At 41.6% G+C, this 115,343-nt stretch carries 93 protein-coding genes and 1 pseudogene (1 of these 94 running past the window's edge); 22 read left to right on the forward strand and 72 right to left on the reverse strand.

Going from position 1 to position 115,343, the window contains the following annotated elements; genetic code table 11:
• Positions 1-181 precede the first annotated feature (181 nt).
• The 14 genes from HZA77_02290 to HZA77_02355 all read right to left on the reverse strand — a co-directional run bounded on the left by HZA77_02290 (position 182) and on the right by HZA77_02355 (position 14,624).
• Positions 182-1,714: an FAD-binding oxidoreductase gene (locus tag HZA77_02290; protein MBI5374233.1), complete on the reverse strand. Its 1,533-nt coding sequence runs from the start codon at positions 1,712-1,714 to the stop codon at positions 182-184.
• A gap of 11 nt (positions 1,715-1,725) precedes the next feature.
• The gene (locus HZA77_02295) at positions 1,726-2,982 is read right to left on the reverse strand and encodes a (Fe-S)-binding protein (GenBank protein MBI5374234.1); all 1,257 of its coding nucleotides are present in this window, start codon (positions 2,980-2,982) and stop codon (positions 1,726-1,728) included.
• 12 nt (positions 2,983-2,994) lie between these two features.
• Positions 2,995-4,443 (reverse strand): FAD-binding oxidoreductase, encoded by a 1,449-nt coding sequence (locus tag HZA77_02300; protein ID MBI5374235.1) that lies wholly within the window; start codon positions 4,441-4,443, stop codon positions 2,995-2,997.
• A gap of 84 nt (positions 4,444-4,527) precedes the next feature.
• Complete coding sequence (locus HZA77_02305) at positions 4,528-5,082, reverse strand: hypothetical protein (GenBank protein ID MBI5374236.1); 555 nt, start codon at positions 5,080-5,082, stop codon at positions 4,528-4,530.
• A gap of 77 nt (positions 5,083-5,159) precedes the next feature.
• Entirely contained in the window at positions 5,160-5,726 is a 567-nt protein-coding gene (locus HZA77_02310) for a hypothetical protein (protein MBI5374237.1), read from the reverse strand.
• 27 nt (positions 5,727-5,753) lie between these two features.
• Positions 5,754-7,466, reverse strand: coding sequence for an FAD-dependent oxidoreductase (locus HZA77_02315; GenBank protein MBI5374238.1), 1,713 nt, complete (start codon positions 7,464-7,466; stop codon positions 5,754-5,756).
• A 45-nt stretch (positions 7,467-7,511) separates the two neighbouring features.
• Positions 7,512-8,441, reverse strand: coding sequence for a 4Fe-4S binding protein (locus HZA77_02320; GenBank protein MBI5374239.1), 930 nt, complete (start codon positions 8,439-8,441; stop codon positions 7,512-7,514).
• A 112-nt stretch (positions 8,442-8,553) separates the two neighbouring features.
• Positions 8,554-8,808, reverse strand: a complete 255-nt coding sequence (locus HZA77_02325; GenBank protein MBI5374240.1) for a 4Fe-4S binding protein — start codon at positions 8,806-8,808, stop codon at positions 8,554-8,556.
• A 33-nt stretch (positions 8,809-8,841) separates the two neighbouring features.
• Positions 8,842-9,867 (reverse strand): 4Fe-4S binding protein, encoded by a 1,026-nt coding sequence (locus tag HZA77_02330; protein MBI5374241.1) that lies wholly within the window; start codon positions 9,865-9,867, stop codon positions 8,842-8,844.
• A gap of 130 nt (positions 9,868-9,997) precedes the next feature.
• Positions 9,998-10,411 carry a DnaJ domain-containing protein gene (locus tag HZA77_02335; GenBank protein ID MBI5374242.1) on the reverse strand — a complete coding sequence of 138 codons (414 nt, stop codon included), beginning with the start codon at positions 10,409-10,411 and terminating at the stop codon, positions 9,998-10,000.
• A 31-nt stretch (positions 10,412-10,442) separates the two neighbouring features.
• Entirely contained in the window at positions 10,443-10,943 is a 501-nt protein-coding gene (locus tag HZA77_02340; protein ID MBI5374243.1) for a 3-isopropylmalate dehydratase small subunit, read from the reverse strand.
• 46 nt (positions 10,944-10,989) lie between these two features.
• Complete coding sequence (locus tag HZA77_02345) at positions 10,990-12,243, reverse strand: 3-isopropylmalate dehydratase large subunit (GenBank protein ID MBI5374244.1); 1,254 nt, start codon at positions 12,241-12,243, stop codon at positions 10,990-10,992.
• 94 nt (positions 12,244-12,337) lie between these two features.
• Complete coding sequence (locus HZA77_02350) at positions 12,338-13,897, reverse strand: hypothetical protein (protein ID MBI5374245.1); 1,560 nt, start codon at positions 13,895-13,897, stop codon at positions 12,338-12,340.
• Positions 13,898-13,913: 16 nt separating this feature from the next.
• Positions 13,914-14,624, reverse strand: coding sequence for a hypothetical protein (locus tag HZA77_02355; protein MBI5374246.1), 711 nt, complete (start codon positions 14,622-14,624; stop codon positions 13,914-13,916).
• Positions 14,625-14,713: 89 nt separating this feature from the next.
• Here HZA77_02355 and HZA77_02360 point away from each other — a divergent pair, with 89 nt between their 5' ends.
• The gene (locus HZA77_02360; protein ID MBI5374247.1) at positions 14,714-16,702 is read left to right on the forward strand and encodes a glycosyltransferase family 39 protein; all 1,989 of its coding nucleotides are present in this window, start codon (positions 14,714-14,716) and stop codon (positions 16,700-16,702) included.
• Positions 16,703-16,732: 30 nt separating this feature from the next.
• Here the strand turns inward: HZA77_02360 and HZA77_02365 are convergent, their stop codons facing one another.
• From HZA77_02365 to bamD, 3 genes are read right to left on the reverse strand one after another with little or no spacing between them, the layout of a single operon-like run.
• Entirely contained in the window at positions 16,733-17,464 is a 732-nt protein-coding gene (locus HZA77_02365; protein MBI5374248.1) for a DUF1349 domain-containing protein, read from the reverse strand.
• Positions 17,461-18,957: a hypothetical protein gene (locus tag HZA77_02370; GenBank protein MBI5374249.1), complete on the reverse strand. Its 1,497-nt coding sequence runs from the start codon at positions 18,955-18,957 to the stop codon at positions 17,461-17,463. Before HZA77_02370 ends, HZA77_02365 begins: the two co-directional genes overlap by 4 nt.
• Positions 18,958-18,963: 6 nt before the next feature.
• Positions 18,964-19,884, reverse strand: coding sequence for an outer membrane protein assembly factor BamD (gene bamD, locus HZA77_02375; protein ID MBI5374250.1), 921 nt, complete (start codon positions 19,882-19,884; stop codon positions 18,964-18,966).
• 106 nt (positions 19,885-19,990) lie between these two features.
• Between bamD and HZA77_02380 the strand changes: the two genes are divergently transcribed.
• Positions 19,991-20,404, forward strand: coding sequence for a hypothetical protein (locus HZA77_02380; GenBank protein MBI5374251.1), 414 nt, complete (start codon positions 19,991-19,993; stop codon positions 20,402-20,404).
• A gap of 2 nt (positions 20,405-20,406) precedes the next feature.
• Here the strand turns inward: HZA77_02380 and HZA77_02385 are convergent, their stop codons facing one another.
• From HZA77_02385 to HZA77_02395, 3 genes are read right to left on the reverse strand one after another with little or no spacing between them, the layout of a single operon-like run.
• Entirely contained in the window at positions 20,407-21,480 is a 1,074-nt protein-coding gene (locus HZA77_02385) for a pilus assembly PilX N-terminal domain-containing protein (protein ID MBI5374252.1), read from the reverse strand.
• Complete coding sequence (locus HZA77_02390) at positions 21,480-22,385, reverse strand: prepilin-type N-terminal cleavage/methylation domain-containing protein (protein MBI5374253.1); 906 nt, start codon at positions 22,383-22,385, stop codon at positions 21,480-21,482. Before HZA77_02390 ends, HZA77_02385 begins: the two co-directional genes overlap by 1 nt.
• A gap of 9 nt (positions 22,386-22,394) precedes the next feature.
• Positions 22,395-22,841 carry a prepilin-type N-terminal cleavage/methylation domain-containing protein gene (locus tag HZA77_02395; GenBank protein MBI5374254.1) on the reverse strand — a complete coding sequence of 149 codons (447 nt, stop codon included), beginning with the start codon at positions 22,839-22,841 and terminating at the stop codon, positions 22,395-22,397.
• 163 nt (positions 22,842-23,004) lie between these two features.
• Between HZA77_02395 and HZA77_02400 the strand changes: the two genes are divergently transcribed.
• Positions 23,005-23,838: a YihY/virulence factor BrkB family protein gene (locus HZA77_02400; GenBank protein ID MBI5374255.1), complete on the forward strand. Its 834-nt coding sequence runs from the start codon at positions 23,005-23,007 to the stop codon at positions 23,836-23,838.
• Between the two features lie 17 nt (positions 23,839-23,855).
• Here HZA77_02400 and HZA77_02405 read toward each other — a convergent pair whose 3' ends face one another.
• The 27 genes and pseudogenes from HZA77_02405 to HZA77_02535 form a co-directional block, all read right to left on the reverse strand.
• Positions 23,856-25,268, reverse strand: a complete 1,413-nt coding sequence (locus HZA77_02405) for an amidophosphoribosyltransferase (protein MBI5374256.1) — start codon at positions 25,266-25,268, stop codon at positions 23,856-23,858.
• Positions 25,261-27,486 (reverse strand): phosphoribosylformylglycinamidine synthase subunit PurL, encoded by a 2,226-nt coding sequence (purL, locus tag HZA77_02410; protein MBI5374257.1) that lies wholly within the window; start codon positions 27,484-27,486, stop codon positions 25,261-25,263. The genes HZA77_02405 and purL overlap by 8 nt, the downstream gene beginning before the upstream one ends.
• Position 27,487: 1 nt before the next feature.
• On the reverse strand, positions 27,488-28,177 hold the full coding sequence (gene purQ, locus HZA77_02415; GenBank protein ID MBI5374258.1) for a phosphoribosylformylglycinamidine synthase subunit PurQ: 690 nt from the start codon (positions 28,175-28,177) through the stop codon (positions 27,488-27,490).
• Between the two features lie 16 nt (positions 28,178-28,193).
• A complete protein-coding gene (locus tag HZA77_02420; GenBank protein ID MBI5374259.1) occupies positions 28,194-29,102 on the reverse strand; it encodes a phosphoribosylaminoimidazolesuccinocarboxamide synthase in 909 nt (302 codons plus the stop codon).
• Between the two features lie 6 nt (positions 29,103-29,108).
• Positions 29,109-29,351 (reverse strand): phosphoribosylformylglycinamidine synthase subunit PurS, encoded by a 243-nt coding sequence (purS, locus tag HZA77_02425; protein MBI5374260.1) that lies wholly within the window; start codon positions 29,349-29,351, stop codon positions 29,109-29,111.
• Between the two features lie 19 nt (positions 29,352-29,370).
• Positions 29,371-30,663 carry an adenylosuccinate lyase gene (locus tag HZA77_02430; protein MBI5374261.1) on the reverse strand — a complete coding sequence of 431 codons (1,293 nt, stop codon included), beginning with the start codon at positions 30,661-30,663 and terminating at the stop codon, positions 29,371-29,373.
• 49 nt (positions 30,664-30,712) lie between these two features.
• Positions 30,713-31,975, reverse strand: a complete 1,263-nt coding sequence (locus HZA77_02435; GenBank protein MBI5374262.1) for an insulinase family protein — start codon at positions 31,973-31,975, stop codon at positions 30,713-30,715.
• A 1-nt stretch (position 31,976) separates the two neighbouring features.
• A complete protein-coding gene (gene pnp, locus HZA77_02440) occupies positions 31,977-34,064 on the reverse strand; it encodes a polyribonucleotide nucleotidyltransferase (GenBank protein MBI5374263.1) in 2,088 nt (695 codons plus the stop codon).
• A 52-nt stretch (positions 34,065-34,116) separates the two neighbouring features.
• Entirely contained in the window at positions 34,117-34,386 is a 270-nt protein-coding gene (rpsO, locus tag HZA77_02445) for a 30S ribosomal protein S15 (GenBank protein ID MBI5374264.1), read from the reverse strand.
• Between the two features lie 16 nt (positions 34,387-34,402).
• Positions 34,403-35,344: a tRNA pseudouridine(55) synthase TruB gene (truB, locus tag HZA77_02450; protein MBI5374265.1), complete on the reverse strand. Its 942-nt coding sequence runs from the start codon at positions 35,342-35,344 to the stop codon at positions 34,403-34,405.
• Positions 35,345-35,473: 129 nt separating this feature from the next.
• Positions 35,474-37,897 carry a response regulator gene (locus HZA77_02455; protein ID MBI5374266.1) on the reverse strand — a complete coding sequence of 808 codons (2,424 nt, stop codon included), beginning with the start codon at positions 37,895-37,897 and terminating at the stop codon, positions 35,474-35,476.
• A gap of 21 nt (positions 37,898-37,918) precedes the next feature.
• A complete protein-coding gene (locus tag HZA77_02460; GenBank protein MBI5374267.1) occupies positions 37,919-40,129 on the reverse strand; it encodes a PAS domain S-box protein in 2,211 nt (736 codons plus the stop codon).
• Between the two features lie 308 nt (positions 40,130-40,437).
• A pseudogene (locus tag HZA77_02465) lies at positions 40,438-40,637 on the reverse strand (type II toxin-antitoxin system HicA family toxin).
• Between the two features lie 9 nt (positions 40,638-40,646).
• On the reverse strand, positions 40,647-42,860 hold the full coding sequence (locus HZA77_02470; GenBank protein ID MBI5374268.1) for a xanthine dehydrogenase family protein molybdopterin-binding subunit: 2,214 nt from the start codon (positions 42,858-42,860) through the stop codon (positions 40,647-40,649).
• Positions 42,857-43,339, reverse strand: a complete 483-nt coding sequence (locus HZA77_02475; protein ID MBI5374269.1) for a (2Fe-2S)-binding protein — start codon at positions 43,337-43,339, stop codon at positions 42,857-42,859. The genes HZA77_02470 and HZA77_02475 overlap by 4 nt, the downstream gene beginning before the upstream one ends.
• An 88-nt stretch (positions 43,340-43,427) precedes the next feature.
• Positions 43,428-44,924 carry a VCBS repeat-containing protein gene (locus HZA77_02480; GenBank protein MBI5374270.1) on the reverse strand — a complete coding sequence of 499 codons (1,497 nt, stop codon included), beginning with the start codon at positions 44,922-44,924 and terminating at the stop codon, positions 43,428-43,430.
• A complete protein-coding gene (locus tag HZA77_02485; GenBank protein ID MBI5374271.1) occupies positions 44,925-47,060 on the reverse strand; it encodes a hypothetical protein in 2,136 nt (711 codons plus the stop codon).
• A gap of 55 nt (positions 47,061-47,115) precedes the next feature.
• Positions 47,116-49,482: an SBBP repeat-containing protein gene (locus HZA77_02490; protein MBI5374272.1), complete on the reverse strand. Its 2,367-nt coding sequence runs from the start codon at positions 49,480-49,482 to the stop codon at positions 47,116-47,118.
• Between the two features lie 38 nt (positions 49,483-49,520).
• Entirely contained in the window at positions 49,521-49,676 is a 156-nt protein-coding gene (locus HZA77_02495) for a hypothetical protein (protein MBI5374273.1), read from the reverse strand.
• Positions 49,677-49,938: 262 nt separating this feature from the next.
• Complete coding sequence (locus HZA77_02500; GenBank protein ID MBI5374274.1) at positions 49,939-53,073, reverse strand: hypothetical protein; 3,135 nt, start codon at positions 53,071-53,073, stop codon at positions 49,939-49,941.
• A 68-nt stretch (positions 53,074-53,141) separates the two neighbouring features.
• Positions 53,142-54,725 carry a thrombospondin type 3 repeat-containing protein gene (locus tag HZA77_02505; GenBank protein MBI5374275.1) on the reverse strand — a complete coding sequence of 528 codons (1,584 nt, stop codon included), beginning with the start codon at positions 54,723-54,725 and terminating at the stop codon, positions 53,142-53,144.
• 16 nt (positions 54,726-54,741) lie between these two features.
• On the reverse strand, positions 54,742-57,183 hold the full coding sequence (locus HZA77_02510) for an SBBP repeat-containing protein (GenBank protein ID MBI5374276.1): 2,442 nt from the start codon (positions 57,181-57,183) through the stop codon (positions 54,742-54,744).
• A 16-nt stretch (positions 57,184-57,199) separates the two neighbouring features.
• Positions 57,200-58,333 (reverse strand): thrombospondin type 3 repeat-containing protein, encoded by a 1,134-nt coding sequence (locus HZA77_02515; GenBank protein MBI5374277.1) that lies wholly within the window; start codon positions 58,331-58,333, stop codon positions 57,200-57,202.
• Positions 58,334-58,373: 40 nt separating this feature from the next.
• A complete protein-coding gene (locus HZA77_02520) occupies positions 58,374-58,529 on the reverse strand; it encodes a hypothetical protein (GenBank protein MBI5374278.1) in 156 nt (51 codons plus the stop codon).
• 250 nt (positions 58,530-58,779) lie between these two features.
• Positions 58,780-60,003 (reverse strand): Glu/Leu/Phe/Val dehydrogenase, encoded by a 1,224-nt coding sequence (locus HZA77_02525; protein ID MBI5374279.1) that lies wholly within the window; start codon positions 60,001-60,003, stop codon positions 58,780-58,782.
• A gap of 121 nt (positions 60,004-60,124) precedes the next feature.
• Positions 60,125-60,913: a carbon-nitrogen family hydrolase gene (locus HZA77_02530; protein ID MBI5374280.1), complete on the reverse strand. Its 789-nt coding sequence runs from the start codon at positions 60,911-60,913 to the stop codon at positions 60,125-60,127.
• Between the two features lie 15 nt (positions 60,914-60,928).
• Positions 60,929-62,089 (reverse strand): ATP-binding protein, encoded by a 1,161-nt coding sequence (locus tag HZA77_02535; GenBank protein MBI5374281.1) that lies wholly within the window; start codon positions 62,087-62,089, stop codon positions 60,929-60,931.
• 155 nt (positions 62,090-62,244) lie between these two features.
• Here HZA77_02535 and HZA77_02540 point away from each other — a divergent pair, with 155 nt between their 5' ends.
• Positions 62,245-63,159 (forward strand): hypothetical protein, encoded by a 915-nt coding sequence (locus HZA77_02540; GenBank protein ID MBI5374282.1) that lies wholly within the window; start codon positions 62,245-62,247, stop codon positions 63,157-63,159.
• 52 nt (positions 63,160-63,211) lie between these two features.
• On the opposite strand, the gene cydC is transcribed toward HZA77_02540, so the two are convergent.
• The 3 genes from cydC to HZA77_02555 form a co-directional block, all read right to left on the reverse strand.
• Positions 63,212-64,936: a thiol reductant ABC exporter subunit CydC gene (cydC, locus tag HZA77_02545; protein ID MBI5374283.1), complete on the reverse strand. Its 1,725-nt coding sequence runs from the start codon at positions 64,934-64,936 to the stop codon at positions 63,212-63,214.
• 34 nt (positions 64,937-64,970) lie between these two features.
• Positions 64,971-66,752 carry an ABC transporter ATP-binding protein/permease gene (locus tag HZA77_02550; GenBank protein ID MBI5374284.1) on the reverse strand — a complete coding sequence of 594 codons (1,782 nt, stop codon included), beginning with the start codon at positions 66,750-66,752 and terminating at the stop codon, positions 64,971-64,973.
• Positions 66,753-66,988: 236 nt separating this feature from the next.
• Entirely contained in the window at positions 66,989-67,900 is a 912-nt protein-coding gene (locus HZA77_02555) for a hypothetical protein (protein ID MBI5374285.1), read from the reverse strand.
• 243 nt (positions 67,901-68,143) lie between these two features.
• On the opposite strand from HZA77_02555, the gene acs reads away from it, so the two are divergent.
• Positions 68,144-70,090: an acetate--CoA ligase gene (gene acs / locus HZA77_02560; GenBank protein MBI5374286.1), complete on the forward strand. Its 1,947-nt coding sequence runs from the start codon at positions 68,144-68,146 to the stop codon at positions 70,088-70,090.
• Between the two features lie 160 nt (positions 70,091-70,250).
• Here the strand turns inward: acs and HZA77_02565 are convergent, their stop codons facing one another.
• The 8 genes from HZA77_02565 to HZA77_02600 form a co-directional block, all read right to left on the reverse strand.
• Positions 70,251-71,639 (reverse strand): sigma-54-dependent Fis family transcriptional regulator, encoded by a 1,389-nt coding sequence (locus HZA77_02565; protein ID MBI5374287.1) that lies wholly within the window; start codon positions 71,637-71,639, stop codon positions 70,251-70,253.
• A complete protein-coding gene (locus HZA77_02570) occupies positions 71,640-73,361 on the reverse strand; it encodes a PAS domain S-box protein (protein MBI5374288.1) in 1,722 nt (573 codons plus the stop codon).
• A gap of 32 nt (positions 73,362-73,393) precedes the next feature.
• Positions 73,394-74,605, reverse strand: coding sequence for a type II secretion system F family protein (locus tag HZA77_02575; protein ID MBI5374289.1), 1,212 nt, complete (start codon positions 74,603-74,605; stop codon positions 73,394-73,396).
• A 61-nt stretch (positions 74,606-74,666) separates the two neighbouring features.
• A complete protein-coding gene (gene pilB, locus HZA77_02580) occupies positions 74,667-76,469 on the reverse strand; it encodes a type IV-A pilus assembly ATPase PilB (protein ID MBI5374290.1) in 1,803 nt (600 codons plus the stop codon).
• A gap of 4 nt (positions 76,470-76,473) precedes the next feature.
• Complete coding sequence (locus HZA77_02585; protein ID MBI5374291.1) at positions 76,474-77,811, reverse strand: TldD/PmbA family protein; 1,338 nt, start codon at positions 77,809-77,811, stop codon at positions 76,474-76,476.
• Positions 77,812-77,829: 18 nt separating this feature from the next.
• Entirely contained in the window at positions 77,830-78,288 is a 459-nt protein-coding gene (locus HZA77_02590) for an N-acetyltransferase (protein ID MBI5374292.1), read from the reverse strand.
• Positions 78,289-78,379: 91 nt separating this feature from the next.
• Positions 78,380-78,709: a hypothetical protein gene (locus HZA77_02595; GenBank protein ID MBI5374293.1), complete on the reverse strand. Its 330-nt coding sequence runs from the start codon at positions 78,707-78,709 to the stop codon at positions 78,380-78,382.
• Positions 78,710-78,714: 5 nt separating this feature from the next.
• On the reverse strand, positions 78,715-79,014 hold the full coding sequence (locus HZA77_02600) for a hypothetical protein (protein ID MBI5374294.1): 300 nt from the start codon (positions 79,012-79,014) through the stop codon (positions 78,715-78,717).
• Positions 79,015-79,161: 147 nt separating this feature from the next.
• On the opposite strand from HZA77_02600, the gene HZA77_02605 reads away from it, so the two are divergent.
• From HZA77_02605 to trxB, 5 genes are all read left to right on the forward strand, one after another.
• A complete protein-coding gene (locus tag HZA77_02605; GenBank protein ID MBI5374295.1) occupies positions 79,162-79,815 on the forward strand; it encodes a riboflavin synthase in 654 nt (217 codons plus the stop codon).
• Positions 79,816-79,842: 27 nt separating this feature from the next.
• A complete protein-coding gene (locus HZA77_02610) occupies positions 79,843-81,072 on the forward strand; it encodes a bifunctional 3,4-dihydroxy-2-butanone-4-phosphate synthase/GTP cyclohydrolase II (protein MBI5374296.1) in 1,230 nt (409 codons plus the stop codon).
• A gap of 24 nt (positions 81,073-81,096) precedes the next feature.
• Positions 81,097-81,561 carry a 6,7-dimethyl-8-ribityllumazine synthase gene (locus HZA77_02615; GenBank protein ID MBI5374297.1) on the forward strand — a complete coding sequence of 155 codons (465 nt, stop codon included), beginning with the start codon at positions 81,097-81,099 and terminating at the stop codon, positions 81,559-81,561.
• A gap of 72 nt (positions 81,562-81,633) precedes the next feature.
• Complete coding sequence (gene nusB, locus HZA77_02620; GenBank protein MBI5374298.1) at positions 81,634-82,092, forward strand: transcription antitermination factor NusB; 459 nt, start codon at positions 81,634-81,636, stop codon at positions 82,090-82,092.
• Complete coding sequence (gene trxB / locus HZA77_02625) at positions 82,080-83,294, forward strand: thioredoxin-disulfide reductase (GenBank protein MBI5374299.1); 1,215 nt, start codon at positions 82,080-82,082, stop codon at positions 83,292-83,294. The genes nusB and trxB overlap by 13 nt, the downstream gene beginning before the upstream one ends.
• A gap of 293 nt (positions 83,295-83,587) precedes the next feature.
• Here the strand turns inward: trxB and HZA77_02630 are convergent, their stop codons facing one another.
• The 3 genes from HZA77_02630 to HZA77_02640 all read right to left on the reverse strand — a co-directional run bounded on the left by HZA77_02630 (position 83,588) and on the right by HZA77_02640 (position 86,030).
• The gene (locus HZA77_02630; protein ID MBI5374300.1) at positions 83,588-84,016 is read right to left on the reverse strand and encodes a hypothetical protein; all 429 of its coding nucleotides are present in this window, start codon (positions 84,014-84,016) and stop codon (positions 83,588-83,590) included.
• Between the two features lie 76 nt (positions 84,017-84,092).
• Positions 84,093-84,806, reverse strand: coding sequence for a hypothetical protein (locus HZA77_02635; protein ID MBI5374301.1), 714 nt, complete (start codon positions 84,804-84,806; stop codon positions 84,093-84,095).
• 15 nt (positions 84,807-84,821) lie between these two features.
• Positions 84,822-86,030, reverse strand: a complete 1,209-nt coding sequence (locus HZA77_02640) for a DNA helicase UvrD (protein ID MBI5374302.1) — start codon at positions 86,028-86,030, stop codon at positions 84,822-84,824.
• Positions 86,031-86,120: 90 nt separating this feature from the next.
• Between HZA77_02640 and HZA77_02645 the strand changes: the two genes are divergently transcribed.
• A complete protein-coding gene (locus HZA77_02645; GenBank protein MBI5374303.1) occupies positions 86,121-87,743 on the forward strand; it encodes a glycosyltransferase family 39 protein in 1,623 nt (540 codons plus the stop codon).
• Here the strand turns inward: HZA77_02645 and lon are convergent.
• Genes lon through rpoZ form a run of 3 tightly spaced genes read right to left on the reverse strand, consistent with a single transcriptional unit; the run spans position 87,712 to position 91,168 of the window.
• Positions 87,712-90,117: an endopeptidase La gene (lon, locus tag HZA77_02650; GenBank protein ID MBI5374304.1), complete on the reverse strand. Its 2,406-nt coding sequence runs from the start codon at positions 90,115-90,117 to the stop codon at positions 87,712-87,714. The genes HZA77_02645 and lon overlap by 32 nt on opposite strands.
• Complete coding sequence (gene htpX, locus HZA77_02655; GenBank protein MBI5374305.1) at positions 90,114-90,953, reverse strand: zinc metalloprotease HtpX; 840 nt, start codon at positions 90,951-90,953, stop codon at positions 90,114-90,116. The genes lon and htpX overlap by 4 nt, the downstream gene beginning before the upstream one ends.
• A gap of 11 nt (positions 90,954-90,964) precedes the next feature.
• Entirely contained in the window at positions 90,965-91,168 is a 204-nt protein-coding gene (gene rpoZ, locus HZA77_02660) for a DNA-directed RNA polymerase subunit omega (protein MBI5374306.1), read from the reverse strand.
• A gap of 199 nt (positions 91,169-91,367) precedes the next feature.
• On the opposite strand from rpoZ, the gene HZA77_02665 reads away from it, so the two are divergent.
• Together HZA77_02665 and HZA77_02670 are read left to right on the forward strand one after the other, a co-directional pair.
• Positions 91,368-92,264, forward strand: a complete 897-nt coding sequence (locus tag HZA77_02665; protein ID MBI5374307.1) for a cysteine synthase family protein — start codon at positions 91,368-91,370, stop codon at positions 92,262-92,264.
• A gap of 135 nt (positions 92,265-92,399) precedes the next feature.
• On the forward strand, positions 92,400-92,825 hold the full coding sequence (locus HZA77_02670; protein MBI5374308.1) for a DNA-binding protein: 426 nt from the start codon (positions 92,400-92,402) through the stop codon (positions 92,823-92,825).
• Between the two features lie 18 nt (positions 92,826-92,843).
• Here the strand turns inward: HZA77_02670 and HZA77_02675 are convergent, their stop codons facing one another.
• Positions 92,844-93,521 (reverse strand): endonuclease III domain-containing protein, encoded by a 678-nt coding sequence (locus HZA77_02675; protein ID MBI5374309.1) that lies wholly within the window; start codon positions 93,519-93,521, stop codon positions 92,844-92,846.
• On the reverse strand, positions 93,521-93,997 hold the full coding sequence (locus tag HZA77_02680) for a PaaI family thioesterase (protein ID MBI5374310.1): 477 nt from the start codon (positions 93,995-93,997) through the stop codon (positions 93,521-93,523). Before HZA77_02680 ends, HZA77_02675 begins: the two co-directional genes overlap by 1 nt.
• Positions 93,998-94,296: 299 nt before the next feature.
• Here HZA77_02680 and HZA77_02685 point away from each other — a divergent pair, with 299 nt between their 5' ends.
• Positions 94,297-96,996, forward strand: a complete 2,700-nt coding sequence (locus HZA77_02685; protein MBI5374311.1) for a hypothetical protein — start codon at positions 94,297-94,299, stop codon at positions 96,994-96,996.
• 50 nt (positions 96,997-97,046) lie between these two features.
• On the opposite strand, the gene hemB is transcribed toward HZA77_02685, so the two are convergent.
• The 4 genes from hemB to HZA77_02705 are packed head-to-tail and all read right to left on the reverse strand — an operon-like array spanning position 97,047 to position 104,709.
• Positions 97,047-98,015 carry a porphobilinogen synthase gene (gene hemB, locus HZA77_02690; protein ID MBI5374312.1) on the reverse strand — a complete coding sequence of 323 codons (969 nt, stop codon included), beginning with the start codon at positions 98,013-98,015 and terminating at the stop codon, positions 97,047-97,049.
• A gap of 3 nt (positions 98,016-98,018) precedes the next feature.
• Positions 98,019-99,542: a uroporphyrinogen-III C-methyltransferase gene (gene cobA / locus HZA77_02695; GenBank protein ID MBI5374313.1), complete on the reverse strand. Its 1,524-nt coding sequence runs from the start codon at positions 99,540-99,542 to the stop codon at positions 98,019-98,021.
• Entirely contained in the window at positions 99,539-100,453 is a 915-nt protein-coding gene (gene hemC / locus HZA77_02700) for a hydroxymethylbilane synthase (GenBank protein ID MBI5374314.1), read from the reverse strand. Before hemC ends, cobA begins: the two co-directional genes overlap by 4 nt.
• A gap of 44 nt (positions 100,454-100,497) precedes the next feature.
• On the reverse strand, positions 100,498-104,709 hold the full coding sequence (locus HZA77_02705; protein ID MBI5374315.1) for a CoA activase: 4,212 nt from the start codon (positions 104,707-104,709) through the stop codon (positions 100,498-100,500).
• A 266-nt stretch (positions 104,710-104,975) separates the two neighbouring features.
• Here HZA77_02705 and HZA77_02710 point away from each other — a divergent pair, with 266 nt between their 5' ends.
• The 7 genes from HZA77_02710 to HZA77_02740 all read left to right on the forward strand — a co-directional run bounded on the left by HZA77_02710 (position 104,976) and on the right by HZA77_02740 (position 112,933).
• Positions 104,976-105,272, forward strand: a complete 297-nt coding sequence (locus HZA77_02710) for a hypothetical protein (GenBank protein MBI5374316.1) — start codon at positions 104,976-104,978, stop codon at positions 105,270-105,272.
• 65 nt (positions 105,273-105,337) lie between these two features.
• The gene (locus HZA77_02715) at positions 105,338-105,730 is read left to right on the forward strand and encodes a helix-turn-helix transcriptional regulator (protein MBI5374317.1); all 393 of its coding nucleotides are present in this window, start codon (positions 105,338-105,340) and stop codon (positions 105,728-105,730) included.
• Positions 105,731-105,824: 94 nt separating this feature from the next.
• Positions 105,825-108,686 (forward strand): cadmium-translocating P-type ATPase, encoded by a 2,862-nt coding sequence (gene cadA, locus HZA77_02720; GenBank protein ID MBI5374318.1) that lies wholly within the window; start codon positions 105,825-105,827, stop codon positions 108,684-108,686.
• 207 nt (positions 108,687-108,893) lie between these two features.
• Entirely contained in the window at positions 108,894-110,072 is a 1,179-nt protein-coding gene (locus HZA77_02725; GenBank protein MBI5374319.1) for a M20 family metallopeptidase, read from the forward strand.
• Positions 110,073-110,876, forward strand: a complete 804-nt coding sequence (uppP, locus tag HZA77_02730; GenBank protein ID MBI5374320.1) for an undecaprenyl-diphosphatase UppP — start codon at positions 110,073-110,075, stop codon at positions 110,874-110,876. It abuts the gene before it with no gap.
• Between the two features lie 186 nt (positions 110,877-111,062).
• Positions 111,063-112,010, forward strand: coding sequence for a cysteine synthase A (gene cysK, locus HZA77_02735; protein MBI5374321.1), 948 nt, complete (start codon positions 111,063-111,065; stop codon positions 112,008-112,010).
• A 38-nt stretch (positions 112,011-112,048) separates the two neighbouring features.
• A complete protein-coding gene (locus HZA77_02740; GenBank protein MBI5374322.1) occupies positions 112,049-112,933 on the forward strand; it encodes an acyltransferase in 885 nt (294 codons plus the stop codon).
• A 1-nt stretch (position 112,934) separates the two neighbouring features.
• Here HZA77_02740 and HZA77_02745 read toward each other — a convergent pair whose 3' ends face one another.
• Both HZA77_02745 and aroQ read right to left on the reverse strand, forming a co-directional pair.
• Entirely contained in the window at positions 112,935-114,011 is a 1,077-nt protein-coding gene (locus HZA77_02745; protein ID MBI5374323.1) for an aminopeptidase P family protein, read from the reverse strand.
• 11 nt (positions 114,012-114,022) lie between these two features.
• The gene (gene aroQ, locus HZA77_02750; protein MBI5374324.1) at positions 114,023-114,478 is read right to left on the reverse strand and encodes a type II 3-dehydroquinate dehydratase; all 456 of its coding nucleotides are present in this window, start codon (positions 114,476-114,478) and stop codon (positions 114,023-114,025) included.
• 154 nt (positions 114,479-114,632) lie between these two features.
• On the opposite strand from aroQ, the gene HZA77_02755 reads away from it, so the two are divergent.
• Positions 114,633-115,343: the 5' portion of an aldo/keto reductase gene (locus HZA77_02755; protein ID MBI5374325.1), read on the forward strand. Its footprint extends 147 nt past the window's final position; 711 of the gene's 858 nt are visible here — the first part of the coding sequence; its start codon is at positions 114,633-114,635; the stop codon falls past the right edge of the window.

Consider the following 115,343-nt stretch of genomic DNA (forward strand, 5'->3'; position numbering starts at 1 on the left):
AAGCCGGTACTTCAATACTTGCCCAGGCAAACGCAGCACCACAGGCAGCACTATCACTGCTCGGGTAATTACAAAGATTGATCGAAAAATAGAAAATTGATACTCCAGTAAAGTTGCGGAGCCTGCATTAGGCTCCGCAATTTCTATTTAAAATAGAAAACCAAAAAATGAAGTTGCTACTCTATTGTTTCTTCTTATCTCTCGACGGCGCTAGCCTTGGCGGATTGGAAACATGGTTAGGATCAAAAGATCTCCCCAGCTTTTCCATCAGTAAATGATAATTGCCGGTTGCGGGTCCTATATGCTCGTGAAGGTGCGACCATTGTGCACCCGGATAAGCACCCATTTTTATATCATGTTTTATTGAGTCAATCTCGTACTCCATAAACTTGTCAACCATGCTTTTGTCAAAGTATGAGAAGTACTCGCCGTAACCTATATGTCCCATATCATAGCTCTGCATCCATCCGCTCTCTTCTGAATCATTAAAGAACGGGGGAATAACTTTTGCTTTAAGGTCGGTTGTTTCTGCAAGTGCCCGTTTTGCATGGTCGAAGGAATCAAAGGCAAATTTTGTAACTGCAAAAAATCCAGCAGGAACCGTAACATTGCTCGATATACCAAGCTTGAATACCTGTCCGCTTGAGAATGGGGTCGCATCTTCGATAGTACCACCATTTTCAGCCACAATGTCCTTTAAGACTCTTTCCTCATATTCAAGCTGTTTCTTCGAAGTAAATCCTACGAGCATAACTCTTACCATGCTTGGAGTAGACACGCCAAATTTATGCTTGTCTGTTTCCCATCTTGCATGGAAATCATCCCGTGACTTTGCTCTCGCAATGTAACGCCAGATGAAAGGAACACGGACGCACACTGCAGCTATCTCAGCTTTTCCAACCTCATACATGGAATTAATTGCCTGATCGGTAGTGGGGTAAAAAGTTGTAAACCATTTAAATCTTTCTTCCGGAAGAGCAAATGCTGTATTTGGAGAAACCCCTACTGCTTCAGGTACCCCCCTGAAAGGCAAACGAAAAAGCTTCACAGCCATTTTGGTGACAATCCCAAGCCCTCCGAAGTTTCCAAACCATCCTCTCATTATTCCACGAAGATCTGGACCCGGACCTTCTCCCCAGAAATAATCATTTACCATTGAGGCTGAGCCGGTTTTCATTAACTCTCCGTCAGGAAGTATCCATTCTGCTGCAAGAACCCTTCTGTTTGCATATCCTACACGATGGACGAGTTGTCCCATACCCTGATTAAGATGGTTGGCTATTACAGCGACCTGGGCTCCGCACGATGGAGCACTTGTATAAAGTCCACGTTTCATCGCTTCTGTCTGAAGCTCTGTATATGTGACGTAAGGATCAACAAGAGCATACATGTTTTCTTCATCTATCTCGATGCGATCCATTCGCTTCATATCTATCATTATTGTGTTTGGTTTTAGTGGAACACAGAGGGCAATGAAAAAAGTACCAAGAGGGATATATGGAAGTTTATAACGGTTCGCAATTCTTACTATAGCCTGTACCTCTTCAGTACTTGAAGGAAGAATAACACAACCAGGAATTTTGCGGTTTTTGTCCCATGAAAATTTTCCATAGCCACCGCGAGAATATGCCTCGCACATGGTCTTAGACTCTGTAAAGTTCTCCTCACCTACTACGGATTTAAGTTCTTTTGCTGCTTCACGTGGTAATGCCATGCTTCAACTCCTTATATCACGCTTGCCAATAATTCAGCAAAGTCGAGTATTTCGATATTATTTGAACCAGCTTTCACGGTTTCTGTAAAATTCCACCTGCAAAAAGGACAAGATGCAACAAGCGTATTTGCTCCTGTCTGTTTTACTTCTTCAATCCTTTCACCTGCAGACCAGATTGAAAAATCATTATTTATCCATTTCACTGCACCCCCTGCTCCGCAGCACCATGCATTTTCCCTGATACGTTCCATTTCAACGAGATTCACGCCACTTATACTTTTAAGCACACTGCGCGGTTGTTCATAAACACCTTTTGTCCCTCTTCTCCATTGCTGTTTGGGAGGGTCCGTCCTTCCGAATTCTATACGCTTTCCATCCCAGTGAGTATATGGCTCGGAAAGTCTGCCAAGACGGCATGAATCATGATATGTAACCGTTTTATTAATTGACCCCTTTATTGTCAGTCTTCCTTCCTTTATGAGTTTATCAGCATACTCAGTTATATGGAGTACCTCGTAATCTGTTCCGCTTTTTTCTTCAATCCTCGGATAATCAACTTTCCACATGTGATAACATTCTGCGCATGACGTAACTATGACCTTGCATCCGCTTTTTGCCAGAGAATCAATATTGTTTTTTCTTATAGTATCAGCTTGCGATTTGTACCCCAGTCTTAGAAGAGGATTGCCGCAGCACTGCTCGCTTGGAAAAAGTTTGAAGTTCACACCTGCAGCTTCAAAAATCTTTACACTTGATTTTGCAATTGAAGGATAGCGGTACGATGCAGTACAGCCCGCAAAATAAAGGATTTCTGCTTCTCCCGTTTTTTCACTCCCTTTGTCAAACCATTTTGTCCTCTCATTTTGAGAAGCGCCGTAAGGGTTACCCTTGCTTTCCACATTGGATAAAATATTTTTCTGTTTTTTAGAAACCTTTCCACCTTTTTCAATATAACGGCACCTGAAAGCCTCTATTATTTCGAGTCTCTCGGTGTCCATGCACCTCTTACACATAATGTCGCATGCACCGCAAAGGGTACAGTGGTAAAGTATCTTATAAAGGTCTTCATCGATCCCTATCTCACCATCCAGATAGGCAAGAGCTATATCCATTATCCCCTGGCATGAAAAGGAATCAAATTTGAATTTCGTATTTATTGGGCATATCTTATTAAATCTCTTGCTCTTTGAGTACATTGGATCTACCCATTTGCATGAGGACGACCTTACACACATCTCTATGTCATATCTGTATTTTTCAAGTTCCATCAATCAATGCTCCTAAAAAGTCAACTTTCCTGGGTTCATTATTCCCGCAGGATCAAATATTGTTTTCACTTTTTTCACTGCCTCTCTGTACCCACCCGTTTTATCAAATAGAGCCTGAACTGCCGGACCATAAGGCTGGTTGAAGAAAGCACCTTTATTTGCAAGCGTTACCGCAAGCTCTTCATAGAGACTTACAAGTTTTTTCCTAAAGTCCTCTCCTTCCGGAGCATAATAGAGATGATGCTCGCAATGATACGCTCTGCCGTACTCAAGGGGTTGCACATATAAGCCACAATCATTGATATCGAATCCATTGGAAGTAATTATCTTCTTAAATGTTGTTGATAGGATATCAATATTTTTTAAAGTTGTCTTATATGCGATCTGAAATACCTTACCTTTTAAAAGGTTCTTCCAGTAGACAGATCCTTGAGGCCAGTTCATACCTAAATTTTCAAGCATCCAATTCTTATCATCACTTCTGACTCCGTCTCCTCCATCGAGTTCTTTTCCAAGCATTTCCCGCAAAGCTTCTTCCTCGTATGCAATCTTCTCTTCAGGGCGTCTCTTCCCTCCGCGCAAAACCATTATTATATTATAATTTGAAAGCCCGTTCTTAAGCTCTCCATATCTGGCAATATCGCCTCGTGACAAAATCAATCCGGCATCATTGCGGTCAAGGATGAAGCATTCCTGTCCTATCATGTCGTTCTGCATAGAATGAACAATCCTTATAGCTTTTTCCAGTTCGCTGCAGCTTATGATAAAAAGCTTTTTTAAAGGAGAAAGATGCTCAAGCTTTACAGCAACCCATGTCACGACACCCAGCGTTCCCTGCGCACCATGAAAGAGCCTGAAAAAATCCATCCCCGGTCCGTAAGGGCATACCATATCAACTGCCGCATCATCCTTGTCATAGGAAAGGGTAATAGACGATGAACCTGTTCTCATTAATTCTCCATTTGGCAGAACAGCTTCAAGGGTCATAATAGGATCAGCATATTCAAATTTAGGAATAATTGCAGGTTCCCTTTCAAGAAGAGATGTTAAAGCAGATGTACCTGAATGTGGAAAAAGCGGATTGAACATCCTTAGATCTTTACTTGAAAGTTCTGACGCAAGCGTTCCCCATGTCACACCAGGCTCGAAGATGACTTTCCTGTTTCTCTCATCAATAGTTTTTATCTTGTTCATTCCACTGAGGTCAATCACTATCCCCCCCTGAAGTGAAAGAGCAGCCCCGTTAAAATGAACAGTGGAGCTTGAAGGTACAACAGGGGTTTTTTCTTTCCTTGCAAGATTAATTATTTCCCGTACTTGTACAGAAGTAGTTGCTTTGACCTCGTAGTTAGGGACAACCCCTTTGAATGGGCTTTCGTCTGTTGCATATTTACTTAACGCCCCATTAACATTTACACTTTCTTTTCCTGCTATGCTTTCAAGTTTACTTTTAAGTGACAAGGATCTTCACCTCCAAAATAAATAAAAAAATTACCGCTCTTCATTAACCAAAAAGAGCGGTATTAGTAAAGGAAAAAACTTGTTTTATTTCCCCTGGAAATCTGCTCTGAAACAGCAACAGCCTTCAACAGGGCGACTTTTTGTCATTGAAAGCTCAACTTTCAATCCGAGCTTCTTAAACAATTCATCAGAGAAACCTAAACAAAGACTCCTGCATGGAATTTGTTTTGCTTCCCCTTCCCCGATTTCCTCTTTAATCCCCTTGTTAATAGTGCAATCCTTTACCTCGATGACAAGGGACTTATGTGAAACCTCCCTGTATTTCCATTCATCAAACGGGCGTAATGCATTAAACCCTATTTCAAGAAGACGCTGAGGAACACTTGGGAAGACATGACCCGTCTTTGCAGCTACTTCATAAATTACTTTAGCCGTATTATCCCTATAATTACCTTCAAGCTCAATTATCCGAACTGCCAGATTTCTGCCGTAATCGCCAAAAACCTTTTGAGCTATCTCTCCCTTGTTTACTTTCTCTTTTGCGTCTTCCTCATATTTCCTAACAACCGCCCCAATGGTAAACTCCTTTTCAAGGATATCAAGAAACTCATCTGGAATACCAAAAGCGTATTTACCCATAGTCTTCTCCATTTCCTAAAAAGGAGTTTTTATCAGGATTCGATTAATACACCAATCATTTAGTTAGTTAGTCGCAATCAATGAAAATGAAAAAAACCGTCAAACTGGCATTTCTTGTCTTTAGGAAGTTCGGCAACCATCCTTACACCAACATCAAGATTCAAGCCCTGATATATCGTTTCGCTCAAAGCAGTGCAGTAATGCCTGCATGGAAGCGTGTTTGCGATTTTTTCTCCAACCGCTTCGATGAGAGCCTGGTTCATTGTGCATTTTGAGACAGCATAGGACAACCTCTTAAATGATATTTCTCCCCAGCGCCACTTATCCTCAACCCTGGTTGCCAGAATACCAATCTCAATCATTCTCTGCGGAACATTCGGGAATATATGTCCTGTCTTTTTTGCAACCTCATATATCTGCTCTGCTGTCCTGTCCCTGTTATCAGCTTCGGTTTCAAGTATTCTCTTGGCAAGAGACTTGCCATATTCATCAAAAATCTGTTTGCCTATCTCTTCAATTTCCTTCTCACTTTTCCCTTTGACGGCATTTGCAAATTTTTCAGCTATTTTCTTTACTCCAAATTCATCATCAAGAGATTGGAAATAAGTTTCATCAATAAAATACTTCAGGCCTTTTGAGCTCATATTCTTTTATCCTTTCAAAATAATATGTCAGCGTGCAGCAGCAGCAGACAGTATTCTGTTTAAAACTTCCTTATCAACATAGTCGCAGCGCAGGCATCTGGCGCACTCATGGAGAGCATCTTCTGCACTCATTGTCATTTCAACTTCCTTTGAACCTACCCTCTCTGAAACAGGAACAAGAGGTGTAACAGCTCTTTCATACTTAGGTACTGCTGATCTAGTATTATAGGAAATGTCGTCTTCATATGGTTCAATCCACCAGAAGTCTGTTTTCTGATCTGCAGTAAGCTCTTTGGACAAATAATGGTTGATTGCCCTTGCAGCCCTCTCTCCCGCTCCTATTGCTTCAACCACGCTGGACGGACCCTTTGTTACATCGCCGCCTGCAAAAATGTAAGGAATCGTGGTGGTCATATGATGGTCTGCATAGATATATCCTTCATATGAAAGCCCTATGCCAGTACCTTGCAATAACTCATTTGCATCAAGTTTCTGCCCTATGGCTATTATTACGGTATCAGCTTCAACTGTAAAGTCTGATCCTTCTATAGGTACAGATCTGCGCCTTGCGTTATTGTCGTATCCTTTCATCATCATCTTTCCACAAGCTAAACCGCTGACATGTCCATTTTTCCCTTCAACCTTTAAAGGCCTTGCAAGTAATATAAATTTAACGCCTTCCTTCTCAGCTTCTTCGATCTCAGCCGGAATAGCAGGCATTTCGTCGCGGTCTCGTCTGTAAACCACTGTTACATCTGAGCCAAACCTGAAAGCTGTGCGGGCAGCATCAATTGCAGCATTGCCTCCGCCTATGACAACGACTTTTTTGCCAAGCTTAGGTGCTATTCCCTTGCGGTAATCCTTCAGCATATCCATAGCAGAGATTACCCCTTCAAGCTCCTCACCGGGAACTCCAAGCGGTGTTGATCTCCATGCCCCTATCCCGAGGAAAATAGCTTCATAGCCCTGTTTCTTCAGATCCTCGAAAGTAATATCTTTGCCGACGGTCGTATTAAGCTTTAATTCTATTCCTGAACTCAGTACGAAATTTACCTCCCTGTCAACTACATCCTGCGGCAGACGGTATGATGGAATCATTAGAGAAAGCATTCCGCCAGGTCTGTCAGCTTTTTCGAATATTGTCACAGGATGTCCTATTTTCCGCAGAAAATATGCACATGAAAGACCGGCAGGTCCTGCACCTATTACCGCAACTTTCTTTTTGGCATTGTTAGGATTCTCTCTCATGAGATCCTTTATTTTAGTTGACTTTGCAGCCGCAAGGTCCGCCATATAACGCTTCACACCGCGGACCGCAATAGAAGAAGAGTCAACCCTTTTTCTCTCGCACAATGATTCACATGGATGAGGACAAACCCTTGCGCTTATTTCCACAAAAGGATTTCTTTCCCTGTGAAGGTGAAGGGCTTCTTCTGTTCGGCCTGCCGCGATAAGAGAAACTATCGAAGGAACATCAACATGAGCAGGACATTCTGCTTCGCATGGAGCAATTACTCTCAAAGCATTTTCAGGACAAACCTTCACACATTCAAGGCACCCTACGCACTGGTCGGGAAACCACATATCAAGATCCCAGGCTTCCTCAGGCATTTGCTTCCCCTTGTCAATCTTAACAAGGTGAAGTTTGTAAAGACATTGCGGACATACTTCTACACATTTGCGGCATCTTATAGGAACCGGACATTTTTCCCGGTTAATTGCTATTTGAACCCTTGCCATAAAAATCCTCCTTATATATTGGAATTCCCGAAGTAATTATTGAAATCACCAAATGTCCCTGAGCCCCGGTGTTGTCATGCGCTCTACCATCTCTATTGCCTCATGACGGCAATGGTTGGCGCACTGCGCGCATCCAAAGCATTTATTCATATTGATGTTTACCTTGTTGCGGCTCACCTGAAGAGACATGGCGCCAAACTGGCAGAACGTAATACATTCGCCGCAGCCTATACATTTGTCGTGTACCGGCTTAGCACAATACTCTCCCTTAAGAAGGATCTCGGACACATCATAATCAATACGTCCTCTTATTCCAAGACAGGTAGGATATTCACAGTTACAGATGCCGCCTATATATGGCGTATAAAAAGTCCAGAGAGTATGGACATTACCTCGCCTGTCAAAATGGCGAAGCCTCTGTTTTGCCTCTTTTACGGAAAGGAATTGGAAATTACGGAAAGTTTCAGGCCAGCGTTCCCATTTATAGATGCCAACCCCAAGGGAAAGGCAGGTCATAGCATCATCGTTTTTATACATACCACGCGATTCCCTTTTGCAGATACATTCCATTATGCCTATAGGATATGTTATCTCCAGCATCTGCTCGGCTTCTTCAAGGGTAATAACCTGACCGAAATGGTAATTCTCCATGAAGCTGTTTACTTTTTTCTTGAGAATAGGAAGTTTCTTTACATCTTTCCCTGTTGCCTCGAGAACTTCCCGCATCAGGTCGGAAAACATTATGTCGAGGTCAACCTGCGCGCCGGGCTGAAGAGCAAACTCACCATCTTCAGTCATATAATACTCAGGTGGCGGTTGAAGCGGGTTTATTATTTCACCAGTTTTTTTCTCAGCCTTTTGTGCTTTCTGCTGTGCTGCTTTTTTCTGCCTACGGTAAAGCCCTGCCGCAAAGTTCTCCGCAGCATGGAACCATTTACCACCATCTCCTCCATGCGAAATACAGTTATGGCACATTTGTAATCCCCCTTGTTTTATTTATTTAAAATAAAAAAAACGTTTGTTTGGTAACAAATATAAGATTTCCCGAGAAAATCAAGAGATTTTCTGAAGAAATTGTCTACCCCCCTTAGGCAACTGCTTCTTTTCTCTTTTTTACCCTTATTGCATCGAGCGGACATATCTTTACGCATTCCATACAACCTGAGCATCTTGTCCAATACCAGGCTTCTAGATGCCACTCTTCATCAGGTGCAAGTTTGTATTTCTCTACTTTCCCCAAATGCAGCTTAAATACTGCCTGAGGGCAAATTGCAAGGCACTTTCTGCATGCAGCAGGAACCTTGCATTTTTCATGATCAATCTTTACATCCATCAAACTCATTATTACCCCTCCTTACTGATTACTTTTTATAAATTACCAAAGATCGCTTATACCTGGAGTTTTCCTTCTCTCTACCATTTCGATCGCACTGTTAGGGCAATGTTTTTCACACTGGCCGCACCCGAAACATTTCTTCATATCAATAGCTACTTTGTTTCTGGAAAGTTGCATACTCATTGCACCGAACTGGCAATAGCGTACGCAATTCCCGCAGCCTGTACAGTTTTCATACAATGGTTTTGCACACCATTCCCCTTTTAATATTATTGATTCAACACCGTAATCAAGTCTTCCCCTGATCCCCTGACATACAGGATATTCACAGTTACAGATTCCTCCTATATAAGGAACATTGAAGGTCCAAAGCGAATGTACCAATCCTTTTTTATTGTAGTGTGTAATCATTTCCTTTGCTTCCTTGACACTTAAAAATGTAAGTCCTCTGAATGTCTCAGGCCAACGTTCCCATTTATAAATTCCAACACCAAGAGAGAAACAGAAATTTGCTTCCCCAGGAGCCATCTGCCCTCTTGTTTCTCTTCTGCAGATACACTGCATCATTCCTATTGGGTAAGTCAGTTCCAACATATCAAGGGTTTCTTCAAGAGTTATAACCTGACCAAAGTGGTAATTTCCCATAAAGCTTGCAACTTTTCTTTTTAACTGAGGTACTTTGTCAGCTTCTACACCGGTAGCATCAACAACTTCTTTTAATAGGTCAGTAAACATAATATCAAGGTCAACAACAGCTCCCTTAGGTATTTTAACATCTCCATTTGAATCCAAATGATAGGGAAATTTGCTTCTTGTCTCAAACATTTTCTGCTGTGCCCATGGATTATCTGCTATATCTTCAGTTATGACAGGAGGAGTAGCATACATTCTGCTCTTTTCAGGATGATCAGGATCTATCTTAAGTGCCTCACTTCCCATGTGTTGAACAAACTTTTCTTCTTTTTCAGTCTTCTTCTTTCGGTTAGAATACATTCTTGCTGCAAAGTTAGCTGCATTCTCGAACCATTTGCCTCCATCACCATGTTTAGTGCAAAAATGGCACATAAAATCTCCTCCCAAGTATCTTTATTTTTTATTTTTTTACTAACCTACCAAACGTCTGTTTGAATATTTAATAGTTTCTCGTAAATTTGTCAAGTGGCTTTTACAAAAAAAATTAAAATTAAGGTTAATCCTAATTTTTGAAACCACAAGCTTCAAGATCATTATAAGCTTCTGTTATTTCAATAACTTTCTCATGTGCAAGATCCTGTAATTCCTTTCCAAGATGCGCGACTTTATCAGGATGATACTTGGAAAGCATTTCTTTGTAGGCTCGTTTAATCTCCAACTCAGAAGATCCTCTATCAATATTTAATACTCTATAAGGGTCTTTCTTTGATTTAGCTGTTCTAACGTTTTCATTTCCGAAATTACGGTTTTCATCACTTGGACCAGTAGAATATTTATAAGATTGTCTCTGGAACTTTTTTTTGTATAACCAGAATAAAATTATGGGAATAACAATGTCATCTATGCGTCCAACGAAAGGAATAAAGTCAGGGATAAAATCAACAGGCGACAAAATATAGAATACTAAAAGTATCAATAAGCCTATTAAGGAGAGACGTGCCATTTATTTAAAGTAAAAGATCACCATACTTTTTTACATATGGTGCGAGACCTCCTTCATTTAATATTTTTGACATAGTTGCAGGCAAAGGAGGAAATTTGAGAGTCAGATTTTTTGTAAAATTTGTTATTGTTCCGTTCTGCATATCAATCCCAGCCATATCTCCCTCATCTAATGAAGAGGTGTCAATGATTATAGCCGGCAATCCAACGTTAATACAGTTTCTGTAAAAAATCCGTGCAAAACTTTTTGCCACAACAGCTGATATGCCTGCCATCTTTATTATTGTCGGTGCATGCTCTCGGCTAGACCCCTGGCCAAAATTAAAGCCCGCTACAATTATATCTCCCTTTTTTATCATATCGTAAAAACCTGGCCTTGCATCTTCCATGACATGTTTTACAAGCTCCGGAAGATTGGAACGCAAATGGAAAAGCCGTCCGGGTGCAATCAGATCAGTGCTTATATCATCTCCGAATTTCCAGCACTTTCCGCTAATAACTTCCATAATAAAAATACCTCTTTAAAAAAGATTTCAATAAAAGAAACACTATCTATAAGAACTCACGAGGATCAGTAATCTTTCCAGTTATTGCCGTAGCCGCCGCAATAGCAGGAGATCCAAGATATATAAAAGCGTTTGGATTACCCATCCTCCCTTTGAAATTTCGCGGTTGTGTGGCAAGGCAAATCTCTCCATCACCAAGCACTCCTTCATGAACACCCACACAGGCACCGCACCCCGGCCCGGTTACCACACCTCCGGCGCGAACGAATGTTTCAATAATGCCGTCTTTAAGGGCACGAAGATAGACATTTCGCGAAGCAGGAGTAACTAGCAATCTCACTCTTTTATCGACCTTCTTCCCGTTTAAAATTTCCGCCGCAATTTTAAGGTCCTCGTATCTGCCGTTGCAGGAAGTGCCCAGAAAAACTTCCTGGACAAAAACTTCTCCTACTTCTCCAACTGCCTTTGTATTATGAACAAGGTGAGGACAGGCAATTGTGGGCTCAAGTTTTTCTCCATCGATATTAATTACCTTTTCATATTCTGCATCGTCATCTGGTTTAATTTCACGGTAACCTGGCTCCCTCCCCATATCGCTCAGAAATTTTTTAGTAATTTCATCAGAAGGAAACAGACCTGCCTTGGCTCCTGCTTCAACTGCCATATTCGCAATTGTAGCCCGTGCATCAATACTTAAACTTTCTATAGTACTTCCGTGGAACTCAAGCGCTTTATAAGTTGCACCGCTGCTTGATATCATACCTATAAGATTGAGGATGATGTCTTTTGAATAAACCCCCTTCCGAAGTTTTCCATCAACAACTACCTTTAATGTTTCAGGAACCCTCATCCATGTTTTGCCTAGGGCTATGGCTACAGCCACATCAGTCGAACCCATTCCGGTCGCAAATGCGCCTATCGCTCCTCCGGTACATGTATGTGAATCTGCCCCAACAATAAGATTTCCAGGTAAAGCATATTCTTCGAGTACTACCTGATGAGATATGCCATTTCCTACATCGGAAACACGTATTCCTGTTTTTTCTGCAAATTCACGCAGGAATTTATGGTCATTTGAGAGTTCAAGCCGAGGGCTTGGCGATGCATGGTCAAGAAAGAATATCGAGTGCGATGGATTAAAAGCCTTTTCAAGTCCCATACTCTTCATTTGCCTTACTGCAAGCGGACCTGTACCATCCTGCACATAACTTAAATCAACTGCGACGACAGCAAGGTCTCCGGCTTTCAGGCTTTTTCCGGCATGCTCACCTATTATCTTTTCAGCCATCGTCTTTCCCATAACAAATCTCCGGTTAATCTAATAATTAATGAATTTCATATAAATTAACAACAATATGGATTGATTTTATCAATTCTCAACTTATTTTGCTAATTTAATTTACAACAAACAAACTCTCAAGTTTCCCGTCCATTGTGTATTGAAAAAGCTTTTTCAACCGGCCGCTGTACGCATCGTAAAAATTATCTCTTTCTTTTCCCCTGATAACGTCATTGATGGCAGGATCAAACTCCGGAGGAAGAATTTCAGATGATGTAATAAAGACTTTTTTATTACTTTTAAGAGAAGATTCTATTTTACCAGCAATTACATTCTTTACTTCACTGATATTTGCCCATTTCTTCAAAGGGTATTCTGCAAATGAAACATAATCTATCTTCTTTCCACTATAATACTGAAGATAAGGAACAGGCTTTTTCTTATTGTTTATAAAAACATCTCCCTCTGAAACATAAGGAGCAAATTTCTGCGTAAACAGATAAGTTTCATTTTTCAAAAGCCTTGAATCTGGAATGACTGAAGAGAATAAGTTATGGATAAATATTATGATTAGAAGAAAGAATGACAGGTAAAATAAAAAAGGTTGTTTTTTTTTGTAAGTTTCAGCTATTGCAATTGATAAAAGTAGAAGCATCACTATAAGACAGGGAAGCCAGAATTCAACATTCTGAGCTTCCCACCAAAAGGCAAAAAAAGTCACAGGAATAAATACAATTAATGCAACGTGTGACCAGATTCCAAAGTCTATTTCTTTCTTCCATGACTTTAAAACAATAATAATTAATAGAAAAGCTATACTCAAAGTTCCAACGGCTTCCATAAGAAGATAGATATAATCTTGAGGATAAATATTTCCTGAAAATACAATTCTCCTGTCAACCCGTGATGCAAAAAAAAGCTGGAACAACGATGCCGCTGAATAAAAGAGATTTGAAAGGGTTAACGTGCCCCATTTTCCTGATTCAGTATAAAAGGTGAACCATTTTATGATTTCTGACAGCGACCTTTTCCCGTCTAACGCAGCGCATCCAAGAAATAATCCGCCGGCAACAGCTACATAAGAAAAGGCAAAATAAATACCGTCAATTCCACGTTTTTCTTTGGAATTTAAGAAAAAGAAAGCTACAAATGCAGGGAACAGTAGAACCGCTCCCTGATGATACAATGTTGCTATCGCAAACATAGAGGCTGCTAAAATAATATTTTTTCGTGAAGAAGCACATTTTAACGCCATAATAAAAAAAAGAAGTTCCAGAGTGTGAACTTCATTGTCAATTGAAAGAGACCAGATACTTCCTGAAAATGCAAAAATAGCAGCACATAGAATCGAAGCTGCTATATTACCGCTTACATCAACAAGAAAGGAATAAAAGAAATATACTGCAATAGGGAAAATAATTATGTTAAGAAGCTGTATAGGCATAATCCATTCATTCATCTCGCCAAGGAAACTAGAAGATATTGCACATGCAAGCCTGGCCGTCGGATAAAAAAGCAGATGATGCGGATGAAGAATCAGGTTCTCATCCTGCGCATCTATTACATATTGAATCGAATCATAACTGTAGTCCCTGTTGGGAAAGAGAATAGAAAGAAAAAAAACTGAAGCTATCAATAAAAATAAAATCGTGCGGGGCTTTCCTAGCAAAGACATCGTATCACTGTATTATTTAAATTTTGTTTTTTGATAGTACTCTTAGCCAGAAATATTCAAGGAGCATGGCTCCAAAAAAAAGTGAAGATGACAGAAACTCCGATATCTCTTCAATGTAGCCCGTATAATTTGGATCTTTTGAGTATATCCCCAAAATATCGAAAACAACATTGAATCTATCACAGAGCATTGCCAAAACTTGAAAAATGATTGCTGTAATGAAGCATTTCGCAGCCTTCTTTGAAGAAACCATATTGAAAAGGAAAACAAATGTCATCATAATGCCTCCTGCCGCATAAAGCATTATAATAAGTTTCTCCCCTTCATCGAAAATCCTGTAAAAAAACAATTCCAAACTGCTGCCGGAAACCCAACTGTCAATGATGGCTCCCACTTTTTCGTGGAGTTCGAATTGTTCATCGAAAGCTGCCCAGAGAAGACCTGACGCAATGACAATCCAGAGAAACTTGTATTTTCCCCGGTTGAGGGAAAAACCGGACAGTTCAGAAAAAACCATAACTGCCGCAAAAGATGCGAGAACAAGATCTACAGCCGTAAACCAATTTATAGGGCTTTCATCAGCTGTAATAGTGTAACCAATATGGTGAAAAATAAAATCACTAAAAAGAAATGCAAGCAGCAATACCCAGTAAGCACCAAGGAACATGTAAATTTTTTTTGCAATATTATTATAATGTTCCCGAACAGCTTGATTTGCTGTTTCCATTTCATCATTCCTTTATGCTATTATTTTTTCTGATATACGAATCTTATGGCATTTAGTAATATTTTCACATAACTTTCGCACTAAAACAGGTGAAATATTTAACTGCACTTCTAATTTTTTTTCTGTCGTTGACGCTTCTTTATACCTCAACAGATAGCATAGGTATAACTTGTGATGAGGCTTGGCTTAATGATACGGCTGCTAAGTCATTTGCCTCCTGGATGAAATTTTCACTGGTTTCCGTTTCCGGTGGAGCTTTTTCATCATTCAGAAGCAGAGGAATAGTTGAAAAATATTTTGGTGAACACCTCCACTATCATCCGCCATTTGGCAGGATGATTCACGCCATTTCATGGGGTCTGTTCAAAAACATTATTGGCGACATAAAATCCTTAAGACTCTCTCCCGAAATAATGTTCTCAATAACATGTGCACTTATATTTCTACTCGCTCTCAGGATAACGGATATACCATCAGCCCTCATAGCATCATTGGGGCTTCTTTTTATGCCGCGCATGTTCGGACAGGCGCATATCTTCGCCCTCGACATACCCATAACATTTATGTGGGTATTGACCATCTATTTCTTTATCACAGGTATTGAAAAAAAATATTTCTCTGTTTTATTTGCAATAACACTTGGCTTAGCTTTATGCACAAAAGCTCATGCATTAATGATACCTGTCGCATTATTAGTGTGGATAATCTTCTATCCGGACAAGAAAGCAGCAAAGTTTATCCTTTATGGAGCTCTAATCTCTCCATTTGTTTTTTACCTGTCCAATCCCTGGCTTTGGGTTGATTTCTGGCCCCACCTTGCAGGGTTTTTTGAAGGCATGTCTACACACACAAACGATTTTATTGTAAAAACATTTTATCTCGGTAATACATACGATTCAAATAAAGTCCCATGGCACTATGCTCCTCTAATAACTCTACTTACTATTCCTGCTCCATTAGTAATCCTTATTGTAGCAGGAGCAGGTACAAGCATTTATTATCTTTTAAAAAGAGTAAATTGGAAAAGAATTGATAAAAAGACAGATGCTGAAAAATTTTCTGTTCTATTTTTAATAAATGCTATCCTTCCAATTGCCGCAATTGCGACAGGGATTGGTCCTGCTTATGACGGAGAAAGACTTTTCCTTCCTTCTTTTCCATTCCTTGCAATTCTTTCAGGGGTTGGATTTTATAATTTAAAGAACTTTTTCCTGAAAGGAAGATACAAATTTCTTGCATCCATCGCAGGCGCGGTTATCATAATTTCTTCCGCAATTTCCTTATATAACATCCATCCCTACGAGCTTTCTTATTACAATGCCTTTGCAGGCGGTCTTAAAGGGGCGCAAAAACTTGGTCTTGAAAGCACATACTGGGGTGATCCATTTAACAAAGATGTGCTAAATTTTTTAAATACAAAGCTTAAGCGTTGCAGAATCGCTAACAGGTGCGGATTTTATTCTATCCCATTTGACTATTACCATAAATATGAGATGCTCTCACCTGATGTTGTCTATGATCAAAACGATTATGAATATCTAATAATCAATTTCCGCGAAGGTTTTTTTGACCAGGAAATAAAATTTTACACTGAAAACATAACTCCTATTTTTTCGGCAGGTCCTGGTGGGATACCGCTCATTGCGATATACAGGAATATAGAGAAAGGGAGCCCTAGTGAGCTTTTCAAGAACGTGGACTGGGGAGGAGAGTGGCTGAAAACTGGAACCTCTTTTTATGATGAAAGTGGCACCCCCTTACCAGAACAACATATTTCTTTTACGGAGTATCCTTTTATCAATAATGTCTATCCGGGAAATGCTAAATTAACGACAGCCTCTATCAAGGCAATTTTTAAGGCAGAAAGCAGCGGAACTTACAGATACAAAGTTTATTCGACCGGGAAATTTTCTATCTCAATAGACTCAAAAAAAATCTTTAGAGAGGAATTACCTTCAAACTATTATGAAGTAAAATCTTTCCATATTGAGAAGGGATATCATAATGTGGAAATAACATTTGTGCCAAATTCAAAGGAAAAAAGGTTTTTTGCAGTAATCGCTTCGCCATCCTATTAACCATTCCAGCTAAAACTTAAAAATACAATTTTATTTTTGTTTTACCACGAAATAGTAAAATGTTGCTTTTGAAGGAGCGGGTTTCCATGAGCAGGAAAATAATCCAATATTAAGATTAACACCCGGCTGGAATATCAAACTACCGAGCTCTGCCCAGTCAGTACCATCTTTACTGTAATATGCACTAAAATTTTCTCCATCTTTCACAAGCTTGAAACTAATCGAATCATCAGTATATCCTGGCTCAGTTCCTTTTACGGACTCTTTTCCGGTAATTCTTCTGAAGTTTATGTCTTCATTCTTGGATTTGCATAGAAGCAGAAAATCATTTCTTCCTCTATCATCTGTCCATAAAATTAATCCCCCCTTGTCCGATCCGTTGGATTTAAATTCAAGCTTTACTTCTGCTTCGAAATTCAACGTACCGTTTATTCTTTTGTATAGCAATGGGGCTGTGAAAGTATCGTACCACATATCAGTATTTCCTGGAGCAATGATTATGAGGTTGTCATCTTTTTCAATGAAAATATTAGGATCATTTGAATTCGCCCTCAGCCATGCTTTACTGACAACATCATCATCAAAAGTATCAGTAAGCGCTGCTGGACCTGTCTGGAGTTTTAAATTCTCAATCTGAGAAGCCTCAGAAGGAGGAAGATCAGTAAAGTGAATCGCTCCCTTTGAATCAGTCCATTTATAAATTGCCAAGGCCGGCGATGTTAAGACAAAAAGTAAAATTACAAGAATTATAATATGTTTCATTGCAGGTTTACCTTTCTTTCTGGCAACACTTTGTATATCTTGCAATAAGCATCAGCATAGTCAATCTTAATAGATGGATCCATTTCGACCATTCTTATAAAATTTCCATGCGCATAATCTGTAAAAAGTATTGGAGTCTTGAAGAGTTTTATAAAAACATCCCTGAGATTCCCTTTATAAGTTCCATTATTTATTTCATTCCATATTTTATACATTTTTTTATCATAAAGGTATAAAAAGGCCGGGTCAAGTCCAACAAGATAATGGTTATCAGGATTATAAAAATAAAGTTCCGGATAATCATCCCAGTCAGAGAGATAAACTCCCATTCCGATATCATTTTCAAGCAACCACTGTAAGCCATTTCTGTATCTGTTGTATTCCCTGCGATCTGAAGAAACTTGGGCCATAGCGGATTGTGTTTGAAATAATAATAAAAATAGTATTGCTAACGCAGGAATAGCTATACCAAATTTTGAAGGTGCTTTTTTCTTAAAAACTGTAAATTTTAAAAAATCATCAATGCAATCTCTGAAGGCTAACGATGCAAAGAGCAAAACAAATGGTACTGCAAGCTCAATAAACCTTCTCCATCGCCAGCACATTGCCAGTGACATGACAGAAACTACCAGCATTGATAACGTATCAATTCCCTTCTTTTTTGTGCTTAATGTTATGAAGTAAATAGATATAAGAAACAAAGCAATCAAAGGAAACTGTCCTGTCATAAATTCTTCAGGGGTAAAGGATTTCCACTCTCCGCCCCCCTCCACTTCCCTTAACAACCCTGCTGATGTGGTTTGCAAATAAATAAAATTTATATTTAGCGGAAAAAAAGGGTTTAGAACCAACCCTGTTATAATACCCGCTAAAACGCTCAAGGCGGTTTTATAATCTAACTTCCTGGTAATCCAAAGTTCTGACAATAAAACACCGGCAAAAACAAGAAAAACAGCAGAAAAACCTCCATAAAGCAAAGGATATAAAAAAGACACGATATAAGTGCTTATATATTTTTTTTTAAGCATTAAATACCATATCCATATAAGAACTATCAGAGACGGAACCACTGCCCTTGGAAGCGATAAACGGAAAAGAAAAGTCCCGGAAAGCGATACACAAAGAAGTATCCACATAAATGGTGCCGGGACATTCATCTTAAGAAGTATAACAGCTATAGATAATAGCAGTAGAAAATCAAAAAACAGAGATGAATTTTTAGCTCCAACCATAAGACCTGAATATGTAAAAGGAATAAGCAGTATATGATAAAGAAAATGATGGTCAACGAAAGTCCCTTCTGGAAAACAAATCAATGAAGGACTTGCCGAAAAAATCCCTTTGGTACGCATCTGTTCTGCAATCCTGATGTGATAATAACCATCATAACCAACTATGGACTGCGAAGAATACTGAACTTTATAAAGACAAAATATTGCGAGGAGTAAAGAAAAACCTGTTAGAAGGTATTTATTTCGATTAAGAGTCTCCAACTTTTTTTATTCTTTGTTGTTTTTACTCTGATTCATATTTTTAATAACTTCAGTTGCATCAGATGATAAAGAACTATTGGGAAACCGCTTGATAAGGTCATTAAGTACTTTAACAGCACTTCTGAAATTTTCAGTCTCCCTTGCTCTGTCCTTTCTGGCTTGCGCTATGGCTTCCTTCCTTTCACCTTCAAATTCTTTTACATTATCCCATGAATTGTAAAACTTTTCCAGTGATTCTGCCCTGTTCCCAAACATCTGCGCTGCCTTTCTCCTTTGCTCTGCAAGCCAAAACATCGCCTCCGGAGCTTCCTCAGAACCCGGATATAAAGTCAAAACTTTTTCAACTTCTTTTAATCCTTCTGATTCCTGATGCAAAAAATCTACTTTTATAATTCCTATCTTTAATTGAGCCATGGAATCATATTCTGAATGAAAATCATTATCCATGACTTGCTGAAGCTCATTTACAGCTTTTCCATATTCCTTTGCCAAAAGAAGAAGCATTGCCTTATGATATCTTATGCGGTCTTGAACTTCTCCCTCTTTATGCTTAAGAAAAATAGTATCTATTTCCCGCATAGCTGCCATAAACAAAGTATCGCTTCCACTTAAGCTGTTTCCAGCAAGAAAGTTCGCTACATCTATATCACCTACCATGGTTGAATAATTCTTTTTTATCTCAAATGTTTTCCTAAAAGCTTTGAGAGCTTTAGAAGAATCATCGTTTTTTAGCGAGGAAAAGCCTAACAGATAATAAACTATAGGATCATTAGGGTATTGAGTTGTTAATTTATCAAGCGTTAGAACGGCAAGAGGGTAATTACCAGTGTCTATTGTTTTTTCAATGTTCTCAAGTTCATCGCGGCTTATGCGTGTACATCCTGAGAGCAGGAACATGACAAGTAACAAAAAAAATATTCTTTTCAACTCAGGTTAACCATTTGAATGAATGGTAGTTCCAACTTATTGGGAATCTTAACAAGCTGTTCTCTTTTTTATACCGCAAAATTACTTAACTTCGTGCCAGTTCTTAATGGTAGTAGTGGGTGTAAAAGGAGTTGTGCCCCCGGCATTAGCATTTAAACTACTCGAATTATCATTGCTGTCACTTTCAGCAGAGGCAACACTGAATAAAATAGTCCCACCTACTGTAATCACAGCTGTTGATATTAATAATACCTTAAAAAATTTTAGCATTTTTTTTCTCCTCTATTTATTTCATTACTTAATTTCATGCCAGTTCTTTATAACTGTACTTGGAACATCAATATTGCTTCCTCCGTTTACATTCATATTGGAGCTGACTGCTGACGAATTCTCATCGCTGCTTGAATCTGCAAATGTCATAGTCATTGACAATAACATTGTAGAAATAAAAAGAATTACGGGGATAATAACAATTTTAATAATTTTTAACATGCGAACTCCTCATTTTGAGTTTTCATGATTCTACCATTTATTGTATGAATTTGAAACCCATGTTCCGCTAGTAGATGAAGAAGGGTTTCCCGAAGATCTGGTAAGTGAACTTATATCAACCAGTTCTACTTTGTAAATTTGCCCATTACTTAATGATAACGATGGTGCTCCTGACGTATCGGGTATATAGTCTCCACCGCTTGGAATACACACCGGTTCTTCTCCGGATCCACCGTAGGGTGTGTAGCGATATCCATGCGTGTTGCTGAGACAGAAGGTCTTATTTACAGTGTTCACTTCAGCTTCCCCGACTATCGTCCACCCGGGAGTTGAGATATTGTTATCAATATCCCTATAAATAATGATTGCTTTGTCTGTACTGTCATTGGTACATATGCCGGTTATTTTACTCAAGGCCGGATCTATACCTAAATCATAACCCTGCGCTCCTATCACAACATTATTGCTAGTTATATTATCAATATCAGTAGTAGTACTTGTCGGGTTCTTAAAAGTTTGGAAGAAAAGAAAGTTGTTTTCGAATTTAACCTCTATATCAGCTTCAATTTGTTTAGTAGTAGATATCTCCGATGTAGAGACAAATTGAGATTGCACTTTACGGAATGTTATCGATGTTGGATTTGACCAAAGCCATTGCAGACGGGGAATGGTTATTTTAGAAGAATTTCTCCCCACAGAAATTCTTTTGCAAATACTCCAGGCGGTATCAGCATTACTTGTACTCAAAAGCGTACTTAAACTGCCATTAATATACCATGTTGTATCAACCCAGTTAAGCGGATTCATAATAGTTGTTCTCGGAGACTGCCCTATTGTATAAATCTGTGTATTATTGCCTGTTCCGCTCGACCCTGAGAAATTGCTGACAGCGCTTGTTTTAAGATTCCCTTCTGTAATCTCCATTCCTCCTTCAGCAGTGTAAAGGGCGTCTGTTGATGTTTTTAAATTTCCAGAGATTTTAAGCTCAGTAGATGTAATCATTACTGCACCTAACCCGAGAACGGTTAACATTACCAGTATAAGCATGGCTATAACGAGAACCATACCTCTCTCATTTTTTAATATTTTTGATAATTTTACCATTAATCCGATCCTATATTCCTTAATTTAATATCAGATTCAAGAGTTATTCTGTGATAACGGTCACTATATGTATCCCCGCAGTTATACGTTCCGCTGTCCTTATAATATGGATCCTCTCTCATTGTACGCGCAATAACAAGCACCTTAATCTTCCTTACACTATTTTTCTCTGATGAACTAAGGGCAACTCCCTTATATGGAGTCACACTCCCGAGCAGATTATCGTTTTCATCATAATACTTGAACTCAAGATAGTCAATATCATCAACTACAGGTTGGGCTGAGCCTCCATCAATACTTCTTGTTATCTTATTAGTTGATGTTGATGTGGAGTGAAGATGATTGGAAGGACTTTGCGAGAAAGTAATTGAATGTATGACATGGAGGACTGAGCCTGCCGGAAAATAATCTGTAAGAGGTGTTATAGTGAGACTCCCTACAGCGCTTGCTGATATCATAGTGGAATTCCATTTATAACCGTCAGTTATATAAATAGTGTCTCCTGCTGAAAAACGTCCATAGTAGTAGGAAGAGGAACTGTCGCTGACGGTATTGACAGAAAGCGTTGTTCCCGGCGCAGTATAGTCTGAAACAAGACTCGCACTTACATCATCCATATCAACTTTGAAAGTTATGCTATTCTCCGTTGCAGAAGTTATGGCTTCAATGGCTGATGGGTTACTAACAGTTGGAATACCATAACCCATAGTTCTTAAATCCCTCACCATTGTATCCAATGCAGTCCTTACATTCTGCTGCATCTCGACTATAAGGTCCTGCGAGTTGTATGTTTTTTGCTGACTGGTAAATAAGGAATAGAGAGTAACTAATATTATTGATGCCAATACTACGGAAACCATTATCTCTATAAGAGTAAACCCCTTATATGATTTAGCATTTTTCATTTGAAATTCTCACTCTGCAATGGCTGTGGTAAAGGATATGCTATGTGCGCCGTTGTCCTGCCATGTAATAATAACCTCAACAGTTTTTATTCCGCTCGAAGGAATATTGTTAGCCACATTCCATATCCTGTTATAATATCCACCTGCTTCCCCATTTTCATCAATGCCTTCCTCACTGTGATCAATCGATGTGGTACTGCTAAGATTGAAATTATTTGATGCGTTTGTATCTTCAAGTTCAGAATCGGTAAAAGGCTTATTCTTGAGTTCTTCGATTTTCGTCTGAGCTAAGGCAATTGCAGTGGTAGTCTTTTTGCTCGACACATTGCCCTTTATAACTGTAGTCACAAGACCTGCTATTGAAAGGAGGCCAACCGCCAGTATAACTATGGATACCAATATCTCTATGAAAGTAAAACCATCCTGTCTTTTTCTGTTTACATGTATTTCACTCATAACTATGCCCATTATGTGCTGGGTGTTTTCGTTCATAAATCTACAAACTTAAGACATACAAAGAGTTATACAATATTGACATAAGCTATTTGAAAATTATACATATTTTTTTTTATTAACATCAAAAGAAAATTTAAAGAATAAATTTCATTTTAGCTTAGATATGATAAAAAAATTACTATCAATTTGTAAAATTTACGGTATCGCCATAAAAAATACCTTCGACGATGAAGGCACAACAAAGGCAGCAGCCTTGTCATTCTATGCCTTCTTTTCCCTGTTTCCTCTTATATTGATATTTTTTTCCATACTGGGATTTATCGTAGATTCACCTGATATCAGCAGAAAAGCAGCATTATTCCTCAAGGACTTCTTTCCCGCATCAATATCTTCTATTGAAAGGAGCATAGCCTATTCTATTAACTCAAAACATAAACTGGGAGTTATTGGTTTTTTGATTCTGCTCTCCTCTGCAGTTTATTTTTTCACAGCACTTGAAGAAGCGATAAACAAAGCATGGAAAGTGAAGTCTGAAAGACATTTCATAAGGAAGAAGTTCCTATCCTTTGCAATAATGTTCATAGCAGGTATTATTCTTCTAACCTCTATTTCTTCAATGTCATTTATTTACATGCTAAGCGGTTTCACCATTATACCCGACCTGGTAAATGGAATATTTCCAATGCAAGACTTGATATACGAAATTCTTACATCACTAACGTCATTTCTTCTTTTTTTATCGTTCTATAAATTTCTTCCCAATACTCAAGTAACATTTAGAGAAATACTCCCCGGAACTATGATAACTGCTTTGATGTGGGAAATCCTGCTCAATGGATTTACTTTTTTTATCAGGTCGTTTACTGACTACAAGGTGCTTTACGGCCCGGTGACAACACTTATAACGATATTAAGTTGGATATATGTATCCTGCTTTATAATAATAATCGGAGCGGAGTTTTGTTCTGAATACGCACGTGAAAAGAGGGAAAGATAATGACAATAAAAAGTGTTTTAAAAAAGCTCCATCTGGTTGTCAGCTCCGTCTTCAATTTCAACTGGATATTTACCGGTAAAACAGGCTTTGCAGAAAACTGAGTTATCGCTATCCTTCACTGCAGCCCCAATCGCTTCGACACTCAAATAGGCAAGGGAATCTGCACCTATAAATTTTCTTATCTCTTCAACAGAGTTAAAGGATGCTATAAGCTCCTTTCTGGTAGGTGTATCAATACCGTAGTAGCAGGGATATGAAGTCGGAGGAGAACTTATTCTCATATGTATTTCTTTAGCACCGGCATCACGGATCATCTTGATTATCTTCTGGCTTGTTGTTCCGCGAACTATACTGTCATCAATTATTACAACCCTTTTCCCGTTTATAACATCTTTAACCGGATTAAGTTTCACCTTTACCCCAAAATTCCTTATTGATTGCTCCGGCTCGATGAATGTACGCCCCACGTAGTGGTTCCTTATAAGTCCCTTATCAAAAGGGATTCCTGATTCCTCGGAATAACCTAATGCTGCTACGACTCCCGAGTCCGGAACAGGGATAACAACATCTGCTTTAACAATGTTCTCCCTTGCAAGCTCCCTTCCAAATCTCTTCCGCACACTGTGAACGCTTTGTCCGAAAATATAACTGTCAGGTCTTGCAAAATAAATAAACTCGAATATGCATAGCGATGTTTTTTCAGGAGGAAATGGTTTGAGACTTGTAACCCCATTTTCGTCAACTATGATCATCTCACCCGGTTCAACTTCCCTGACTGAATTTGCACCGATAAGATCCAGTGCACATGTCTCGGAAGCAACCACTGTCGAATTGCCCAGCTTTCCCATAACAAGCGGCCTGAATCCACGGGGATCTCTTATACATATGAGCTGCTTTTCAGCCAGTATGACCAGCGAATAGGAACCCTTAACCTGCGCAAGTGAATCTATTATCCTGTCTACAAGTAATTTCTTTTCCGATTGTGCAATAAGGTGGATTATTACCTCTGTGTCCGAGCTTGAAAGGAAGAGAGCCCCTTTCGATTGTAACATTCCCCTTAGTCCCTTGGCATTCACAAGGTTGCCGTTATGACCGATTGCTATGCTTCCAAAGGAATAGTTGGCATAAAAAGGCTGTACATTTTTTAGCTTGCTGGAACCGGTCGTGGAATAACGGTTATGACCAATTGCTATATAACCTTTTAGTTTTTTCAGCTTCTCCGCCGTGAATATCTCGGCAACAAGTCCGTTCGATTTCGAATGATAAATAATCTCACCGTCAGAGGAGCATATCCCTGCACCTTCCTGTCCTCGGTGTTGGAGTGCATAGAGACCTAAATAGGTGAGGTTAGCTGCTTCCGGGTGGCCGTAGATTCCGAAAATGCCGCAGTTTTCTTCAAATGTATCGCTCTTTATTTTTGACTTACAGATTTTTTTCAAATCCTTTTTCCCAGGCTTGTCTGATTTCCAGTATATCTCTTTCAATTGTATAATATTTTCCTCCGGATAATGCACGGAGTTTGAACCGACCGGATGTTACAGTCCCAAGCACTTTATAATTAATAGAATAATTAATAAGTAATTCAAGCAACTCTTCTTCCTTCTCCTTTGGACAGGCAACTACAACCCTTGATTGTGTTTCCCCGAAAAGAAGGGCATCAACCCTTATGTCATCATCTATCTCCACATCGACTCCCAGCAAAGTTGATGCCGACATGCACATCTCTGCAAGAGCAACAGCAAGCCCCCCGTCAGAGCAATCATGGGCAGAGTTAATCAGACCTTTTCCGATAGAGTCTCTTACTGCATTCTGGAGCCTTTTTTCAGTTTCAAGATCGCAGACAGGAAGCTTTCCAGCCGCAAGTCCATGGATCATTTTAAGATATACACTACCGCCTATCTCTTCCCTGTTTTCTCCAAGCAGGATTATCAGATCATTTTCTTTTTTTAATGCCTGTGTACAGCGGCAATTTATATCATCAATAATTCCAACCATCCCAATTACAGGTGTTGGATAGATACCGTTTCCTGTTGTTTCATTATAAAAGCTCACATTCCCGCTGATAACAGGTGTTCCAAAGGCGTTACACGCCTCTGTTATCCCCCTTATAACCTCAGAGAACTGCCACATGACTTCGGGCCGTTCAGGGTTTGCAAAATTAAGACAATTCGTAATGGCAAGAGGCCGTCCGCCGGAACATGCAATATTTCTTGCGCTTTCAGCGACAGCAATTTTACTCCCCTCGAATGGATCAAGATGGCAATATCTTCCATTCCCATCAAGAGAGACCGCAAGTCCCTTGCCTGTATCTTCAAGCCTTAGCACGGCAGCGTCAGAGCCAGGCAGTATAACCGTATTGGCTTCAACCATATGGTCATACTGCTCATATACCCATCTCCTGCTGCAAAGGTCAGGGCTTGCTATGAGAAGATCGAAAACACTACCTATATCCTGCGGAAGCGGAATGGAGTTAATATCCAGTGTCTGTAGTTTATCCTGTAATGAAGGACGCATAAGCGGTCTGTTATATAGCGGTGCATCATCAGTCAGTGCAGGTACAGGGATATCTGCCACAACCTCGCCATGGTTCTTTACAACAAACCTTCCCGTGTCAGTAACTTTCCCGATAACAGCTGCCTCAAGGTCCCATTTCCTAAGAACGCTCTCAATCTCTTTTTCTTTTCCCTGCTCGCTGACAAGAAGCATCCTCTCCTGCGATTCTGAAAGCATTATTTCATATGGTGTCATTCCAGTCTCGCGCAGAGGGACAAGGCTTAAGTCTATCTCTATGCCGGTATTTGCCCGTGCAGCCATCTCAGATGTCGAGCATGTAAGCCCTGCGGCTCCCATATCCTGAATACCGAGAATAATATTTTTCTCCATCAGTTCAAGACATGCCTCAAGGAGAAGTTTCTCCGTGAAAGGGTCTCCCACCTGTACTGTAGGGCGTCTTTCTTCTGATTCTTCATTGAATTCCTCTGAAGCCATAGTGGCGCCGTGAATCCCGTCTCTTCCTGTCCTTGAGCCTATGTAAATCACTGGATTTCCGATACCGCTTGCCTTCCCGTAGAAAATCATGTCCTTTTTGGCAATCCCCAATGTAAAAGCATTTACAAGAGGATTGTTTTCATAACAATCATCAAAGAAAACTTCTCCGCCAACAGTCGGTATTCCCATGCAATTGCCGTAACCGGCAATCCCGGCAACAACTTCTTCAATGATATAGCGTGTCCTCGGATTGCTCACATTGCCGAACCTGAGAGAATTCATGTTAGCAATGGGTCTTGCTCCCATCGTAAAAATATCGCGGAGGATTCCGCCAACCCCTGTTCCAGCCCCCTGATACGGGGAAATAAAGGAAGGATGATTATGGCTTTCAATCTTAAAAACAGCCACAATGTCATTGCCCAGATCAATTATACCTGCATTTTCCCCCGGTCCCTGTACAACACACTCACCTTTTGTAGGCAAAGTTTTAAGATAGCGCCTTGAGCTCTTGTAACTGCAATGCTCACTCCACATGACCGAGAAAATTCCAAGCTCAGTGTAATTTGGCTTCCTCCCCATGATAGCGCAGATCTTCTCATATTCTTCCACTGTGAGTCCGTGCGAAGCTATCAGCTCTTCTGTTATTACAGATTCTGTCATTTTATTTTAAATGCTCCGTTATTGATTCAAAAATTCCTCTGCCGTCGATTCCGCCAAGCAATTCTTCCGAACATCTTTCGGGGTGAGGCATCATCCCAAGCACCCTTTTATTTGCGCTCACTATGCCGGCTATATTGTTAATCGAACCGTTTGGATTCCCTTCATCGTTTACAACTCCTCCGGAAGTCGAATATCTGAAAACTACCTGCCCGTTATCTTCAATCCTTGCGATAGTTTCGCTGTCTGCAAAGTAGTTGCCGTCAGAATGGGCTATTGGTATGGAGAGCACTTCTCCGGATTTATATTTTTTAGTGAATGGAGTTGCGTTGTTCTCAACCTTCACATTTATATGCTTGCATATGAATTTTAGCGACCGGTTCCGTATCATCGCCCCCGGAAGGAGTCCTGCTTCAAGCAATATCTGGAAGCCGTTGCAAATCCCTATAAGATAGCCGCCGGCAGAGGCAAATTTTTCAACCTCTTCCATTACAGGCGAGAAACGTGCAATGGAGCCGGTCCTCAAATAATCTCCGTAGGAAAAACCGCCCGGAAGAACAATACAGTCAAAGCCTTTGATATCCCTGTCTTTGTGCCAGATGAAGCTTACATCAGCGCCTATGACATCTTTGATAACGCGGAAACAGTCACGGTCACAGTTTGAACCAGGGAATATTATTACTCCAAATTTCATCAATAAATCCCTGATTTCACAGTTTCACGTCAGCAAGTTTCTCAAGCGCATCGAGATATTTTTTACTGGTTTTAAGAATAACGTCTTCCGGAAGCTCGGGTGCAGGTGGAGTTTTATCCCAGTCAAGCGTCAGCAGATAATCTCTTACAAACTGCTTATCAAAACTCTTCTGGGGACGCCCCGGCGCATAGTCATCCATTGGCCAGAAGCGTGAAGAGTCAGGCGTGAGGACTTCGTCGATAATATATATCTGCCCTTTCAGGATACCGAATTCGAATTTTGTATCGGCTATGATTATTCCCCTTTGCTCAGCTATGGAGCAAGCCCTCTTATAAACATTGAGTGTGTATTCTTTTAGCTTCTCCGCGCGCTCGCTCCCTACAATTCCCTTCATCTGTTCGAAGGTAATGTTCTCATCGTGCCCTGCCTCAGCCTTGGTTGAGGGCGTGAAAATAGGCTCCTTCAGCTTTGAGCTTTCAACAAGTCCTGCCCCCAGATTTATCCCTGACACAGTGCCGCCTGTTCTTTTATACTCCTCAAATGCAGAGCCTGAAAGATAACCGCGGACAACGCATTCAACAGGAATCACCTCGGTCTTAAGCACAAGCATACTCCTTCCTCTCAGTGTTTCCTTGTAAGGAGCGCACTCCGGAGGATAGTCTTTTACATCAAAGCTCACAACATGTATCGGGACAACATCTTTTATTTTATCAAACCAGAACTTTGAAAGCGCCGTCAGCACTTTCCCCTTGTAAGGGATACCATTGGGAAGGATAACGTCAAAGGCGGAAAGCCTGTCAGTGGCAACTATGAGGAGCTTATCTCCCAAATCATATATGTCGCGCACCTTCCCCCGTTTTACTAACTTTAGCCCGCTGAAATTCGTCTTACTGACTGTTTCCTTATACAGGTAATTTTCTCCCATGGCGCATCACCCTATTTTAATTTCAAAGTTCTCTATTACAGGATTGGCAAGGAGCTTTTTGCACATAACGTCAACCCTCTGTCTTGCCACCTCAGCATCATTCCCATTAATCTTAAGCTCGATATATTTTCCCACCTTTACTTCTTCGACCTCATTGAATCCAAGGGATGCAAGCGAGCTTTTTACAGCCTTCCCCTGAGGATCGAGTACCCCTTCTTTGAATTTTATAAAGACCTTTACGTTTATCATTTTAATCTCCGCGATATCCCTATCTGAACACTCTTTTGAATATCTTGTCAATATTCCTTGTATGATAACTGTAGTTGAAAACTTTATCAATCTCAGAAGGAGTCATAAATTTCATCACATCCTTGTCTTTAAGGAGATGCTCTTTAAATGTGCCTCCTTCTTTTAACGCCTTCATCGCGTTGCGCTGTACCATCTCATAAGCATCCTCGCGGATGACATCTTTGTCAATGAGCGCAAGGAGTACTCCCTGCGAAAACATTCCGCCGCTTGTCAGCTCAAGGTTCTGCTTCATCTTTTCAGGATATACCAGCAGGTTGTTAAACAGGTTTGTGACCTTGTTTAAAAGATAATCCATAAGGATCGTGCTGTCCGGCATTATTACCCTCTCTACCGACGAGTGGCTTATATCCCTTTCATGCCAGAGCGGAATATTTTCAAGCGCTGCCATTGCATTTCCTCTTATCACCCTCGCAAGACCTGATATCTGTTCGCAGGTTATTGGGTTTCGCTTGTGAGGCATAGCCGACGAACCTTTCTGCCCTTTGGAGAAAAATTCTTCTGCCTCTCCGACCTCTGTACGCTGGAGATGTCTTATCTCGGTTGCAAACTTATCAAGCGAAGACGCTGTAATTGCAAGTGCCGTGAGGTATTCAGCATGCCTGTCTCTCTGCAATATCTGCGTCGATGCAGGAGCAGGCTTTAATCCCAGTTTCGCACAGACATACTTTTCGATATCAGGATTCACATTGGCAAATGTTCCAACTGCACCTGATATTTTTCCATATGATATTGTCTCGCGCGCCTGCTTTAGCCTTCTCAAGTTTCTTGCCATCTCATCGTACCAGACAGCCATTTTAAACCCGAAAGTTATTGGCTCTGCATGCATGCCGTGAGACCGTCCCGGCATTGCTGTCTTCTTATAACGCATTGCCAGTTTCTTTATAGCCTTCATAGTTTCTTTGGCATCGCTTATTATCATGTCCATTGCTTCTCTGAGCTGAAGGGAAAGGCCTGTGTCAAGGATATCAGATGAGGTAAGCCCCATGTGGATGAAACGGGAGTCTTCGCCTACATGTTCTGCCACGTTTGTGAGAAAGGCTATGACATCATGTTTTGTGACCTTCTCTATTTCATCGATCCTTTTAACGTCAAAATCCGCCTTTGCCCGAATGTTCTTAACGGCTGAGGCCGGAACCTTCCCCTTGCGGCTTAAAGCCTCGCAAACAAGGATCTCAATGTCGAGAAACTTCTGAAACTTGTTCCTGTCCTCCCAAATTTTTGCCATCTCAGGGCGTGTATATCTGGGTATCAATGTAATCTCCTTATTTCGTAATCTTTAAAAGATATAAATTTATTTCTTATTAAAGGAACATCTCCCGTCTGATGCTCCGTTTTATTGGACCAAGGCCTGCAAGCGAAAGCTTATCCTTCCTGTAAACCGCCGATACAAAACGTTTGATATCTTCAATGGTTACCGCATCTATGTTTTTCATTATCTCATCAATATCAGAAAATTTTCCAAAAAAAAGTTCCTGTTTTGCAAGCTTTGTCATACGGCTGTTCATGCTTTCAAGGGAAAGGAGGTAGTTCCCCTTCAGATGCTCTTTGGCTATCTTCAGTTCTTTATCCTTTACTCCTTTCACCGCTATATCTTCAAGCTCATCCATTACAAGCTTAACTATCTCCTCAATATTGTCAGGGCTCGCTCCTGCATAAACACCGAAAATCCCGGTATCTGTAAAGGAAGAGTAAAACGAATAAATATTATAAACAAGCCCCCGGTCTTCCCTTATTTTTTGAAAAAGCCTGCTGCTTATACTACCACCGAGAATAAGATTCAAAAGATATTTTGCAAACCTCATCTCGCTTGTCTGACTGACCCCGGGAAAACCCAGGCAGAAATGCGCCTGTTCAAGAGACTTGCGCTTTATAAAAATATCCGGAGTATATTGGGGTTTCTTCCTTGAAGGAGAGTTGTTTTTTTTAACATCATGGACGTTATCAAAACAGAAATAGCGGTTGGAAAAATCAATGAGTTTTTTTTTATTGAAACTTCCTGCTACAGCAAGGATGATCTGTGAAGGCCTGTAAAGACCGGGGAACATTTCCTTTATTGTCTTAGATTTTATGTTGTTTACCGACTTTACTGTTCCCTGGATAGGGTTGCCAAGCAAATGTCCTTTCCAGACTACTTTGAAGAAAAGGTCATAAAGGAATTCATCCGGGAGATCCTCGCACATCTTTATCTCTTCAAGTATAACCCTCTTTTCTTTCTGCACATCATTGTCGTCAAAAAGAGAATTGTGAAGGATATCGGAGAGGAGTTCAAAGACGGTCTCAATGTGGAAATCAGATGCCTGTACAAAAACACCTGTATATTCACGGCTTGTAAAGGCATCGCAGTAACCCCCTATCATATCCAGGGCCACTGCGATATCCTTGGCATTACGGTTCTTCGTACCTTTGAAAAGAAGGTGTTCTATGAAATGGGAAAGCCCGCTGAATTTTTCCGGTTCATCACGGGAACCCTGTTTTACAAATACACCTACTGAAACTGACCTTACATGCGGAACATGCTCTGCAACTAAAGTAACTCCATTCTGAAGAGATTCTTTCAGAAGCATTTTAGTTTACTTTCTTTTCAGTCTCTCCAAGCGCCTCTTTGCGGCTCAAACGAAGCTTCCCGTCCTTGTCGATTTCAAGGAGTTTTACAAGAACCTCGTCCCCTTCATTGAGTACATCTCTCACGCTCTTCACTCTTGTGTTTTCAAGCTGTGATATGTGGACAAGTCCTTCAGTCCCCGGAAGTATTTCAACAAAAGCCCCGAAATCCATAATCTTCTTAACTTTTCCCAGATAAATCTTGCCGACTTCCGGGTCTTCCATCATCCCTTTTATTATATTGACTGCGCTTTCTGCTGCCTGGCTGTCAACGGAAGAGACATTAACCCTGCCGGTGTCATCAACATCAATCTTTGCTTTGGTCCGCTCTATTATGCTTCTTATATTTTTGCCGCCCGGGCCTATGAGTTCGCCGATCCTTGACGGGTTGATGTTTATGGTAAGTATCCTCGGAGCATAAGCTGAGATTGACTCCCTCGGCTTGGAAATGACTTCATCCATCTTGCCAAGTATGTGGAGCCTTCCTGCCTTTGCCTGCTCCAGCGCTGTTTTTACAATATCCTTTGTGACCCCCAATATCTTGATATCCATCTGGAAAGCAGTGATTCCGTTCTTTGTTCCGGCAACTTTGAAATCCATATCACCAAGATGGTCTTCAAGGCCAAGTATGTCGGAGAGTACAACTACCTTTTCCCCTTCCTTTATGAGTCCCATGGCAATACCAGCCACCGCCGCCTTTATGGGAACTCCTGCGTCCATGAGAGAAAGAGAGCCTGAACAAACAGTGGCCATTGATGAAGAGCCGTTTGATTCAAGTATCTCGGAAACAATCCTTAAAGTGTATGGGAATTTATCAGATGACGGTAAAACCTGCTTCAATGCACGTTCCGCCAGGTTCCCATGTCCTATCTCACGCCTTCCGGGTCCAAAGCGGTTGCTCGTTTCATTGACTGAAAATGGAGGAAAATTATAATGCAGCATGAAGGAACGTCTTGATTCCCCTTCAAGTGCATCAATTATCTGTTCATCATCTGAGGTACCCAGCGTCACAACGCTTAATGACTGGGTCTCACCCCTTGTAAACACCGCAGTGCCATGTGTCCTCGGAAGAACTCCGATTTCGCATGTTATCTGCCTTATGTCCTTTGTACCCCTTCCGTCAGCTCTCACTGACTCTTCCACTATCATAGTCCTCAGGCATTCGCTTTCAATCTCACCAAAGTACCGTTCAAAGTGGGATTCTTTTTCTTCATCTATTTCAAGTGCAGCTTTGGCATCAGCTTTTATCTTCTCTACTGCATCCTGCCTTTCAAGCTTTGCTTTTATTCGGCAGGCAGCATTTATTGCGTCCTTGACTTTTGCCCTTACTGCATCTCTGAATTCATGGTCATCTACGATAGTTACAGTTACTTTTTCTTTGCCTGCCTCTTTGCGGAATTCTTCCTGAAGCTCTATTACTTTTTTAAGTGATTCATGGCCATAGAAAACCGCCTCCAGCATGTCAGCTTCAGATATCTCAGACGCTCCGCCTTCAACCATTGTCACTGCTTCTTTTGTACCTGCAACGATGAGATTGATATCGCTCTTTTCCAGCTCCTCGTAGGTCGGATTTATTATAAACTTCCCGTCAATCCTGCCAACCCTCACTGCTGCAACCGGGATGGTAAGCGGGATATTCGAAATAAGGAGCGCTGCCGAAGCGCCAATCACGGAAATAACATCGGGGTCGTTCTTCTGGTCAGTGCAAAGTACGCTCACCATGACCTGGACATCTTTAAAATATCCGTCAGGGAAAAGAGGTCTTAAAGGTCTGTCAATGAGACGGGATGTTAAAATCTCCTTCTCGTTTGGCCTTCCTTCGCGCTTAAAGAACCCGCCCGGTATCTTGCCGGCGGCATAGGTTTTTTCTCTGTAATCAACAGAGAACGGGAGGAAATCCAAGCCCTTCCTGTCTAACTTACTGCTTACTGCTGTAACAAGCACTACTACATCATCCAGGCTTGCCAAGACTGCGCCATCTGCCTGCTTTGCAAGCCTTCCTGTTTCAAGGGAAAGTTTTTTCCCGAAAAAATCAATTTCTTTTTTTATCATTATCAATTAGCCTCTATCAATTAACTTCTATGAGCTTTAAATGCTGGATCTGCTATCTGCGGAGACCTAAATCCTGAATTAGCTTGGAATACCTTGAGACGTCAACGCCTTTGACATAATCAAGGAGTTTCCTGCGCCTGTTTACAAGCTTCAGCAAGCCTCTTCTCGAATGGTGGTCTTTTTCATGGGTCTTGAAGTGCTCTGTGAGGTATGTAATCCTATCAGTAAGGATAGCAACCTGAACCTCCGGCGAACCTGTATCTGTCCCATGCTTTCTGAACTTCCCTATAATTTCGCTTTTCTTTTCTTTTTCTAATGCCACGAACTCTTACCCCCTTTCAATTAATAAACACACGTTTTATTTTAAATACATAACTCTTATCTTCACTCTGGCCATCTGCATCCGGGGCCATACTCTGCCCGATTGCAAGGAGCATTTGTCCTTCACCCTTGATCCTGCAGTAACCCGTATCAAAAAGTGTCCCATTTACCGACACTACGTTTTCCATTGTAACAGAAGCACCATCGCGTACTCTTTTCTCACCGGCATCTGTCACATGCACCTCGGCAAGGCTGCTGAGGATTGAATCAATTTCATGGACGATTCCGGTAAGTATCCCTTTTGCGCCGGCCTCTCTCACCTCATCAATGCGTTTTGAGCCATCTATATCAAAGGCTCCGCTCCTGAGCCTTACAAGTTCTGAGATATGCCCACCGCAACCGAGCATATCCCCTATATCAGAAGCAAGGACACGAATATACGTTCCGGCAGAGCATGTAACATTTATTTTTAAAAAAGGATACTCAAAAGAAAGTATTTCAATTTCTTTTATTTTCACCTCACGAGGCGCTCTTTCAACGACTTTTCCCTCCCTTGCCAGCTTGTAAAGCCTTTTCCCCTTGTGCTTTACCGCTGAGAACATGGGAGGTACCTGCCTGATTGTTCCACTGAACGATTTCACAGCCTTTTGCACATCTTCCAAAGCCGGGGTCTTTTCCCCTTCGTATGTTGCAACAACAGTTCCTTCTGAGTCAAGGGTGTCAGTGCTTATCCCAAGTCGTATCATTGCTGAATATTTCTTCTCACCGTCTTCTATTGATGGCATAAAAGGTATTATCCTTGTTGCCTTTCCGAGAAATACAGGGAGGACTCCCTCGGCAAGCGGGTCAAGGGTGCCGCCATGTCCGCACTTTTTTTCACCGGAGATATTCCTTACCATCTTAACTGCATCAAAGGAAGTTATCCCCTTGTGCTTATAAAGATTTATTATGCCATCCATATTATTTCAGTCTGATTTCAGTTTCCTATAGACTTTAGACACTTCTCCCCTTCAAACGAATTGGTACAAATAAACAAAAACCCCTTACTTGTCAAGGGATAATGACAGGGATGCAGAGCGCAGGTATGTTTAATTGTGCTTCCCTTCATCAAGCACGTTCCTTACCTTCTTTAACAGCTCATTCGGCGACATAGGCTTGAAAATCATCTGAGCGCTGTCTTCGAGCAGCACCTTCTGCCGGACAATGTCGGGCGCATATCCGCTCATGAAGATGATCTTAATATCAGGCTTAATTTTTCGTATCTCGTCGCAAGCCTCTTTGCCGTTCATCTTCGGCATGATAAGGTCTGACAGGATGAGGTGGATTCTGTCTTTGTTCTCCATGAATTTTCTCACCGCATCCTCGCCGTCAACAGCCTCTATGACCGTATAGCCTAATTCTGTCAGCACAGCCTTTGACAGATTCCTCAAGGATTCATCGTCCTCAGCAACAAGAATTGTTTCCGTGCCACCCTCTGAAGCTTCTTCCTGATGCGTTTTAGTCTCTTTCCTTGGTTTCGATGCTATGATGGGCAGGTAAATTCGAAATGTTGTGCCATTGCCGGGCTCGCTGTAAACATTGATGTAGCCATCATGCTCTTTGATAATCCCGTATACCACCGCAAGACCCAAGCCCGTGCCTTTGCCAACTTCCTTGGTCGTAAAGAATGGCTCGAAGATCCGCTTCCGCGTTTCTTCGTCCATCCCTATGCCGGTGTCCGATATTGTTATCAGGGCATATTCGCCCGGTTTGCCGTAGCCATGTGCTGAGATGAAGCCTTGGTTCAGGGTGACCTTTTCTGTTGCAATAGTAAAAGCGCCTCCCTTCGGTATAGCATCACGAGCGTTTGTTGCTAAATTCATCAGCACCTGCTCAAGATGATGGCTGTCTGCGTGGACATGTATCGGTCTCTCTTGCAGGACTGTTTTACATTCTATATCCTCTCCCATGACCCTCTTCAGGAACTTCTCAACCTGTCTAACGACTTCGTTCAGGTTCACGGGGGTTTTATTGCTGATATGTTTCCTGCTGAACAGGAGGATGTCTTTCGTAAGATAGGCTGCCCTGTCCACGCCTTCGAGCATATGTTCGATGTTTAGACGAATGGGATCATCCTTCTCCAATTTCATGAGAGCAATATGACCATATCCTGTAATTGCTGTAAGAATGTTGTTAAAGTCATGAGCGATGCCGCCCGCAAGCTGACCCACTACTTCCATCTTCTGAGATTGGAGATACTGAGCCTCGAGTTTACGTTGCTCGGTGAGGTCCCGGACAGTTGCCTGGAGGAACTGCTTCCCTTCCAGCTCCGTATGCGTGAGGAGTACAGTGGCAGGGAATTCCTCACCATCGCTCCGTTTGTGCGTCCATTCGAAGAAATGGGATCCTTTGAGCATGGCCGTCTCAATCATCTCCTTAGACTTCTCATCAGAAGCGCGGCCATCCGGTTGCCGCTCGGGTGACAAATCCTCAGGCCCATAAGTAATGAATTCCTCATCGTTCTTCACTCTGAACATGCCCACCGTTGCCTGGTTGCATGAGGTAAACTCCCATGAAGGCGGGCCCAAAGTCATTAAGGCGTCGCGGGAGCTTTCGAAGAGAACACGGAACTTCTTATCAATTTCACGCAGATTCGCCTCAGCCTTTTTCCGCTCTGTGATGTCTTTTGCATAATGTACCACTCCCCGCACAACTCCATTTTTATCGAGAAGCGGGAAGCATGCTATGGAAAACCAGCGGTTGAGTCTTGACTCAAACCTCTCTGCTTCGAAAGGTTTTCCCTTCTGCTCTGTATTAATCTTCGGGCAGGCCTCATGAGGTTCATTCTTCCCGTGAAACAACTCGAAACATTTCCTGGAGCGGATCTCATTCTGTGAAGCGCCGAAAACTTTCTCGCAAGACTTGTTTGCAAGGATAATGTTGAAATTTTTGTCATGGATAGTCACGCAGTCGCCTATCGAGTTAAACGTTGTCTGCCATTCCTGCTCCTTCGCCTCAATCACTGCCTTGGCATTTTCAAGTTCCCTGACCTTCTCCTCAAGCTTGGTGGCGACAATATTGCTGTAGCTCCGAAAATATTCATGATCATTATCAATCTGCTCAGCAGGGAACGTCTTTTCTTTCCTGAGGTTACATTCTTTAATAATAGAATTCAGTTTCTCCCATAACTCGTTAAGATCTTTTGGTTTAACAATAAACGCTTCGGCACCGAGGGAAATAGCTAATTCAACCTCCTTATAGCCCGTGTATGTTGCGGAGTAAAAAACAAAGGGGATCGAGCGCAGATTCTCATCAGTTTTTATCGCCCTCAAAAACTGGAAGCCGTCCATCACCGGCATAAGCGCGTCTGAGATTATCAGGTCAGGTTTCTGAGATTTGGCAAGGTCAAGCCCTTCCTGTCCATCCTGTGCCTCTATGACATTTTTACAACCATGATTTTCGAAGTTGTATCTCAATAACTTCCGGTCATCCGCATTATCTTCAACAATAAGGATTTTCAATTCAAATTTCACAAATTCCCCTTTGCAGTTATTTCATATCTTGCTGGATTGATATTCACTAATTTTTACCGGCATCCTGATTGTAAACTTGCTTCCTTCTTCATATATGCTCTCAACAAAAATCTCGCCTCTTAATATTTCTGAAACGAGCTTTTTAGTAAGATATAAACCTAATCCGGTCCCAAGGACTGTTGTCCTTAGAGGTGAATCAAGGCGGATAAAGGACATGAATAATTTGGGGATATCTTCTTTCCTGATGCCGATACCTGTGTCAGTGACAGAGATTTCAACGAAATCAGTGTTAAGTTTTGAGTCCTGAGTTTTGAGCTCGGAGACTTTCCCTTTTTCATTTAGAATTCTGACTTCTGGATTCTGAATTCTTTGTACGGCAATGTGTAAACTTCCCTTCAGTGTAAACTTCACCGCATTACTCACCAGATTCAGGACACTCTGGAAAAGCCTCCTTTTATCTGTATGCATTGGCAGATGAATTGAATCAACTTTAAGTTCGAGATGTTTCTCCCTAATATCTTTTTCCAGCAATTCCACAACCTCAGCTATTACAACATACAGATCAAATTTTTCCAAATGAACGTCGATTTCCCCTGCCTCTATTTTCGATACATCTATAACATCGTTTATTAAGGCAAGAAGGTGTTTCCCTGATCTGGATATTGTTGACAGAAGTTTTTTCTGTTCATCATTCAATGGCCCCTTCCATTCGTTAAGCAAAACGCTCGAAAAGCCAATTACCGAATTCAGCGGCGTCCTGAGCTCGTGGCTCATGGACGCGATGAACATTGATTTAAGGCGGTCAAGTTCCTTGAGTTTCTCATTGGCTGTTGCCAGTTCAGCGGTCCTCGCTTTTACCCTGTCTTCGAGGTTTGCAGCATATTGTGCAGTCTCTTCATACAGGCGTGCATTATCAAGAGCCAAAGTAATCTGCGTAGTTATTGTTTCCAGCAATTTCAAACTTCTTTCCACAGGTTTTTTGTCTGTTCTTGTAAAGACACATAATACACCAAGACATTTCCCTGCCATAATTAGAGGAAAAGCTGCATGGAAGCGAATATCCTCGCCTCTTATTGCCTCTCTGGTCGCAAATCTGAGCACCGATTCACGGTCACGCAAAATCAACGGCTTAAGGTCTCTCGCACACGCACCGCAAAGACAGTCCCCTACTTTTATGGCATTTGTAGTAAGATCCTGTATCGTAGCCTCGGACGTTGCCCTGTGGACGGCAAGCTCAAGTGTTTCATCAGGACCGACAAGGCAGATTGTGCCGCCTTCCAGCCCCGTAATTTGAATGGATTCATCCATAATCTTATTGAGGATTTCTTTGGTGTCAAGGATGGTTGAGCATGCCATAATAATTCGGTTTATTGCAAGAAGCTCTTCATTGACCGTCCTGATTTCTTCCTCCGCCCGCATACGCTCGGTGATCACTTCTGAGAACAATATGATGCCGCCGACTTCGCCCTGAGTTTCATACCAAGGGCGCATTTCCCAGCGCACCCAATCTATTTTTCCGTCCGCACGAAGGAAAGGATCTTCTTCAGATTTTTCAATCGCTCCCGCCAAACAACGTCTGTGGATTTCTCTCCAGCGCTCTGGAATCTCTGGAAACAACTCATAATGTGAGCGACCGATCAGATTCTGGTCGCCCAGGTTATAATCTATGAGAAAGCGGCGGCTTGCCATAATGTATTTCATATCGCGATCGAACATGGCTATCGGTGCCGGAGAATGTTCTACAAAAAGCTGGAGCAATTGCTCGTTTCTCTGCAACGCTTTTTCCACACTCTTGCGCTCGGTGATGTCCTGTGCAGTGCCAGCCATATAGGCTGGTTTATTCTCAGCGTCATATTTCAGCTCGCCTCGACCACTTACAAACCGGATGGTGCCGTCAGGATGAATAGTGCGAAACTCTAATTCGCCGGGCTTTTCTCCTGCCATACAGGCATCTATCCATGTCTGCATCGCAGACTGGTCATCAGGATGGATAAGATTGATGAAGGACGCGGCATTCAGAGTAAACGTTTCCGGCGAAACTCCGTAAATCCGATACATCTCATCTGACCACAATATCCGTCCTCTCATATCGTAGAACCAACTGCCAATATGGGCAATCCTTTGTGATTCAGACAGGAGATGCTCTTTTTCAAGTAGCGCCGTCTCCATCCGCTTGCGCTTAGTGATATCCACATTCTTTTTTTTATGCGTATTCATTTCATCAGCGCTCATGCACTGCTCCATTTATTTCATTGATACGGCAAAATACTTTTGTTGCTCATTGTTTTTATTTTGTTTGGCATTGTTACTCTAAAAACCAAAAGAGGTGCTTCATCATGAAGCTCCTCTTTCTTTATCGCATTATTGATTTTCAGATAATGGGTTAAAGCTGTCTGTCTGTCTGTCTGTCTGTCTGTGCAAGATTCGTTCCATTGGCTCTTCCTCAGGAAATAACTAATCAGGAGTGAATTCTGAACTTCGCTTCAACATAATAACAATATAACATAATATAGACTCTGTCATTTTATTATATTCACTCGCTAATCATATTCGGGATAGTCCGGACGGATAATGGACTGCAAAATTCCTATATGGATTTCATTGTGCTCTGGAACGGGACTGTTGCAATAGTTCCTTGTGGGAGTTTCTTTTGCATTACAATGTGGCTACCACGTCTGCGGACTTCTATGAAACCAGATTTGGCAAGGATAGCACATACTTCTTTACCGGAAAGAACTATGTTTAAGTGTCATACAAAGTTGGTGCAAACACCAAATGCTAAAATCATTTCTTTTACCCTCTCAGGTGTCATTGGAAGCTGAAGGAGTCTTGCGCCAGTGGCATCAAATATTGCATTCGCTATAAGAGCTCCCATGCAGGTAATAGCAGGCTCTCCTCCTCCCTGCGGCGGAAGGTCAGAGTCTTTTACGAGCACTACATCAATTTTTGGCAGCCATGAAAATCGCGGTATTTTATAGGTATCAAAATTGAGGTCGTAAATCTCGCCTCCTTTGAAACGAACTTCTTCGGTAAGCGCATATCCTAATCCCATCGTGATACACCCTTCGACCTGCTGTGTTGCACCCACAGGGTTGATTATCTGCCCCATTTCCTGCACGCAGACAACGCGCTTGCACTGGACATGCCCGGTTGTCTTATTCACCTCCACCTCAGCCATTGTCGCAACATAAGCTCCGGAATCAATACTGCAGGATATTCCAAAGCCTCTGCCGCTTTCTGCCTTAGATGGTTTCCAGCCGAATTTTTCAGCAGCGATTTTAATCACCTTCTTCATCCGTTCATCAGCGATGTTGTTGAGCCGGAATTCTACCGGGTCAATGCCGGCTTTTACCGCCATCATGTCTATCTGTGATTCACGCGCAAAGGTATTAGTGTTCCCCCCGGGTGCACGCCACGGTCCGGTAAGAAATGGATGCGCTCCGGGTGCTGCACGCCCCGGTGAACCAGGGTCGCTTCCGCCGAAAGAAAGCTCGCTTATATTCGGCATGGCATAAAAATTCTGCGCTCCTCTATCTCCTGCAAAATAGACCTTATAATCCCAGAATGAAATCTTTCCCGTTTCATTTATGCCTGATCTAACTTTCACAACCGCCGCAGGTCTGAAGGCATCGAAGAAAAACTCTTCAGCACGGCTCCATGCGACTTGAACAGTCTTTCCTGTAAGTTTTGCGATCTTTGCCGCTTCAAGCGCCTGCTGGTTTTCTGTCTTCCCTCCGAACCCTCCTCCAACATAAGGCGTGATTATGCGGACATTTGCGAGGGAGGTTTTTAATTTTCCTGCTACCATCTGTCTTAAAAGTGAAGGAGTCTGAGTAGAAGCCCAAATAGTCATCTTTGTACCTTCCATGCTTGCAACTGCAGTGTGGTTCTCAATCGGTGCATGAGCTACATAGCTGTTAAAATAGGTTGCCTCGCTGACAGATGAAGAAAGCTTTTCCCCTTGTGCAATATCTCCTCCCTTAGCCATTCCCTTCCCCTTTGGCGCAACACTTAATAGATGCTCAAATATGTTCTTGTCATCAAGTAAAGTTTGCATAGGTTCATACTGTGCTTTTATCTGGGAAAGAGCTTTTTCTGCACCGTCAGGAGTCTTATGGAGTACTGCAATAAAATCATCATCCTTTACCAGCAAGACATTGCTCATCTTCTCAACAGCCGATGTGTCAACACTCTTTAACTTTGCGCCGTAGGTTGGCGGTCTTAAAATCTTTGCATATAACATGCCGGGGAAATTCAGATCACCTGTGTATTTAGCTTTACCTGTAACCTTTTCCAGAGCATCGAGACGTTTTACGCTTTTGCCAATAACAGTAAGCTCTGAGTCTTTTTTAATTGCCGCCTTTGAATCCATCTTCTTTTCGATATTCTGACCTTTGGCGAGCTCGGCATAGGTCAATTTTCCACTGCTGTCTGTCTTATCAAAAACAACGCCGTCTTTTGTCGCAAGTCTGTCAGCAGGAATTTTTAACTGCTCGGCGGCAAGGTCTATCAGCACAGCGCGTGCCTGTGCAGCGGCTTCGCGTAAAAGCGGCCCGCTAAAACGGGTCGTCATAGAGCCGAATGTTCCCAAATCCCAGGGGCATAGGTCAGTATCGCCCATGACCATTTCTATCTGCTCCATCGGGACATCAAGTTCATCTGACACTGTCTGCGCAAGTGAGGTCATCACCCCCTGCCCCATTTCTATTTTGCCTGTAAAACATGAGACCCTGCCGTCTTCGCCGACACGAAGATAGCCCGTAAGGTCTGCGGGATTTATCTGGAGGAAGCCTGCGCGCCGCGTCACATCCTGAAGCGCCTCTGCATCGCCGAGGGAGAAAAATATCACTATCCCGCCGCCAAGAAGCTTAAGGAAACCGCGTCTATCAAACTCAAATGGATTTTTTAAATCTTTCTCTTTTATGTCTTTAAAATAAAGGGCTTTATATTCTTCATTTTTCATATCTTCTTTTCTCCTCTTATTTCCAGAGCAGCGGTTTTAATCGCTTCGATAGCTCTTATATGCGAGCCGCAGCGGCAGAGGTTGTTATCCATCCCTTCAATAATCTGTGCATCAGTTGGTTTCAGGTTCTTTAAAAGCAAGCTGTATGCATTCATTATCATCCCGGATGTGCAAAACCCGCACTGGAATGCATTATGCTCTATGAATGCCTTCTGGAGCGGATGGAGAGTTCCATTTTTCTCCAGCCCTTCGATGGTAATCACTTCTTTGCCTTTCACATCTTTTACCGGCAGGGCGCAGGAGCGGACAGCATCTCCGTTCATTACCACAGTGCAGGCTCCGCAGTGGCTCTCGCCGCATCCATATTTCGTGCCCGTAAGTCCGAGATCAACGCGGAGCACCCAAAGAAGCGTCCTCTCTCCGTCGGTTTCAATGCTTACAGGTTTATCATTGAGTTTAAACTGAATGGCTTCAATCATAGACAGTCTCCCTTTAACTGAGAGTGTAATAAATTATTTTCAGATTATGGGAAAGATAGGGGAAATAATCAAGGAAGTTATGAAGCAATTACTTCTTCTTTCTATTGCTCATTGTAAGAGATATGGGGTCGTTCAACGTGCTTACTCTGCTGCTGTCAATATCTTCAAGTTTGTAAAAGTAAGTTCTCCCGGACTTAACATTCTTATCTATGAACTTGTATTTAGCCCCTTTTGTGCTCGTACCTTTTGCGCTGATAAGTTTCTTGTTTATTTTGACATATCCTTCGCCTTCTGTTTCACTGCGCAGGATATTGAACCCCAGGTTATCTATCTCTGTTTCAGTCTTCCACCTGATAATGACTTTCCTGTTTTTCTCTTTTGCAGTAAATGATGAAAGTGTGATGGCGCTGGGAACTTCTCCTGTTGAATAAAGCCTGTTTCGTTGTTCAAAGTAATTGGTAACAAAAACCTCATTCCCGGGAACACTGTCAAAGCCTGCTATTATAACGCCTGTGCTGAAATCACTGTCTGCCGGGAAAAAAGAGGAAGAAGCAAAAGCAAAAACCCCTCCGCCGTTATTCAGATATACTTTATTTGCCTGTCCGGCATCCTTTCCGTTTGCCACGACAACATCAAGGTCGCCGTCGCTGTCTAAATCCCCGAAGGCACAATCAAAGCTGTAATCATTATCAACTGGAAGATTGGCAGTTGTCTTGTCTTCAAACTTAGCTGTAGAAGTATTGTAAATATAAAGTCTATTTCTCTGCCCCCCGTCATTGGCAATAAATATGTAGTCAATTAAACCATCGCCATTGATGTCGGCAATTGCGGCTGAATTGCTTGAATTGGTATCAGGAGGAATAATGCCGGTTGCGTCCTCGGTAAACATTCCTGTTCCGTCATTTATAAGAAGCTTATTGGAATTATTGAGGGAATTTACCGTGAAGATATCAAGGTCTCCATCCCTGTCAAAATCTGCAAGGATGACTTTCTGCGTGTAATGGGATGTATCAGAAGGCAACCTCGTGCTTGTCTGATCTATAAACTTTGTTTCATTATCATTGACAAATATTTTTATAGATTTGCTTATTCCGGAAACCGACACAATGAGGTCCATGTCTCCATCGCCGTCTATATCGCCAAAAGCCCCGCTGCTGTAGAATTCTGAACCTGAAGGAAGCCATGTTGCAGTGACATCTGAGAAATGCCCTGTCCCGTCATTTAATAGAAGCCTGTTTTGTCCATTGTTGGCCACAAAAATATCCGTATAGCCATCGCCGTTCGCATCGCCTGCTGCAGCGCCGCGGCTATCGTCTATATCAGCAGGCAGCCTTGCACCTGTCTCATCAGTAAAGTATCCCGTTCCATTGTTGATAAGCAGTTTGTCCTCTCCATAGTTTGCCACGAATATATCGTTGTCGCCGTCATTGTCAAAATCAGAAGTTACCGCTTCTGAGCTGGAATCAAGAATCATTGGAAGATGAGTTGAGGTTAAATCAGAATAATTTGCAGCCATTGAAAATGTAGCAGAAAGGAGAATTAAAAAAATTGTACCTATAAAGTTCTTTATACTCAAATTTCCCATTTACTTCCTTTTCCTGTAAGTCACTTCAACCTTAACAGGACCATTCAAGCCGTTAACTTCATTACTAGCAATATCTTCTAATTTATACCAGTAAATTTTTCCAGCAATAATGTTTTTATCTTTAAATTTATAGCTCGCTCCTTTTGTACTGCTCCCCTTCGCCTTTATGAGTTTCCTGTTAATCTTCTCATAAGGGCTTGATTCAGATTCACTGCGCAGGATGTTAAAGCCAATGTTGTCTATCTCTGTGGCGGTTTCCCATTTAATTGCGACTTTCTTCCCCTTTTGATTTGCTGATAATGAGGAAAGGGTGATAGCGGTGGGGATTTCCGGGCCTGAAATCTTAAGAACAACAAATCCAAAGTATTGACCCGTCAGATATGCATTTGATCCAGAAATATAAATGCCATTAGGAAACCCATTTGGTGCATATGAACCAGCAAGTACAGGAGATGCTGGATTACTGATATCCAATGCAGTTAACCCATCTCCTGCATAAGTAACATACGCAATCGTACCTGTCACAGAAACATGTCCGAAAAAACCGCTCGAACTGTATGAGCTTATATGAGATGGAAGCGTTGGATTGCTTATATCTACAATTTCAAGAGACTCCCAATCAGCGACATATGCAACAGTTCCAGACACATCAACATTTTGAGCAACAACATTTGTATCATATGAGCCAATAAGAATAGGTAATGAAGGATTGGCTACGTCTACTATTGCAAGGTCATTATAATTCGCTATATAGGCTGTCATCCCTGACAGAACAACATTCCTTGCTATGCCAGAAGTGGAACAGGACCCAATAAGCGAAGGTGATGCCGGGTTACTGACATCCAATATTACTAGGCCATTAGACCCATCAGCAATATATGCTTTTGAGCCGAAAACATAAACGTTTTCAGACTGACCATCAGTATCATATGAGCCAAGAAGATTAGGTGATGAAGGATTGCTTACATCAAATATTTTTAAGCCGGCAGTATAATCCGCAACATATGCTGTTGTGCCGGAAACATAAATTCCCCAAACCTCACCCGGAGTATCATAGGAGCTAAGCAGGACAGGTAGTTTTGGACTACTTATGTCTATTATTTTAAATCCCCCGGCACGTTCAGAAAGATATGCTTTAGACCCTGAAACAAAAACATCATAAAAATCAATAGTTGTTTCATACAAGCTTGCCAGTGACGGGGTTGCCGGGTTACTTACATTTATTATTGCAAGCCCTCCATTATCATCGGCAATGTATGCGTTTGTTCCTTTGAGATAAACTGAAAGCGAGGTTCCTGAAGTATCATATGAGCCAAGCAATATTGGAGACGAAGGCGTGCTTACATCAACTATTGTCAGGCCGGAAACATTATTTGCTATATACGCAGTTGTCCCATCCACATAAATACCATTGGCACCACTTGATGTATTAAATGAACCTACAAGAGTTGGGGACGAAGGAGTGCTGACATCAACTATGACAAGGCCACTGCTGCCGGCAATATAGGCAGTTGTGCCCGCAACGTAAACATTTAACCCTGCGGCTGAAAAACTATAGGTGCTAAGAAGCGAAGGTGTAGCAGGAACACTTATATCCAAAATTTTAATTCCATAACTTCCTGTCATATAAGCCTTTGTACCTGAAACATATACACCAAATGTTGGTGTTGGTGCTTTATATGATCCAAGCAGCGCTGGCACAGCAGGATTTGCAATATCGATTATGGATAATGTTCCCTCTACATCAACCACATATGCTGTTGTTCCGGAAATATACGAATTGTAAGGATGTCCAGGAGTTTTATAAGAGCCGAGCAAAGAAGGTGAAGCCGGATTACTAACATCAATAATTAAAAGCCCGTTAACATTGTCCGCCGCATAAACAGTACTGCCGGAAACATTAATGCTTCGAAGAGAACCTTTAGAGCTAAAACTCCCTACGGTAGAAGGAGTTGATGGATTTGATATATCAAAGATTAGAAGTCCGTTGTGTGTACCAACAAAAGCATAATTCTCTGCCACATCAACGTCATAAAAACTACCGCCGTAATAGCCAAGAACTTCAAAGTCCACTGCATAAATGCTAAACATGGGAACAAATAAAAAACACATGAGCAAATATATTACTTTTTTCATTGTTTCCCTTTCATCATGGTCATCATGTATTGATAAGGCATCCTCGTATTCTTCCTTATTTTTTCTTTCTGTAATTTATCTTCACAGCAAGAGGCGCGTGATCCATGATTCCTTTGTTGCTGTCAATGTCTTCGAGCTTATACCAGTAGGTTTTGCCGGACTCGATGTTCTTATCATTTAAGTAGTATGACGCTCCTTTTGTAGATGTCCCTTTAGCGTTAATAAGTTTTTTGTTTATCTTCTCATAAGGTCCTGATTCAGATTCACTGCGTAGAATGTTAAAACCAATGTTGTCTATTTCTGTGGCGGTTTCCCATTTAATTGAGACTTTCTTCCCTTTCTGATTTGCTGCAAAGGAAGAGAGTGTTATAGCTGTAGGTATATCATCCCCTATTCTATACTTTGAGACAAAGACATCATATTCGCCATTATATGATCTGTCATACGCACCTTCCGTTGTTTGAAAATCAGAAGCAGAAGTGTAGCCGGCAATAAAAATATTCCCCGATGAATCCATGTCCCTCACCATAACATGATCACTGTAGCCGGACTCTATAGGTGCTGAATCGAGAAGAGCGCTCAGTGTGTTATTCATTTTTGATATTACCGACCACCCTGAAGTAATAATATTCCCTGAAGAATCTATCTTTATTAAACTCCCTCCTGCTCCAAGAGTAGAAGCAATTAAGGAACTCAATGTATTATTAAATTTTGATATAAATATATCTGCTTGTTCATCATATGAGGTAACATAAGCTCCAACTGTAGTCGGGAAATCGGGTGGTATCATCCCTTGGGTGCTGGTTCCTCCTGTTATATAGACATTACCTGAAGAGTCTAAAGCTATTGCTGAAGCTCCATCCATTGCTTGTCCTCCTAAAAATGTGGAAGCAAGCAAAGTGGTCAATGAGTTATTTAGTTTAGAAACAAAAACATCTCCCCACCCCCCGTACGTAGTATCATAAGCGCCCGGTGTAGTTGGGTAAGAGGATGAATACCAGATGCTCCCGGTTCCCCCTGTGATATAAATATTCCCCGATGAATCTATTGTTAAGTCACTTATTCCCTCAGCATAACCTCCTCCTATGAGAGTCGAAGCAAGAAGAGAAGTTAATCCATTGTCCAGCTTTGATATAAAACTATCGCTAGTGCCGCTAAACGAAGTATCATAAGCATCTGCTGTGGTTGGAAAATTTGGCGAATTAGTTTTCCCTGTTACAAAAACATTTCCTGAAGAACTTACGGTTATAGTTTGAATCTGTCCATAGTCTATGAAAGTGGATGCAAGAAGAGAACTCAAAGTATTATCCAGTTTTGAAATAAAAGCAGCATATCCGTTTATGGTGGTATCATAAGCACCAGTTGTATAGGGAAAATTAGATGACTCAGTATATCCTACAACGTAAATATTTCCTGAAGAATCTATGGCTATATTCTCGGCAACATCATCAGAAATGCCGGCAATGAATGTGGAAGCAAGCAGGGAAGTCAATGTATTATTAAGCTTTGAGACGAAAACATCTTGTTCATAAAAAAAAGAACCGGCTCTATCATATGCCCCTGGCGTAGTAGGAAAATCATATGAATAAGTGCTACCTGTAATATAAACATTACCTGATGTATCTATCGCTATGCCATATACATAATCAATATCGTTTCCCCCAATAAACGTACTCGCAAGCAGCGGATCGATTACAAGAGGATAGTTGTTATTATAAGAAGCGACCTGGAAGCCATAACTACTTAGATTGCTGCGGTCACTTTGCTCCCTCGTGATGACAAACTCACATCCTACTTCAATCTTTTTGCCGTCAATCTCCTGATAGGCAAAGGGCTTGGTAAATTTAACTGTGCCTAGCTCTGTTTCAACTTCGAGTTCTCCGGAGCTATTTACTTCGAGATTGTCAGCTCCTTCGAGGGTCACTTTAATATCTTCAACACTTCCGCATTCATTGACTATAAAAAGCTTCTCAACATTCCTGCCATAGGCTTTAAGTTTAAGCTCTACACCTTCATAAACTTCGCCAAGACTTACGCTGTCCCATGTAGGAATACCAGCTTTCCAGTTATCCTTAGCACCAACAAAATAATTCACCTTCGTGGCAGCTTTGCCTTCGGCTTTGATGTTTGGTAACGTGGCGCCAATAAGAGACTCTTTGAAAAATCCATACACAATCTCCCCTTTCTCTGTCACATAAACATTGCCAGCGAATGTACTGGCATAGAACTTCACGGATTTATCTTTCATCTGCCCGTTGTTTTCAACAAAGGGAATCTGAAGTTTTGATGCCCTTACCATTAATTTTGTATCATCTGGTAATGTTGCAGAGAATACAAAGAAAGGAAACAAAAGGAATGCAACAATTACAATAAGCAACGCAACAAGAATAGTGATAAGATGAATGGATCTAAGCTTACTCATTTCTACATCTCCAAAAAAAATTTTTGAATTTATACTCATCAGCTCCCTGGATTAAAGCACTGCGGAATAATGCATGTTGACTGGTTGGGTCCCGCGCCAGTGTCGCTCTTGCAAACGCCAAGCACTGCTTCCTCCGGTACGAGTTTCACTTTTCTGATGGTTGGTCTTTTGTAAACCTTCTTTGCTTTGCCCATTGAAGTCTCCTTAAAAAATCATTAGAATTAAGTTTGACATAAAACATCCAACTAATGAATTTCTTTTATGACAAACAAGCAATATGCTATAAAAGTTAAATAAATTGTGTGTTTGTTTTATTAGAACACTTCAGCAATATCAAGCATTAAATTAGCATAAATAAGCAAATTGAGTAGCCTGATTATTTTATACTATTGAGAAGAGAAATCTATCACATTTATTTTTAAAGCCTTTAAAAGGTTCAAAAATTCCTCTATTATTTTATTTTTTCTTCCTGAAATTCACCACCACGGACTTTGGACCATTCATGGTCTTGGTATTGTCCAAGTCAACATCCTCAAGCTTGTAGTAATAAGTCTTGCCGGACTCAACATGTTTGTCCTTGAATTTATAAGATGCGCCTTTGGTTGAACTTCCTTTCGCATGGATAAGCTTTTTGTTTATCTTTGTATATTGCCCGCTCTCAACTTCACTGCGCAGAATGTTGAAACCGAGGTTATCGATCTCTGTGGCAGTCTTCCATTTCAGTTCAACCTTTTTTCCTTTCTGTGATGCTGTAAATGAAGAAAGGGTTATGGCAGTGGGTATCTCCGACTCTGAGATCACCAATATTATTAGTCCACCATTATTATCAGCAACATAAACCTCGGAGTCGGAAACAAATACCTTCTCTGCATATCCGGGTGTATCATATGAGCCAAGTAACTTGGGAGAAGACAGATTTGATACATCTATTATCTGAAGACCTGCACTGCCATTGGCTACATATGCAGTACTACCTGAAACATAGACATCATTAACATCCCCTGCAATATAATATGAGCTACGATAAACCAGTGAAGCAGGATTGGATAGATCTATTATCTGAAGACCTCCATAACCCGCCACATATGCAGTTGTTCCGGAAACATCTAAACTCTTGGCAGAGCCATGTGTACCAAAGTATGCACCGAGAGGCAGAGGGGAAGATGGTTCCGACACATCTATTACCTGAAGAGCTGAATCACCATTCACCACATAAGCCTTATTACCGGAAACAAATATGTCAGAAGAAACAGACATGTCGTATGAACCACGAAACACCATTGAAGCGGGATTTGATACATCAATTATCTGAACACCTCCATAGCTATAAAAAGTCCCGTCTCCGCAGGCTACATACGCTGTATTACCGGAAACATATACACTATTCGCATAGGGCACAGGATATTCCCCAAGAGACACTGGAGAATCTGGCTTTGATACATCTATTATCTGAAAAACAGATTCAATTTTATAATTATAATCCACATTCGCGACATACGCCGTTGTTCCAGATATAAATATATCCTTAGCACTGCCAAATGTATCACAGGTACTAAGCAACTTAGGTGAAGCAGGTTTCGACACATTCAATATCTGAATACCTGAATTACCATTAGCCACATATGCGGTATTGCCTGAAACCTGTACAGCATTAGCATTGCCAGAAGGATTATTGTAAGAACCAAGCAACACAGGAGGAGAAAAATCTGATACATCGATTATTTCAAGCCCTATAAAACTACCACTATATCCTCCATCAGCTAAATATACCTTAGCACCTGAAACATACAATCCATGAGCGAAGCCGGTTGTATCGTATCTCCCAATAAGCGCCATAGAAGACGGATTCGATACATCGATTATCTGAAGGCCTCCATAACCAGCCACATATGCTGTAGTTCCGGAAACATAAACATCACATGCAGTATCATTCATTACATAAGCAGGTCCAGATATCTTATATGAACCAAGAAGAACAGGAGCAGTTGGATTTGACACATCTATGATTTGAAGACCAAAAATATCATCAGCCACATAGGCTGTAGTGCCGGATACATAAACCCCATTAGCATAACTGTAAGTATCGAATGCTCCAAGAAGAGCAGGTGAAGAAGGATCTGATACATCTATTATCTGAAAACCTGAACCCCAATCAGCTACATATGCAGTAGTGCCGGTTACATATACACCTTTAGCATAATCAGGAGTATGGTATAACCCAAGAAAAACAGGTGAAGACGGATTTGATACATCTATTATCTGAAGACCTGAATCCCAATCAGCCACATATGCTCTATTGCCGGTTACATATACATCTCGCGCACTACCGGGTGTATCGTATGCTCCAAGAAGAACAGGTGAAGACGGATTTGATACATCTATTATCTGAAGACCTGAATCTTCATCAGCCACATAGGCTGTAGTTCCGGATACATATACATCTCTCGCACTACCGGGTGTATCGTATGCTCCAAGAAGAACAGGTGAAGATGGATCTGATACATCTATTATCTGAAGACCTGAATCTTCATCAGCCACGTAGGCTGTCGTACCGGACACTGATACATCAAAAGCATAACGGGGTGTCGCGTAGGAACCAAGAGGAACAAGTGGAATAACATTTGATACGTCTATTATCTGAAGACCTGAACAATCACTTGTCATATATGCCGTAGTTCCGGAAATATAAACACTATCAGGATAAGCAGCGCTATCATATGAACCGAGACGCGTCGGAGAATACGGATCAGATACATCTATTATATGAAGACCTGCATCACCGGCCATATATGCCATAGTTCCGGAAATATAAACAACATCAGCCAAACCGGGCACAGGGCATTCGCCAAGAGACACCGGAGAAGAAGGATCCGATATATCTATTATCCGAAGACCTGACTGAAAGTAATAATTGTAATCTATATAAGCTACATACGCCGTGGTGCCGGAAACATAGACATTCCTATCGTTACTATATTGAGCTCTATTGTATGAACCAATCAGAACAGGAAATGATGGATTTGATACATCTATTATCTGAAGACCTGCTGCAGAATCAGCTACATACGCTGTCATACCGGATAGATATACACCATTAGCATAACCTGGTGTATTGTATGTACCAAGCAACTCAGGAAAAGCAGGATTTGACACATCTATTATCTGAAGCCCTGAACCACCATTAGCCACATACGCCTTTTTATCGGATACATATACATCGTTAGCATTGCCGGGGATATTGTAGGAACCGAGCAAAATTGGAGAAGATGGATCTGACACATCAAGGACCATCAACCCTGATGAAGAACTCAACAAATATATGGTATTGCCGGAAACAAAAATATTCTTTGCTGCATCTGTAGTTATGTAAGTTCCAACCCTGATGGGAGATGATGGAGTTGAAACATCAAGGACAACCAAGCCGCTTGCTGTTGCAACATAGGCGTAACTACCATTGACCACCACATCATTATAAGCCTCACCAATAACCCCCAACACCTTAATATCAACCCCAGCACCGAATGAATTGAATGCGAGAGAAATAAAGAGAACTGCAAAGAAAACAAATTTTTTGGTTGGCAAAATGTTCATAATCATAAACCCCCTATTAAACTGTAACTTTCTCCGACACATCAGAGAAGCTAAGCTGTATTTACTTTTTATTTTTTCTTCCTGAAATTCACCGCCACAGACTTTGGCCCATGCATGGTTTTTGTATTGTCCGAGTCAACATCCTCAAGCTTGTAGTAATAAGTCTTGCCGGACTCAACATGTTTGTCCTTGAATTTATAAGATGCGCCTTTGGTTGAACTTCCCTTTGCTTTGATGAGCTTCTTGTTTATCTTCACATACTCACCGTTCTCAGATTCACTGCGATAGATGTTGAAGCCGAGGTTATCGATCTCTGTCGCGGTCTGCCATTTTACTATGACCCTCTTCCCTTTCTGTTCCGCAACAAATGAAGAAAGCGTTATGGCAGTTGGAGTCCCTGGTAATGAAACTTCCATTATTTTAAGACCACGAGGCCCGGCATGAGGTCCCGGATAAGGAGATGATGCAATATAAACTCTGTTACCTGACACAAAAATATCATTCATGTAATAACCATAAACATCGTAAGAACCAAAATATTGAAATTGAAAAGGAATGGTACCAGGTGTCGGCAGATGTGGATAATTTAAATCAACAAGTGTAAGACCAATAGATGAATTAATTGTGTAAGCTATATTTCCTGAAATATAGACATCCTTGAGGCCCCCTGTTGTTAAGGAATTCCGGTAATTTAGACCAACCAAAATTGGTGAAGAAGGATCACTTACATCCATTAATATAAGGTCGTTACCTGCACCCCAATGTTCAGCGCAATTTTGACCTGCATAAAGAATTGTCCCGGAAACAAAAATATTTTGCATCCCACAATACTGGCTGTCCAAATATTCTCCAATAAGTAATGGTTCCGAAGGGTCGCTTATATCTGATATTGATATACCTTCACCGGTAATACTATAAGCTAAATTTCCGGAAACAAATACATCATCACCCGGATATGAACCTATCAGAGCTGGTGAAGAAGGATCGTTTACATCAATTATTAATCCATTAATAAAAACTCTGTTTTCGGAAACGAAAATATTTCTGGATTCAGTAGATGTTGCATATGAACCAAGAAGAGTTGGCAATGAAGGATTACTCACGTCCACTATTGCAAGACCATTTGCTCCTGCAACATATGCTTTAGTACCTTCCACTTTGACATCATAAGCAGAGCCAAACACATTGTATGCACTCAGTAACTGTGGAGAATAAGGATTAGTGGTATTGATCATCACAAGCCCCTCTGCACCATCTGCAACATAGGCGGTGTTACCGGAAACATAAACGCGTTCAGCTGTACCAGATGTCTCACATGATCCAAGCAAAGTAAGATTAAGGTCACATGGATTCCCTCTTCCATCGCTATCTGCATCTTCCTGTCCGGAATTTGGAATTGTAGAACAGTTGTCAAGATTGTTTAATATCCCGTCTCCATCCATATCATCATCACAGGCATTACCAATACCATCGGTATCTATATCATATTGATCCGGATTTGAGACACTAGGGCAGTTGTCTATTGAATCGTCAATTCCGTCAGAATCAGCGTCAGCAGCACAGGCAATATCTGAATTAAAATCTATAGCAAAAAAAACCGCGAGAACTGTAATTGCACAAATAAGGATATATTGAGTTTTCTTATGAGACATAACTTATTACCCCTTATTATTTCTTCTTCCTGAAATTCACCGCCACGGACTTTGGACCATTCATGGTCTTAGTATTGTCCGAGTCAACATCCTCAAGCTTGTACCAGTACGTCTTTCCGGTAATTACATTCCTGTCCTTGAATTTATAAGATGCGCCTTTGGTGCTACTCCCTTTTGCATGGATTAGCTTCTTGTTTATTTTTATATATTGCCCGTTCTCAGACTCACTGCGGTAGATATTAAATCCAAGGTTATCAATCTCTGTGGCAGTCTGCCATTTGATAATGACTTTCTTGTCTTTCTGCTCTGCAGCAAATGAAGAAAGGGTTATGGCGGTTGGGGCATTGCCGCTTAAGTTATTATCAAACTTTGAAATGAAAATATCAGTACTATTAAACCATGAACTAAAGCTTGTGTCATATGCTCCTGGTGTTATTGGAAAGTCAAAAGACTGAGTTACTCCAGCTACAAAGATATCTCCTGAAGAATCCAAAAGGATTGTTCCATTATAATCGGAACTGCATCCTCCTAAAAAAGTGGACGCTAAAAGAGAGCTTAAATTATTGTCAAATTTAGAAATAAACACATCACCGTCACCGTTATAAGATGTGTCAAATACATTTGATGCAATAGGTAAATCAGATGAATAAGTCAATCCACTAAGGAATACATTTCCATTGATATCTACTGATATTTTCTGGCCAAAATCCTCGTTGCTCCCTCCAAAAAAGGTGGAAGCTAAAAGAGCACTTAGAGTATTATCAAGCTTTAAAATAAATGCATCCGACTTATCATAAATTGAAATAGAATTATTAAATGATGTATTATAAGCAAGTGGCGTTGTAGGAAAATCTGCTGACCTTGTAGAACCAGATGCAAAAAGGAAGCCTTCATACCCCGCATCTATCGAATCTATTGAGTCATGTTCACTTCCACCAATTAATGTGGAAAATAATAAAGAAGTTAAACTTTTATTAAATTTTGCGACAAAGGCATCATAATACCCACCATTATACGATGTATCATAAGACCCAATTGTTGTCGGGAAATCTAAAGATGACGTTAATCCGCCTATATATATGTTTCCGGAAGAATCGATATCAACGGAATAACTATATTCTTCATCAGTTCCTCCAACGAATGTGGAAGATAGTAATGAACTCAGATCTTTATCGAGTTTAGTAATAAATGAATCGGTATTCCCGTTATAAGATGTGTCATATGAATCAAGAGTTGTTGGATAGTTATTTGAATTTGTATATCCATTTATAATAATGTTTCCTGAAGAGTCTAAAACCTCTGCGAAAACTCCATCATCATTTATTCCACCTATAAAAGTAGAAGCCATTAAGAGGGTTAAACTACTATTAAACTTAGAAACAAAACCATCATTACTTCCGTTATATGATGTGTCGTATGCACCCGAAGTCTTAGGATAGTCATATGATGAAGTTATACCTGATATAATAACATTCCCGTAAGGATCTATAGCTATTGCCCGTGCCACATCCTGCATTATTCCTCCAATAAAAGTAGAAGATAGGAGAGTGCTTAAATTATTATCCAGCTTTGAAACAAATATATCGGGTCCATAATTACAAGTGGTATCGTATGCACCTGGAGTTGTTGGATAATTACAGAATTCAGTTTTCCCTGTAATATATATATTTCGGGAAGCATCTATGGCTATTGCCTTTATCCATTCATCACCAAGATTTCCAATAAACGTTGACGCAAGTAGCGGGTCGATGACGAGGGGATAGTTTCTGTTATATGATGCGACGCGGAAACCATAATTGCTGAGATTACCGCGGTCGCTTTGCTCACTCGCAATGACAAATTCGCACTTCACATTAACTCTTTTGCCATTAATCTCCTGATAAGCAACAGGCTTTGTGAATTTCACAGTCCCGAGTAATGTTTCAACTTCAAGTTCGCCGGCGTAATTTACTTCGAGATTATCAGCCCCTTCAAGACTCACTTTTATATCTTCAACGCTACCACACTCATTAACTATAAATAGTTTCTCAACATTCTTACTATAAGCTTTGAGGTTTAATTCTATCCCATCATAAACTTCACCAAGGCTTACGCTCTGCCATGTGGGTATACCGCTCTTCCAATCCTTCTTATCTCCAACGAAATAATTTACGTTTGTAACTGCCTTCTCATTCCCTTTTATGGATGGGTTTTTTGCTCCAACGAGGTTTTCCCTCATCATCCCATAAACAATCTCTCCTTTGTCAGTTACATAGACATTCCCCGCAAAAGTGTTTGCATAAAATTTTACAGACGTGTCTTTGACCTGTCCTTTGTTCTCAATGAAGGGGATCTGAAGCTTTGCAGTCCGCTCCATTATCTTGGCTTTATCAGGAGGTGTGGCAGAGATGGAAATAGATGGAATTAGTATGATTAGAAAAGCAGAAACAACAAAGCGCAATGCACCTGATTTAAACATGCTCCCCTCCCTCTTTTTATTTCTTCTTCCTGAAACTCACCGCCACGGACTTTGGACCATTCATGGTTTTTGTATTGTCCGAGTCAACATCCTCAAGCTTGTAGCAATAAGTCTTGCCATTCACTATATGTTTGTCCTTGAATTTATAAGATGCGCCTTTGGTTGAATTCCCCTTTGCGTGGATGAGGTTTTTGTTTATCTTTGTATATTGCCCGTTCTCAGACTCACTGCGGTATATATTAAAGCCGAGGTTGTTGATCTCTGTAGCGGTCTGCCATGTTACAAAAACCTTTTTCTCTTTTTGCAATGCTGTAAAAGATGAAAGTGTTATTGCGGTTGGATTGTTATTATTGATGATAATCCTTAATGTTGGAGCGGTTTCTGAACCGGAAGAAGAAGTGTAAAAGTTAGCATTGGTTCCTGAATAAGCAATAGCCCAAGGATTTGGTTTATAAAAAATCTTTGGACTAAAGAAAAATCCTGAATAAGAATTTGAGGATAGCTGTAACAAATCATTATTTAAGGCAGTAGTAACATTTATATAGTGAAATATTGGTGAAAAAGAAAAATCAGAAGGTATAGACCCAATATTCTCCCCCACAGAAATATTGGTAGATAATGTTTCCCCTTCCGAGCTTTCATTTAAATTATTAACATAAACAACCCCTGGGTGAGAAACAGTACCATATAACAATAATTCCGCAGAAAATGTCCCGGGGACTAATGAGCTCAGACTTGAAATATCAAATTCAATTATCCCATTTTGGGTATTTTTTACACATATATCCGCACAAGAATAAAAAGAAACACGTATTCCTTCTCCTATAGAAGAAAAAGTATGGGGATTCCAGCAACCCTCAACCGGGAATGAGGCTGAATCAAAACGTCTTGTATTTTTAGTCCCTTCAGCAACAGGGGCAAGTGTAATAGTTGTAACATCTGAATCACATGGGTCACCAATTCCGTCATTGTCCTGGTCTGTCTGAGTAGGGTTGGGTATTGCAGGGCAGTTATCTACTGAATCATCTATGCCATCCGAATCAGTATCAGCGGCATAAGCGATATTTACATCAGAGTTCGAAACAAGAAAAAATGCAAGAACAGCAAGAGTAAAAAAAAGAATAACCTGTGGATTTTTATCAGACACAATTCCCTCCCCCTGTTTATAGCTCTATAAATACAAACTTGACTCAGCTTCCAGGATTAAAGCATTGTGGGATTACACATGTGGACTGGTTCGGCCCCGCCACAGTATCGCTTTTGCAGACACCGAGAACAGACTCTTCAGGAACAAGTTTAACTGCTTTTATGGTTGGTTCTTTATAAGGTTTTTTCCTGGAGTCCATTAAATTGTCCCCTTTGAAAGGTTAGTTTATCTGGAAGTAAAAAATTATATAAAAAAGCAAGCAAGGTTTATGCCAGCAGAAATGCGAGAACTTAATGGTTTGTTTTTATTGTGATTTTTTATGAAAAATTAGATAACGAAATAAGTCCACTTAAATATAAAAGTGTATAGGAATCCGACAGTTATTAAGCGCCAAGCATAACTTATTGATTTTTAGAGCTAAATACTGTTCAGAAATCCGACATCTCTTTTTAAGGATACAAACCCCTCATCTTCTTTGCCTTTGCGACTCTTTCAATCCCTATCATCAGTGCCGCTGTGCGTGCCGTGACTTTTTCCTTTTCCTTGCGTGCCAAAACCTCACGGAATGATTTGGAAAGAAGCTTTTTCACTTCGCCAACCACCCTTTCATGGCTCCAGAAAAAGCTCTGAAGATCCTGTACCCACTCGAAATAAGAGACCGTCACTCCTCCTGCATTGGCAAGTATATCAGGAATGAGAGTAATCTTTTTTTCTTCAAGGATCTTATCCGCTTCCACCGTAGTAGGACCGTTTGCCCCTTCAGCCACAATAGAGCACTTAAGTTTGTCAGCATTTTTTTCCGTGATACTCATTGCAACTGCGGCAGGAATCATGACATCGCAGTCAACTCCCCAGAAATCATCGACATCTACAGGCTCCGCATCTTTAAACCCCTTGATGCTGCCTGCCTCCTTTGCATAAGAGAGAAGAGCCATCACATCTATCCCTTTTGGATTATAAAGCGCGCCTGACACATCATTGATTGCCACAACCTTCCACTTCTTCCTTGCCGCTATCTCTGCCGCCGAATTCCCAACATTCCCGAAACCCTGTACGGCGATTCTCACATCATCACCTTTAAAATTTATGAGCGGCAAAGTTTCTGAGATCAGATGGATAAGGCCTCCTCCCGTAGCTTTGTTCCTTGCCTCGGAGCCGCCAAGCAGGACATTCTTTCCTGTCACGACTCCGGGGATAGTGTGCCCTTTCTGCATGCTGTAAGTATCCATCATCCATGCCATTGTCTGTTCATTGGTCCCCATGTCCGGGGCAGGGATGTCGGTCTCAGGTCCTATGATAAGTATGATCTCTGATGTGAAACGTCTTGTAAGCCTCTCAAGCTCCCCGATGCTGAACTTTGTGGGGTCACATTTTATCCCGCCTTTTGCGCCGCCATAGGGAAGTCCGATAAGGGCGCACTTCCATGACATCCACATTGCAAGGGCAGAAACCTCGCCGAGTGACACATCCTCGTGGTACCTGATTCCGCCTTTGGTTGGCCCCATTGTGAGATTGTGCTGAACACGATAGCCCATGAAAACCTCGGTCGTCCCATTATCCATTCTTACGGGAACAGAGACAACAATGCTTCTTGTTGGATGCTTTATCCGCTCAATGATGTTGTGATCAAGCTTAAGTAGTTTTCCGACGGCTTCAAACTGGTTTACCGCCATCTCAAAAACAGGATTTGAATATTCATAATGTTCCAACGCAGTTCCTCCTAAGTTTTGAACAGTAAAAGAATTATGAGGCTGTTGTGATTATTTTGCCAGAGAAAAATCAAGAATCATCTTACTAAATTTTATAAACTTCCGGCACCCTTGACTGGTAACAGGGCATAAGGGTTCGGGCTTTTTTTATCTCTGCAAGATTTATGGTTGCCTTTATGATCTTTTCCTTTTTGCCCGCCTTGGCAAGTATAGTTCCGTCAGGGGCAATGATCATTGAGTTGCCGCAAAAATCGAATTTGCCGATTCTTCCGGATGCAGCAGCGCCAATGACAAACAACTGGTTTTCAATCGCCCTTGCTTTTAAAAGTGTTTTCCAGTGTTCAACTCTCACCGTGGGCCACTGCGCAGGGACAACAAGGATTTCAGCGCCTCCCAATGCAAGGCTTCGCGCAAACTCGGGGAATCTTATGTCAAAGCAGAGCATAACTGCGATTTTCCCGAGGGAAGTCTGAAAAACAGGGGAATCTTTACCGGCGGACAGATATTTGTTTTCAGCCATTGGAGAGAAAAGATGCACCTTCCTGTATCTGCCTGCGACATTTCCGCCCTCATCAATGACAAAAGCAGTATTGTAGATTGAGCTGTTGTCCGCCTCCGGCATGGAGCCTATGATAATTGCATCGCAGGCTCTGGCAATGCCGCATAATTCCTCAATAACAAAATTGCTCTTCTCAGCTATCTTTGAAAGATTCCTGTAATCATAACCGCTTGTCCACATCTCGGGCAGGACAAAGAGGCGGCAGTCATCGCTGTTGTTTTTCGAAATCAGCTTTACAGCCCTTTCAAGATTCTCCTCAACTTTCCCAAACCGTATGGCAAGCTGAATAACACAGACTTCAAAACTTTCAGACATATTTTGTTTTTCTCCTCATCTTAGCGGCTGGAGATCATCCAGAAGGCGCGTGATCGCGACAGCCCGAATGTTCTTTTCAATAGGGAATGTATGCTCTCCCGCATAAATGACATCGAGTCTTTGAAGTTTGAGGTCTGACAGTGCACTCCGCATGGACGGCGTGACCCTGGGTGCGGACGTTCGTTTGATTTCGAAGCCAAGACGCAGTCTGCCCCGAACAACTAAAAGGTCAAGCTCGGCGCCGGAATAGGTTGCCCAGTAATAGCATTCCTCGGGCGTTGCTCCCAGACGCCGTACTATCTGCTCGATTACAAACCCCTCCCACGAAGCGCCCATCTTCGGATGCCCCTGAAGATCGTTCAGTGTTTTGATATTCAGCAGCGCGTGCAGTATTCCGGTATCGGCGAGATACACCTTGGGCGCCTTCACCTGCCGCTTTCCGATGTTTTCATACCACGGCTGTACCTGCCGAACGACAAGGGCTGATGTCAGGATATCGAGGTAATTACGAACCGTTGTATCGGCCACTCCGAAGGAACGGCCGAATTCCGAGGCGTTCCATATCTGACCGTGGTAATGGGCAAGCATTGTCCAGAACCTGCGAAGCGTAGTTGAACGAATCATAATGCCGAGCTGCGGCAGATCGCGCTCCAGGAAAGTGCGAATGAACCCCTGCCGCCACTCATCACTTTCGCTGCCAGTCCGGGCAAGGTATGACCGGGGAAAACCGCCTCTCAGCCAGAGACGCTCGTGCTGTCCTGTGCCAACCTCATCAATCGTAAATCCTCCGAGAGTGTGATAGACGATCCTGCCTGCCAGGCTCTCGGCACCCTGCCGGAGCAGCTCTGGTGAGGCGCTTCCCAGCACCAGAAACCGGGCAGGCCTGCCCGGGCGGTCAACGAGCACTCGGAGTACCGGGAAAAGGTCGGGATGGCGCTGGATCTCATCAATAACAACCAACCCGCGCGTATTCTTTAGAGCGAGCATGGGGTCGCTGAGCCTCGCAATATCCTCCGGGTTTTCCATGTCATAAAAAACCGTACGCGCACTCGATACTTCGGCGATGTTCCGCGCAAGAGTGGTTTTTCCAACCTGACGAGCACCGATTATCCCGACTACGGGATGGCGGCGAAGTAGTCCGCGCAGTCTGTCACATTCTTTGTCCCTGTTTATCATGCTAAAACAATACATTGAATATCCGGTGCTGTCAACTGAATATTCAATGCATGTCAAGACATATCAAGGAATGTTGCATGGATGATTTTTTTATTTGTGGTTAATGTTTCTGTTATATTATATTTTAGAAACAAAACAGTTTAAACTATGACAAAATGTATCTGGGAATCGACTTTTTAATAGCAGGTGACGGGACTCCATTTATTTCCGAAGTCAATATCGGGCTTCCCGGAGGAGCCTTCGAATACGACGTGGCAAGCAGGTTGACTTACGGACGCAGTTCTGGAATTTACGACCGCATCGATGAAATCGCAAAGAAAGTATACGGTAGATCTTTCTCCGATTATATCACCAGCACTCCATGGTTTGAAGAACACCGCAAATTCAAGATATGGCTCGACAGGAAAGGACCTTTGCCTCAAAAGCTCTATCCTCTATTCCGTCTTGAAGACAAATGGGTGCAGTATGAGTTTTTGAAAGAGAAATTCAATCTCCCTTATAGTGAAATATATACAGGCAAAGCAGAGCAGGTTGAGAAAATGATTGAGAGATTCGGGAAGACCGCACTTAAAAGACGTGCCGGCAGATGGAGCAAGGGATTCAGGGCTATAGCCGGCATCGCTGATTTGCCTCTCCTTGAAAATGAATTGCCGGAAGAATATATCTGCTCGCAGTTCATAACATCTAAAATCTCAGATTATCTTTTTTCCGTGAGAGCCAATGTATTTGAAGAAGAGTTCCTATGTCTGAGCGGAGATTTGACCCCTTCTTACCAGTCTAAATGGCGATTCATTGTTGCAGTTGAAGAGGGGAAAGGGTTGCAGTTAAGAGATGAGCATTTTGAGACTGTAGATGTCTGCGAACCAGCATGGGAAGGAGAAGTCTGGTGCAAGGACATGGAAATACCGGAGCACATGAAGCTTAATCTTACCAGTGATATGGCTGCTCTCACAATCGCTTATCTTACAAAGAAAACAATAAAGGATATCAAAGAGACGTCGCTTAAAATTGGAAAGTTCTACGACAGCCTTGATCCTGAAACTCTTCCAAAAGCTTTTTTCGAAAAATAAAAAAGCCGCAGGATTCTATCTGCGGCTATAAAAAATTTCGTTGCGAAAATTACTATACGGCTGAGGCTGAGGCCTGTCTTCCCGGAATTCCAATCTCAACAAGCTTGCCGTTCTGAAGACGATATGCCTTGTCAACATTGGCAAGAAGCGACAGCCTGTGAGTTACTATTATAACTGTCTTGTCTTTGCAAACTTCGTTAATCGTTTCCTGGATGGCATTCTCGTTGTAGTAGTCAAGGTTCGATGTGGGCTCGTCAAAAAGAAGTATGGGAGGGTTTTTCAGCAGCAATCTGCTTATAACTATGCGCTGGCGTTCTCCGCCGGAAAGTTTGTCTCCAAGCTCTCCTATGGAAGTATCATATCCTTTTGGAAGCGTTAAAATAAAATCATGAATGTTTGCCATCTGCGCGGCTTTAGTTATCTCATCCATGGTTGCATCAGGCTTTGAGATAGAAATGTTGTCTTTAATGCTTGTATCAAAAAGATGTGAATCCGGTGAAACAATGGACATCATATCGAAGATTGTCCTCTGTTGAAACCCCCTGATATCCTTTCCTCCTATCATGATTTCTCCGCTGCTAAATTCCCAGAACCTCATGAGAAGGCGCAGTATCGTGCTTTTGCCGCTTCCGCTTTCACCTACTATGGCAATAGACTGCCCCTGCGGGATAAAGAGGTTTAATTTATCGAGGACAGCCGGACCTTCTTCCTTATATTTAAAAACTACATTCTTTAAATTGATGTCAAAATTCTTTGGAAGCTCGGTCGTAGCATCTGGAGAGTCAACCACTTCCGGTTTTTCGTCAATGATTGTAAAAAGCCTCTCTCCTGCGGCAAATGATTCTGTGAGGTAATGGGACACAAGTCCTACAGAGAGAAGAGGTGTAAAGGCGCTTACCGTGGCAACTGATACGGTTATCATCCCCTGTGCAGTGAGCGCACCCGAGAGGTATCCCTGCACTGCAAAATATATTACTGTGAGGTTTGCAAGGAGTATCACTGCATTCACAAAACCTATGAGCCAACCCTGACGGATTGAATGTCCTCTTTTAATATTGTTCAAAGCCAGCCCTTTTTTGTTTATCATATCTTTCCGGCTGGGGCCCTGATTAAAGAGGAGAATTGTTTCAAGTCCCTGAAGAGAATCGGTAAGATACGCATTGGTTTCTCCAAGGGTGCCACGAAGCTTCTGGCCGGTCTTTCTCACATACCGCTCCCATGACACGGGAACGACGAATCCGAGAATAAACTGAAAAGGTAAAACAACAAGCGGGAGAACCCACCACCATGCAGAGAGGAATATCAACACTGCAAGGGAAACGCTGTAAGCGATTGCAAAGGGAGAAATGGTATGGGCAAAGAAAACCTCGATTATCTCTATATCGCCGGCAATCCTCGAAATAACATCGCCACTCCTTTTATCAAGGAGTTTCGCCGGGACAAGAGGTTCAAGCTCCTTGTAGAATGAAGTTCTAAGGTGTGCTAAAAGTTTGAATGCAACATCATGATTGCCAAGCTGTTCAAGATAAGCTCCTACTGCTTTCATTATTCCAAATACAAAAAGAAGGACATATAAAATTGTACCTGGAGGAGTGGCACCAGGAATAAGAAAGGATGAAACAAGCCATGCACCTAATGTGAGCAGCGCGATATTTGACAGATGGTTTATAATACCCCAGGAAATCGCATAGAACATCATCCCCTTAACTGGCTTTACCATCTTGAAGAGGCGGAGGATGATCTTGGGCCTCGACATCTCTTTATTCTTATTTTCCATATCTTAACCTCAAATTTAGTTTTTTATATTCCCGTCAATTCATGCTTGGAGTTTCAAGCCGTTGCTGGCTGTTCACAAGTGTCGCATAAGCCGCTTTCCTGTTTATAAGTTCATCGTGCGTTCCTGTTTCAACAACATTCCCCTTGTCTATAACTACTATCTTATCAGCCTCACGGACTGTACGAAGTCTGTGTGCGATGACAAGGGTTGTTTTTGTTTTTGCAATTTCATGAAGTGTTGCCTGTATCTTCTCTTCATTCTCAACATCAACATTTGAGGTCGGTTCATCGAGGATAAGTATGGGAGCATCTTTAAGAAGTGCACGGGCAATACCTATCCGCTGTATCTGTCCGCTTGAGAGGTTCCTGGCCTGCTCTACGAGAGATGCATCAAGTTTTTCAGGAAGGGAATTTACAAAATCTATGATGCCTGCCTTCCTGCAGGTTTCATAAAGTTCTGCATCCGTTGCATCAGGTTTTGCTATAAGGAGGTTTTCCCTTATACTTCCGTGGAAAAGGTATGTTCTCTGGGCGACAACAGCTATGTTTTTACGAAGCTCAAGGGGATTGATTTTATAAAGAGACTGATTGCCAATAGTTATCTCCCCTCCTGTCGGCTCATAAAATCTTGTAATCAAATTTGCAATCGTGCTTTTCCCGCACCCGCTGGAACCAACAAGAGCTGTAATCTGTCCAGTTTTTAATTCAAGGTTAAGACCTTTTAGAACCGGATTCCTGTCATCTTTGTAAGAGAAATTTACGTTCCTGAAAACAATGTCATAGTTGCCATTAAGATTTACCGTTTCCACTGCGGTTTTCCTGCTAAGCTCATCCTTTTTTGGATCCTGATTTAAAAGCTCGAATATCGACCTTATGGCTGCCATCGCCTGCATTGCAATGTGCGTATAAGCACCCAGCAGACGAAGGGGACGGAAAAACTCGTAAGCGATAAGGACTACAACTGTTGCAGAAGCTACTGTCAGCGAACCGCTTTGCAGGTAGTGTATTGCAAGAGCTATTCCTGTTGCCGTACCTACCATGGATATAATGTCCATAGATAATGTAGAAACAAGATTAGAATAAAGGAGACTCATTGTTCTTATGCGAAAAGCTTCACTTTTTTCTCCTATCAGTTTTGTGCGCTTTTCAAGAAGTTTGAAGGTTTTCAGCGTAGTAATACCCTGCAAAGAATCGAGATAATAGGCATTGAGATTCTCATAAACCCCCCAGTGCGACTTTGCCACCCTGCTTATCCACGCGCGCACGAAGACAAGGCTTATCGGTATTAGGAAAACCATGAGAAGAAGGGTCAATGCAATGGTACTATTAATAGGTTTGAGATAAAAATAAAGACCTGCCGGAACAAGGACACTTAAGAATGCCTGAGGAGTCACAAGACCATAGATGTTCTCAAGCTGTTCGACACCTTCCACTGTGGTGGTCGAAAGACTTCCTGTTTTTTTAACATCACGGTACGCAAGTTCAAGGTCCAGTATCTTTGAATAAATCTTCCTCCTCGTATCAAGCTTAACCTTTGCACCTATTTCATAAACAGCCTTGGTTGCAGACCATGAGAAGATAAGCCTTATAACAACCGCGCAAAACATTATAATCAGCGCCTGCTGAAAAACCTCTGTCGGGAAAGTTCTTGTTTCCGGATTTGATTTCATGAAATCTTCGACGAGCTTGACTATAGCTCCTGTGCGGTCAATAAAAACAACTGTAGCAGTTGTAATCAGCAGATTGGCAATGATGGCAAGAACCATCCAGCCTTTTGAAGTTTCGCCCAATGTAAAGAGCGTATGTTTCTCACTCATATAAACACCTCATATTTGAGTTTTTTTATTAATAACTTCTGACAATATTATTATCAACCTTTTGTTAACTTAATATGGCCATATTGTAAAAAAAATTTACGCACTTTAAAATTTGTAGCTTGTTGTCCCGCTAAAATGCCAATTGATTATATGAATAACTATTCATATATAAAAACTATAATATCCGTCAAGCGTTTTGTTGAGATGAGAGAACAAGCTCATTACGAGTAGTCAGGTCAGGAACCGCTTTTTCCGGAAAAATAATGTCTCAGTATATCCCTTGAGCTCATCCCGAGAAGTTCTTTTATCCCTTTACTTTTGTAAACTGATTCAACAACTTTAAATCCGTAAAAATAATCTTCTCTTCCCGGAGAACCCTCTCTGAGTGTGCCTTTACGGTAATATCTTCCGATATTTCCGATCTGATTTGCCTCTTTGAGCAGTTTCTCTTCGATAAACCCCATGTTTTCTTCGCACCATAGAAGTGCATCATCTCCATAAAAAAGATAATGTTTGTCCGGATGTCCGGGGACAAGAAGCTTTGAAAAAAAGGTTGCCATCCCTTCTCCTATGAAATGTTCGCTGAAGGGAGTTATGGAAAGAAGCCTTCCGTGCTCCATATCAAGATTGGCGCCATAGCTTTCAAGTACTCCCGGAGTTGTATCCCTTGCAACATGCCCTATCTCATGTCCTGCAATTGTCTCAAGGTATGACTTGTCAGCCTCGGGATAATCAAGCCCTATATATATGGTGGGTCTTCCGCCGAAATAAACAGTGATGCCATCGACGAGATGTCCAAAAGTGAAGAATAATATTATATCGCAGCAAATCTTGTGCCCTGCAAGTTCCTCTGCATTCCTGTGAACCTCTGCAACGGCATCCTTTATCTTCCAGTCTGAAAGACTTTCAAGCAGCCGGGCATAAGAAGTAACATCAAAGGTTTCATTGTTAAAAAAAGATGCCGGGTCCTTGAACCAGAAATTGGCAAATGAACGAAGAGGGACAAGATATTCAGCAGAAGGATTGATATAGTATTCCTTAAACTTCCGGGCAGTTTCATTTTTATCATTATTAAGCGGGATATTAGCGAGGAATTTTTTAAAATAATCTGTAAGGTCTACAATACGAACTTCGCTCTCTTTATTCATGCAAGTATCTGGTTTGCATTTTCGCCGGAGTGCATAAGAGCATTTATAATCATAAAGTTATGGTAAACTGACAGATTGTAAATGTAAACCAAAAAAGCCTGACGTTTTCATATTGACTAAAAAAACACCATACGTTAGTAGTGTTTCTGTAGGTTTTGCAGGCTGGTATCAGCGGTTATAAGAAAGTAGTTGAATTATATCCTGTTAACAATAATTAATCTAATTAAATACAGGAGGTAAAGAATGAAAGACAAGAAAAATATCGAAGCTCTGCTTGACGAAAGGCGGCTCTTTGAACCGTCTAAGGAGTTCGTAGATAAAGCGAATATGAGCAGGGCAGATATTTACGAAGAAGGCAAAGACATCGAGAAATTCTGGGCCAAAGCTGCTGATAATGTAGATTGGTTCAAGAAATGGGATACACTTCTTGAATGGAAGCCTCCATTTGCAAAATGGTATATCGGAGGTAAGCTTAACATATCCTACAACTGCCTAGACAGGCATCTGAAAACCAGGAAGAACAAGGCAGCCTTAATCTGGGAAGGCGAACCCGGCGATGAAAAGGTCTATACTTACTGGGATCTATACAGGGAAGTAAATAAGTTCGCAAATGTCCTCAAACATTTCGGGGTGAAAAAAGGAGACAGAGTTACAATCTACCTCCCAATGGTGCCGGAACTGCCTATCGCCATGCTTGCCTGTACGCGAGTCGGTGCTGTACACAGCGTTGTCTTCGGCGGATTCAGCCCTGAGTCATTAAGAGAGAGGATAAATGATTCTGACTCTAAGGTGGTTATAACTGCTGACGGAGGATTTAGGCGTGGGGCGATCGTCCCGCTTAAAAGGAATGTCGATGTAGCTATCGAAGACTGTCCCTGCGTACATAATGTGATAGTGGTAAAAAGAGTTGGCGAAGAAGCGCGCATCCACATGAGTGACGGAAGAGACCACTGGTGGACAGACCTTATGGATGAGTCTGACGGTTATTGCGCACCGGAACAGATGGACAGCGAAGACTTGCTCTACATTCTATATACCAGCGGAACAACCGGAAAGCCCAAAGGGATAGTCCATACCACAGGAGGATACCTCGTTGGTACAACGTTGACCGCAAAATGGATCTTTGATTTAAAAGATGAAGATACTTACTGGTGCAGTGCAGACATTGGATGGGTTACAGGGCACAGCTACATAGTTTACGGGATACTTTCAAATGGCGCGACAACAGTCATGTATGAGGGCTCGCCTGACTATCCGGAAAAAGACAGATTCTGGGAAATAATAGAAAAATATAATGTTAACATCTTTTATACTGCACCCACGGCAATAAGGACTTTCATGAAATGGGGAGAAGAGTGGACAAAGAAAAGGGACCTCTCTTCTCTGAGGCTTTTGGGCTCTGTGGGAGAACCAATCAATCCCGAGGCATGGATGTGGTACCAGAAGAACATTGGAAAGGGCAAATGCCCTGTTGTCGACACATGGTGGCAGACTGAAACAGGGATGATACTTATTTCCCCGCTCCCCGGGATAGTTAATACGAAGCCGGGGTCTGCAACAAGACCATTTCCCGGGATTGAGGCTAAAGTATTTGATGATAAGGGAAATGAAGTGCCGCCTGAGTCCGGAGGATATCTGGTTCTGACAAAGCCCTGGCCAGCAATGCTTCGCACAATATACGGAGATGCGGATAGATACAAAGAGCAGTATTGGTCAAAATACAAAAATATATATTTTACCGGCGATGGGGCAAGGAAGGACAAGGACGGCTACTTCTGGCTCATGGGAAGAGTCGATGATGTAATAAATGTTTCCGGTCACAGGTTAAGCACAATGGAGATTGAAAGCGCTCTTGTTGACCATCCTTCAGTCGCTGAATCAGCTGTAATAGGCAAGACTCATGAAATAAAAGGACAGGCAGTTGCAGCATTCGTAACTCTGAAACAGGGGGTTACTGCAAATAAAGCCATGCAGGATACTTTAAAGGAACATGTAGCGAAAAAAATCGGCTCAATGGCAAGACCTGAAGACATCTACTTCACAGCGGAGCTTCCCAAGACAAGAAGCGGGAAAATAATGAGAAGGTTGCTGCGCGATATTGCAGAAAAGAGAGCGCTCGGGGATACCACTACGCTCGCTGACCCAAATGTAATTGAAAGCTTAAAACAGCAGTACGAGGACGAAGAATAATCATATAAGATTTCCTGCAATCCCCTTCCTTCCCCTTATCTAAAGAGGGAAAGAGGGGGATTGTCATATTGGTAGAACGATTATGGAAATATTTAAATACAACCTCCCTTGAAGCGGCAAACAGAAGGGCAGAGTCCCGTATAAGACAGGCAGAGAAAAATTAGTTTATATTGTACTTGCCGAGGAGGTAGCGGAAGGACCTGAAGCTTAATTTCAAAAGGTCGGCAGCCTTTGTCTTTTTCCCGCCGGTATTCTCAAGGGCCTTAAGCAGGTATTTTATCTCTATGCTGCTTATAATCTTTTCAAAGTCTATACCTTCAGGCGTTATCTCGGGGAGCATCTCATTCTTGTTTCCACGGCTTCCTTTGTAAAGCTCAGGGTTGAGAATCTCATCAGGAAGATAGTTAGATGTTATTATGTTCCCTGAACAAAGTATAAGAAACCTTTCAATAACATTCTCAAGCTCCCTGATATTGCCGGGCCAGGAATAACTTTTCAGATAATTCAGGGTATCAGGATGCATCGAAGGAGGAGTTCTTCCTATCTTACGGGAAACTCTTTTTATCAAATAATCTGCGAGCTCGTCAATATCCTCAATACGTTCCCTCAGCGGATGAACATGGATGGGAAATACGTTTACCCTGTAGAAAAGGTCCTCTCTGAATTTTTCCTCTTCAACAAGTTTTTTAAGATCCTTGTTGGTCGCAGATATTATCCTCACGTTTACCTTTATTGTCTGCCTGCCGCCGACTCTTTTTATTTCCATCTCCTGAAGCACACGGAGGAGCTTGACCTGGGTCGACGGAGACGTCTCACCTATCTCGTCAAGAAAAAGGGTGCCGCCGTCAGCTATTTCAAAAAGCCCCTGCTGAGTTCTCACGGCATCAGTAAAAGCTCCCTTTTCATGTCCGAAAAGCTCGCTTTCAAGGAGTGTTTCAGGCAGCGCTCCGCAATTTATCGATTCGAATGGTTTGTTCTTCCGTACGCTGTTAGCATGGATCGCTCTCGCAATAAGTTCTTTTCCGGTTCCGCTCTCTCCATAAATTAAAACCGTACTGTCCGTACCAGCCACCTTCTCTATAAGGTCAAGAACACGTTTTACCTCAGGAGAATTGCCTATAATCGTTTTGGCGCCGTCCTCCCTTTCTATCCTCCGCCTCAGTCTCAGGTTCTCTCTCTTTAAATCATGCTTCTCAAGTGCCTTTCTTATTACAAGCTTTATCTGTTCATTGTTAAAAGGTTTGCTTATATAGTCGCAGGCACCCAGCTTCATGGCTTCCACCGCTGTTTCATGCGATGCATAAGCTGTTATCATGATTACATCAGTATCAGGGGATGTTTCCTTTACAGACTTTAATATGTCAATGCCGCTTACAATGGGCATTTTTATATCGCTGATAACGATATCAAAAATATTGTCTTTCAAAATTTCAAGAGCTTTTCTCCCGTCACTGCACGTCTCAACTTCAAACCCCTCCTGCGAAAGCATAATGTGCATGAATTCCAGAAGATTTTTTTCATCATCTACAACCAGTATTCTTGGCATCAATCAATCCTTCCCGTCAGATATATTAAAGCAGGGGAGATAGAGAAAAAATTTGGTCCCCTTCCACTCAACGCTCTCAACTTCGATCTTCCCCCCCTGTTCCTCAAGAATTCTATATACTATAGAAAGCCCAAGCCCAGTGCCTCCGGTTTTTGTAGTATAGAATGGAGAGAAAATTTTATTCCTGTTCTCTGTCTTTATCCCAATACCAGTATCTGCAAATATTATTCTTATAAACTCCACATTGTTTTTTGAAAGTCCGTAATAATCGTGCCGCATACTATATCTTTCAGCAGTTATTTCAAGTTCTCCATCCCTGCCGTTCATTGCCTCGATCGCATTTATTGCAAGATTCCAGAAAACCTGCTCAAGCTGGCTTCCATCACCCTTCACATAGAGGTCACCACTTTCACAGTTAAGCCTGATATTTACATTTTTATTATCGCATTTGGGATCATTTTTTATCAGGGTCACAACATCAGTAAGTATTCTCACTACATTGCAAACTGCAACATTGGCGGGAACTGGCCTCGCATATTGTAAAAAGTTCTTGATGATGGAATCAAGGCGATCGGATTCCTTTATGGTTATATCCATGAGCTTCCTGTTCATACCCTCGGCGTGTGTTGTTTCTCTAAGCATCTGGATTGAACCGCTTATGGATGCCAGAGGGTTCCTTATCTCATGAGCAATTCCAGCTGCGACCTCCCCAATTGCAGCAAGCCTGTCAGCACGCTTTAGGTTCTCCTCCATTTTTTTTACCTCAGTCCGGTCCTGAAAATTCCCAATCATACCGGTGACAACGCCTGATTCTGTCCTGAGCGGGAGAAGAGAAATCTCTATATATCTTGTTTCACCGTCAATGGCCATCTCAAGCTCCCTTGAAAGCTGTGAATCATTGCCTCCGGAGAGGATCTCCATGCATTCCGAGTAATTCAACCGTGGAAAGATATCGCCAAGGTCTTTGCCTATAACTTCATCCCTCCTGCGCATAGTTATTTTTTCAGCCGCCATATTGAAAGAATTTATCTTCCCTGCAAGATCCGTAGTAACAAGCCCGTTTGACAGGCTTTCAAGAATATTTTCATTGAATCTTTCTAACTCCCTTACTGTCTCAGATTTTTCTTCAAGCTCTTCATGGGTTTTCTTCAGATTCTCAAGCAGAACACCGCTGAAGAATGCCACAAGATAAAAGGCAGCCACATTAAGAAATACCTTAAGAAAAATCTCCCAGAAGAAATGAGGAGTGAGGGGAATCAGAAAGTTATCAGGAAGCGGAAGTAATTTTATCATGCTCGTCTGGAATATGACCAAAGCAACAAAAAGAAGAGAAGATACAGAGGCGGCAACAAATCCACCAATCCTGAAAAGCACGATGCCCGCAGTGATAATAGCCAGAAAATACAGGAAAACAAAGGGACTTTCCATACCCCCTGTAAGGTAAACAAGCGCTGTATCGAACAGAATGTCCCCTACTATCTGAACATAGGCAAAAAGGGCTGTGTTCTTTATCCTGTTAACCAGCAGAGAATAAATGATAGTAAGCAGGTAAATAACAATTATGAGAATATAAAGTATGGAAAGAAATGGAGTTAAATAAGAATCTTTCTGCTGGATCTCAACGAGTATCGTGGTCCCGAGGAGCGCTGTAACCACGACAATACGCATGGTCATAAGCCACTTCAACCCCACCGAGCTATGACTGCCCTGCATTATTCCAAACAATTTAATCTCTCTTCCTTCGGGAAGAATTTTTCCTATTTAATAGCGCTAGCCAGTGTAAAGATCGGCAGATACATGGCTATAAGGATAAAACCTACTATTCCTCCAAGGACCACCATCAGGGCAGGTTCCATAAGCGCCGTAAGGGCATCTACGGCATTGTCTACTTCTATCTCATAAAAATCTGCAATTTTAGCAAGCATTGTATCAAGAGCGCCTGTCGCCTCGCCAACCCCTATCATCTGAACAACCATTGGAGGAAAAACTTTTGTCTTCTCAAGTGGTTCTGCTATGGATTTTCCTTCAGCAATACTCGCCCTTGTTTCCATTACTGCAGCACCTATTATAACATTCCCTGCCGTCCTTGAGACTATTTCAAGTCCGTCGAGTATCGGTACTCCGCTCGATATGAGCGTTGAAAGAGTTCTCGTGAATTTCGCAACAGCAGATTTCCTTATTATGTCTCCGAAAATGGGAAGCCTGAGAAACAGGGCATCAGTTACTTTTAAGCCATTAGCGGTACCACGATAAAATCTCAGGGCAAAAATAAGGGCTACTATCACGACAAGAACCATTCCGCCTTTCCAGCTAGCAGCGAAATGACTTAAATCTATTACCATCTGAGTGGGAGCAGGAAGGGTTCCTCCAAAATCAGTAAACATTTTCGCAAAAGTCGGTATAACAAAGACAAGGAGTGCCGCAACAACGACAAATGCAACAGAAAGGATCGCTATAGGATATACGCTTGCCTTTTTCACCTTAGCTTTGAGCGCTGATGCTTTTTCGATGTAGGTTGCGAGCCTTTTTAATACAGTATCAAGAATACCGCCGGCTTCTCCTGCCTCAATCATATTGGCAAAAAGCGAATCAAAAACATCAGGGTGCTTTCTGAGAGAGTCGGCAAATGTTGACCCTGATTCAACGTCCTCTTTTATTTTCGTAAGTACCTGCTTGAAGACTTTCTTTTCGCTCTGGTTAGCGAGGATTTCAAGGCACTGGACCAGGGGAAGACCTGCCTCGATCATGGTGGCAAACTGGCGTGTAAAAACTACAATATCCTTCTCTGTTACCTTCTCCTTCATTCCCGGTATATTGAGTTGAAAGGCAACAGCTTTTTTCTTTATAGAGGTAACTATTAGTTTCTGTGTGCGGAGAAGTTTGCGGGCCTCTTCTATGGTTTTAGCCTCTATCTCCCCTTTTTTTATATCCTTGGATAATGTTCTTGCTACATATTGGAAGGCTGGCATTTCAAATACCTCCTATCTTTATATTTTAACTCATTACCGGCTAAAGTATAAAGATAATATTTTAGTCGCTCATTGTAACACGCACTACTTCCTCTAACGTTGTTACTCCTTCCTTTATTTTGTTGAGCCCGCTTCTCCTCAATGTCTGCATCCCATCGGCGATGGCTTGTCTTTTTATTTCCGGCGTCTGCGCCCCCTGGAGAATGAGCTCTTTAAGTTCCTTTGAAAGAGGCATAACCTCGTAAAGTGCAACTCTTCCCTTATAACCTGTGTTGCCGCATACTCCGCACCCCTTGCCGTGAAACACTTTAATCCCGGCGCTTATCTCTTCTTCTGTAAACTGCACACCGAGCAGTGCTTCCTTGTTAGTTTGAATTTCTTCAGAACAATTGTAGCATACCTTCCTTGCAAGCCTCTGGGCAACGATAAGATTGGTAGCGGAAGCGACAAGGAAAGGTTCAACACCCATGTTAAGCATACGGTTTATAGTTTCAGGAGCATTGTTGGTATGCAATGTGCTAAGCACGAGATGCCCTGTAAGGGCTGCCTTGATTCCAATTTCTGCTGTCTCAAAATCTCTGATCTCTCCAACCAATATGATATCAGGGTCCTGTCTCAGGAAGGATCTGAGAGAGGCGGCAAAATTCAGCCCTATATCCTCGTTCATCTGCACCTGATTCACCCCCATAAGGTTAAACTCCACCGGGTCTTCAGCAGTCATTATGTTTTCAGTTATTTTGTTGAGTTCACTGATAGCGGAATAGAGCGTTGTTGTTTTCCCGCTCCCTGTCGGACCTGTGACAAGAACCATGCCAAAGGGCATATGGATAGCATGCTGAAAATGCTTTAATGGTAAATCATCGAATCCTAGTTTTGTCATGTCAAGCTGAAGGTTTGACTTGTCAAGGAGACGCATGACAACTTTTTCACCGAAAAGCGTGGGAAGTACTGACACCCTGAAATCCATCTCGCGCTTCGGCCCCAGCTTAAGCTTTATCCTGCCGTCCTGAGGAAGTCTTCTTTCCGCTATGTCAAGTTTAGACATAACTTTTATGCGGGATACCATTGCGTTTTTTATTTTTAACGGCAAATCCATCGCTTTGTGAAGGACACCGTCAAGCCTGTATCTCACCCGGAAATTTTTTTCATAGGGTTCAATATGGATATCGGAAACCTTCATCTTTATGGCTTTAAGGAGAATCCCGTTTACAAGCCTTACTACAGGGGCCTCGACATCCCTCGACATATCTTCATCAAGATTATCCTCCACAACCTCAACTGCGTCAGCGGCGCCTGACACCAGCTTGTCGAGTTCATCAACCTCAATATGAGCTTCCTCTTCCTCAAACATCGAGGAAGCTAAACCATCTTCTTCCTCAAGCAGTATATCCTTCTCTTCTATCAGCATCTGAGCCGGTGTCTGAGAAACACCTCCTTCTCCGCTTCCGCCATAGAATTTCCCTATAGCAGCCTTAATCGCGCTTTCAGGCGCTACAACAGGCTCGACATTATAACCGGTCATGAATTTAATGTCGTCAATGGCAAAGACATTGGAAGGATCCACCATCGCGACAGTAAGAGTGGAACCAATCCTGCTGATGGGAATTACCTCATATTTTCTTGCGGTCTTGGGCGGAATGAGTCTGCATATTGAAGCATCTATATCAAAATCATCAAGATTGATTGACGGGACGCCATACTGCTGGCTTAAGAAAGATGTGATAGTGTCTTCAGTGAGTACACCTTGTTTTATAAGGACAGAGCCCAACCTTTCATGGGTTGTTTTTTGTGCCCGCAAAGCTTCATCAAGCTGCTTCTCGTTTATGAGCCCTCCTTCAATCAAAAGCTGTCCTAGTTTTGCCATATTTTCAGTGCCCGCTTATACTTAACAAAGAAATCTTCAGAGACTGGGACCCGATTCTTCCAAAGAATCTAATCCTGTCTTCCACCATCTCTATATTCCGTATCATATCTATTACATTCCCGGATATCATAACACCTCTCACCGGATGTGACAATTTTCCCGATTCGATAAGAAGCCCTTCAATCCCGAAGGAGAAATCACCTGTAACAGGATTAGCCGTATGAACCCCCATTGCTTCGGTTACGAGTATCCCTTTGTCGACAGAAGCTATTATATCTTTCATGGAATCTACTTTCTCAGACCGGACATATAGAATTCCAGTCCCGACAGATGGCGTGCTCTTATAGCTTCCTCTGAAACCATTGCCCGTAGATTTTACACCATCTTTGCATGCGGTATATGTATCATAGAGGAATCCCTGCAACAGGCCTCCTGATATAAGTTTTTTTTCTGCAACAGGAACACCTTCAGAATCAGCAGGGAATACAGAAACAGCATCAGGATGGAATCCGCAGTCAATAAGGTTAATTGATGCCGGAGCAACACTTATTCCTTTTTTTCCGGCAAACATGGACTTTCCCTTTTGAACATTGTCTGCACAAAGGGAGGATGAAAGAAGCCCCAGGAACTCCATTGCCACGTAGTTGTCGAGCACTGCCGGATATGAACCTGTGGCAACTGATTTCGCTCCAAGCATCCGGACAGATTTTTCTGCCGCAGTCCTGCCTACCTTTTCAAAGTCAAGGGCTGAGAATTTCCTTGCCCTGTCCATCTCCCAGCCGGTTTCCATGGTTTTAGAGTCTTCGGCTACAAGAGTTATGCTGCACCCGCAAGCAGTCCCTGACTGGAAATAGTCAATGCCCAAAGTATTAGCCACAGCCACTTCAAACTCGCTGTCCCAGTATGCACTTTTGTTGCTCTTCGTTATCCTCTTGTCGTATTCCATCCCGCTTCTTTCAAGCAGCCGGGCTGCACCGATTTTCTCTTCCACGGAGACCGATGAGATATCTGAAGGTGAAAGATTATATTCAGGATAACCCTTCTCCTGTTTTTCCGGCAGCAATCGCGCTTTATCTTCCCCTGCAAACGCACTGCTTTGGATTGCATTCTCAATTATCCCTGAGATAAGATCATCTCCGGTCCCTGAGCATGAAGAAAAGCCGACCTTGCGGCCATCGATAACACGCAGCCCTATCCCCCAATCCTCTGACTGTTCGAAAGTTTTTATATTGTCTTTCTCAACTTCAATGGAGAGTCCCCTGTTTCGGCTGATATAAACTTCAGCCTCTACAGCTTTCTTTGCTTTTACCTGCTTTAATATTTTTTGTGCCAGATCTTTCATAAGCCAAACAATAATTGTTTATTCGAGATACTTTACCATTGCTGATTCATCGCAGACAGGAAATTTATGACACCTTATACATTCACCCCATATCTTCTGGGGAAGTTTCGATTTATCTATCTCCTCGAAACCGTTTTCAGCAAAGAAACCGGGGACATAAGTAAGAACAAATACTGTAGTTATCCCCATTTTTTTTGCCTCGGAAAGAGTGTGATTTAAAAGGAGCGTTCCCATCCCCTTTTTTTTTTCGCGGATTCCAACTGCGAGAGAGCAGATTTCTGCAAGATCTTTCCAGTATATCTTCAGACAGCAGGTCCCGACCACCTTCCCCTTTTTTTCATAAACAAAATAGTTCCTGATGTTCTCATAGATCTCGCTTAATGATTTCTGGATCATCAATCCTTTACGGCTGTAATAATTGATGATCTTTTGTATCGGTTCGGCGTCCTGAATTTTCGCCGGTCTTATGTTTTTCAATATATACCCCCTGAAAGTCAGGCTGGAAGCCCTGTTCCTGCGATTGTATAAAAATACTTTAAAGACGATGCAGTGTCAATTTTTTTGAGGTTTATTCTCCCCAAACCCTTATGGTCTGTTTCTTCCAGATTCCGCCCAGTAAGCTGAAGGTATTCATATCAGCATAATATATAGCCGTAAGCCCCGCCTTCTTTGCCGCATCACCTATTGCCCTGCTGTTCCATTCTGCATTCACATTTATTCGCGTAAACGGCTCTTTTATTTTCTTGGTGCTGAGGACAGCGAGCTTGGTACCCACCGGAGTCATGTCCATATTGGTCACAAAGGGCTCTGTGGTGTTGGTATAAATAAGCCCTGTCGTACACCCGGCAAACAAAGGGATGGAAAACAAAAGCAAAATCTTAAACAAAGATTTCTTCATGTTTTTCACTCTCCATATGCAATAGTAGTTACACGGGTATACAATCCGAAAAGAACAACAAAGTATTCTGAGTCAAGGTGCTCAATCATTGTTATCTGTCCGTTTGCTGCTGCTGCCTGAGTCCCTCCATCACCCCAGGAAAACAACCAGAGCGCTGACTGGAAGCTTGCCTTTCCCACTTTATCTCCAAGCTCAGTTTCGCTGACATCACTATCAAGCGGTACTTTTATTTTTGCATACAAACAACCTGAAACTAACGATGAAAGAAAAATACCAATGACAACAGCAAGCAATAATCTTTTCATTTATAATCTCCTTTTGTTATGTGATTTGATAATCATTATTGACAAAAATACACACATTTATTATTTAAAATCAACAAATAAACACCGGCAAAGATTTTTAACCGACCAGATAATTCCTGATCTTAAATCATAAACAGGAGATAGTCTTTGTTTACTGGAATAATTGAATGTACCGGTAAAATAGTTTCTCTCAGAAAAAAAGGAGCTTCTGCTGAGATCTCAGTAGATTTTTCCATAACAGGAGAAGCTTTGAAAATGGGGGAAAGCATTGCAGTTGACGGCGTATGTCTGACTGTGAAGTCCTTTTCATCAGGAGGGTTTTTGGCAGACATATCAAGTGAGACACTGTCTCTTACGACGCTTGCAAGGAAAAAGGCCGGAGAAAACGTCAACATTGAAAGAGCAATGGCATATGGCGGCAGGATCGGAGGGCATTTTGTTACAGGACATGTTGACGGGACAGGAATTATAAAATCAAAAAAAACAGGAGCTGAAGGAGGAGTTATTGTTATACAAGCACCCCGCAATATAGCCAAAGACATCATAAAAAAAGGCTCTGTCGCAGTTGACGGTATAAGCCTTACAGTAACAGAAACAGGAGAAGATGTTTTCTCGGTAGCTCTCATTCCGCATACCATAGAAAACACTGTTCTCAAACAAAAGCATGAAGGTGATGAGGTAAACCTTGAAACCGACATGCTCGGCAAGTATGTAAGGAGAGCTGTTGAATCCTATCTTCCCGGGAGCAGCAAGGAAAAAATAAGTCTTGAATTTTTAAGAGATACGGGGTTTATAGATTAAAATTAATAATTTGGAATAGGTGCATAAATGAAGGAAACTACAAGAGAGAACTATAAATTCAATTCCATAGATGAGGCGTTAAAAGATATAAAAGCAGGGAAGATGATAATTCTCTGCGACGACGAAGACAGGGAAAATGAGGGTGACCTCACTATGGCTGCCGAGAAAGTAACCCCGGAAGCCATAAATTTCATGGCAACATACGGCAGGGGACTTATATGTCTGCCGCTTACCCCGGAACAATGCGATGACCTCAAGCTTCCGCTCATGGTTTCAGACAATACCAACCAGTTCAACACAGCATTCACCATATCGATAGAAGCAAAAGAAGGAGTCACCACAGGAATCTCTGCAAAGGACAGAGCAACAACCATTCTTACAGCCATCAATCCTGAAACAAAACCTGAAGACATAGTCAGACCCGGACATATCTTTCCGTTAAGGTCAGCCACAGGAGGTGTGCTCCAGCGCACAGGACAGACTGAAGGAGCTGTAGACCTTTCAAAGCTTGCAGGGCTTAATCCGGCTGGAGTTATATGCGAAATAATGAATGATGATGGTTCGATGGCAAGACTTCCACAGCTTGTTGAATTTGCAAAAAAACATAATCTGAAAATAGTAACTATCAAGGATTTGATCGAATACCGCCTCCGCAAGGAATCGCTTATCGTAAAGGAAGCAACAACAAGAGTGCCTACACCTTACGGCGAATTCACAGCTATCGCATACCGGAGCATCATTGACAACCACTGCCATGTGGCACTGGTAAAAGGAGATGTAGCTGACGGAAGCGACATACTGGTAAGGGTCCATTCAATGTGCCTTACCGGAGATGTCTTCGGATCCCAGAGATGCGACTGCGGAGAACAGCTTCATGCGGCAATGAAAAAAGTTCAGGAAGAAGGGAAAGGGGTAGTCCTTTATCTTTATCAGGAAGGGAGAGGGATTGGACTCATCAACAAATTAAAAGCCTATGAGCTTCAGGACAAAGGATTAGACACTGTTGAGGCAAACGAACATTTAGGATTCAAGCCTGATTTGCGTGAATATGGGATCGGGGCTCAGATACTTGTTGCCCTTGGTATAAAGAAAATCAAACTTATGACCAATAACCCAAGAAAAATAGTAGGCATAAAAGGATACGGACTAAAAGTAGTTGAACGTATCCCTGTGGAAATAACACCTGACGAAAACAATATAAGGTATCTCAGGACCAAACAGAAAAAACTTGGACACATTTTTGAAAACCTTAAATAATAAAAATTAAACGGAGAAACCGTCATGCCCTCTTATGTCGAAGGTAAGCTTGATGCAACAGGAATGAAATTCGGTATAGTAGTAAGCAGGTTCAATGAGTTTATAACAGAGAAACTTCTTCAGGGATGCCTTGACGGTCTGTTAAGGAACGGGGCAGCTGACCAGAATATCAAGGTAGTGCGCGTTCCCGGATCCTTTGAGATTCCCCTGATTGCCAAGAAGCTTGCATCAGGAAAAGACTATGATGCTATCGTTTGTCTTGGAGCCCTCATACGTGGTCAAACTCCTCATTTTGATTATATAGCGGCAGAGGTCACAAAAGGGCTGGCACAGGCTCAGTTCGAGTCCGGAATTCCTGTAGCATACGGCGTAATAACAGCTGACACCATAGAGCAAGCCATAGAAAGAGCAGGTACAAAGCTTGGGAACAAGGGGCGTGATGCGGCACTTTCTGCCATAGAAATGGCAAACATCCTTAAGGCCTTATGATTTTTTTTATTTTCTCGCAGCCATGCAGTCAACACGGCAAATATGAAATAACAGGATTGATGTAGGTGATATATGGGTTTAAGAAGGGAAGCGAGAGAATATACCCTCCAGTTTCTGCATAAGTTCGATGCTGCAAAGACATTGCCTGACAGAAAGACAATTGAAAGCGAACTTAAAGCTTTCTGGAAAAGCTTTTCACCGAATTTCTACAAAGAGGGAAAAGAATTTTCTGAGCGGCTTATATGGAGCGTGTTTGATCACAGAGAAAGGATAGATTCCTTCATTGAAGGATGCCTTAAAAACTGGAAGATCGGAAGATTGGCAGCAATAGACAGGAACATCATACGAATTGCCATTGCTGAATTCCTTTACTTCGATGATATTGATTTCAATGTGACCATCAATGAAGCAATTGAAATATCCAAAAAATACGGCATGGAAAAATCGCCGCAGTTCATAAACGGGGTTTTAGACAGATTAAAGGGAATAGTGGAAAAAGAAGAAGGCATAAAAAAACAATGCCAGATGTAAATCGTGAAATAAAAATAGTCATCTACACTTTAAACGACTGTCCTTACTGCACCCTTGCAAAAGATCTTTTGAAAAAAAAGGGGGCAAGTTTCGAAGAGCGTAACATTTCAGACAGCGAAGAGCTGGAAAAAGAAATGTCCGAACGCACAGGAAAGAACACTCTTCCTCAAATCTTTATAGACGAAAAACATGTTGGCGGCTTCGATGATTTAAATGCCCTTGACAAGAAGGGAGAGCTTGACAGGCTTTTAGGAATCAAAGGAGAAAAACAATTGGAAAAGCGGACAAGACTACTGATAATAGGCTCCGGTCCGGCTGGACTTACTTCTGCTATTTATGCGGCACGCGCAGATCTTGAACCCCTAGTCCTCTCAGGAAGACAGCCCGGCGGCCAGCTTACAACTACTACAGAAGTTGAAAACTATCCGGGTTTTGTAGGCGGAGTAATGGGTCCTGAGCTTATGGACATAATGAGAAAACAGGCAGAGCGTTTCGGCGCGGCTTTCCTTGATAAAGAGCTAACAGACGTTGATGTAACAGAACGTCCTTTTAAAGTAACAGCTGAAGACACTAAGATATCGGCAGACTGCATAATAATAGCCTCCGGTGCATCTGCACAGTTCATAGGGCTTCCTGCAGAAAAAGAACTCCTGGGACACGGCGTATCGACATGCGCAACATGCGATGCTTTCTTTTTCAGGGGACGTGATGTTGCTGTTGTGGGAGGCGGTGATTCAGCCCTTGAAGAGGCAATGTTCTTAACCAAGTTCGCAACAAGGGTCTATCTGATTCACAGGAGAGACAAATTGCGCGCAAGCAAGATAATGCAGGACAAGGCTTTTAAAAATGAAAAGATAACCTTTGTCTGGGACTCCTTGATTGAGGACATAATGGGAAACAAGACTGATGGAGTAAAAAGCATAAAAGTCAAAAATATTAAGAGCGGTGCATTATCGGAGCTTTCATGCCAGGGTGTCTTTGTTGCCATCGGACATAAGCCTAACACCGCACCCTGGGCAGGGAAGATCGAACTTGATAAGGCAGGCTATATTGTTTCCAGCGGGACAAAAACTTCAGTAGAAGGAATATTCTGCGCCGGAGATGTGCAGGATCATGTTTACAGGCAGGCTATAACAGCCGCAGGCAGCGGATGTATGGCGGCATTGGATGCGGAGAAATATCTCGAATCCCTCGCCGATTAATCCTGGGCTTTGCTCAGGCAATCCCTGCTTTGCACTTCAAAGGTGCTCTCGCAGGGACAGCCTGAGCAAAATATAAATCCTTTCTTGAAACACTCTGACAAACATTCGAAAGTTAACCTTTACCGGATGCAATATTTGGCGTAATATTTCTTAATCAATCTGCTCATAAATTCTTAGATACAAAATAAACTTTTGGTTTGACAGATCCCGCGGCAGGCACCTGCTGTTTAGTGCCAGAGCGGGACTGTCAAACCAATGATCTGATACAATCTTTTACGAAGCATAAATAGGTACTATTTAAATTTGTCTTTGTTCAGATATAAAACCAGGCAGATCAGCCCGCCGCCGATTAATGCAAAAATATCATAACCAAGCTTTGCACGCTTAGTAGCAGTAATATCCATCAATGCCCATGAATGGACGCTCACAAAGGCATAGACCATGTATGCGAAAGGCAGAACGCAGCCAAGAAGTTTATTCATTTTGAAAATCCCATATATCATAAGACCTATGATGATAAGTTGCACTACATCCATTACCTTAGCGTAGGTGCCAAAAACTCTGAAACCTAATATAACGTTAACAACCTGACCGTTCATCTTTGGGCTTGATATTCCGGTAAAATCAAGGAGTACAAGAATTTCCCATACTATGAAGAAAACACCGATGATTGTAATCAAAAGCGGGCGGCTGATTTTCCCCTGAGATTTTGTTTCTTCCATGACAGGCACCTCCATAAAAAAGGTAAAGGAAGACTGAATAAATTCTAAATCTATATCACTACTGTTTCAAGCTTTTTCATTTCTCCTTTATCATCTTCTCGATACCAGATGAGAAATCGTCCTCTTTGTCAGGAAGTTCCCTCTGGTCAAGGAGCATAGTGAAGAAAGCTCGCTGTCCTGAAAGTGGGACATCAAATCCTTCTTTTTTGAAAAGGTGGAATTCAGTCACTGACTGGTCTCCGACTATCCTTTGAACCCAGTCATTTACAGGGCATTCACAGGGTTCTGATTTTAAGACCTCTTCATAGGCACTGCAAACGATGTCAAGTAAGCTCGGTGCAAGGCTCTCATCAATGACATCCTTTTTCATATAGAGGAATCCGGTCATGTTGATCTTTCTTGCAAGGGTCTTTTCCTTTAGTTCCTTTGAGTGTTTGTCATAATCAATCCCTTTTGCCGCAAGCTTTTCCCTTAGATAGCCGTCGAATATCTTTATATGCGTTTCGCTCTGGACAGTGGGAAGACCGGCAAAGAAAAGAGTAAGGTCTCTGTCAAATACATGCTGGAGCGCTGCATCAGTGGAAAGCGGAGGATAGCCCGGGCATGTCACCCATATACTTGAAGGAAGTTTTACGAAAATATCACCTTTGCGCGTCTCCTTTTTAAGAAGAACCAGCCTTATCTTTCTTTTCTCATCAAAGAACTCATCTATATGGTGGGTGATGTATGTACTTTTGTAGCGGTAGTTGTAATCGTACTCGCCGATTTTTTCCCCTTTTAAATTTTCCATATCATTGCTCCTATTTTAGGTATCGCATATTTTAATTTTACCGAACACCCCGTCATAACCCGGAGTTATATCAACCCTTCCTTCGCGCACTGCAAGTATTGCCAAGGCAATTTCTTCCGCTGCCATACTTTTCAGCTCATCTTCCGCAGCATCAAGAAGAATATGAAACTCAGTTCCCGCTGACTCTATCATCTTCTCATAAATTTTTTTAACATGGAGAGATGTAACTTTTTTGTTAACCACAAAAGCGATTATCTCTTCAAGCGGAATAACATATTTTGGAGGTATTGCATTTACAGGTTTGCTTCCATGCTTCCTGTCAGAAAGCTCTCTTACCCGGTGAAGCACCCCTTTTGTCACCTTGCCGCCACACTCAGGGCATCTGTCGCCATTTGCTTTGGTTTCTTCAGGATCAAATGAAATCCCGCATTTCCTGTGTCCGTCTGTGAAATATTTCCCTTCCTGCGGATAAAATTCTATAGTGTTCAGGAAAAACTCTCTCTTTTCACCCTTCAATATGCTTTTAAGCTCCTTAAAATCCGGCATCTTTGAAAAAACATTCGCCTCCCTTCCTAGCTTTGACGGTGAATGTGCATCGGAATTGGAGATAAGTGTCATCCGGTCAAGCCCGGATATACTCCAATTCATCGGAGGGTCAGATGAAAGCCCTGTCTCTATGGAAAAAATATTGTATGACTCCTCTTCAAAGCACTCCTCAATTGAATCAAACCCGGAGAATGCGCCAAAAACAGAATACCATGGAGTCCATGCATGTGCAGGGACAATAAATGATTCAGGAGAGCAGTCAAGTACACGCTTTAAAAGCTCCTTTACATGGAACTTGAAAATAGGTCTTCCGTTTGAAGATGTCTTACCAAGCTTGCCGAATATCTTTGAAAGCTTCGCACAGTCCCGAAGTGATGGCGTAAATATAAGTGTATGAATTTTTCTCGTCTTACCACCGGTCCTGAAAATATTCGATACTTCAACAGTTGGCATAAAAGCAACTTTACTTTTACCTTTCTTAAGACGGTAAATGCCGTGCTTTTCCTCTTCAAGGCTTTCATTTAGAATATTGAGATATCCAGGGTGGAGGAAATCTCCTGTGCCTACAAGTCCTATCCCTTTTCTCCCGGCTGCCTGAGCAATGGAAACCGGCACCATAAGCGGGCTTGTGGCAAGGCTGAATTTAGAATGAATGTGAAAATCAGCGATTGTAACCATGAGTAAATAATTAGCGGCTGATACTGATTAAAGCAACATAAATAATCAACATTGATTGTTTTCTTCCGGCAATTAGAATAAAATTCTTCCATGAAAAAATACATTCCCATCCTTCTTGTCCTGTGTCTTTTCTCCGTCATGGCCTTTCACTACCCATACCAGGTCTTTATGGACGAGTTCTCATCATACGGCTCAGGGATGAAACTTTACAAGTACTCGCACTTTGCAAACATCTGGGTAACCCATGGAATTATAAATCCCTACATTACCGAAGCCTCGGCTTATATCTTAGGTGAGTCGGAAAGCTTTATGGCTTCGAGGATTGCCAACGGGATAATAGGTCTCTTTACTGTCATTGCAGCTTATTTACTTGCGAGAAAATTATTCGATGAAAAGGTTGCAATACTCTCCGGGGTCTTTCTCATGTCATCCCCTTATTTTATAGTCTCATCTCACAGGGAACTCTCAGATAATCCTGCAACTCTATTTTTTATACTCACTTTGCTTGCTTTTGTCAGGTACTGGGAAAAGCAGGATACAAAAAATCTTTTTATTCTAAGCTTTTTTTTCAGTCTCTCCCTTGCTTCTAAGCTTACCGTAGGCCCTTATTTTGCCATAATAATCTTCTTATTGTTCTTAAAAAACAGATTTAAACTAAAAGAGAGTTTCACCCCATCACTTTTATTCGTGTTATTCACTGGATTACTCTTCTTTATGATTTTCCCTCATACCCTGCTCTACTTCCGGGATTTTTATAATGAATTCATGGGATTCCAGATTTCAAGGACCGGCAATGACATTGATCCCTTCAGGACCGGAGAGATTAAAAATTTTTTATCAGGCTATAAATTCTATTATTCAGAGCTTAAGGAATTTGGATTCCCCTACATTGTCATGGTTCTTTCTTTTCTGGGAATAATCTATTACTCCATCTCTCTTCTGAAGAAGAATTCAAGCTCCGATGATTTGAAGAAACTCATTGTTTTCCTTCCTGCGGCCTTTGGTTTTCTTTTCTACGGAAGCTTTAACAGCTATTATATGAGATATCTGATGCCAATTTTTCCTTTAATAGCAATAAGTGCTGCAGCTTTCACCTTCAGTATGTTACGGGAGAAACTGAAAAAATATATAATCCCTGTTACCCTTTTAAAGATCATTACCTGCGGAATAATAATTTTTTCGCTGCTCTTTAACTTCAGACTGATATGGAAAATAAACGAGGTAAAAAAAAGAAGGACAGAATTCTTTGATCTCGCTCACAAAATAAAACAATATGAAAAAAAAGGAGACATAATAGTTTTTGATTTTCCGCAGGGATTTACATTTGACTCATCAAACTTTGGCCATCCTTATGGCGCTTACCCTCTTATGATGTCAGGGATTGATGAAAAAACTATTTTAGTTTATCCTCCTGCGTCAGCCATCCATCCTGAAAAATTCGATATTCTCATAACCACTAATGAGATTTCTGATGAAAAGTTAATGCTCATTGATGAAGTTTCTCCCCCCGCAGAGATGGAAGACGAGATACTTGCCATAGAATTCGGCTCAAAAGAAAGGTACAAAGAACTTCTGAACACCAATCCCTCCTATGTAGAGAAACAAATTCATTTCATGGAAAAAGAAGGAGGGGGATACCCTACAAGATTTTTTATTTACACTACGAAGGAACAAAGTAAAGTTAAGCGTGAATCTTCTGCATCATCGGGATGAGTGGTTCTTTCTCGATAGCCTTTTCAACTACTTCATCGATGGTAGATATAAAATAGAATTCCATATCCTTCCTGTGGTCAGGTGATATTTCTTCCATATCCTTCTCATTCTGGCTTGGAAGTATTACTTTCCTTATCCCTGCTCTTTTCGCTGCAAGGATTTTCTCTTTTATTCCGCCAACAGGAAGCACTGTGCCGCGAAGCGTGATCTCACCTGTCATGGCAACATCACTTTTAACCTGCTCTCCTGTAAGAAGCGAAAGCAATGCAATGAAAAGTGTTATCCCTGCTGAAGGACCGTCTTTTGGTATAGCCCCTGCAGGAATATGTATATGGATATCGTTTTTGTCGTAAAAATTTTCTTCGATGCCGTAATTCGTTGCCTGCGACCGTATGTATGTGAGCGCAGCCTGGGCAGACTCTTTCATTACATCTCCAAGCTGTCCTGTAAGTATTAGATTCCCTTTCCCCGGCATTTTTGAAGCTTCTATAAAAATAATGTCTCCTCCGGTCATGGTCCATGCAAGCCCTGTGGCAATACCGGGTCTTGTAAGCCTTAGAGCGACTTCAGAGAAAAATTTTCTGGGGCCGAGATATTTATGTATGCTTTCCTGATTTAGCAGAACGTTTTCTGTTTTCCCCTCTGCAGCCTCTTTTGCAATCATACGGCATATTGTTGCAATTTCACGTTCAAGGTTTCTGAGTCCTGATTCCTTTGTATAATTCCCGATGATGTCTATAAGCGCTGAATCTTCAAAACTTACCCATTCCTCTTTTAACCCATGTTCATCAACCTGTTTAGGGATTATATGTTTCTTCGCTATCATCACTTTCTCTTCTTCTGAATATCCGGGGATATTGAGCACTTCCATCCGGTCAAGGAGCACCGGCGGGATCGATTCAAGGACATTGGCTGTCGCTATGAACATAACCTTCGAAAGATCGAAGGGAAGGTTAAGGTAATGGTCTGAAAATGCAAAATTCTGCTCCGGGTCAAGCACTTCTAGCAGTGCGCTTGCAGGGTCTCCCCTGAAATCTGTCCCGAGCTTGTCTATTTCATCAAGCATGAAGACCGGGTTCCTTGCGCCGGCTCTTTTTATTCCCTGTATTATCCTCCCCGGGAGAGCTCCGACATAAGTGCGCCTGTGTCCTCTGATCTCTGCTTCATCCCTTGTACCGCCAAGTGATATCCTTATAAATTTCCTCCCAAGCGCTTTTGCTATGGATTTCCCGAGGCTTGTCTTTCCTACACCCGGAGGGCCGGCAAAGCAGAGGATGGGACCTTTCTTATCAGGTTTAAGTTTTCTTACGGCAAGAAATTCAATTATCCTTTTCTTGAGTTTCTCAAGATCGTAGTGGTCTTCCTCAAGAATACCTGCCACATTCTTCAAGTCCAGATTATCCTCTGTTTCAACTTTCCAGGGCAAGTCTGTGAGCCATTCAATATAAGTTCTTGAAACAGTATATTCAGAGGAAGAGGGATGCATTTTACCAAGTCTTCCAAGCTCCTTCATTGCCTCTTTCTCGACATCTTCCGGCATACCTGCATTCGTTATGCGCGTCTTAAGCTCCTTCATTTCGCTGTTTTCTTCAGCACTCTCCCCAAGCTCCTTTTTTATCGCCTTTAGCTGTTCCTTGAGATAAAATTCTTTTTGTGCCTTTGATACGTTCCCAACTACATCAGAATGAATTTTGTCTGCCAACTCAAGCGCCTGCAATTCCCTGTTTAGGTGGAGCGCGGTATATCTCAGCCTGGTCTTTATATCGAATGTTTCCAGTATCTTTTGTTTTTCAGAGACTTGGATATTGAGGTTGGAAGAAACAAGGTCGCAAAATTTCCCCGACTCGTTAAGGTTCTCTATCATCCGCGCAAATTCGTTAGGGACATTCTTTGACAGGGCAACAGTGCGTCTTGCCATTTCCTTTAAGTTGAGAAAGAGAGCCTCCGCTTCTATGTCGCTTGTCCAGTTGTCTTCTATATAATCAACGCGTGCAAGAAAATAGGGTTCTTCCTTTATCACTTCTCTTATACTAAACCGGCTTAGTCCCTGAAGAATTACACTTATGGTGTTTTCATTAAGTTTTGAAATACGAAGGATTGAAGCTGCAGTGCCGGTTTTGTAAAAATCTTCCGGCCTCGGATTTTCTATTTTTTCGTCTTTCTGGGAAACTACACCGATTATCTCTTTTCTGCTGAAGGCTTCTTCAATCTGCTTAAGAGATTTTTCCCTTCCAACTACTATTGACATTACCGTGCTGGGAAACATCACGCTGTTCCTCAGAGGCAATAATGAGAGCTGCTTGGGAAGTCTTGTCTCGCTGCCTTCGCTTTTCAGGCGCGCTCGTTTTTTCAGTAAAAAATCTAAGATTTTCATATAGTGAGTTCAAGCAACCTCCTGATCCTTTCTTCTGTGGGCGGATGAGTTGAAAAAAGAGTTGCAATGCTCCCTCCCCTTAAGGGGTTGACAATGAACATATGTGCAGTGGAAGGATTTGCATTCATTGGTATGCTGGTGCATCCCTTTTCAAGCTTTCTTAAAGCATTTGCAAGGTATTCAGGATTGCCGGATAACTTTGCTCCCCCCTGATCAGCCCCGTATTCGCGGGACCTTGAGATGGCCATCTGTATTATCATTGCAGCTATGGGAGCAAGGATTATCATGATGATCCCTGCTATCGGGTTGCCCCTTTCCTCGTCATCATTTCTTCCACCGAATATCATAGCCCACTGCGCCATCTGGGCAAGCATGCTTATAGCGCCCGCAACTGTGGCAGCAATAGTTGCTATTAATATGTCCCTGTTTTTAACATGGCTAAGTTCATGGCCAATTACACCCTTAAGTTCTTCCCTTGAAAGGAGACTCATTATGCTTTCGGTAACAGCTACAGCGGCATGTTCAGGGTTCCTGCCTGTTGCAAAGGCATTGGGAGTTTCAGAAGGGATTATATAGACCTTAGGCATAGGAAGCGCCGCTCCCGCGGCAAGTTCTCTTACCATGCTGTAAAGTTCAGGCGCATTTGCCTCATCAACTTCTTTGGCTTTGTACATCCTTAACACGATTTTATCGCTGAACCAGTAGCTTCCCATATTAATCAGGCACGCAAAAAGGAAAGCATATATCATCCCTCCTTTTCCTCCTAAGGCACCTCCTGCAAATACAAGAAGAGCCATCAGGGTTGCCATTAAAACCGCAGTTTTAACGCCATTCATCTTTTCTTCTCCTATTCTTCTACTTCTTCTATTTTTATTTTCCCGTCAGCTATTTCAAGAAGCGAAATGCTTGTTGGCTTTGCAAATTTTTTATCCACAAGAGGAAGATAACCGCTTACTAGCTGCCTTGCTCTTTTTGAGGCAAGAGAAACAAGATAGTATCTATTTTTGCTGGCTTTTATTGCTCTGTCTACAAGGTCTTCTACGTTTTTCATTTATCCTAATTACCTCCTTAGTTACAATATTGATAGTATGCATATAAGCAAAAGCCCTTTAAATATCAATGTTTTTTTACTCTTACAAAAATAGAATCAATTCTTTTCATCTATATTTTCCCTTCCACAACAATAGTTTGAATGATATATAGAGAAACTGATTTTTTAACTGATTTATTTAAAATAAGGAGTAGCCCAGATGAGTATTCTTGATCAGATCGGAAACACACCTCTTGTTGACCTAAGTATATTATCCAAAGGCGGCGGCAAGATTTATGCAAAGAATGAATCTAAAAATCCTTCCGGAAGCATCAAGGACAGGATAGCAAAATTCATGGTTGAGATGGCAGAGATTACCGGAGAATTAAAACCCGGCGACAGGATAGTAGAAGCCACAAGCGGTAATACAGGCATTGCATTCTCAATGGTTGCAAAAGAGAAGGGTTATAAAATGATTGTAGTAATGCCAACAAATATGAGTGAAGAAAGAAAAGAGAGAATAAAGGGTCTTGGCGCAGATCTTATTCTTGTTGGAGAAAGTGATTTCGAAGGAGCCATAAAAAAAGCATTTGAAATCGCCTCTGAACCCAATACCTTTATCCCCAGACAGTTTACAAACTACACAAACACTCTTGCACATATAACAACAACAGGCAGGGAAATAATAAAGCAATACAAGGAAAGAGAAGGGGATAAACCAATTGACGCTTTTGTCGCCGGCACAGGTACTGGCGGAACACTAATGGGAGTACGGGTAAGATTGTTAAGAGAATATCCAAATATCCAAACAGTCGCAGTGGAACCGGAAGAGTCAGCCGTCATGAGCGGCGGGAAGCCAGGTCTTCATAAAATTCAGGGAATAGGCGACGGGTTTATTCCGGAGCTTGTTGACATGTCTTATGTAGATGATGTTGTTGCTGTCCCCTCCGAGGAAGCCATAAAGACAGCGAAAATGCTGGCTGAAAAATTTAATCTTCAAGTTGGCATCTCAAGCGGAGCAAATACATGGGCAGCCATATCAGTATCAAATAAATACAAGAACATTGTAACAGTGCTCCCTGATTCTGTAGACCGCTATGTATCAATGGGACTTTAATATAACCGTAATTGCTGCTCATTGGATTGTCAGACCCGCTCTGGCACTAAACAGCAGGTGCCTGCCGCGGGAACTGCCAATCCAACCATTGTCAAAAACTAATTCACGGTAATAAAAAGGAGAATATGAGAAAAGATGTACAAAACATTTAATGTAAAAAAAACGATTTCAGGAAAGCTGCCCTTTGGAGAAGATATTTTGGAAAGTCTCAAAAAGGTTGCCAAAAGCGAAAACATAAGAGTAGCAAATATTCATATTCTTGGTGCAGTCAGGAATGCTACTATAGGTTTCTATAATCAGAGCATGAAAGAATACACATCTCTCAAGTTCTATGAACCAATGGAGATTGTCTCATCACTGGGCAATGTATCAATCAAAAGCGATGACATTTTTATCCACCTCCATGTTACGCTTTCAGACAAGGAAGGGAAAGCATTAGGAGGGCATCTAATGTCACCTACTGAGATTTTTGCCTGCGAGTTCACAATCCAGGAACTTGAAGGTGATGCCCTTGTCAGGAAATATGATGAGAGGACTGGTTTGTACCTGTGGGACTTATGATACTCTCTAATCATTTAATTAATCATTGTAAGAGATTTTCTTAAGAGGACACTCTTCGCAGGCGGGGGTTTTTCTGCAATAACGGTTACCGGCAAAAACCAAAAGTGCATGGTATTCATTATAGTGGCTCACATTGGGCGATAGATTCTCCACGAAAAACCTCTGCACTTCTTCATAAGAACTATTAAAGGGCAGAATCTCATGCCTCGACAAAATCCTTTTAGTATAAAGATCTACAACAAAAACCGGTTTATTCAGGGCATATAAAAGGATGCTGTCAGCTGTTTCCATTCCTATCCCATTAAGTGAAAGAAGTTCTTCCCTTAATTTGGCGGTATCAGAATCCTCCATCCGTTTTATGGAACCTCCATATTCTGAGTGTATGAAGTCAGTTAAAGTCTTTAACTTTTTAGCCTTTTGATTGTAATAGCCTGAAGGGCGTACAAGCTGAGCAATTTTTTCGATCTTTAGAGATGAGAATTTTTTAAATGATAGAAGTTTTTCTTTTCGAATATTTGCTATTGCTTTTTCGACATTCTTCCATGACGTGTTCTGAGTGAGTATTGCTCCCACCATAACCTCAAATGCAGTTTTTGCAGGCCACCATTGGCGCGGCCCGGCTGCCTTTAACAGGGTATTAAAAATTTTTCCTAATATTGCTTTATTTGCCGGGGAATGGAATGTTCCTGTTGACATTAGTAGAGATATTTTGCCCAGCTTTCAGGAATATCATCCCAGCCGGTAAATTTCTTAAACAAAGCCTTATTTACTGCCAGAACCTCGGAAATCACCTTAGTACAGAGGACTCCTTTTTCATTAAAAAGTTTCCCTTCCACTGTATAGATGTTGCCGCTTTCAGTTATTATTTTACCTTCAAGGGTAAGCTTTTCACCCACATAGGTTGGTTTGTAAAAATGGGCCTTAAGTTCTTTGGTCGCACCCATCTTCCCTCTAAGAACCATCACTGTCCATATAGTCAGGTCATCAAGCACAGTGCACTGAAGTCCGCCATGAAATATCTTTTGAAACCCGCAATAATGCTCTGCCGGAGTAACCTCAGAAATCACCTTGTCTTTCTCCCGAAAGTACCTAAGATGAAATCCCATCGGATTTTTGGGACCACAGACAAAACATCCATTGTTCTCAAGATCATTAGGTATTTCAATTTTCATCTTTTTATCTTTCTGTTCTTGTCGCATTCCACTTCTTTAAATTACCATACAGAGGTTTTGTAGTCCACAAAAAGCTTGTCATCTATTTGTCATTAAATACCAAAAATTATGACCAATTATGACAATAATCGTCAAAATAATGCCTATGTAATTAAACCTCTCAAAAAAAAACTCAATACATTCAAAGAGATTTCATTTTAAATCCTTTTATATAATTTGGCACATAGTTTGCATAAGTATCACATTGTAATCTAACCTGAACCTAATTTAAGAGCTAACTGTTACTAAAGGAGGATGTTATGTTGAAGAAGCGAAGTAAGGTGTCAGCAAAAAGGATGGGGGTTTTTCTGTTAATTTTCTTTTTTGCCTTTTCCTGTCTATTATTGACTGGAAATGAAGCAAGTGCAGCAGCGAAAAAAAATATTGTTGTGAAGATTAAAGCCTCATCAGCGGTAAAGAAAGGGGTAAGTGTTGAGGTTTCAGGAGAAAGTCTTGCAGAGCCGTTAACAAAAATCACTAATAAAGGTGGGACAGCAAAGTTCACGAAACTTGCAGCAGGGGAGTATACTATAACGCCTACCAAAACAGGATATTATTTTGTCCCCACATCAAAAACAATTACACTTGGCAAAAAAACCACAACAACAGTAAGCTTTACTGCTAAAAAATCACCGGCTGTTTCTTCAATATCTATTGACAACAGCGACGTAGAAACAAACGAAAGTCTCTCTGAAGATGTCACGGTTACAGTAAAAGACAGCAAGAGCAATGGGATTCTAAATAAAACCATAACTGCCGAAAGCTCAGACGCACTGGTCGCATCAGTATCTCCTTCTTCAAATACATCAGATTCTGATGGTGAAGCTTCATTCACTATCGAAGGTATTGCAGAAGGAAATGCAGTAATAACTTTCACAAGTGAAACAAAAACAGTAACGACATCTGTATCAGTACTTCCTGCAGACGCATCAATTAAATGGCAAACATCAGGCCATGCTGACTATACTGCAGAAGCTTTTAACCACTGGAACAGTGATGGAGAAGTATCTTCAAGTTGTGCAAAATGCCACTCAAGCAGCGGGTTTCTTGATTACGCAGAAAATGGAGAAGTGACTATTTCTCCGACAGTTGGCGAAGTAATTAACTGCCTTACCTGTCATGATGATGCTGCCATGGATTTGGAAACAGTTACATTTCCATCAGGTATGACAGTTACCAATCTTGGACATGAAGCAATATGCATGACATGCCATCAGGGACGTGAATCAAAGGTTAGCGTTGATGCTGCACTGGAAGGTATAGAAACAGACACAATATCATCAACGATCGGGTTTAAAAATATTCATTATTTCGCCGCTGGTGCAACGCTCTATGGGACACAGAGCAAGGGCGGATACGAATATGACGGAAAGTTGTACCATGGCAAATTCCAGCATGTATCAGATGCTGATACCTGCATTGAATGCCATGACATGCATTCACTTAAGGTAAATGTTAATAAATGCGCAGAATGCCATACAGATGTTACGAATGTTGAGGATCTCAAGGATATCCGCATGGCATCATCATCTCATGACTACGATGGCGATGGAAATATAACAGAAGGTGTATATTATGAAATGGTTGACTTGCAAGAAGCATTGCTCAGTGCAATCCAGGCTTATGCTACAATAACAGGAACTACGGCTATTGCATACGACGCAAACACCTATCCATATTTCATCATAGACACAAACGGTAACGGCATAGTGGATGCGGGCGAAACAAGCAAGTATAATGCATGGACACCAAACCTGATGAGAGCAGCTTACAATTATCAGGTAGCGCAGAAGGACCCGGGCGCATTTGCTCATAACTCAAAGTATATAATCGAGCTTCTCTATGATTCAATAGAAGCCCTCGGAGCAGATGTAAGTACATATACTCGCAATGACAGCGGGCATTTTGACCAGACTGGAATGCCTTTCAGGGATTGGGATCCGGAAGATCCTCTGCTTATCAACACCTCTACAGTTTCAAAATCATGCACACGTTGTCACACTACAGATGGATTCAAGTATTACATTGATCCGGATGGAGCCGACTATAGCGACGGCGCGTTAAAAACACAACCCATATCGTATGGGTTCGCCTGTGAAACCTGCCACACCAGCGATGGCTTCAAAGATGGAAGCTATCAAAGAGTATATGTTGAAAAAATAGTCTGGCCCGGTACAACGACAAACACAATAACAACAAGCAACAATGCTATAGACAGCGATCCAGATGATTCCTTCATCTGTATGAGTTGTCATAGAGGCAGAGAATCAAAAGCGACTATTGACGATGCTATTGAGAAAAATACTCTCTACGGCACAGCACTGTCCTTCAAGAATATTCATTATCTCTCTGCAGGTGCCACAGTATTTGGTACCGAAGCAAAGGTAGGATATGAATATGATAGCAAAGTCTATGCAGATCCCTTTACCCACTGGGGCGGAGATTCAGAGGGTATAGCAGCAAAATGCACATATTGTCATGCTCTGAGTGCTGAAGAACACAGCTTCGAGCCCAAACTTACCACAACATGTACGGGATGTCATACTGAGGTAACTGGAAGCGATATTGAAACAATCCGCAAGAGCCGTACAACAGACTATGATGGCGATAGCAATACAACGGAGGAGCTTAAGGACGAAATAGCAACATTGAGTGCTGCGTTATTTACAGAGATGCAGACAGTAGCTACAACCGCGGGCTTCCCGATAGCCTATGACGGCAGTGCATATCCTTACTTCTTCAATGACACTAACGGAAATGGTGTTGTTGACACAGATGAAGCTACTTCCGGCAACAAATATTCACATTGGACTGCAGCTCTGTTGAAAGCAGCTTTCAACTATCAGTACTCCCAAAAGGAACCGGGAGCATGGGCACACAACACGGATTACATAGCCCAACTTCTTATAGACTCAATTGAAGATCTTGGCGGTAATGTAAGCAGCTACAACCGTCCGTAAGATACACAGCATAAACCAAAAGCCGGGTGCTTAAAAAGCATCCGGCTTTTTTATTTTATAAGAGAAACAGCTTCTTTAGCAAAGTAACTGATAATTATATCTGCTCCTGCTCTTTTGATTGAAAGCAGACTTTCAAGCATGGCTGTTTTTTCATCAATATAGCCAAGGTTGCCTGCGGCTTTAATCATCGAATATTCGCCGCTCACCTGATATGCAGCTATTGGAACATCAAATCTCTCTTTAGCCATTTTGATTATGTCGAGGCAGGGCATGGCTGGTTTCACCATTATGATGTCGGCCCCTTCGCTTATATCAAGTTCAATCTCCCGCATCGCCTCCCTGCTGTTTGCCATGTTCATCTGGTGTGATTTCCTGTCACCTGATTTAGGTGCTGATTTTGCCGCATCCCTGAAAGGACCATAAAAGGCTGTGCTGTATTTTACTGCATAAGACATTATTGGCAGATGATAAAATCCGCCGGAATCAAGCGCCTCCCTAATTTCATGCACCCTGCCATCCATCATATCTGAAGGAGCAACTACATCAGCGCCCGCCTTTGCATGCGAAAGGGCTGTATCTGCAATGAGGGAAGCTGTCTCATCATTTAAAATCTTACCATTTTTTATTATCCCGCAATGACCGTGACTTGTATATCCGCATAGACACACATCAGTTATAACAAGGATATTGGGTACCATGTCCTTTAATTTTTTCACGCATTTTTGAACTACACCATCCTGGGCATAAGCACCGGATCCCAGTTCGTCTTTTCTATCAGGTATCCCGAAAAGTATTACAGCATTGACTCCGGTTTTCTGTAATTCCCTTGCCTCTTTTATTATCAAATCACTCGAAAGACGGAATATTCCAGGCATTGAAGGAATTTTTTCTCTTTTACCCTTTCCGCTAATCACAAAAAGTGGATATATAAAATCTTTTGCTGACAGCCTGTTTTCTTCCAGTATTTCACGAAGAATGGGATTTTCTCTCAGTCTTCTCATCCTTGTCTGTGGAAACATTCTTTATCCTCTCATAAAAAAATAAGACTCTATCGCTGAAATCATGTCAGGTATTGTAAATCTTTGCGGAACAACATTTACATCTATATTAAACCTTTTAAGCTCCCCTGCTGTAACATCTCCTATGGCGGAAATAATGGAGTGACTGCCAAGACTTTCAAACTTTTTCTTACCCGCAAGTTCGGCAAATCCCCTTACAGCGGAAGCTGAAGTGAACGTGATTATATCAACACCCAAGTCAAGTGCAATATTAAGCTTTGCCTTATTCTCTTTAGCCGGAGCTATATCATAAAGAGAAAACTCCTTTACAATAGCGCCAAGCTTTTTAAGCTCTGCAGGAAGAGTTTTCCCTGCTTGCTCTGCGCGAAAGAGAATGATTCTTTTCTTATTAATACCTGACTTTGAAAATCCCTTTAATATTCCCTTCGAAGAATATTCGTTGGGGATAAAATCAACCCTGAGCCCTTCTTTCTTCAGAGATTCAGCAGTGACGATTCCAATAGCACATACCTTAACTTTTGGAGGAATAAATTTGATTCTTTTCCCAAGAAGTTTTTTAAAACATTTTACGCCATTGGTGCTTGAAAATATTAACCAGTCTGTACATTTAAGTTCATTTAATATTTTGCTTTTTAAATACTCATTCTTCCTCTCAACTATTTTTATAACAGGAACCTTTATAGCTATTCCTCCTGCATCTTTTATGAGGCTCGAGAATTTTGCCGCTTTGTCCCCAGAAGATGTAATAAGTACCCTCTTCCCTGAAAGGGGTGAGATACTATTTAATTTATTCATCAGCCTTATAACTTTTCCTGCCATAAATATAGATGGAGAAGATATTTTCATTTTTTCAACAAGGTTCGAAATATTGCCTACTGTTCCTGCTGCAATTCTTTGATGAGCTGTTGTTCCCCTCTCGATTACCACCGCAGACATCGTCTTTGAGATTCCTTCTCCCGCAATGATCTCAGTTATCTCTCTGATTTTTCCTGCCCCCATTAGAATGATAAGAGTTCCGCCGGATTTTTTAAATGCCTGCATTTGTTTTTTTATTTGCGATTTTTGACCTTCTGCCCTTGCTCCAGTTACAATAAGAACAGATGATGAAAAATCCCTGTGAGTTACTGGTATCCCGGCTATGGCCGGAACCGCGAGAGCAGAGCTTACTCCGGGAATAACTTCAAAAGGTATATTACATGAAGCAAGCATTTCTGCTTCTTCGCCACCTCTGCCAAACAAATATGGGTCGCCGCCTTTAAGCCTTACTGTCTGTTTTCCTTTTTCTGCTTCATTGAGAAGAATCCTGTTTATTTCAGACTGGGAATCTTTTCCTGACATTGATTCTTTCCCGCAATATATAAGTCTTGCCTTCTTATTGGCATACCTTAAAAGCTTCTTATTTATCAGCCTGTCATAGACAATAACATCAGCCTTTTTCAGGCACTCTATACCTTTCAGAGTAATGAGCTTATCATCTCCAGGTCCTGCCCCAACCAAAAAAACTTTTCCTTCTTTTTTTGTTTTCATCCATTGGACCCTGTTATTATCTCTCTCGCTCCTTTTCTCATCATTAATTCTGCAAGCCTTCTCCCCAGATTCAGAGAATCAGTCTTTTCACCTTCAAGAGATTCTCGTAAAATTGTTCCGCCATCAGGTGAGAGGATGACAGCGCGGATAAAAACCTTTTCCTTCTTCACTTCTGCATAAACCCCAACAGGAACATCACAATCCGCTTCTATCTGAGATATAAATTCCCGTTCTGCTCCGACAGCACAGGAAGTGTCAGAGTGGTTTAATCTGGAAAACAAATCACCTATCCAGCTTTTACCAGTTGCAGTCTCCACTGCAATAGCCCCCTGCCCTGCTGCAGGTATAAAAATTTCCGTATCAAAGAATTCTGTGACTATACCGAGAAGGCCAAGCCGTTCAAGCCCTGCTGCCGCAAGTATTATTCCATCATATTCACCACTTCGAAGTTTCTTTAATCTTGTATCAACATTCCCGCGGATCTCTTTTACAACTATGCCGTTTCTCAGGTGCTTCAAAAGAGCACTTCTCCGCGGACTTGATGTGCCCACAATAAAACCGCTTTTAAATTCTGCCAATTTTCCCCCATTATTTGCCACAAGCACATCTCTTGGATCATCTCTTTTAAGAACCGCTTTAATTTCAAGCCCTGAAGGGAGATTGACTCCCATATCCTTAAGGCTGTGGACGCCGGCATCGATTTCACCTGATAAAATTTTTTCTTCTATTGTTCTGACAAATCCTCCTTTTGGAAGCAAATCCCCTTCCTGCTTTTTTCTATCTCCCTCTGTAGTTATTCCAACAATCTCAACTTCAACAGAGCTGTCAGTCTGTAAAATTGCGGATTTCACAATCTCGGCCTGCTTAATTGCAAGAAGACTTTTTCTGGTTCCAAGCCTGATTTTCTTCATTTCATAGAGAGATGCTAAGATTACTAAATGAGAGAATGGTGGATTTAAGATTTACCACGAAACTCCTTAGCCTGATGCACAAAAGCTTCGAGACGATTCTCTGAGCCTGACTCATCAATCCCATCGTAGGCTATGTTCAACCATGGAATATTCCCGGAATCTTTGCTCAGCCTCTTAGATATGGCGGTAACCACTGTTCCCGGCAAACATGTGAATGGAATTGCATTTATAATCCCATTCAATCCTTTGTTTATATAATCTATAGCTTTTCCTACACTTAATACTGCTTCACCATCAAATGACGGGTCTATGTATTTGCGGCTTGAATCAATAAGCACATCCGTATCAGGTTCGCATCCGTTTTTTAAAAACCCTTCGAATGTTTTATAAATTTTATGTTCATGCGTTTTTTGAACACGGTCTTTAATTATACGTTTTATATATTCTATCTTTTTTCCTCTTTCCGTATTGCGTACCTTATAGACATAGTTTGCGTAAAGGAACCACTCGCTTAGCGGAGCTACCCATGCCTCAGAGCCTAATGCTTCAATTTTTTTAACAAGTCCCTGATTCGCAAACCTGTTACTTCTTATATATATCTCTCCTACAATTCCAATCTTTGGCTTACTTCCTCTTCCATTGACCTTTATTGCCTCAAATTTTTCCCTGCAGTGATCTAATGCGGCAAGTATATCTCCCTTACATTTCATGACATTGCATACATATTTCAGGCAGTAATCGTACACAGCATCCGTTTCCCCTTTATTTACCTCGTATGGTCTTACCTGCCTTGCTGCCTTCTCAAGTACATCAATGGCTACAACTCCCTTCCATGCAAGAAGGTCAAAACCATTGCCGAACATGCTGTCTCCATAAGAATGCTGTGGCTCAAGGGAATAAATCGGAATATCTTCGTATCCGTTCTCATCGAGGAGAAGCCTCTGGAACTGGTGATACTGGCCGAACCGGCATGGTCCTTCAGCGGATGGCATAAAGAATGCGATCTTTTCAGGAGTCAGCCCGGATTGCCTTATCGCCTTAAAAAGATCTCCTGTAGTAAGTATGCAGGGATAACACTCCTTGCCTGAAGTATATTTTCTTCCAAGCTGGAGAGTTTGTCCGTCTGATTCTTCAACCACCTCAGCATCAACACTGTTGGAATTGAATGCAGCCTTGATAGCATAGGCATGGTCTGTCATATTCGGAATGAAGATAGTACGGTTTCGCGATTTAAGATTTCTTATTATTGTGGTCTTGAGATTCTCTACAGGCAGACTTACAGTCCTGTAATTGTTAAGGCTGTCAAGGAACGCTTCACATCGTGTGATTGCACCCGCATCTGCGCTGTGTTCGTCTATCTCAAGCTGAAGATATGGTTTCCCCTTCATCATATCCGCAAAGAAATGATTTATGAATGAATCAGGTCCGCACCCGAAATTTGTAAGATAAACTGCAAAAAGATTCGGATGTGATTTTATATATTTTGCAGCGGCTAAAATCCTCTGACCGGATTTCCAGTACATATTGGGATGGTAATCAGATATGTCCACGTCATCTAAAGGAAGAAAATCCATGGGAATGGTCTTTACTCCCAAAGCACGGAGTTTCTTGGGAAGCCCCAAATTCACTCCTGAATCAAGACCGTTATAGGAGCGGCTTACAAGAACCAGCGCCTTTTCATCAGGCAAAAGTGATTTTAATAATTCTGCGCCACTTTTTTTTATCATGTAATAGAAGCGCGATTGTATATCTGCCGCGACACGATAAGCTCTTAAAGCGGAACCCGAATCAGCGCCGACACTTCTTCCAATGTCAATAAAAGTATTCTTTATGGATTTTTCGCCGGCCTGGAACCTGAAAATAGGCTGAAGAATCTTTTTCCCCGCAGAATCAATCCCTAGTGAAGCGTTTATTATATAAGGACTCGCCTGAACGTACGGACATGTATGGTTTTCACAGTTCGTAGCCTTGTCTCTGTACATGCTTATAATGCTTGGGAGGAAAAGATAATCCATCTCTTTTTCGAGAAGGTCTATGACATGACCGTGGGCGACCTTTATAGGAAAACATGTTTCTGCCGCGACATTTTCAAGCCCGTTCTGGATAATTTTCTTGTTTGTCTGTGAAGAAAGTACAACCTCAAAACCAAGCTCTTCAAAGAAAGACTGCCACATGGGATAAAGCTCGAATGCATAAAGGATGCGCGGTATCCCGACTTTTTTGCCATTTCCCTTCTTCCCTGAGCCTTTATAAGAATTTAAAAGATGATTTTCCCGTTCTTCAAAGAAATCAGGCATATCATTCTTAACAATTTTTCTCTCTACATCAAACTTTTCACATCTGCTCCCGTAAAACAGGGGCTTTTCCCCATCAATGGTAACACGCCTGATTTCGCAGAGGTTTGAACAGTCAGAGCACTCAAAGGTCTTTGTTTCATAACGTCTCTTTGAAAGGTCAAATCCCTTGAATAAAGTCTTTTCTATATTGCTCTCAGCCGCAAGCATGGCAACACCTATTGCCCCTGTAACATCATGGTGCGGAGGAACTATGATCTTTTTATCTACAACTTTTTCAAAAGCAGAGATAACCCCTTTATTGTAAGCTACACCCCCCTGAAAAAATATCTTGTTCCCTATCTTCCTGTTGCCTACTACGCGGTTCAGATAATTATAAACTATTGAGTAGCAGAGGCCTGCAACAATATCCTCAGTCTTTGTCCCTCTCTGTTGATGGTTTACTATATCGCTCTCGATGAAGACTGTGCAACGTTCCCCCATCTGAACCGGATTCTTGGAATGCAATGCAATCCGGCTGAATTCTTTTTTGATATCAACCTGAAGTTTTTCAGCCTGTTCTTCTATAAATGAGCCTGTCCCGGCCGCACAAACCTTATTCATTTCAAAATCAGAGACAACACCTCCGGAAAGGCTTATATATTTTGAATCCTGACCGCCTATTTCGAAGATTGTATCAACCTCAGGGTCTATTGCTGCAGCTGCACGCGCCTGAGCAGTTATCTCATTCCTTACTACATCTGCCCCGACAAAATCTCCGATGAGATATCTGCCTGAACCTGTAGTACCTGCTCCGATCACTTCAACCTTATCCCCTACCTCGCCCGCAATCTCTGAAAGTCCCTGCCTTACAGCCTCGATAGGCCGGCCGGCAGTCATGAGATACCTTCTTGCCACCACATTAAAGTTCTCATCAATTGCAACAACATTGGTGCTGATTGAGCCAATATCTATACCCAAATAGACCTTTACTTTCTCCCCTTTCCCATATCTGCTGAAATCATACGATTTTGAAGGATCATGGAGATAAACACTTTTTTCCATATCCAGCCGGGGGAGAGTCCCAACAGAAATAACATTTTTGTCCCGGCTGAATGCTTTAATCTTTTCAAGTCCTGTAAAAGAAAACTTTTCTCTCCCCTCTTCAATAAGTGCAAGTGCAGCACCAATAGCACCGGCTACAGAATGATGTTCATGTACTATAAGTTCCCCATCATTTAATCCCAATACATCAGTAAAAGCCTTTATCATCCCTCCATTGCTTGCAACCCCTCCCTGAAATGCAATCGGTTTTACGAACTCCTTGCCGCGGGCGATTGTACTTTTGAAATTCCTTGCGACAGCATAGCAAAGCCCCGCCACGATATCGTAATCAGGAGTTCCTATCTGCTGAAGATGTATCATGTCGCTTTTTGCAAAGACGCTGCATCTTCCGGCAATTCGAGGCGGGCAACTTGATTTCATGGCAAGGCAGGCAAACTCGTCTTCTATGCTAATATTCAGCCGATTTGCCTGCTGGTCAAGAAATGAACCTGTGCCTGCTGCACATATGGTGTTAGTCGCAAAATCTTTTATTCTGGACCTTCCTGACAAATCTTTCTCAATAAGTATGAACTTGGAATCCTGTCCTCCCATTTCAATGACAGTATTTACGTGCGGATAAAGGAACTCAGCCCCTTTTGCCTGGGCAATAATCTCATTTACGAAAAACCCTTCAAGGCAATTGTTTACTAGCCTTCCTCCTGCTCCTGTGGTGGCAATTGCTTTTATTTTTCCGGGTTTAAATTCTTCAACTGCGTCGCTTAGGACTGCGGTAGCTTCTTTTACCGGTTGACCATGAAACCTTCGGTAAACAGTTTTTATCACTCTTCCGGAATTTAAATCAAAGACAGCAAGATTGACACTTATTGAACCTATATCTAGACCTATTACATATTCAGCGGAGCCATGAGCATCAGCCATAAAAATTGCTCCTTCACACAAAGAAAATCCAATACAATCTATTGATCTATCAACGCCATGGTGCTGATATTTTAAAAGGTTTGGAATAAAATGCCAAAATAACCTTTAATTTTGTGAAATATTAATTCTATTTCAGAATCTGTCAAATAAAATAAGCCATCATTTTCAGAATGCTTGACAATATCTTTTCTATTAATAGACTATAGCAATATTTTAGCAAAGGAAATAAGGAGAAGTTGATAGTGATAAATAATAATCATAGACCAATAACAGAAACTATAAAACGGGCATGGGTATTTAAAGGTACCATCAGACGATATTTTATATGCCGTTTCAAGCCCGCATATATTGAGGAACAGTTAAAGAAAAGAACAGGTTCATGCCTTCAATGCGGGAAGTGTTGTGACATGAGCATTAAATGCCCCCTGCTAAAAAAATGCAATGATACTATTTCCTGCCGCATTTATTCCTCCGGCAGACCTAAGAGCTGCATCCTCTTTCCTATTGACAGGCGTGACATTGCTGATGTCGGCAATATCTGTGGATATTCTTTTAATGATTGAACTTCCGGCTTGACAAGGCAACCTGATATATATAATATGTGAGCATATATTCAAATATAACATATATGAAAAACATTAACCTTAAGCAGAATACGTTAATAGAGGCGGGAGAAATATCATGTGAAAATCATGTTATAGACCGCAAACGTGTGGAATCCGTATCAAAACAGCTATTAAATGATACTGCGGCTATTGAGCTTGCGGAACTTTACAGAGCTCTCGGGGATGGAACGAGAGTTAAGATACTTTATACTTTATCTCTTGGAGAGTTCTGTGTCTGCGATATTTCAAGCCTTCTCGGTATGAGTTCATCTGCTATCTCTCACCAGCTCAGGATATTGAGATCCCTGCGTCTTGTTAAAAACAGAAGGGCCGGGAGGGTAATTTATTATTCACTCGATGATGAGCATGTTGTAAGGCTTTTTGAAGAAGGGCTAAAGCACATCGAACACAGATAATAAAATAGATAAAAAAATTTTTCTTTTAAATATGAAAGATTGTTCAATTAAGCACTTTGTTGAATTTTTAAAAACCGAATAAGGATAAGAAAGAATGTCATCCATTAAAACAAATTCAAAACATATAGAAGTAGTTACTAACCCAATTTCTGCATCTGACTGTTCACGCTGCGAAAATCGCTTAAGAGAGAAACTTCATACAATCCGGGGTATCGATGAGCTGAGTTTTCTTAAAGACACCTCCCAGGTAAAAATATCGTATGATCCAAATCTGATTCAGGTGGATACCATAAGAGAGATTGTAAAGAAAGAAGGAGCTCAAATTGACAGCCGTTTCAGGCACGAAGACCTTGAGCTCACTGGTCTTGACTGCCCGGACTGCGCCTCAAAGGTTGAAAAATCCATAAACAACATGAAGGGCATTGAGTGGTGTTCGGTAAATTATGCAACCTCGAAAATGTTCGTCGAATTTATGGGCGACACTGTGTCACTTTCAGAGATAACAAGCGCTGTACATTCCTTCGGTTATGACATACGTGATGCCGGCACTTCAACAACAGACAGGAAGATGGTTTTCAATATAAGAGGCATGGACTGTGCTGATTGTGCGGCAAAGCTTGAAAAGCAGATGAACAATCTTGACGGAGTGCATGAAGTCTGGGTTGATTTCAATCTTTCCAGAATGACGGTAAAATATAAGGAACTGCCTGGAATGATAGACAGGATAATACATCTTGTCGACAAAGCCGGCTATTCGGCAATTCTGCTAAACGAAGACACCGGAAAGAGCCTTTCCATAATCTCATGGATTAAAAAAGACCGGAAAGCAATATCCACCTCAATCTGCGGGCTCTTCATTCTTCTTGGATATATGGGACGGTTCACTCCTTATAATATGCTTGAGTATATTTTCTTCGGCCTTGCAATGCTGGCAGGCGGCTTTTATACCGCAAGGGCAGGATTCACCGCTTTAAGATATAAAACAATTGATATGAACTTTCTGATGTCTATCGCTGTTGCAGGTGCTGTAGCCATAGGTGAATGGGAAGAAGCCGCAATGGTAGTTTTTCTCTTCTCTCTTGGTAATGTCCTTCAAAACTACACAATGGATAAGACCAGAAACTCCCTTAAATTCCTGATGGATCTTTCTCCAAAGGAGGCAAGAATCAAAAAGAGAGAAACCATAATCTCTGTTCCGGTTGCGAACGTGAACATAGCGGACATCATGATAGTACTGCCGGGAGAAAAAATCGCCATGGACGGAATAGTAACCTCAGGGGAATCAGAAGTAAATCAAGCCCCAATTACAGGTGAATCCATTCCGGTTGTTAAGATTGAGGGGAACGAGGTTTTTGCAGGAACAATAAACGGCTCTGGAATGATGGAGGTAAGAATTACCAAACTATATGAAGAGACAACTCTTTCAAAAATAATTCACCTTGTAGAAGAGGCACAGGCTCAAAAAGCCCCATCCCAGCTTTTTGTAGATAAATTCGCAAAATATTATACGCCTGCTGTTATAATAACAGCTACCCTCATAGTCGCCTTGCCAGTATTGTTATTTGGTGGTTCATTTAATGACTGGTTTTATAAAGGATTGATGCTGCTTGTCATATCCTGCCCCTGCGCCCTTGTGATTTCAACACCTGTATCCATTGTATCCGCAATAGGAAATGCATCACGCAACGGAGTTCTTATCAAAGGTGGCGCATACCTCGAGGAAGCAGGGAAAATAAATGTCGTGGCTTTTGACAAGACCGGCACCCTTACAAAAGGACATGCCGGGATTACTGATATAATAGGTCTTAACGGATTAAGTGAAACTGAAGTCCTTCAGTATGCTGCATCAATTGAACAGCGCTCAGAGCATCCCATAGGCAGGATAATAAAGATGGAAGCAGATGTAATGGGATTGACACTTTTCCGCGTATCAAAATCAAAGTCGCTCACAGGAAAAGGAGTTGAATCTGAGATAAACGGAAAACTTTACTATGTCGGAAGCCATCGCCTTGCAGACGAGACAGGGATTGAGCACACAAGAAGCGAAGAAGAGCTCATGGAAGAACTTGAATCGAGCGGGAAAACTGTGCTTCTCGTTGCTGACCAGAAAAAACTCATCGGGATAATTGCTCTTCGTGACATGATAAGGGAAGAAAGCAGACATGCGATTGCAGAACTTAAATCAGCAGGGATTAAAAGAATTATAATGCTTACCGGGGATAACCGGAAAACTGCAGAAGTCGTTGCAAAAGATCTCGGCATAGATGAATTCAGGGCACAGCTTCTTCCGGAAGACAAAGTAGATGCTGTAAAAGAGCTTAGAGCCCTGTACGGCAATATTGCTATGGTAGGAGAAGGGATAAATGATGCACCTGCACTTGCCGCATCTGATGTTGCAATAGCTTTGGGCGTTGCTGGGACTGATACTGCACTTGAGACAGCAGACATAGCGCTCATGTCCGATGATATGTCAAACATTCCCTTTACGCTCAAACTCAGCAGAAAAGCTCTTGGTATAATAAAAGGTAACATAGCTTTTTCCCTTATTGTAAAGGCGGCATTCTTTGTTCTTGTATTCTCAGGGCTTTCAAATCTCTGGATGGCCGTGCTTGCAGACACAGGGACATCACTTATAGTTATCGCTAACGGTATGAGGCTTCTGAGATTTGGTTCAAAAAGAAAGAACATCTCCGAGCTTGAACATGCCCATTCACATGAAAGCGAAGAGACTTGCGGATGCGGGCAGGACCACGATCATGAACATGATGAAGATGAACACGAACATATGGAAGCGTCAGCATGCGGTTGCGGACATGACCATCACGAACATCATGAAGAGCATGACCACGAAGATGAACATACTCATAAAGAATATTGGGAAGAGGATGAGCACAAAGATGCTCATTATTCAGAGTGCGGATGTGGACATGACCACGAACACGGGCATAAGCATTAACAGCTAATCAAATATATGCTGCTATTTTGCATACAGTTTTCATATTGAAATTTCTCTTCAGATAAACTTGCTTCCATAAAGAAAAAAATCTGGATATTACTTTTCAACTAAGCTATACAGAAAGCCTTTGGTAAAAGGGAATGTGTCAGCAGTTGAAAGTTCTGCGGCTACTATAAGAAATAACATTCTGATACCGGTAAAATTCCTATGGAAATAAAAAAAGAGCTGATTAAGTGTGCTGATGAATTAGGAAAACAGCTTATTGCATTGAGCGGCAAGATTCATAATGCTCCTGAGCTTGGATTTGAGGAATATAAAGCAGTCGAATGGCTTACAGGTTTTCTTAAAAAAAATGGATTTGCCGTAAAAAAAGGGATCTGCAATCTTCCGACAGCCTTTTCCGCAACATTCGAAACCGGAAAACCGGGAATTAAAAAACCTTCAATAGCATTTATTGCTGAATATGATTCTCTGCCGGGAATAGGTCATGGCTGCGGTCATAACATAATAGGTCCTGCAAGCTGCGGTGCTGCCATCGTATTAAAAAAGATCATCTCAAAACATGGTATCAGCGCAAAGATTCATGTAATAGGAACACCTGCAGAAGAAGGGGGCGGCGGAAAAGTTCATTTGATTAAACGGGGAGCTTTTGCCGGGATTGATGCAGCCATGATGATTCATCCTGATATTAAGACCCGCGTTCGGAGCGATTTTTTAGCCAACAAACAGGTGCGATTCCATTTCTATGGCAAAGCCGCGCATGCTGCGGCATCTCCTCATGAAGGAATAAATGCACTTGATGCAGTTATTCTCACATTTAACAGTATCAATGCAATGAGGCAGCAGCTTACACCGGATATAAGGATTCACGGGGTAATTACAGACGGAGGTGTGAGGCCAAATGTTATCCCTGATTACTGCTCATGCTGGTTTTATGTACGGTCAAAAGAAAAAAAAGATATTTCTGTTATCTTCAATAAGGTAAAAAATTGCGCATCCGCGGCGGCAAAGGCCACTGGATGCCGGTTTAAAGCGGAAGAAGGAGAAGTAACATATTTTCCAATGAAGCATAACCCTGCCATGGAAAACCTCTTCAGGAAAAATCTTGAAATAATAGGAGAACCTGAAAATCTAACAGACATCAGGGGGGCAGGCTCGTCAGACATAGGAAATCTAAGCCATGTAGTCCCCACTATACATGCTGACATCAAAATAGGAGATGGACTTAAGGGAATCCATACGGAGGAGTTTTGCAAAGCTGCCATCTCAAAATCAGGAAATAAAGGTTTAATAAGAGGAGCCTCTCTTCTTGCAATGACAGGATACGACCTTCTGTCAAATCCCCAAAACTTGAATAAAGTAAAATTGGAATTCAGAAAATATTAAATGGGACTTATACACTCCATAATACTGGGAATGATTCAGGGGTTAGGGGAATTCCTGCCTATATCAAGCTCAGGACATCTTGTCGTAATCCCTCAGATATTGAGATGGGAAGACCAGGGATTAGCGTTTGATGTTGCATTACATATTGGGACATTGTTTGCAGTTATTTATTATTTCAGGCAGGAAATAGCAAAATTAATCTTTTCCTTTGCTGAAGGAATATTCAGTTTTAGTCCTTTCTCAGACAAAGACAGCCGCTTTTGCTGGTATATATTAGCTGCCACAGTCCCGGGTGCAGTTGCAGGATACCTTCTCGAAAAGCAGGTTGAGACAGTCTTTAGAAACCCGGCAATTGTCGCAACCACCATGATATTACTTGGAATCATTCTTTTTTACGCTGACAGAAAGACAAAAGTTTCAACCATGCTTAACGAGATTTCCTTTGGAACTGCTATGATAATAGGTTTATCTCAGGCATTAGCTGTAATCCCCGGAGTTTCAAGGTCAGGCATTACTATATCAATGGCACTTCTTCTTAATATGAAAAGAGATGACGCAGCAAGGTTTTCATTTCTTCTTTCTATCCCCATTATTGGAGGAGCAGGTCTGCTTGAAATAAAGGAACTTTTCAGGACAGGATTTTCATCAGACATTTTAACAGGAATGGCTTCTGCTGCAATTTTCGGATTTTTGAGCATCAAATATCTGCTCGCATATGTGCGGACTAAAAACTATCTCCCATTTGTCTGGTACCGTTTTTTGTTTGGAGCAATCGTACTGGGATGGATTTTCCTTTCCAGATGACTAAGTTGACTTTATAAGTAATAATAGCCAGCTTCACTTATTAAACCAGATAAAATCCAAACAACATCAATTTCAATAACAAATAATAATCATTATTTATCAATAAGATTATCTTGACACATACTATAATTTTCTACTAAACTAATCCCTAGTAAGATAATAATATTTAAGAAACAGGAGATTTATATGCTTAACATTAAAGAAAACATAGCCCAGCTCATTGGCAATACTCCATTAGTGAAACTACAGAGAGTCACAAAGGGAATAGACGCAGATGTTATCGTAAAGCTTGAAAGCTTTAATCCCTTTAACAGCGTCAAAGACCGGATTGGCGTCAGCATGATTGAAGCCGCCGAGAAAGCAAACTTAATTGATAAAGATACAGTTATAGTTGAAGGTACTAGCGGGAATACAGGAATCGGACTTGCATTCGTATGCGCAGCAAAAGGATATAAATTGATACTTACGATGCCTGATTCCATGTCGATTGAAAGAAGGATGCTGCTTAAGGCATTGGGGGCTGAGATAATACTTACGCCCGGCGCAGAAGGGATGAGAAGGGCTGTGGCAGAAGCAGAGGAAGTTGCGAAAAGATATAAAAAATCTTTTATTCCACGCCAGTTTGACAACTCTGCAAACCCGGAGATCCATTACAAGACTACCGGCCCTGAAATATGGCGTGATACTGACGGGATGATAGACATACTCGTCGCAGGTGTGGGAACGGGAGGAACACTTACCGGTACAGGGAAATATTTACGGGAAAAAAAGCCGGATATTTATATTGTTGCAGTTGAGCCAAAGGGCTCTCCAGTACTTTCCGGAGGAAAACCAGGTGCACACAAGTTACAGGGGATAGGCGCAGGGTTTGTACCCACAATCCTCGATACCAAGATTTACAATGAAGTTTACACTGCAAGGCTTAAAAGTTCCGTTGATATGGCAAGAAGGCTCGCAAAAGAGGAAGGCATTTTCGTAGGAATATCGTCCGGAGCCATTGCGTGTGCCGCACTTGAAATTGCAGGAAGAAAAGAAAACAGAAAAAAGAGAATAGTGGCAATACTTCCTGATTTCGGAGAAAGATACCTTTCAACGTTCCTGTTCAAAGAGGAAGAACCTCTGCCGCAAGAGTAATAAATATAAAACAACAACTTTATTTTTTGAGGATTAAAATGGCTATACAAGAATTAAAACTAGACAAAGAAGTACAGCAGAAGAAGGCTTTAAGATACATTGAAATTGACAAGAAAATAGGAAATATCTTTGACAACTTTCTGGCTGATCTTGAGTCGAGGATATCCAGGGGAAAAGAAGACCCAAACATAATTTGCAGGGACACTCTCCTGGACCTCTATCTTGGGAAAGAATACAACTACGATGAAATAATAGAAAGCAGCAAAGCCTCTTTAGCTCTTAAAACCTCAGTTGCAAACTTCGATTCAAGAAATATAACATTCGAAGCTGAATATTATGACAATATTGATGAAAAGAAATTCCATGCCGTAAAACCATACATATGGCTATGGATGATGTTTGACCGCTCGCCTGCCGGCAGGAACCTTCATCTCGGATTTCCAATGAGAAGACTGCTTGCAAAAAAGATATTCAAAAAGTGCGGAAAAAACTTTAAAGCCTTTCAGGACATAGAACTTTCCTTTGGATATAACATTTCAGTCGGCGACAACGTAGTAGTACACAGGAAAGTGCTCCTCGATGACAGGGGAGAAATCATAATAGAAGACGGCGCATCAATATCGGATTATGTCAACATCTACTCCCACTCGCATTCCATATTTGATGCAGGCGATGTGACTTTAGGGAAAACCATTATCCACAAGGGATCAAGACTTACATACCACTCCACAGTTTTATCAGGTGTACGTGTCGGGCAGGATTCAATGGTAGGCGCAATGGGTCTTGTGACAAGGGATGTGCGTAACTACCATATCAATGTCGGAATCCCTGCAAAGAGCGTTCGTGTGAAAGAAGGAGTCTGTCTGGATATATGCACTGACAAGACGTGCAAGACAAAGGGAAAACCGCACTCAAAGCATTAATTTACAACTCAAAGATTTTTTTGATTTGTTTTGTGAGGACTTCTGCTCCTTCTTTTTTTATGAGCACCATGTCCTCTATGCGCACACCGAATTTCCCGGGGATATATAAACCTGGTTCTATGGTTAATACCATCCCCTCTTCTATCTTCTGTGTTATCCCTTTTGTTACTGCCGGTTCTTCGTGGATATCAAGACCTACTCCATGACCTAGACCATGCCCGAAGTATTTTCCCATATTTTCTTTTGCGAAAACATCCCTTGCATAAGCATCAAGCTCTCCGCATGTCATACCGCTTTTTGCCCCCCTTAATGCAGCAGACTGAGCTTTGAATACAAGGTTGTAAATCTTAAGTTTTTCGGCTGATGCTTTTCCGAGGCAGAATGTCCTTGTTATATCTGAATGGTAGCCTTTATAGACACAGCCAAAATCTATGGTTATGATATCACCCTGCTTTATTTTTTTGTTTCCCGCTACACCATGAGGAAGAGCCGACCTATATCCTGATGCCACTATAAAGTCGAAAGCCATTTTCTCCGCACCAAGTTTTTTAAGCCTGTACTCTAGCTCAACTGCTACATCCCGCTCACTTATCCCGGCCTTTAAAACAGCCATTGTCTGGGCTAAACTTTTGTTTGAAATAATTATTGCATCCCTGATCAGGTTTATTTCCTCTTCATCCTTTATGGAACGTAATTTTTCAATAATTCCGGAAACAGGCACGAGCTTTACGCTGCTTAGAATTTTTTTAAGATTGTTAAAGAGACTGAGTGTGAGGTTCCCCTCTTCTACTGCTAATTTTTTTATTTTTTCCTTTTTGCAGACATCCGCAGCACCTTCAACAGAAGACCTGAATTCGAGTATTTTTGAACAAGCCACCTCTTTTTCAGACTGTTCGATATACCTGAAATCTGTAATGAAAAACGATTTATTCTGCGTAACTATCATTGAAGCGGTAGTACCTGTAAAACCGGATATATAACGGATGTTAATGAGGTTTGTTACCAGGATTGCCTGAATATTATTTTTTCTTAAGAAATCTTTTACTTTTCTTATTCGTTTAGCTGTATTGTCCTTCACGGCAGGCTGCTTTATCTCTTCTGCTTGCTGTTGCCTTTTAGGTAATCAATGGCTGCCATGAGAGCAAAGATATAGCTTTTGCTTCCGAAGCCTGATATAGTCCCTATCGCTATGTCGGAAAGCATAGATTTGCGGCGGAATTCTTCACGGGCATAGATGTTTGAAAGATGTACTTCTATTACCGGAATGCTTGTTGAAAGGAAAGCATCCCTTATACTTATTGATGTATGCGTAAGCCCGCCCGGATTTATAATGATAAGCTCAACCTTTTTGTATGATCTGTGGATTATATCAATTATTTCGCCTTCATAATTCGACTGGAAAAATTTGATATCGATTCCAGCTTTTTTTGCAATATTTTCCAGGCTCTGGTTTATTGAAGCAAGGGTTGCCTTTCCATAAACTTCAGGCTCGCGTATACCAAGCATGTTGAGATTGGGGCCATTGATTATGAGCACAGTAGGCATAACTCTTACTCCTTAAAAGCAATATTTGTTAGTTTGTTAATACTATCATTGCATTAAGGCTCTGTCAAATAAACTGACTCAACATTGAAAACACCTGAAAATTAGTATTAAAATATTTATAAGAGCAGTAATATTTCTCTAAGGAAAACAAAATATGGATGAATTAATCCCAATAAAAAAGATATTTGGAAATACGGGAAGAGAAGTCACCCGGGTAGGCTTAGGAGGAGAAGGAGTCCTTCGCACACAAGGCAGAAAATCCGAGGCTCGTGATGTTGTAAAAGAAGCGATAGCTCAGGGGATTACATATTTTGATTCAGCCCAGGCTTATGAAGACAGTGAGATTTATCTTGGCTCCGTATGGGGCGCATCGCCGGAAACACGGGTTAATATTTTTCAGGCAAGCAAATCTGCTTCAAGGGATAAAAAGGGTGCGCTAAAAGATCTTGAAAACAGCCTTAAACGACTTCAGACTTCCTACCTTGATCTCTGGCAGATCCATGATGTAAGAACCAAAGAGGATTTGGAGGAAATCTCAGGGAAAGGGGGCGCACTTGAAGCTTTCTTACAGGCAAGGAACGCAGGCAAGGTGCGCTTCATAGGTGTTACAGGACATCATGACCCGGCAATACTTACTAAAGCAGTGACTGACTGGCCTGTAGATGCAGTCATGATGCCTGTTAATCCGGTTGAAGGTATATTGGGCGGTTTTTTGACTTCAACATTGGATGCAGCCAAAACTAAAGGAATTGCTGTAATAGGGATGAAAGTACTTGGGGCATCGCATTACCTCTCTGCCAAGCTTAATGTAACTGCCGAACTTCTTATCAGGTATGCTCTTTCGCATGAAATTACAGTGGTGATT

The sequence above is a fragment of the Candidatus Schekmanbacteria bacterium genome, assembly GCA_016219965.1.
Lineage (GTDB): Bacteria > Schekmanbacteria > GWA2-38-11 > GWA2-38-11 > J061 > JACRJM01.

What these genes read in the sequence shown, in the direction of transcription:
- HZA77_02290 (MBI5374233.1), bottom strand. Translation starts at nt 1,714, where the DNA reads ATGGCATTACCACGTGAAGCAGCAAAAGAACTTAAATCCGTAGTAGGT.
- HZA77_02295 (MBI5374234.1), bottom strand. Translation starts at nt 2,982, where the DNA reads ATGGAACTTGAAAAATACAGATATGACATAGAGATGTGTGTAAGGTCG.
- HZA77_02305 (MBI5374236.1), bottom strand. Translation starts at nt 5,082, where the DNA reads ATGGGTAAATACGCTTTTGGTATTCCAGATGAGTTTCTTGATATCCTT.
- HZA77_02310 (MBI5374237.1), bottom strand. Translation starts at nt 5,726, where the DNA reads ATGAGCTCAAAAGGCCTGAAGTATTTTATTGATGAAACTTATTTCCAA.
- HZA77_02315 (MBI5374238.1), bottom strand. Translation starts at nt 7,466, where the DNA reads ATGGCAAGGGTTCAAATAGCAATTAACCGGGAAAAATGTCCGGTTCCT.
- HZA77_02320 (MBI5374239.1), bottom strand. Translation starts at nt 8,441, where the DNA reads ATGTGCCATAACTGTATTTCGCATGGAGGAGATGGTGGTAAATGGTTC.
- HZA77_02325 (MBI5374240.1), bottom strand. Translation starts at nt 8,808, where the DNA reads ATGAGTTTGATGGATGTAAAGATTGATCATGAAAAATGCAAGGTTCCT.
- HZA77_02330 (MBI5374241.1), bottom strand. Translation starts at nt 9,867, where the DNA reads ATGTGCCATTTTTGCACTAAACATGGTGATGGAGGCAAATGGTTCGAG.
- HZA77_02340 (MBI5374243.1), bottom strand. Translation starts at nt 10,943, where the DNA reads ATGGAAGTTATTAGCGGAAAGTGCTGGAAATTCGGAGATGATATAAGC.
- HZA77_02345 (MBI5374244.1), bottom strand. Translation starts at nt 12,243, where the DNA reads ATGGGAAAGACGATGGCTGAAAAGATAATAGGTGAGCATGCCGGAAAA.
- HZA77_02350 (MBI5374245.1), bottom strand. Translation starts at nt 13,897, where the DNA reads ATGTCTTTGCTAGGAAAGCCCCGCACGATTTTATTTTTATTGATAGCT.
- HZA77_02355 (MBI5374246.1), bottom strand. Translation starts at nt 14,624, where the DNA reads ATGGAAACAGCAAATCAAGCTGTTCGGGAACATTATAATAATATTGCA.
- HZA77_02365 (MBI5374248.1), bottom strand. Translation starts at nt 17,464, where the DNA reads ATGAAACATATTATAATTCTTGTAATTTTACTTTTTGTCTTAACATCG.
- HZA77_02380 (MBI5374251.1), top strand. Translation starts at nt 19,991, where the DNA reads ATGGTAGTAGTGGGTGTAAAAGGAGTTGTGCCCCCGGCATTAGCATTT.
- HZA77_02385 (MBI5374252.1), bottom strand. Translation starts at nt 21,480, where the DNA reads ATGGTAAAATTATCAAAAATATTAAAAAATGAGAGAGGTATGGTTCTC.
- HZA77_02390 (MBI5374253.1), bottom strand. Translation starts at nt 22,385, where the DNA reads ATGAAAAATGCTAAATCATATAAGGGGTTTACTCTTATAGAGATAATG.
- HZA77_02395 (MBI5374254.1), bottom strand. Translation starts at nt 22,841, where the DNA reads ATGAGTGAAATACATGTAAACAGAAAAAGACAGGATGGTTTTACTTTC.
- HZA77_02400 (MBI5374255.1), top strand. Translation starts at nt 23,005, where the DNA reads ATGATAAAAAAATTACTATCAATTTGTAAAATTTACGGTATCGCCATA.
- purL (MBI5374257.1), bottom strand. Translation starts at nt 27,486, where the DNA reads ATGACAGAATCTGTAATAACAGAAGAGCTGATAGCTTCGCACGGACTC.
- purQ (MBI5374258.1), bottom strand. Translation starts at nt 28,177, where the DNA reads ATGAAATTTGGAGTAATAATATTCCCTGGTTCAAACTGTGACCGTGAC.
- HZA77_02420 (MBI5374259.1), bottom strand. Translation starts at nt 29,102, where the DNA reads ATGGGAGAAAATTACCTGTATAAGGAAACAGTCAGTAAGACGAATTTC.
- purS (MBI5374260.1), bottom strand. Translation starts at nt 29,351, where the DNA reads ATGATAAACGTAAAGGTCTTTATAAAATTCAAAGAAGGGGTACTCGAT.
- HZA77_02435 (MBI5374262.1), bottom strand. Translation starts at nt 31,975, where the DNA reads ATGCTTCTGAAAGAATCTCTTCAGAATGGAGTTACTTTAGTTGCAGAG.
- pnp (MBI5374263.1), bottom strand. Translation starts at nt 34,064, where the DNA reads ATGATAAAAAAAGAAATTGATTTTTTCGGGAAAAAACTTTCCCTTGAA.
- truB (MBI5374265.1), bottom strand. Translation starts at nt 35,344, where the DNA reads ATGGATGGCATAATAAATCTTTATAAGCACAAGGGGATAACTTCCTTT.
- HZA77_02460 (MBI5374267.1), bottom strand. Translation starts at nt 40,129, where the DNA reads ATGAGCGCTGATGAAATGAATACGCATAAAAAAAAGAATGTGGATATC.
- HZA77_02470 (MBI5374268.1), bottom strand. Translation starts at nt 42,860, where the DNA reads ATGAAAAATGAAGAATATAAAGCCCTTTATTTTAAAGACATAAAAGAG.
- HZA77_02475 (MBI5374269.1), bottom strand. Translation starts at nt 43,339, where the DNA reads ATGATTGAAGCCATTCAGTTTAAACTCAATGATAAACCTGTAAGCATT.
- HZA77_02480 (MBI5374270.1), bottom strand. Translation starts at nt 44,924, where the DNA reads ATGGGAAATTTGAGTATAAAGAACTTTATAGGTACAATTTTTTTAATT.
- HZA77_02485 (MBI5374271.1), bottom strand. Translation starts at nt 47,060, where the DNA reads ATGAAAAAAGTAATATATTTGCTCATGTGTTTTTTATTTGTTCCCATG.
- HZA77_02490 (MBI5374272.1), bottom strand. Translation starts at nt 49,482, where the DNA reads ATGAGTAAGCTTAGATCCATTCATCTTATCACTATTCTTGTTGCGTTG.
- HZA77_02495 (MBI5374273.1), bottom strand. Translation starts at nt 49,676, where the DNA reads ATGGGCAAAGCAAAGAAGGTTTACAAAAGACCAACCATCAGAAAAGTG.
- HZA77_02500 (MBI5374274.1), bottom strand. Translation starts at nt 53,073, where the DNA reads ATGAACATTTTGCCAACCAAAAAATTTGTTTTCTTTGCAGTTCTCTTT.
- HZA77_02505 (MBI5374275.1), bottom strand. Translation starts at nt 54,725, where the DNA reads ATGTCTCATAAGAAAACTCAATATATCCTTATTTGTGCAATTACAGTT.
- HZA77_02510 (MBI5374276.1), bottom strand. Translation starts at nt 57,183, where the DNA reads ATGTTTAAATCAGGTGCATTGCGCTTTGTTGTTTCTGCTTTTCTAATC.
- HZA77_02520 (MBI5374278.1), bottom strand. Translation starts at nt 58,529, where the DNA reads ATGGACTCCAGGAAAAAACCTTATAAAGAACCAACCATAAAAGCAGTT.
- HZA77_02525 (MBI5374279.1), bottom strand. Translation starts at nt 60,003, where the DNA reads ATGGCGGTAAACCAGTTTGAAGCCGTCGGAAAACTACTTAAGCTTGAT.
- HZA77_02530 (MBI5374280.1), bottom strand. Translation starts at nt 60,913, where the DNA reads ATGTCTGAAAGTTTTGAAGTCTGTGTTATTCAGCTTGCCATACGGTTT.
- HZA77_02535 (MBI5374281.1), bottom strand. Translation starts at nt 62,089, where the DNA reads ATGATAAACAGGGACAAAGAATGTGACAGACTGCGCGGACTACTTCGC.
- HZA77_02540 (MBI5374282.1), top strand. Translation starts at nt 62,245, where the DNA reads ATGTATCTGGGAATCGACTTTTTAATAGCAGGTGACGGGACTCCATTT.
- cydC (MBI5374283.1), bottom strand. Translation starts at nt 64,936, where the DNA reads ATGGAAAATAAGAATAAAGAGATGTCGAGGCCCAAGATCATCCTCCGC.
- HZA77_02550 (MBI5374284.1), bottom strand. Translation starts at nt 66,752, where the DNA reads ATGAGTGAGAAACATACGCTCTTTACATTGGGCGAAACTTCAAAAGGC.
- HZA77_02555 (MBI5374285.1), bottom strand. Translation starts at nt 67,900, where the DNA reads ATGAATAAAGAGAGCGAAGTTCGTATTGTAGACCTTACAGATTATTTT.
- acs (MBI5374286.1), top strand. Translation starts at nt 68,144, where the DNA reads ATGAAAGACAAGAAAAATATCGAAGCTCTGCTTGACGAAAGGCGGCTC.
- HZA77_02575 (MBI5374289.1), bottom strand. Translation starts at nt 74,605, where the DNA reads ATGCCAGCCTTCCAATATGTAGCAAGAACATTATCCAAGGATATAAAA.
- pilB (MBI5374290.1), bottom strand. Translation starts at nt 76,469, where the DNA reads ATGGCAAAACTAGGACAGCTTTTGATTGAAGGAGGGCTCATAAACGAG.
- HZA77_02585 (MBI5374291.1), bottom strand. Translation starts at nt 77,811, where the DNA reads ATGAAAGATCTGGCACAAAAAATATTAAAGCAGGTAAAAGCAAAGAAA.
- HZA77_02595 (MBI5374293.1), bottom strand. Translation starts at nt 78,709, where the DNA reads ATGAAGAAATCTTTGTTTAAGATTTTGCTTTTGTTTTCCATCCCTTTG.
- HZA77_02600 (MBI5374294.1), bottom strand. Translation starts at nt 79,014, where the DNA reads ATGAAAAGATTATTGCTTGCTGTTGTCATTGGTATTTTTCTTTCATCG.
- HZA77_02610 (MBI5374296.1), top strand. Translation starts at nt 79,843, where the DNA reads ATGAAGGAAACTACAAGAGAGAACTATAAATTCAATTCCATAGATGAG.
- HZA77_02615 (MBI5374297.1), top strand. Translation starts at nt 81,097, where the DNA reads ATGCCCTCTTATGTCGAAGGTAAGCTTGATGCAACAGGAATGAAATTC.
- nusB (MBI5374298.1), top strand. Translation starts at nt 81,634, where the DNA reads ATGGGTTTAAGAAGGGAAGCGAGAGAATATACCCTCCAGTTTCTGCAT.
- trxB (MBI5374299.1), top strand. Translation starts at nt 82,080, where the DNA reads ATGCCAGATGTAAATCGTGAAATAAAAATAGTCATCTACACTTTAAAC.
- HZA77_02630 (MBI5374300.1), bottom strand. Translation starts at nt 84,016, where the DNA reads ATGGAAGAAACAAAATCTCAGGGGAAAATCAGCCGCCCGCTTTTGATT.
- HZA77_02635 (MBI5374301.1), bottom strand. Translation starts at nt 84,806, where the DNA reads ATGGAAAATTTAAAAGGGGAAAAAATCGGCGAGTACGATTACAACTAC.
- HZA77_02640 (MBI5374302.1), bottom strand. Translation starts at nt 86,030, where the DNA reads ATGGTTACAATCGCTGATTTTCACATTCATTCTAAATTCAGCCTTGCC.
- HZA77_02645 (MBI5374303.1), top strand. Translation starts at nt 86,121, where the DNA reads ATGAAAAAATACATTCCCATCCTTCTTGTCCTGTGTCTTTTCTCCGTC.
- lon (MBI5374304.1), bottom strand. Translation starts at nt 90,117, where the DNA reads ATGAAAATCTTAGATTTTTTACTGAAAAAACGAGCGCGCCTGAAAAGC.
- htpX (MBI5374305.1), bottom strand. Translation starts at nt 90,953, where the DNA reads ATGAATGGCGTTAAAACTGCGGTTTTAATGGCAACCCTGATGGCTCTT.
- rpoZ (MBI5374306.1), bottom strand. Translation starts at nt 91,168, where the DNA reads ATGAAAAACGTAGAAGACCTTGTAGACAGAGCAATAAAAGCCAGCAAA.
- HZA77_02665 (MBI5374307.1), top strand. Translation starts at nt 91,368, where the DNA reads ATGAGTATTCTTGATCAGATCGGAAACACACCTCTTGTTGACCTAAGT.
- HZA77_02670 (MBI5374308.1), top strand. Translation starts at nt 92,400, where the DNA reads ATGTACAAAACATTTAATGTAAAAAAAACGATTTCAGGAAAGCTGCCC.
- HZA77_02675 (MBI5374309.1), bottom strand. Translation starts at nt 93,521, where the DNA reads ATGTCAACAGGAACATTCCATTCCCCGGCAAATAAAGCAATATTAGGA.
- HZA77_02680 (MBI5374310.1), bottom strand. Translation starts at nt 93,997, where the DNA reads ATGAAAATTGAAATACCTAATGATCTTGAGAACAATGGATGTTTTGTC.
- HZA77_02685 (MBI5374311.1), top strand. Translation starts at nt 94,297, where the DNA reads ATGTTGAAGAAGCGAAGTAAGGTGTCAGCAAAAAGGATGGGGGTTTTT.
- hemB (MBI5374312.1), bottom strand. Translation starts at nt 98,015, where the DNA reads ATGTTTCCACAGACAAGGATGAGAAGACTGAGAGAAAATCCCATTCTT.
- cobA (MBI5374313.1), bottom strand. Translation starts at nt 99,542, where the DNA reads ATGAAAACAAAAAAAGAAGGAAAAGTTTTTTTGGTTGGGGCAGGACCT.
- hemC (MBI5374314.1), bottom strand. Translation starts at nt 100,453, where the DNA reads ATGAAGAAAATCAGGCTTGGAACCAGAAAAAGTCTTCTTGCAATTAAG.
- HZA77_02705 (MBI5374315.1), bottom strand. Translation starts at nt 104,709, where the DNA reads ATGGCTGATGCTCATGGCTCCGCTGAATATGTAATAGGTCTAGATATA.
- HZA77_02715 (MBI5374317.1), top strand. Translation starts at nt 105,338, where the DNA reads ATGAAAAACATTAACCTTAAGCAGAATACGTTAATAGAGGCGGGAGAA.
- cadA (MBI5374318.1), top strand. Translation starts at nt 105,825, where the DNA reads ATGTCATCCATTAAAACAAATTCAAAACATATAGAAGTAGTTACTAAC.
- HZA77_02725 (MBI5374319.1), top strand. Translation starts at nt 108,894, where the DNA reads ATGGAAATAAAAAAAGAGCTGATTAAGTGTGCTGATGAATTAGGAAAA.
- uppP (MBI5374320.1), top strand. Translation starts at nt 110,073, where the DNA reads ATGGGACTTATACACTCCATAATACTGGGAATGATTCAGGGGTTAGGG.
- cysK (MBI5374321.1), top strand. Translation starts at nt 111,063, where the DNA reads ATGCTTAACATTAAAGAAAACATAGCCCAGCTCATTGGCAATACTCCA.
- HZA77_02740 (MBI5374322.1), top strand. Translation starts at nt 112,049, where the DNA reads ATGGCTATACAAGAATTAAAACTAGACAAAGAAGTACAGCAGAAGAAG.
- aroQ (MBI5374324.1), bottom strand. Translation starts at nt 114,478, where the DNA reads ATGCCTACTGTGCTCATAATCAATGGCCCCAATCTCAACATGCTTGGT.